Source organism: Brucella sp. IR073 (assembly GCF_049065735.1).
In the GTDB taxonomy this organism is placed as follows: domain Bacteria; phylum Pseudomonadota; class Alphaproteobacteria; order Rhizobiales; family Rhizobiaceae; genus Paramesorhizobium.
This window is the reverse complement of the sequence record NZ_JBAKHD010000008.1, coordinates 57,672-165,209: the sequence shown is the minus strand read 5'-3', so window position 1 is coordinate 165,209 and position 107,538 is coordinate 57,672. Positions and strand designations below refer to the sequence as shown.

The window sequence follows — 107,538 nt, the reverse complement described above, 5'->3', positions numbered from 1 at the left end:
GTCCGCCGGGCGACAGCGGAATATATGAAGGTTCTCCACAATATCTATCATCCGGTCTCGCTGGCCAATGGGGAAGCGGAGAGGGACATTCGGGCGATTGCCTGCGGAATGCGGGATAGTGATATTCTGGCGGCGGAGTTTGCCGAACTCAGCCGGGGTGACGTTCCCTATTTCGAAATTGCCTTCAACGAGGCTGTGCTCTTCGATGGGCAGGGCAGAAAGCTGCCGACTCCGATATCGCACTCGCCGAGCGGGAACGTCGACTATGAGCTCGCCCGCCTCACGCCGGCCTTTATCGAGCAGGTGGAGGAGGACATCCGTTACTCCTTCCTGGCCTACCACGCCCACAAGCAACAGGGTAGCGTGCCGCGCGGCTCCAGCTATGCCGGTCTCGCCGATATTCCCGATGATCGCTGGCTCGCCGAACTTGGGCGCAACGTCCTTGAAGGTGTGATGGAGCGAGCCACCATACTCGAAGGCAATTATTGCTGGCGCAACGTCAAGACGCTTGATGAGCACACGATCCGCCTGGGCTTAAGCGGAAGCGATCTCTATGACGGCTCCGCCGGTCTGGCGCTGGCCTTTCATGCGGTCGGACGCTGGCTCTCCTGTGATCGGTTCCTCGATTTCGCCCGTGTGCTCGCCAGACAGACAATCCGCGAATTGGAGAATGTGAAGGATGGGACGCAGGCTGCGCCCGGCGCCTATGACGGCACGACCGGAATCCTCTGGGCCGCGAGCATGGTCGAGCCGGATCGGCTTCCCTGGATTTTGCCGGTGCTCGACAGGGAGCTTGCCCGGCTATCCCGCCATCTTCTGACTGGTGACTGGAGCGAGTATAAGGACCTCGATATCATCAGCGGCGCGGCAGGCATGCTCGAGATGCTTCTGCGGCTGCACCGCCTTTACCGCCATTATCCTATCGCGGATCACATGGCGAAGCTCGCCGCTTTTACCTTCGAACTCTTGAAGGAAAAATCCGCAGCGCTTCTCACCGAAGACACCCTTCTCGGATTTGCCCATGGAACCGCCGGCGTCTCCTCCGTCCTTGCGCAATATATGACCTATTTCGGACGGCGCGATGCGCAAGCAATCGAAACGATCATGCGCCATATCGCGCACGAAACCCGCCACCGGACGGAAGCCGGCTGGCCACGGCTCGATAAAGGCGGCGGCTGCAACACCTCCTGGTGTCATGGGACCGTGGGGATAGGCTTTTCGCGGCTGCATTGCCGGCCCTATATTCCCGCCGATGTCTATGATGCCGACATGCGCATCGTCACCGCCCTGCTCGGAGAATGGCAGCCGTCCCTCTGCCTTTGCCACGGCATGATCGCGGATTATTGGCTCGCCCGCGCGCTCGGTCTCGACGCAACCGCCATCCTGCATCGAATCCGGCGGGAAACCGAACTTTACGGCATAAGCATGGAAATGGGCCTCACCGGCTTCGAGCTCGCCGGCGCCATGAGCGGCCTCGGCAGCCTCTTTATCGGCGAAATGCTGTTCCTCGAGTGACTGGCAGTCAGCGCGTGGCGATACATGCAATCTGTGAGGTCATGATCAGCCGAGGATCTCCGCTGAAAAATAAATCGTCATAAAAGCAACTATCCGGAAAGATTGCCTGCGTAACAGCGGGAAAATGCGAAGTTTATCCTGGAAAAGAAGGGTATTTACCGGTGGCAATGAGAGGAACGTCGCCCGGTTTAATTTTATCGGCTAGGAAAGAGGAAATTCCCGGATGCGCCCGAAATGTTCGAATATTCTTCCAGCGCCGAGCGCCCGACAATATTTGCTTCGATCAACGGCCTTCCATTCATCTAATCGCGGGCGCAGCAGGACCGGTTGGCAACATCGAGGGGGGCAGATTCGGAAACTTAGCAAGTTATCGAAGTTTTCGCCTGCATCACCGGCAAATCGGGTGATAGTTAGCGATATGGCTAAGCATGATTCTGATCTCTCGCTGCTCTTCCACGCGCTCGCCGATCCCACCCGGCGGGCGATCCTGACACGGCTCGCCGAAGGGCCCGCGCGGGTAACGGATCTGGCTGAGCCCACGGGCCTGCGGCTGCCTACAGTGATGCGGCATCTTTCCGTGCTCGAGGAAGCAGGCTTGATCGCCACGTCCAAGGACGGGCGGATACGCACCTGCGCCATCGTGCCCGAGGCTCTGACTCCGGTACGGACATGGCTCGATGAACAGCGGGCCATCTGGGAGGCCCGGCTCGACCGGCTGGAGGCATTTGTGATGGATGTAATGAAGGAAAGCAACGAATGACACAGAACCTTGCCACGAACAGCGTGATCCGTCCGGTGCCCGATGAAGGGACGGGCCGCTTTGCGACGCTCACCTTTGAGCGGGACGTGGCCGCGCCGCCGGCCGCGCTGTGGGAGGCATGGACAGCCCCGGCGGCGCGGGCGATCTGGGCCGCGCCGTCGCCCTCGGCCAGCGTAGAGTTTCTGGAAGCCGACACGCGGGTTGGCGGGCGCGAAATATCTCTGTGCAGGATGGAAGGCCATCCGGACATCCGCTGCGAGTGCGGCTGGCTGGCGTTGCAGCCGGAGATGCGCAGCGTCAACTACGAGGTGATCTCATCCGAAGGTGTGCCCCAATCAGCGGCGCTGGTAACGGCTAATATCTCGGGCATTGAGGAGCGCAGCCGATTAGTCGTGACGGTCCAGCTTTCCGCGCTGGTCGAGGGCATGGAGACAAACTATCGCGAAGGCTTCGACGGGGGGTTGGACAATCTCGAGGCGGTGGCCGAACGGACCATGGTGCTGCAGCGCGTGATCCGGGCGCCGCGCTCAACCGTTTGGGGTGTGTGGATGAACCCTGAAACCCTGCCGCAATGGTGGGGGCCGGATGGCTTCTCCTGCCGAACGAAGAGGATCGATCTGCGAGCGGGCGGCGAATGGGTGTTCGACATGATCGCGCCTGATGGCACGGTGTTCCCGAACCACCATCTCTATAAGGAGGTCCTGCCTCAGAAGCGGATCGGCTATACGCTGCATTGGGGTGAAAACGGACCCAAACATGCCGACGCCTGGGCCTCGTTCGAAGATCAGGACGGGGCGACGAAGGTGACGCTGGGCATGGTATTCAACACAGCTGCCGAGTTCCAGGATGCGAAGGGCTTCGGCGCCGTGGAACTGGGACTGCAAACGCTGGGCAAACTGGAACGCTTCGCCGTATCCCGCTGAAAGGCCCGATCACGGGTTTCATTTTCTTCGCTCCTCCACTTGCGGCGCCACGGACGGAGCCGCCGCGAATTCCTCCGCGCTGATCCCGAACGCAGCGATCCGCGACGCAAGTGTCGTTGGCTTCATCTCCAGCAATTCGGCCGCGCCGCGGCGACCGGAAACCTTGCCGCCGCATTGCCGCAAGGCCGCGACGATGTTGGCACGGTCGCGTTGGCGCATCTCAGCTTCGGTCAGGACTGTTGCGGAGACGCTTGCTTGTGCCGGGGAGGGCCGGCGGGCCGTTGGCGCGTCGGGTAGGTCGAAATCGAGGCGGTTGTTATGCGATAGGATGATTGCCCGCTCGATGACATTCTGCAGCTCGCGGACATTGCCGGGCCAGTCATAGCGCTGCAGGACTTGGATATTGGCATTCGATAGTGTCAGGTCAGACCGGCGCGCCCGGCTCTCCCGGCTTAGGAAATGCTGGGCGAGGAGCGGAATATCCTCGCGGCGCGCCCTGAGCGGTGCCGATTCGATCGGGAAGACGTTGAGGCGAAAATAGAGGTCCTCGCGGAATGTCCGCGCCTGCACCGCCCGCTTGAGGTCGACATTGGTGGCGGCGATGATCCGGACGTCGACCTTGCGGGTGCGCTCTTCGCCGAGCCGTTCGAACTGGCCTTCCTGCAGGACGCGCAGCAGCTTGCCCTGGAGTTCCAGTGGGATCTCGCCAACCTCGTCGAGAAACAGCGTGCCGCCATCGGCAAGCTCGAAGCGGCCGATCCGGTCGCGCAATGCGCCGGTGAACGCGCCTTTCACGTGACCGAAGAACTCGCTTTCGAAGAGTTCGCGCGGGATAGCGGCGCAGTTAACGCGGATCAGCGGCCGGTCCTTGCGCTCGCTCGCCTCATGAATCGCGCGGGCGATCAGTTCCTTACCCGTGCCGGATTCGCCCGAAATCAGCACCGTGGCGTCGGTCGGCGCGACGAGCGTTATCTGCCGCAGCGTCGCTTGGATCGCTTCCGAGCGGCCGATAATGCCGGCGGCATTCGTCTCGATACGGATTTCCTCCTGCAGATAGGCGTTTTCCAGCTCCAGACGCTGCCGCAGGCTGTCGACCTCCAGAAGCGCGGCGCGCAGCCGCTCGTCCGCTTCCTTGCGCTCGCTGACATCGCGAAAGACGATGACGGCGCCGACGATGACATTGCGGTCGCGGATGGGCGTCGACGTGTATTCGACCCAGACCGGTTTGCCATCCTTGCGCCAGAAGACCTCGTCATTGACCCTGTGTACGGCGCCGTCGCGAAAGGCGGCGTAGATCGGGCATTCGTCATGCGGATAGTGGCTGCCATCCGCCCGGCTGTGATGCATGATCGTGTGGATATCGCGGCCGGCAAGCTCTTCCGCAGTCCAGCCGAGCAGCCGCTCCGCCACGGGATTGACGAATGTGGTTTTGCCTTCGGCGTTCACCCCATAAATGCCTTCGCCGGCGGCGCGCAAGATGAGCCGGTTCTCGCGCTCGATGTCCCGGAAGACCCGCTCGGCCCGCTGCCATTCGGTCAGCCCGCCGCCCAAAAAATCTTCCGCGGCATCGTCGATCGAGCGCCGCCGCCGTTCCGCCAGATCATTGATGACGAGAAGGATCAGCCGCTCCCCGGTATTGCCTCCAACCAGCGAGCCGACATATTCCACGTGGAGTTCCCGGCCCGCGGCGTGTCGCGGCATCAGCCGGGTGCTCCTGTAGGTTCCCTTGTCGATGATCCCTTGAGTGAACACGATCAATGTCGGCAACTGCCCGGCGTGAAGATCGCTGACCTTCGCTTCCAGAAGAAGGCTGCGGTCGTAACCCAGGAGCCGGCAGGCAGCCGCATTGGCGTCGATAATCGCATCCCTGTCCGCATCGATGACGATCTGGGCTTGCGGCGAATGTTCGAAAAGAACCTGCCTGAGCGTGTCCATGACGATATTCCGTAAATGAGTTTACGATTTTTCGTATATCACGAAATTTCGTGACGGCCTATTCACGCCATTACCTGTCCTTTCCCGGCAAAAGCCGCGGAAAGTCGAATTGGCACGCCTCTTGCTTGTTCCCAATCAAGACAAACAGGGGAACGGCAACGATGTTCGAAAATCCATTCGACGAGAAATCCAGATTGAGGTCCCAGGGCTGCAGTTGCGGCCGGCATAAGGATGGAGAGGAACATGCCGCATCCTTCCGGGCAGCGGAGGCCGGAGAGGAAAAGCTTTACGAAAATGTCGTCGCATCGGCCGTGCTGCGGGCGATGTTCCCGCGCGACGCCTCGCGGCGCGGCTTCCTCAAGGCGGTCGGTAGCGCAACGGCGGTAGCGGCGCTGTCGCAGATATTCCCGCTTGCGGCGGCGACGGAAGCCTTTGCGCAGACCGGACCGCTCGAAAAAACCAAACTGAAGGTCGGCTTCATTCCGATTACCTGCGCCACGCCGATCATCATGGCCGCGCCGATGGACTTTTATTCCAGAGAGGGCCTCGACGTCGAGGTCATCAAAACCGCCGGCTGGGCGGTGATCCGCGACAAGACGCTGAACAAGGAATATGACGCGGCACATATGCTGTCCCCGATGCCGCTGGCGATCACCATGGGCATCGGTTCCAATCCGCAGCCCTATGCCATGCCTGCGGTGGAAAACATAAACGGCCAGGCCATCACGCTTGCCATGAAGCACAAGGACCGGCGTGACCCCAGGGATTGGAAGGGCTTCAAATTCGCGGTCCCCTTCGATTATTCGATGCACAACTACCTGCTGCGTTATTATCTGGCCGAACACGGGATCGATCCGGACACGGATGTACAGATCCGTGCCGTTCCGCCGCCGGAAATGGTCGCCAATTTGCGAGCCGAAAACATCGACGGCTTCCTCGGGCCGGACCCGATGAACCAGCGCGCCGCGTATGACGGGGCAGGCTTCATCCATATCCTGACCAAGGAGATCTGGGATGGGCATCCCTGCTGCGCCTTCGCAGCGTCGAAGGAATTCATCAACGAGATGCCAAACACCTATGCGGCGTTGTTGCGCGCCATCATCTCGGCCACGGCCTATGCCCATGAGCCTGACAACCGCAAGGAGATCGCCGCCGCCATCGCCCCGGCCAATTACCTGAACCAGCCGGAAGTGGTGCTCGAACAGATCCTCACGGGCACCTATGCCGATGGCCTTGGCAAGGTCGTGAAGCAGCCGAACCGCGTCGATTTCGATCCCTTTCCCTGGCAGTCCTTCGCCGTGTGGATTCTGACCCAGATGAAGCGCTGGGGGCAGATCAAGGGCGATGTCGACTATGCCTCGATCGCCAAGGAAGTCTTCCTCGCAACCGACACCGCGAAACTGATGGCCGAGGTCGGGATGACGCCGCCGAAGGAGACCACAAAGACATTCGTCGTCATGGGCAAGACTTTCGATCCCGGGGAACCGCAGGCCTACCTCGACAGCTTCGCAATCAGGAAGGTGAACTAGGGTGCAGACATCTTTGACGATCAGGGCAGGGCTGCTTTCGGCCCTCATCCTCGCGGTCTTCCTGGCGCTGTGGCAGTTTTCCACCATGGGAACCGGCCAGACGACGGATATGGACCCCGAATATGCACGCCTGATGGGGCTGACGGCGACGACTGGCAAGTCGGCGCTGCCGGGGCCGGCGGATGTCGTCACCGCGCTCTGGGACCATCTCAGGAATCCCTTCTACGACAACGGGCCGAACGACAAGGGGCTGGGCATCCAACTCGCCTATTCGGTCGGTCGCGTGCTGCTGGGTTATGTTCTGGCGGTCGCGATGGCGGTACCGCTCGGCTTCCTCATCGGCATGTCGCCGCTCGTCAGCCGTGCAGTCGATCCGTTCATTCAGGTGCTGAAGCCGATCTCGCCGCTCGCCTGGATGCCGCTGGCTCTCTACACGATCAAGGATTCGGCGATTTCGGCGATCTTCGTCATCTTCATCTGCGCGCTGTGGCCGATGTTGATCAACACCGCCTTCGGTGTCGCTTCCGTGCGCAAGGAATGGCTCAATGTCGCCCGCACGCTCGAGGTCGGCGGACTGCGCCGCGCCTTTACCATCATCCTGCCCGCGGCGGCGCCGACCATCCTCACCGGGATGCGAATATCGATCGGGATTGCCTGGCTCGTCATCGTGGCGGCAGAGATGCTCGTGGGCGGCACCGGCATCGGCTACTTCGTCTGGAACGAGTGGAACAATTTGTCGATCACCAATGTCATCATCGCCATTCTCGTGATCGGCATGGTGGGCATGCTGTTCGACCAGATCCTGGCGCGAATGACGCGTCTCGTCACCTTTCCGGAGTAGCTAGATGCCGAAATTCATTTCCATCGAAGGCATCGCCCGCCGCTATCCGGTCAAGGGATCGGCGGTGCCGGCCACGATTTTCGAGAATCTCTGGCTGTCGCTCGAGCGCGGCGAATTCGGCTGCGTGATCGGCCACTCGGGCTGCGGCAAGACGACGGTGCTCAACATCCTTGCAGGGCTCGATACACCAGACGAAGGGGCCGTTATCGTCGATGGTGAGGCCGTTTCGGGTCCAAGCCTCGACCGCGCCGTCATCTTCCAGAGCCATGCGCTGCTGCCCTGGCGCACGGTCATGGGCAATGTCGCCTATGCCGTGTCCTCCCGCTGGCCGAAATGGAGCGGAGCGGAGGTTCGCGCTCATGCACGCAAGTTCATCGATCTCGTGGGGCTATCGGGGGCGGAGAACAAGCGGCCTTCGGAGCTTTCAGGCGGCATGAAACAGCGCGTTGGCATCGCCAGGGCGCTGTCGATCACGCCAAAGATGCTGTTGATGGATGAGCCGTTCTCGGCGCTCGATGCGCTTACCCGCGGCACGCTGCAGGACGAGGTGCGGCGTATCTGCGACGAAACCGGGCAGACCTCCTTCATGATCACCCATGATGTCGACGAGGCAATCTATCTCGCCGATAAGATCTTTCTGATGAGCAACGGCCCGAACGCCGTCGTGGCGGAAGTCGTGCGCAATCCCCTGCCGAAGCAGCGCTCGCGCGTCGATCTGCACCGGTACGAGGATTACTACGCCGTCCGCAACCATATCATCGATTTCCTCATCACGCGCAGCAAGGCCTTCGCATCGCAAGGCGCGAGCCACGACCCGCGCAATGTCCCGCACCGGACGCCGCGTGCCGCATCGGCTGGAGCCAATCTCTCCGCCGCCGCCAGCGGGCGCTGATCCCATCGATCATTTACAGTCTTAAAGGAGACCAATCATGAAACGTGCCGACCTCACCGAAAAGCTGCTCGACATCAAGCGCGACAACGGCTGGAGCTGGAAATATATCTGCGAGCAGATCGGCGGCTATTCCGAGGTGCTGATCGTCGGCGCCATCCTCGGCCAGATGAAGTTGACCCGGCCGCAGGCGGAAAATGCCGGTGAGCTCTTCGGATTGACCCCATCGGAAATCCGTATGCTGAACGAGACGCCCATGCGCGGCGCCCCGATGCCGCCGACCGATCCGCTGATCTATCGCTTCTACGAGCTGGTGATGGTCAACGGTCCCGCCTGGAAGGCGCTGATCGAGGAGGAATATGGCGACGGCATCATGTCCGCCATCGACTTCGACATGCAGATCGAGCGGGTGGCGAACCCCAGGGGCGACCGGGTCAAATTCACGATGTCCGGCAAGTTCCTGCCTTATAAATATTACGGCGCCAGCGGGAATGTGCCGGAATATGGTTATCGTGAGGAATAAGCTATTTGGTGGGGCGCCAAAAGCGCCCCGCCAACAACGAGACTATCGGAGGAATGCATGAGCATCGTACCGCCTTTCACGTATGAGACGGCAATCGCCAAGGTCCGGATGGCGGAAGACGGCTGGAACAGCCGCGATCCCGAGCGCGTGTCGCTCGTCTATACCGAGGACAGCCGCTGGCGCAATCGCGCCGAATTTCCGGTCGGGCGCGCCGAGATCGTCGCCTTCCTGACGCGCAAATGGGCGAAGGAACTCGATTACCGCTTGATCAAGGAACTTTTCGCCTTCGCCGGCGACAGGATCGCCGTGCGTTTCGCTTATGAATGGCATGACGATAGCGGCCAGTGGTATCGTTCCTATGGCAACGAGAACTGGGAATTCGCCGAAAACGGGTTGATGGCGCGACGCTTCGCATCGATCAATGACCGGCCCATCGCCGAAGCGGACCGGAAATTCTTCTGGCCGCTCGGCCGCCGGCCTGACGACCATCCCGGCCTTTCGGATCTCGGTCTGTGAGGCTTGAGCGGTTTGCCGCCGGATTGCTCACCAAGCGCGCGGCTCGCGAACCATGTGGATAATATTGGCCGGCATTTAGCAAGAAGGACGATCACCACGCCCGCCTTCGCGTCTGGTCATTGAGAGGAATGCGGGAAGACGGGCGGTCTTGCCAATTCTCATTATAAATTTCAGGTGCGGCCGCAAGACCGCCCGTCCGTCAATTTCCGTTTCGCTTCCCTTGGAGAAAGGCTAGGGATCGTCGCGGGGTTTATGTCCCCACGTCCCGTCTCGGCCTTCCCGAAAGGGACCCTTTAACGGAAACCTCCGAGGCCGCCCGCTCGTCAGCGGTGAACCGGAGGCGCCGGTTCCTCCCCGCGAGACCCGCCGTCGCGAGCCGCGTTCCCGCGGGAGGAACTGAAGCAAACGTTAAACGCTACGGGGAAGTGTGGGATAAGTTTTGGGATAGGGACTGTTTTGAGAGAATGGTGACCGGCTGGAGGTCCGGGAAGAATATCGCTATACAAAGGACAGATTATGGTGGCGGGCAGCGGAGCCGGATCGCATGGATTTCACGCAATCGCAGTTCGCGGGTTTCTTCGATGCGGCCACTTGGTCCCGTGGTGTCGCCTATGCGCGCGCAGGGAGTATTCTTGCGGCCTCCTTCGACGAGACGAAGCAGCTTGCGGTGGGCTCGGTGCGGGGCAGCGGCCGTAACGTCTACCGGCAAACAATCCGGTTTGTAATCAAGCGCCAAGGCGCAATCCCCCCCGCCCCACCGCCGAGGACCGCAGATTGTCGAGCAGGACGGCGACGAGAAGAATAAGGCCGCGGACGACATATTGATAGAAGGCCTGAATATTGAGGAGATTCATGACGTTCTCCGCAATCCCCATGATCATCACGCCGACGATCACGCCCGTCATGGTCGCCCGTCCGCCTGCCAGCGAGACGCCGCCGAGCACGCAGGCCGAGATGACTGAAAGTTCGAGGCCGGTCGCGGCGTTGGGCTGGCCCGAGGTGATGCGCGAGGCAAGGAGAATGCCGGCGATGGCGCAGACGAAGCCCTGCAGCCCGAAGATCCAGATGCGCATATTGGCGACGTTGACGCCCGCCAGCCGAGAAGCCTCGGGGTTGCCGCCGATTGCCAGCGTGTTTTTTCCAAAGACGGTGCGGTTGAGGACGAAGCCGAAGATGACGAAGAGGATCAGCATGATCCAGATCGGCGTCGGCACGGTGAGAAATTGTGAGAGGGCGAGCTGGTAGAATGCCGGATCGTTGATGCCGACGGCGCGGCCATCCGACGAGATGAGGGCGAGGCCGCGCACGATCTGCATGGTTGCGAGCGTGGTGATCAGGGCATTGATGCGGAAGCGGGCGATTACGACGCCGTTTAAAAGCCCCACCAGCGAGCCGCAGGCGAGGGCGGCCAGAAGGCCGAGAATGATGGAGCCGCTCGCATTCGACGCCATCACGGCGACCATTCCCGAAAACGCCACCGTGGAGCCGACGGACAGGTCGAAATCCCGCGAGGCGAGGCAGAACATCATGGTGCAGGCGACAATGCCGATGGTGACGACCGATTGCAGCAACCCCAGCATGTTGCGTTCGGTCAGGAAGTTCGGGACGGCGATGGAGACGATTGCAAAGGCAATCGCGAAGATAACCACCAGCCCCTGTTCTCCAAGAAGGATTTTCTTCAGCGAATTCATGAAAATGGGTTCCTGATCAGTTCGCGGTCGCGGCACGCCGGTCGGGCAGGGCCGCAGCCAGGATATTGCGCTCGTCGAAATCGGCGCGCTCGATGTCCGCCGCAATCCGGCCCTGGCACATCACGATGATGCGGTCGGAAATGCCCATCACCTCGGGCAGTTCGCTTGATATGACGATGATGGACATGCCGGCTTCGGCCAGACTGTAGAGAATGTCGTAAATTTCAGCCTTGGCTCCGACATCGATCCCCCGGGTCGGCTCATCGATGACGAGCACCTTGGCGCCGTGCTCGGAGAGCCAGCGCCCCAGAATGACCTTCTGCTGATTGCCGCCGGAGAGATTGATGATGTCCTGCTTGCGTGAGGGCGTGCGCACCTTGAGCCGCGCTATGAATTGATCGGCGAGCGCGCTTTCCTTCCTGCGGTTGAGGATACCCAGCGGGGAAAAGTGTCGGCGCGAGGAAATGACGATGTTCTCTTCGATCGATCTTCCCTGAATGATGCCGTCAAATTTCCGATCTTCCGGACAGAGCACCATTCCGCTGCTGATTGCCGCGCGGGGACTGTTCGGCGGGACCATCTTACCATCAATCGTCACGCTGCCCTGATAGCGATGATCGGCGCCGTAAAGCAGTCGCGCCATTTCGCTGCGTCCGGCGCCGATGAGACCGAAAAAACCGAGGATCTCGCCCCGCCGCACGCTGAAACTGATCGGATTGCGCAATTTCTCGCCGCAGAGATCCTTTACCTCCAGCCGGATCTCGCCAAGCGGCCGTTCGCGCCAGCCCCAGATGTCGCTGATTTCCCGGCCGACCATCTCGGCAATGACCCGTTCGCGCGTTATATTGGCAATGGAGGGATGATGGGCGGCGAGCCTGCCGTCGCGCAAGACGGTCAGGCTGTCGCAAAGGCGGAATATTTCGTCCAGACGATGGGAAACATAGAGAATGATCGTGCCCTTCGCCTTCAATTTCCCGATCAGCGAGAAGAGGATTTCGCTTTCACGGGCCGACAAGGAGGAGGTCGGTTCATCGAGAGCGATCACGCGGGCATCCAGCATCACCGCTTTGGCAATCTCCACCATCTGGCGCGCGCCGATGGAAAGCGAGGCGACCTTCGCTGCCGGGTCGACATCGATACCGATCTCCTGAAGCTTGGCGCGAACGGTTTCGACCAAGGTTCGGCCATTGATCACACCGGCCTTTGCCGGAAAACGGCCAAGCCAGAGATTTTCCGCAACGGTCAGTTCGGGAACGAGTTGAAGCTCCTGATGGATGACGACGACACCCGCTTTGAAGGCATCGCGCGCCGAGCTGTAATTCTGCTCGACCCCGTCGACGGTAATCGTTCCGGTATCCGCGGACTGGTCGCCCGAGAGAATGCGGATGAGCGTCGATTTCCCCGCCCCGTTCTCGCCCATCAGGCCATGGACTGCGCCTTTCTCGACCGTCAGGGAGACATCCGAGAGCGCCTGAACGCCCGGATATGCCTTGGAAATGTTCCGGAATTCAAGAAATGGCATCGCTGCTCCTTTCGGGAGCCCGGCGACCGCATCGCCGGGCATGCGTTATCACAAGGCTTATTCGATGCCGAGTTCCTTACGCACCTGCTGGTAGTTGTCGCGCAGCGCCAGCGAGCCCGAGGTGAGGGTGAGCATTGGCGGCTCCTTGCCGTTGGCAATCCAATCATACATCATCATGGCGGTCTCATAGCCATGACGCTTCGGCGAGATGATCACCGTGCCGTAGAAACCGGTCGGAGCAGGCTTCTTGAACTCATTGATGGCGGACTCGGCGCCGCCGATGCCGACACCGATGACATCCTTGGCCGGAATACCGACGGACTCCGTGGCGCGGACCGCGCCCAGCACCGCTTCGTCATTGAGACCGAATGCAACCCAGTGCTTGACATCGGGATGCTTGTTGAGAACCGTCGTGGCGGCATTCAACGCCGCTTCCGTATCGGTCCGCGCCTGCGGTGCATCGTATATATTCGCGGCCGGGAAACCTGCGGCCTTCAGCACCGAGATCGCACCGTCCACGCGGTCGACGGCGGTCGGAAGCTGGTCATAGGAAACGCGGATTGCGCCGACGGACTTCATGTCCCAGCCGCGCTTCTTGATTTCGTCGACAATCGCCTGCCCCACAGTTTCGCCGATCTTGGTGGCGGAGATGCCCATATGCGGAACGTTCTCCAGCGGCTTCCCGTCCGCACCGACCAGACGGTCGTCCACCGTCATCAGCTTGAGATTGTTGGCGGCTGCCTTGGCGACGATACCTGGGCCGAGTTTGACGTCGGGCACGCAGATGATGACGCCCTGCGCCCCTTGCGCGCCGAGATTATCGAGGGCCGAAAGGGCCTTCTCGCCATCCTCGGCGCCGATCTTGACGAGGGTAAAGCCTTTTTCCCTGGCCGCCTCATCGGCGAATTTCCATTCGTCCTGAAACCAGGGCTCCTCCGGCTGCTTCACTATGAAACCGATTTTCACATCCGCCGCAAATGCGGCTCCAGCCATGGCGACGGCGAATGCTCCGGCGAGCAGAACTGCCTTCAATGCACGCATTGTCCTTCCTCCCTGAAATGTCGGCATGCCGCTTCCACGGCCGCAGCCATCAGTATCGCCATAAAATCATACCAGTCAATATTTATGTATGATTATTTTCACCCGTTTGTTACTTGATGTTGAGATCCACAGCGGGAGCACTGCTCCGCGCCTTCCGGAGCGCATCGGTCATTTCGATGCGGGCGACGCCAATTAGTTGTTCCATCGCGTGCCGGGCGGCGTCCGGACGGCGCATCCTTATCGCTTCCAGAACGTCCTGATGTTTCAGGATCGCCTGTTCATGCGACTGGCTGGCGCGGTTGGTGAGGCGGAAGCTGGCGAGCAGGGCAGCGCGGATTGCGCTTGCGAACTGGCGATAGACCCAATTGCCGCTCGCATTGATGATGGCGGTATGGAATTCGAGATCCGCGCGGCTCCACATCTCATTATCGCGCGAATTGGCCTCCACCATGTCCTCGAAAGCCCTAGCGATCTGCGCGAGCTGCCGCGCATTCGCATTGGCCGCGGCCTGCGCCGCCGCCGCGGGCTCCAGCAACTGCCGCGCATCGATAAGCGAAGAATAGAAGGTCTCATCGCCGCCGATGGTCAGCATGATATCGAGCAGAAGCGGGTCGAGATAGTTCCAGTTTTCCCGGGGAAGAACGATCGTTCCTGCCCGCGTCCTGGAGCGGATCATGCCGATGGCCGCCATATATTGCATGGCCTCGCGCAGGCTCGTTCTGCTGACGCCGAATTGCTCCGTCAGCTCGGCCTCATTCGGTAGCGTCGCGCTTTCGGCAAATTCGCCCGACACGATCTTCTCGATGAAACGTTGGAGAATCGCCTCGCGAACGCCCCGCTTGCCGCCTTTGGCAATGGGGTCGCCATTGGCCGTCAGGGCGCGGCTGATGGTTCCGTCATTCACTCGTTTTCTCTCCTTCGCGCTGACTCTCCATCTGTCCATTTACCATAACATAGCGATTCACCACCGCTATTAGAAGCAAAATAAATCATATTTATATTGACATTCATCGGATCAAATTTATGGTGCCTGCTTCGAACTCGCGAATAATCATGGAGCACAGCGCTCTGCGCAATAAAGGCGAGGCCATGGGAGCCCACGAACTCATAACCGGTGACTTGCGCCTGCGCATATCGACGAAGGGGGGCGTCATTCTGGGACTCTGGTGGGGCGGCACTGCCGGCGAAGTGCCGCTTTTGCGGCCGGCCATAAGCGATGATGCGGATGCCGCCGCGTCGGGATGCTACCCGCTCGTGCCATTCGGCAACCGTGTCGCGGGAAACCGGTTCTCGTTCGGCGGCAACGATTATACTCTGAAGCCCAACACGGATTGGGATGAACACTATCTCCATGGTGACGGATGGCAGGGGGAGTGGACGGTCGCGAATCTGGCCGCTGACGCCATCACCTTGACCTTCGAGCACCGTGGTGGGCACACGCCATACGAATACCGGGCGGAGCAGGTAGTTTCGCTGACAGAAAATCAACTCGAAATGAAGCTTTCGGTGGAGAATTGCGGTGAACGCGCAATGCTCTTCGGCCTGGGGTGGCATCCGTTTTTTCCGTTAACGCCGCGCACGACGCTTCTGGCACCGGCAGGGTTCTTCCGGACCGAGGCGGATGGGTGGCTGCCCGGCGAGCGCGCGCCGATGCCGGCGGACCTTGATTTTTCCTCGCCGTCCCCATTGCCGCATCGGTGGGTGAATAACGGTCTTGAGGACTGGTCCGGTGAAGCTCTCATCTCCTGGCCGGAGCGGCATACCGCTCTTGCCATTAAGGCCGACCGGCTGTTCAGGCACGCCTTCGTCTTTGTTTCAGACACGTCTTTCGATCCGGATTTCAAGCGCGACTATTTCTGCTTCGAGCCGATGTCCCATCTGGCGAATGGGCATAATCTTCCCGGGCTTGGCGATCTTCAGATCCTGAAACCGGGAGAAAACCTGTCGGGCAGCATCCGCCTGCAGCCGCAAAACCTTGGAATATTTCGATGAAGATCACCAAGCTGACCACCTATATCGTGCCGCCGCGCTGGCTGTTCCTGAAAATTGAGACGGACGCAGGGATTGCCGGCTGGGGTGAGCCAGTGGTGGAGGGGCGCGCATTGACGGTTGAGGCCGCTGTCCACGAGATGGCCGATTACCTTATCGGCAAGGACCCGTTCCTCATCGAGGATCACTGGACGGTCCTCTACCGCGGCGGCTTTTACCGGGGCGGGGCGGTGCATATGAGCGCGCTTGCCGGCATCGATCAGGCGCTATGGGATATCAAGGGGAGGGCGCTCGGCGTGCCCGTCCATTCCTTGCTAGGCGGCCAGCTTCGTGACCGGATCAAGGTCTATAGCTGGATCGGCGGCGACCGCCCCGCCGATGTCGCCCGTAATGCCAGGGACATTGTTGCCCGCGGCTTCAAGGCGATCAAGCTCAACGGCTCCGAGGAGATGCAGATCGTCGATACCAACGAAAAGGTCGATAAGGCAGTCGAGGTCATCGCGACGGTGCGGGAGGCCGTCGGACCGCATATCGGCATTGGCGTGGATTTCCATGGCCGTCTCCACAAGCCGATGGCCAAGGTTCTCGCCAGGGAGCTCGAGCCCTATAAGCTGATGTTCATCGAAGAGCCGGTGCTTTCGGAAAACAGGGAGGCGCTGAAGGAGATCGCCAATCATTGCTCGACGCCGATTGCGCTGGGCGAGCGGCTTTATTCGCGCTGGGATTTCAAATCGGTATTTTCGGACGGTTATGTCGATATCATCCAGCCCGACCTTTCCCATGCCGGGGGCATCACCGAATGCCGCAAGATCGCGGCCATGGCGGAAGCTTATGATGTGGCGCTGGCACCACATTGTCCGCTGGGGCCGATTGCCCTTGCCGCCTGTCTTCAGGTGGACGCGGTGTCCTACAACGCCTTCATTCAGGAGCAGAGTCTCGGGATCCATTATAACGAGGCGAACGACATTCTGGATTATATCTCCAATCCGGAGGTTTTCGCTTACTCCGACGGTTTCGTTGCGATCCCGCAAGGGCCGGGCCTCGGCATAGAGGTGAACGAAGCCTATGTGATAGAGCGGGCGAGGGAGGGGCATCGCTGGCGAAACCCCCTCTGGCGTCATGCCGATGGCAGCGTGGCGGAATGGTGAGAAAGGTCGGCGTCATGTCCAAGCGTCTTTCCGGCAAGCGAATCCTGATCACCGGCGCGGCGCAAGGCATCGGCCTTGCAATCGCCAAAGCCTGCTCACGCGAGGATGCCAGCCTATTTCTGATCGACCGGGAGGCGACGCTGCTGGAGCAGGTTGCCGAGGAGATGAAAGCCGATGGCGCGACGCTCGGGTTTTGCGCGGCGGATATCACCGATGGTCAGGCGATTTCCGAAGCGGTTGAGCGAGCCAACAGCGAGATTGGCACCATCAATGCACTCATCAACAATGCCGGTGTCAACGTCTTCGCCGAACCGCTCGAAACCAGCGACGAGGAATGGGCGCGCTGCTTCGATATCAATCTCAAGGGCGCGTGGAACTGCTGCAAGGCGGTGCTGCCTGGAATGATAGAAGAGGGCGGCGGCGTCATCCTCAACATCGCCTCGACCCATGCCTTCACCATCATCCCGCACACATTCCCCTATCCCCTTGCCAAGCATGCGCTCCTCGGGATGACGAAATCGCTAGGCCTCGAATACGCCGCGCGCAATATCCGGGTAAATGCGATTGCGCCGGGTTATGTATCGACGCAGAAAGTCATCGACTATTGGGACAGTTTTCCCGATCCCAAAGCCGCGAAGGCTGAAACGATGAAGCTTCACCCCGGCGGCAGGATCGCGACGCCGGAGGAAATCGCGATGGCGGCTGTCTTCATGATATCAGACGAATGCCCGTTCATGAATGCCACCTGCCTCACGATTGACGGAGGCCTGAGCGTGCAGCAGCATCCGGCCTGATCGTATTAGTTTGTCCCAGCCGACATTCCCCTGATTTACTGGGTATACGCCTCACACCTGTGGAGACTGGACAAAAACCGAGCCGCCTTTGCGCGCACTTTCCAGCGCCGCCACACCGCATAGCACCGACATGGCTCCCGCCCGCGACCCGGCGCGCTGCCGCAGGCGGTCGTTCGAACCCGGCTTGAAGATCATGTCGCGCATGCGGTTGTCGCCGCCATAATGGCCGCCGGGCTCATGCGGCACCCAGATATGCTCGACGCCGCCGCCGAAACTACGGATGAGCAGGATTTCGTCCGCCGGCGGTTCCGTCCAGGGTTGCTTTTCATATTGCCGCATTTCGATGCGGCCCTTATGGCCGTTGAAGGCGATATGGTGTCCCTCGATCGGCATATAGGTGTTGAGCGAATAGGAGACCTGCACGCCGCTGGCATAGCGGATCGAAGCGGTCATGGTATCGGGAATGTCGATCTCCTCGCGGAAGACGCAGGCATCGCGGACATAGCCATCGACGGTTGAAGGTTCCTCATAAAGCGTATCGAGGAACGGATCGGCGGAGAGATCGAAATAATAATCGCACTCGTCCTTGTGCGGGCAGATGCGGCAGCGCGGTCCGCGAAAAGGTCCGTTGCGGCCGTAATGCAGGAGCTGGCCGAAGCCCTTCACCTCGACGGGATCGGAATCGAGATACCAGTTCAGAAGGTCGAAATGGTGCGTGGCCTTATGCACGAACAGGCTGCCCGACCGTTCGGTAAAGGCATGCCAACGACGGAAATAATCCGCGCCGTGCCTGTTATCGAGATACCAATGGAAATCGACCGACGTGACCTCGCCAATGGCGCCGTCATTGATCAGTTCCTTGATCCGCGCTGCCGTGGGAGCGAAGCGGTAATTGAAGGAGACGTCCACCCGGCGGCCGGTCCTCGCCTCCGCCGCCAGGATGCGGTCGATCTTCTCCGGCGTCGTGGTCATCGGTTTTTCGCTGATCACATCGGCCCCGGCTTCGAGCGCGCGCACGATGATATCGTCGTGGGTATCGTCGGGGGTGCAGACGATCACGAGGGCTGGTTTCAATTCGGCCATCATCAGGTCGAAATCGGCGTAAAGCGGCGCGTCTGATCCGATCATGGCCCGTGCCCGTTCGGCGCGCATGAGGTTCAAGTCGCAGATGCCGACGAGTTCCACATAATCGCTCCACCCCGCAATCAGCTCGCGTCCCCACATCGTCGTGCCGCGATTGCCCGTCCCGACCAGGGCATAGCGCGTGCGTTTCATGTCATGCTCCTCCCTTTTTCCAGCGCCGCGAAGCTGGCTGCGGCGGCATCTCCGCAAATGCCGAGACCCGCGGCGCCAAGCGTGGTGCCCAGCGAAAGCCTGCCATTTTGAATGGTGAGACGAAGGCGTCCGTCCGGTGCCTGCCGGTAAAGATCGCCATGCGCCCTATGCCAGGCGCGTGCCTCCTCGTCATCGGCGCCTTGCATGCCATCGACATAGTGATGGCCGTTGCGCTCGACATGGCCGAGCCCCAGCAGCGCCGCAAGCGCCAGATCCTGTTGCACGGCAATGCCTGCCTGGGTGGTCAAATCCTCGGCCGACATGAAGAAACCGCCATCGCCTTCGACATTCCATTTTTCGACACGGATACGGTTCAAAAGCGAGCGGTAGAAACCCTTGCAGGATTTGGACGACACGCCGCGATAGCCCTGATCGCATGCCAGAAGAAACGCGTCTTTGGTCCCGTCCGATTCATCGATTTCGAGAGGAACGCGCGCCGCCAGCTTTCTTGCGGGGCTGGTGAGGGCAATGGCACGGGGAAAGGGCTGCTCCACGAAAAGCAGGGAGTGGCGCAAGCGAGCCAAGGCGGGTTCGGCCTCGATGCGGTCCAAAAGTTCGAGCACCGCCGCCTCGTCTTCAAACTGTTCGTTGCCGTCGAGCGTTATCCGATAGTCCGGCAGGGCATCCAGCACCGAGGCAATCGCTTTCAGGCGAGCCGCGTCTTCGCTCGGACGTCCGGACACCTTCAGCTTGAAATAGCTGACACCATAGGCGTGAATCTCTTCTTCGAGGCATTCCGGCAAGCCATCATCGACGCGCGGGCCGGAAATATCGCTCGGGGTCAAAGCGTCGAGATAGCCGACGGTATGACGAAGTGCGAGGCTCGACTGCGGCTTGAGGCTGGTGAGGAAGCTCCCGATATCGAAGCCTGAGAGGTCGGACGTGGTGCTTGCATCGATCCGGGGAAGATTGGTGCGGATCGCCTCGGCAATGGAAAGATCGTGCATGCGGCAAAGCGCGTCGAGCACCGCGCGGTCGGTGAGCGCAAGCCCGAAGGAAGCGATGAGATCGTTGAGACCTTCCGTGGCTGCAAGACGGTGCTGCTCGCTTTCCAGCGCCGCGTGCAGGGCGAAAGCGGGCGCGGACGGTGCATCGACCGCAAGCTTGAGGGCGATACGAACTGAGTGACGCAACTGCTCTTCGTTATCAGCGGCGCTCAGCGCCGGGTTCTTGTCGAACCATTTCGGCACCATCAGTTCGGTGGCATAGCCATGCGCGTAGCGGCCTTTGCTATCCTCCACCGTCAGGCGCAGGAAAATCTGGCTCGCCTCGCGCACGGTGGCGGCGCCGAAGCGGAACGGCATGCGCATTGTCACGCGCCGTTCGAAAAGCATGGCATCCCTGACTTTTACCGCTCCCTCGCCGGTCAATTTTCCTCCCCGAAGCGGCCGGCTCCCGGCACCGCCGCTTAATCAGAATGGCAATTTTGTAACCATTTAGTTATTTATTTTCCGAAAGGAAACATCTGTCAAGGCGTGTTTCGCAGGCGGGCTTATTCGGGCCGCAGCACCGCAAGAAGCGTCTCGACGATATGCTGTCCCCAGCGCTCAAGCTCCGCCCGCGCCATCAGGTCGCGCTGGAAAATGGTCGACAGGGTGTAGCGGTTCGAGAGGTAAAAGAACCCGAGTGAGGCGATGGTGAGATAGACATCGACCGGGTCGAGCCCGGCACGGAACTCGCCTGCCTCCCGGCCGCGCCGCAGCACATCCTCCAGTTCGGAAATGAAATTGGAGTGCATCTCGGTAATCACCTTGGACTGCCGGAGATAGCGGGCCTGGTTGAGGTTTTCCGTCGCGAGAATGCTCAGGAATTCCGGGTGATCGAGGTAATAATGCCAGGTGAAGAGCGCGAGTTCCCGCAGACCTTCAGACGGCGCCTTGCGCGTCAGGTCCAGACGGCGTTCGGCATGGCGGATATGGCGATAGGTGTCCTCCAGCACCGCCAGATAAAGCGCATCCTTGTCACCGAAATAATGGTAGATCATGCGCTTGTTGGTGCCGGCGCGGCGCGCGACGACATCAACCCGCGCACCGGCAAGCCCCTTGTCGGCCACTTCGCGCCGCGCCGCCTCCAGAATGGCCGCGCGGGTGCGCTCCGGATTGCGCACCTGCTGGGCGCGTTTCCTCTTTGCCGTTGTTTCGGGCACGGAAACCGGCATCTGTTCTTTTCTGCTTTCGCTCATTCCATAGCCACTTGACAAGGAAGGGGATCGATGGTCCGATGTAACCAATTAGTTATTAAATGACAACAGTCGCATACCCGCATTATCAACTTGGCAGTCATCAGGGAGGAGTTGCCAATGTCCGTGATGCTTCAGAGGCGCGCTGTGCTTACAGCGGGTTTGGCCGCATTTTCACTTGCCGCGCTGGGAGGAGGAAGGGCGTTTTCGCAAGCGACCCGCCTGCGCATGCTCTGGTGGGGGTCGCAGGAGCGGGCCGACCGCACCAACAAGGCCATCGAGGCCTATAAGAAGGTGAAGCCGGACTTGACCATCGCGGGCGAATTCGCCGGCTGGAGCGATTACTGGCCGCGTCTCGCCACCCAGGTCGCCGGGCAAAATGCGCCCGACCTCATCCAGATGGATTACCGCTACATCTTCGAATATGCCCGGCGCGGCGCGCTGGCGCCCCTCGACGATTATCTGGGCAAGGGGCTGAACATCGCCGATTTCGGCGCGATGAATATCGATTCCGGCCGTGTCGACGGCAAGCTCTACGGCATCAATCTCGGCGTCAATTCCAGCGCGCTGATGTTCGATGGCGCTGCGTGGGAAAAGACCGGCGCGACGCCGCCTTCTCAAGTGAAGACATGGGAGGAATTCGCCGAAAACGCCGCGAAATTCGGCGAGAACAAGCCCAAGCCCGGCTATTATGCCACGGCGGATGCGAGCGGCCTTGAGCCCAGCTTCGAAAACTGGCTGCGCCAGCAGGGCAAGTCGCTTTATACCGAGGATGGCAAGATCGGCTACGACGCCTCGGATGCCGGGAAGTGGTTCGCGATGTGGGCGAAGATGCGCGAAAACGGTGCCTGCGTGCCGGCAGATATTCAGGCGCTCGATCAATTGAACATCGAAACCAATGCGCTGACGACCGGCAAAGCGGCGACGGCCTTCGCCCATTCCAACCAGTTCGTCGGCTATCAGGCCCTTAACAAAGCCAAGCTTTCGCTTGCCGCCTACCCGAAGATCGCGGCGGATGCGCCTTCCGGCCATTACCTGAAGCCATCGATGCTGATCAGCGTCGCCAATGGCAGCAAGGGCATCGCGGATGCCGTTGGCTTCATCAATTTCCTCGTCGCCACGCCCGAAGGCGTCGACCTTCTGGGTGTCGAGCGCGGCGTTCCCGCATCGAGCTCCATGCGCGATCAACTGACCGGAAAGCTGGACGATGTGAGCAAGAGCATGGTGCAATATATCGCTGACATCACCCCCGGCGTCGGCCCTTTGCCGCCCGCTCCGCCGCCCGGCGCGGGCGAGTTCGCCTTCGCGCTGAAACGCGTGGCGGAGGAGGTGGCGTTCAAACGGATCACGCCCGAGGAAGGCGGGACACGTCTCGTCCAGGAAGCGGAAAATATCGTCAAGCGGAAGTAGCGGCTGATGACCCTTTACGCCGAATCCATTCCCGGGGAGGGGCGGGCTCAGCCTCTCCCGAAGAAAGGGGGGCTCAAACGGATATTCGACCGCAATATCCATGCCTATCTGTTCCTCCTGCCCTGGCTTATCGGGTTCTTCGGCCTGACCCTCGGGCCGGCGCTTGTTTCGCTTTATCTGTCCTTCACTAATTACGATCTGCTGCAATCGCCCGACTGGGTGGGCGCGGCCAATTATGTGCGCATCGCAACTGCCGATCCGAAATTCGCCGCGGCGATGCAGGTTACCTTCATCTATGTGCTGCTGTCGGTTCCGCTGAAGCTGGTCTTCGCGCTGCTCGTCGCGCTCGCCTTCAATCGCGGCATCAGGGGGCTGACGCTTTACCGGGCGATCTTCTATCTGCCGTCGCTGCTCGGTTCCAGCGTGGCCATCGCCGTCCTGTGGCGGCAGCTCTTCGCCTCCGACGGCCTCATCAACATGGCGCTGTGGAAGCTCTTCGGCTATGAGGGGCCAAGCTGGATTTCGAACCCGGATTATTCGATCTACACGCTGGTGATCCTGTCCGTCTGGCAGTTCGGCTCGCCGATGATCATCTTCCTCGCCGGTCTGCGTCAAATCCCGCAGGATATGTATGAAGCCGCCGAGATGGATGGCGCGAGCAAGCTGCGCCAGTTCTTCCGCATCACGCTGCCGCTGCTGACGCCTGTGATCTTCTTCAATGCGGTGATCCAGACCATCGACGCCTTCAAGGCTTTCACCCCGGCCTTCATCATTTCCGAAGGCACGGGCGGGCCGATCAACTCGACGCTTTTCTACACGCTCTATCTCTATCAGGAGGCTTTCGGCTTCTTCCGCATGGGCTATGCCTCGGCGCTCGCCTGGATATTGGTGATCATCATCTCGCTGTTCACGGCCTTCTCGTTCCTGTCGGCGAAATATTGGGTGCATTACGATGACTGACGCCGCCATCTCCACCCACCCCGGCCAGACGCCGCAGCGCTCAGCCCTGAAATCGGTGCTGCTGCATGCCCTGCTGATCGCGGCGTCTTTCGCCATGCTCTATCCGATCCTGTGGATGCTCTCGGGCTCGTTCCGGCCGCAGGACGAACTGTTCGGCTCCACCTCGCTCATTCCATCCTCGGTCGATCTTGGCGGCTATATAAGAGGATGGACCGGGCTGCAGGTCAGTTTCGGACGCTTTTTCTGGAACTCGTTCTTCATCGCGGTGCTCGCCACCATCGGCAATGTCGTCGGCTGCTCGCTCGCCGCCTTCGCCTTTGCGCGCCTGCGCTTCGGCGGGCGGAACTTCTGGTTTGCGCTGATGCTGGGCACGCTGATGCTGCCCTATCACGTCGTCCTCATCCCGCAATATATCCTGTTCCTGAAGCTCGGCTGGGTGAACACCTCGCTGCCGCTGATTGTGCCGAAATATCTGGCGACCGATGCGTTCTTCATCTTCCTCATGGTGCAGTTCTTCCGAGGCATTCCGCGCGAGCTGGACGAAGCGGCGGTGATGGATGGCTGCAGCCCGTTCCGTATCTACTGGAAAATCATGCTGCCGCTGTCCCTGCCGGTGCTGGCGACCGCGGCGATCTTCTCCTTCATCTGGACATGGGACGATTTCTTCGGTCCGCTGATCTATTTGAACGACATCAACACCTACACGGTGCAGCTCGGTTTGCGCTCCTTCGTGGATTCGACCGGAAGCTCGGACTGGACAGCGCTCTTCGCCATGTCCAACCTCTCGCTGGTGCCGGTGTTCCTGTTCTTCCTCTTCTTTCAGCGCCTTCTCATCGAAGGCATCGCCACAACAGGCATGAAGCGATAAATCCCCATGAGTTCAGTCAAATTCGCCGTCATCGGCATCGAACACGACCATATTTTCGGGCAAACCGCCTGCCTGCTTAACGCCGGAGCGGAACTTGCCGGCTTTCATGCGGCGGATAACGACCTTTCCCGCGCCTTTGCCGAAAAATATCCGGATAGCCCACGCGCCGACGATCCGCGCCGCCTCATCGAAGACCACGGCATCGACCTCATCGTCACCGCCGCCGTTCCCGACCAGCGGGCAGCCATCGCAATCGAAGCGATGCGATCAGGCAAGGATGTCATGGCCGATAAGCCCGGCATGGTGACGCTTGCCGAGCTCGATGAAGTCAAGCGCGCGCAGGCGGAAACAGGGCGGATCTATTCCATTCTCTACTCCGAACATTTCGAAAACCGCGCGACCGTGAAGGCGGGCGAACTCGTCGCCGCCGGTGCCATCGGCAAGGTGGTGTCCGTCGCCGGTTTCGGCCCGCACCGGCTGCGGGCGCCGACGCGTCCCGGCTGGTTTTTCGAGCGGCAGCGGACGGGCGGTATTCTCGTCGATATCGCCTCGCATCAGTGCGAGCAGTTCCTGTTCTTCACCGGGGCGGACACGGCTAAAATCCTCTCCGCAAGCGTCGCTAACCGCGCGTATCCGCAATGGCCGGGCTTGCAGGACACCGGCAGCATCCACCTTTCAACGGACAAGGCCAATGGTTTCATCCATGTCGATTGGTTCACGCCCGATGGCCTGCCAAGCTGGGGCGATGGACGGCTCTTCATCACCGGCACGGAAGGGGCAATCGAAATCCGCAAGAATATCGATATTTCCGGCCGCGAGGGCGGCAACCATCTGTTCCTCACCGACCGCAATGGCGTCCAATACATGGATTGCTCGCAAGTGCCTTTGCCCTATGGGCGCCAGCTTCTCGAAGATATCCGCAATAGGACGCAGACCGCCATGCCGCAGGCGCGCTGCTTCGCGGCCATGGAACTGGCGCTGAGAGCGCAGCAAATTGCCGAGGGAGCCCATCATGGCTAAGCGTTACAGGGTCGGCATCATCGGCTGCGGCATCGGCAGGTCGCATATCGTTGAGGGCTACGCGCCGCATCCGGACAAGTTCGAGGTCGTGGCGCTTTGCGACCTCGACGAAACCCGGCTCAACACGGTGGCGGACGAATTCTCCGTACCGCGGCGTACGGTTTCGTCCGATGAATTGATGGCCATGCCCGACATCGATATCATCGACATCTGCACCCCGCCCGCACCGCATACCCGCCTTATTCTGGAAGCGCTCGCCGCGGGGAAGCATGTCATCTGCGAAAAGCCGTTGACCGGGTCGCTGCTCGAAGTCGATCAGGTCATCGCGGCAGAAGCGGCAGCAAAAGGCGTTCTGATGCCGATCTTCCAGTATCGCTATGGGGAGGGCGTGCAGCAGGCGCGCCGCATCATCGAAAGCGGGCTGGCGGGCAAGCCCTATGCGGGTACCGCCGAAACCTTCTGGAAGCGTACCGCCAGTTACTACGACAATCCTTGGCGGGGCCGCTGGGCGACCGAGCTTGGCGGGGTTCTGATGACCCACGCAATCCATTTGCACGACATGCTGACCTATCTCATGGGGCCGGTCAGCCAAGTATTCGGACGCGTCGCCACGCGGGTTAATGCCATCGAGGTGGAAGATTGCGTTTCGGCCAGCCTGCTCATGCAAAACGGCGCGCTTGTCTCCTTGACCGCGACCCTCGGCGCGCAGGAGGAAATCAGCCGGCTGCATCTCGCCTTCGAGAATGTCACCTTCGAGAGCAACCACGCCGCCTATTCGCCGGGCGACGGCCCATGGCGCATCGTGCCGGCGAATGAGGACATCGCGCGCAGGATCGAAGCGCTTCTGAGCGATATGCCCCCGGTCGGGCGGCGATTCACCGGGCAGATGGAAGCGCTTTATTGTGCGCTGGAAAAGGGCGAGAAGCCGCCCGTAACAGCCGAGGATGCGAGACGTTCGCTCGAACTGCTGGCAGCGATCTATCATTCAAGCCAGACGCATTCGGATGTGGTGCTGCCGCTGGGGCAGGAGCATCCGAAATATAAGACCTGGCGTCCCTGAATGGGCACACTGGGGAGGAGGAGCAGCATGGCAAGCAGCATCAAACTCGAAAAGATCGTCAAGCGATTTGGCTCCCTGCCGATCATCCACGGCATTGATCTCACCATCGAGCCGGGCGAGTTCACGGTTTTCGTCGGGCCTTCCGGCTGCGGCAAATCCACTCTTTTGCGCATGATCGCGGGCCTTGAGGAAATAACCGAGGGCGATTTGCGTATCGACGGCGAGCGGGTGAACGAGCTTGCCGCCTCCAAGCGCGGCATTGCCATGGTCTTTCAGTCCTATGCGCTATATCCGCATATGACGGTCTACAAGAACCTCGCCTTCGGGCTTGAAACTGCCGGCTACAAGAAGGCGGAAATCGAAGCACGTGTGAGGAAGGCAGCGGATATCCTCCAGATCGGCCCGCTCCTGCAGCGCAAGCCGAAGGCGCTCTCCGGCGGCCAGCGCCAGCGCGTGGCGATCGGGCGGGCAATCGTTCGCGAGCCGAGGATTTTCCTCTTCGATGAGCCGCTGTCGAATCTCGATGCGGAACTGCGGGTACAGATGCGCGTCGAAATCGCCAGGCTGCATCAGCAGCTGGGCTCGACCATGATCTATGTGACGCATGATCAGGTGGAAGCCATGACGATGGCCGACAAGATCGTCGTCCTACGCGAGGGGCGCATCATGCAGGCCGGAAAGCCGCTCGACCTCTACAACAATCCCGCCAACCAGTTCGTCGCGGGTTTCATCGGCTCGCCGAAAATGAATTTCCTCGCCGCACGGGTTTCGCCCTCAGACGCCTCACGGCGCACTATAGAAGTGGGCGGAAGCAGTATCGTCCTGCCCAAGCCCGTAGAGGCACGGGATGATGAAGCGCTGACCTTTGGCGTCCGCCCGGAACATCTAAATCCGCAAGCGCAGGAAGCTTCACTTGGCGATGCATCCGTACAGCTGGTCGAGCATCTTGGCGGATCGACGGTGGTTTACGCAAGCACCCCAGACCGGCAGCCGGTGACGATGCTGCTGGAAGGCCAGCGCCAGATCCGCATCGGTGACAGCATCCCCTTCGGTTTCCAGCTCACCCAGACACATCTGTTCGGCGCTGACGGAAGGCGCATCTAGATCAGGTTGACGGACTTCTCACATAACTTAAGACAAATTGCTTGATATGCTCCAGCCGCTCTCGTTTCGCCTGTTCCGACAGAAGATTTCTGCCGAATATTGCTGAAAGCGTGTGATTGTTCGATAGATAAAAATAGGAAAGCGATGCGATGGAGATATAAAGCTGCACCGGATCGATGCCCGGCTTGAACTCGCCCGTGGCGACGCCTTTTTCCAAAATCGAGCCCAGCATCGATATGAGCGGCGAGTTCAGGTTCCTGATGTCGGGCAGCGTGCTGATATGCCGGGCCCGGTGCAGGTTTTCGCTGTTGAGCAGCGTGATGAAGTCCGGGTTATCCAGATAATATTGCCAGGTGAACTCCGTCAGCTGGCATATGGCGTCCGCCGGACTTAATTCGGAAAGATTGAGCTCGGATTCCGCCCGCCGGATTTTCGCATAAGTTTCGGCCAGCACTTCGGTGTAGAGCGCTTCCTTGCTTTTGAAATAGTAGAAGATCAGCTTCTTATCGAGATTGGCCCTTTCGGCAATTCTGGCCATGCGGGCGCCGCCGAGCCCAAATTCGGCGAATTCGGCGCCAGCGACTTCCAATAGCAGCTTTCTAGACCGGTCGGCATCGCGCGATTTCGCCGTCCCGTCGCCCTGGCCGTCAGCCTCCGCCGCAGTTTCGTTCGGTTTGCGCCGCGCCATTCCACATTCCTTTTTTCAGCCGTGAGATAATTCACCGATTGATGAATTGTCAACTTGCCAAACGGGATGGTGTTTGCGATAAAACGTCAATTCTCCGTATGGTGAATTAAACTGCACCCATGCGGACAATCGTGAAGTTGGGAGGGCTAGCCATGGCGGAAGACAGGAAGATCGGCATTATAATGCACGGCGTAACGGGCCGGATGGGGATGAACCAGCATCTCATCCGTTCGGTTCTGGCCATCAGGAACGGAGGAGGGCTGGCGCTCGCCGATGGCAGCCGGGTAATTCCGGAGCCGATCATCGTCGGCCGCGATGCCGGCAAGATCGAGCGCCTCGCAAAGACGCATGGCGTTGAGCGCTGGTCGACCGATCTCGACGGAGCTCTCGCCGATCCCTACAACGAAATCTTCTTCGACGCCGCCTCGACCAAGCTTCGGCCAAGCCTGCTGCGAAAGGCGATCGATGCGGGCAAGCATGTCTATTGCGAAAAGCCCGTTTCCGAGGGGCTTGAGGAAGCGATCGATATTGCCCGCTATGCCGCTTCGAAAGGCGTCAAGAACGGCATCGTTCATGACAAGCTCGATCTGCCGGGCCTGGTGAAGCTGAAGCGGCTGCGCGACAGCGGCTTTTTCGGCAAGATCCTCTCGGTCAAGGGCGAGTTCGGTTATTGGGTGTTCGAGGGAGATTATCTCCCTGCCCAGCGCCCGAGCTGGAACTACCGCGCGGAGGATGGCGGCGGCATCGTTTCCGATATGCTGTGCCATTGGCGCTATGTGCTCGACAATGTCGTCGCGCCGGTAAAGTCCGTAAGCTGCACCACCGCGACCCATATCGGCAAGCGATGGGATGAGGCGGGCAAGGAATATAAAGCCACCGCCGATGACGCCGCCTATGCGACATTCATGCTGGAGGGGGACATCGTCGCCCATATCAATTCCAGCTGGTGCACGCGCGTGCGCCGCGATGATCTGGTCACGTTCCAGATCGACGGCACCCATGGCTCGGCGGTCGCCGGCCTGCACAAATGCTTCACCCAGCACCGTGTGAACACGCCGAAACCGGTCTGGAACCCGGATGTGCCGCAGCCGCTGAATTTCTATGACGGCTGGGAAGAGGTGCCGGACAATGTTCCGCTCGACAACGGTTTCAAGGTGCAGTGGGAGCAGTTTCTCCGCCACGTTCTGGAAGATGCGCCGTGGCGCTATACGTTGGCCGAAGGAGCGAAGGGTGTGCAGCTGGCCGAGGCCGGGTACAAGAGCGCCCGCGAGCGCCGCTGGGTCGATCTCGAAGATCTGGGGCTGTAATCATGGCTTCCGTCATCCTTCCGACCAAAGAGGGCGGCCTCGAAACCTTTGAGATCGCGCCTCCGGCTGCAGTTGCCGAAGGCGGCGCGTGGAACCGTATCGCTTATGCGGCGGCGCATATGGTCACAGACCCCTTTGCCGACAATGATCCATGGCTCGATTGCGCTGTCGATTGGGACAGGACGCTGGCCTTCCGCGAACATCTCTGGTCTAGGGGATTCGGTGTCGCCGAAGCCATGGATACCGCCCAGCGCGGCATGGGGATGGATTGGCCGACATCGCTCGAACTGATCAGGCGCAGCGTCGCGCTGGCGAAGCCGGGCGGTCATCTCATCGCCTGCGGCGCGGGCACGGATCACCTCGCGGCATCCGATGCGGCGACGCTCGATGACGTGATCGCGGCTTATGAGCAGCAATGCGAGGCGGTGGAAGCGGCGGGTGGGCGCATCATTCTCATGGCGTCGCGGGCGCTTGCGAAACTGGCGAAATCTCCGGACGATTACCGCAAGGTCTATGGGCGGATACTCGGTTCGCTGAAGGAACCCGCCATCCTTCACTGGCTGGGCGAGATGTTCGATCCGGCGCTCGAGGGCTATTGGGGCGACAGGAACCATATGGCGGCGATGGAGACCTGCCTTGGCGTCATCGCTGAGAATGCCGCCAAGGTGGATGGCATCAAGATTTCCCTCCTTTCCGCTGAGAAGGAAATCTCCATGCGCCGCCGCCTGCCCGAGGGCGTCAGGATGTATACGGGCGACGACTTCAACTATCCCGAACTCATCGCGGGCGACGAGCACGGCTACAGCCACGCCCTGCTCGGGATATTCGATCCCATCGCAGGCGCGGCGGCGCGGGCGCTGAGCGCGCTGAACAGGGACGACATGGAGGCCTATCACGCCGCGTTCGGCCCCACGGTCCCGCTCTCACGGCACATTTTCAGGGCGCCGACCCGCTTCTACAAGACCGGCGTGGTGTTCATGGCCTATCTCAACGGCCATCAGGATCACTTCACCATGCTGGGCGGACAGCAGAGCGCGCGGTCGGCGCAGCATCTGGCCGATATCGTGCGTCTGGCAAGCCGTGCCGGTCTTTTCGACGATCCGGACCAGACAGCCATCCGCGCGGCCCGTGTCATGGCGGTTCACGGGATCGGGGTTTGAGATGATCACGGCAGACCGTCTTTCCCTCAACACCGCCACCGTCAGGGCGCAATGGAACCTCCGCGAATGCATCGAGGGTTGCGCTCGCCACGGCTTCGGCGGAATTTCGCCATGGCGCGACAAGCTGGACGAACTGGGCGCCAGCATGGCGGCAAGGCTAATCCGCGATGCGGGCCTCTCCGTGTCGGGCCTATGCCGTGGCGGCTGGTACACGACAGCCGATCCGCTCTCCCAGGAAGCCATCGACGACAACAAAAAGGCCATCGACGATGCCGCGACCATCGGCGCGGAGTGTCTTGTCATGGTCGTCGGCGGCATGGTGCCGGGCTCGAAACATATCGGCCGGGCGCGTGAGATCGCCGAGGAGGGGCTGGCGCATTCGCTCGAATATGCCCGGACCTGCGGCGTAAAAATCGCCATCGAGCCGCTGCATCCGATGTATGCCGCCGACCGGGCCTGCGTGAACACGCTGCGGCAGGCGCTCGACATCTGCGACCGGCTGGGTCCCGGCATCGGCGTGGCGGTCGATGTCTATCATGTCTGGTGGGACCCGGAGGTGGAAGAGCAGATCGACAGGGCAGGACCCGAACGCCTGATGGCCTTTCACATCTGCGACTGGCTGGTGCCTACCCAAGACCTTCTGCTGGACCGCGGGATGATGGGGGATGGTGTCATCGACATCTCCCGCCTGCGCAAGCGCGTCGAGGCAAATGGTTTCGGGGGGCTGAACGAGGTGGAGATTTTCTCGGCGGCCAATTGGTGGAAGCGGGATGCCGACGAGGTGATGCGCGTCATCGTGGAGAGGGCTGCGGGTTGTTAGAAGCTCTCCGACCGTCATTCTCGGGCTTGTCCCGAGAATCTGCGACAGGAGTGAAACGAGCTACCTCGATGTTTTGAGACGCGCGGTAGATTCTCGGGACAAGCCCGAGAATGACGACTGGAAGGGACTTGTGGACGCCTTGACTTGAGCGTTCTGACAAGACCTTAATTCCCTAAGTGGTGAATTGAGGAGCGCCACGAACATTGATCGCAAGGGAGGAGATTGCGATGTGTTGTAGACCATGCAGCGAAGCCATGGCGGGGAGGGCGGGATGCGACGTCTGATCCAATCGCCGCTTGTTCGCCCCATCCTGCTCGTCGCGGTTCTCGTCATTCTGTGGGACCTGTCGATCAGGGCCTTTGCCATTCCGGCTTATCTCATCCCGACGCCGACGGATGTCGCGATGAAGATGGCCGAGGAGTGGCGGATGCTGCTCACTGAGACCATCCCGACGCTGCAGGCCACCATCGGCGGTTTCGTCCTTTCCGTGGTCATCGGCGTTCCGCTGGCGATGCTGATCGCCTATTCGAAGACGGTGGAGAGCTATCTCTATCCGCTGCTGGTCTTCTCGCAGAGCGTTCCGAAAGTGGCCATCGCGCCTCTCTTCGTCGTGTGGTTCGGCTTCGGGATATTTCCGAAGATCATCGTCGCCTTCCTGCTCGGCTTCTTCCCCGTCGTGGTTTCCACCGTCATGGGGTTCAAGTCGCTGGAGGCTGATCTCATCGATCTGGCAAAGTCGATGGGCAGCACGCGCCTGAAGATGTTCTACAAGATCAGCCTGCCCAACGCGCTGCCCGCGATCTTTTCCAGCATGAAAGTGTCGGTCACCTTGGCCGTGGTGGGAGCGGTGGTCGGGGAGTTCGTCGGCTCCAATTCCGGCATCGGCTACGTATTGCAGCGTGCGAACGGCAATTTCGACCTGCCGCTAATGTTTTCGGCGCTGATCGTGCTGTCGCTGATGGGCGTAGTTCTGTTCGTCGTCATCGACGTGATCGAAAAGCTCATGCTGCCCTGGCACATTTCCAACCGCACGGGCATGGCGGGCGCGCACTGAATTAAAGACAACAAGTGGAGGAGGAAACAGATGAAAGTTAAGGGATTACTCAAGCGATGCGCTCTCTCAGCCGCGCTTGTTATCGCAGCGGCAGGCACGGCGCGGGCTCAACAGCCGGAAAAGGCGACTTTGATGCTGAACTGGTATGTCACCGGCCTTCACGCGCCGCTGATCCTTGGCCAGCAGAAAGGCTTCTTCAAGGAGGAGGGCGTCGATCTGGAGATTCAGGAGGGGCGCGGCTCCGGTCCTACCGTCCAGGCTGTGGCTGCGGGCAATGTCACGGTCGGCTTTGCCGATATGACGACCATGATGGCGCTGGCGGCGAAAGGTGCGCCCGTCATCTCCATCGGCTCGGCCCTGCAGCGAAGCCCTTTCGCGGTCGTCAGCCTCAAGGAAAAGGGCATCGACAAGCCGGAAAAGGTGAAGGGCCTCACCATCGCCATGACGGCGGGCGACTCGCCCTCGCAATCCTGGCCGCTCTTCCTTGAGAAGAACGGGTTGAAGCAGACCGATTACAAGACGGTCAATGGCGACGCAAAGACCAAGGTGAACGCGGTCATCACGGGACAGGCCGACGCCCTGCTGGGCTTTGCGATGGATCAGGGTCCCCAGATCGAGGAAGCGACCGGCAAGCCGGTGACCAATATGCTCTATGCCGATTTCGGCGTGAACAGCATCGGTTCGTCCTTCATCGTCAACAAGGAGACGGTCGAATCCAATCCGGAACTCTTGAAGAAATTCATGAAGGCGGCGACGCGCTCGTTCGAATATACCGTGCAGCATCCGGAGGAAGCTGTCGAAGCGATCCGCAGCGCCTATCCGAATGCGGGCAAGAAGGAGAGCCTGCTGAACGGGCTGAAAATCGCGATTCCGCTTTTCAAATCGAAGGAATCGGATAGCGGACGGCCGCTCCGGGTCACCAAGGCTCAGGTGGATGAAACGGTCGCCACAATGATCGCTGTCGGAACGCTGAAACCCTCCGACAACGACGCGTCGAAATATTACACCGACGCCTTCCTTCCGTGAGGCTTTCCATGAGACCGGCGCGCATTTCCGGGGAACCGATGGCGGATAATATCGTCAAGCTGCGGGACAAGGCCGACCTGATCCAGCTTCGCAAGGTGACCAAGAAGTTCGGCACTTTCGAAGCGTTGCGGCCGATCGACCTCTCCATCAGGGAAGGGGAGTTTGTGTCGGTCGTGGGACCATCCGGTTGCGGCAAAAGCACCTTGCTGCGGCTGGTGGCGGGACTGGCTCCGATCACCGAGGGCGAACTCCTGCTGGCCGGCAGGCGGATTACCGGCCCGCAAACGGATGTCGGCATCGTCTTCCAGAGCGCCGTGCTCCTGGCCTGGCGCAATATCATCGACAATATCCTGCTTCAGGCCGAAATGCGCAATATGAACAAGGCTTCGGCCCGCAAGCGGGCCGAAGCCCTTATTGCCATGGCCGGGCTCACGGGTTTCGAGAATAAATATCCCTGGCAGCTCTCAGGCGGCATGCAGCAGCGCGCTTCGATCTGCAGGGCGCTGCTGCATGATCCCAAGGTGTTGCTGATGGACGAGCCCTTCGGCGCGCTCGATGCCATGACCCGCGAGAAGATGAATGTCGAATTGCAGCGGATCTGGCTGGAGTCGAAAAAGACGGTCCTGCTCATCACGCATAGCATTCCGGAAGCGGTCTATCTCTCCGACCGGGTGGTGGTGATGAGCGAACGGCCCGGCTCCGTCGCGGCGATTTACGACATAGACCTGCCCCGCCCGCGTGATCTCAAGGTGATGGCGTCGCCGGAATTCGGCTCATACACGCGCACGATCCGGCAGCATTTTTACGCCCAGGGTTCGCTGGATGATCACTAGGGGTGCAATCAAAGCGTTGCTCGGGCGGGCCGCTGCGAGGGGGTCGATCTCAGACAGACGAACATCAACGAGGCGGCACAAAATCTCGTAGGTTCTGATGTCAATATCTTGCGAAAACGCAGTTGACGGCCGGATCATCGCCCCTTCCGCTTGCGCCATTCGGCGAATTCCTGCCGGGGCGCTTCGCTTGTGGGCGGATAGAGGCCGATGATGGTGGCGCCGGCCAGCACCTTTTCGGTGACGAAATCCTCATATGCAGTCATTTCCACCGTTTCGTCGGCGATTTCGTCGGCAAGATGCGCGGGGATGACGATGACGCCTTCGTCGTCGCCGACCACCACGTCGCCCGGCCAGACCGGCACGTCGCCGCAGCCGATCGGCACATTGATGTCGAGGGCCTGGTTATGCGTCAGGTTCGTCGGCGCGGAAGGGCGGTGGTGATAGGCGCGGATGTCGAGCGCGGCGATTTCCGGACTGTCGCGGAAGCCCCCGTCGGTGACGACGCCCGCCACGCCGCGCACCATGAGGCGTGAGACGAGGATCGAGCCCGCCGATGCCGCCCGCGCGTCCTTGCGGCTGTCCATGACTAGCACGGCTCCGGGAGGGCAATGCTCGACAGCGGCGCGCTGCGGGTGGTCAGGGTTCTTGAAGACTTCGAGGCTGTTCAGATCCTCCCGCGCCGGGATATAGCGCAGGGTGAAGGCCTGTCCGACCATGTTCCGCTTTTTGGCGGAAAGAGGATGGACATCCTGAATGAACTGGTTGCGCAGGCCTCGCTTGTAGAGCGCCGTGGCAATCGTCGGCGTCGCGACGCCCATCAGTTTCTGGCGCGTGGCATCGCTCAAGACATAGCCGGTCATTGTATGCTCCTTTTAGTAGATATCGGGTTCGGCGGCGGTGGGGCCGAAACTGGTTTCAAGGAAATCGAAATCGGCGCCGGTATCCGCTTGGCCGACATGGCGGGCAAACATCCAGCCATAGCCGCGGCCGATCTTGTCCGCCGGCTTGACCCACGCGCGGCGGCGTTGCTCGAGTTCTTCGTCGCTAACCAGCATGTCGATGCGGCGCGCTTCGAGGTCGAGCCGCACGATGTCGCCGTTCTTCAGCAGCGCCAGCGGGCCGCCGACATGGGATTCCGGTGAGACATGCAGAATGCAGGCGCCATAGCTGGTGCCGCTCATGCGCGCATCGGAAAGACGAAGCATGTCGCGATGGCCTTGTTTCAGCAGCGCCTTGGGGATCGGCAGCATGCCCCATTCCGGCATTCCGGGGCCGCCTTGCGGTCCCGCGCCGCGTAGGACCATCACATGGTCGGGCGTGATGTCGAGATTCTCATCGTCCACCGCCGCCTTCATCTCGGGGTAGCTGTCGAAGACGAGGGCTGGGCCTTGATGCTTGTGGAAACGCGGATCGCAGGCGGCGGGTTTGATGACGGCCCCATTGGGGGCGAGATTGCCCTTCAGCACCGCAAGCGAGCCTTCGTGATAGACCGGATTGTCCAGCGAGCGGATGACATCGTCATTGAAACATTCCGCGCCTTCCAGGGTCTCGCCCAGCGTCCTGCCGGAAACGGTCATGGCCGAGAGGTCGAGGAGATCGCCCAGCTTCGCCATCAGGGCGCGCAGGCCGCCGGCATAGTAAAAATCCTCCATCAGGTAAGTCTTGCCGGTTGGGCGGATATTGGCGAGGACAGGCGTCTTCTTGCCCGCGCGGTCGAGATCGTCAAGCGTCAGGTCAATCCCCGCGCGCCGCGCCATCGCCAGCAGATGCACCACCGCATTGGTTGAGCAGCCCGTCGCCATGGCGACCGTGACGGCGTTGTGGACCGAGGCGGGGGTGATGATTTGCGAGGGAACCAGATCCTCCCACACCATCTCGACGATGCGGCGGCCGACGGCGGAGGACATGCGGATATGGTTGGAATCCGCCGCCGGGATCGAGCTTGCGCCCGGCAGGGTCAGGCCCAGTGCCTCGGCGATTGCGGTCATGGTGCTCGCGGTGCCCATGGTCATGCAATGGCCGTAGGAGCGGGCGATGCCGGCCTCCGCCTCGACCCATTCGCGTTCGCTCAAGAGCCCGGCGCGGCGCTCGTCCCAGAATTTCCACGCATCGGAGCCGGAGCCGAGCGGCTGGCCGCGGTAATTGCCGCGCAACATCGGCCCGGCGGGGAGATAGATCATGGGAAGCCCCATGCTGATGCCGCCCATGACGAGGCCGGGCGTTGTCTTGTCGCAGCCGCCCATCAGCACCGCCCCATCGACCGGGTGGGAGCGCAGAAGCTCTTCCGCTTCCATGGCCAGCATGTTGCGGTAGAGCATGGTCGTCGGCTTCACATAACTTTCGGAGAGCGACAGTGCCGGAAGCTCCAGCGGAAAACCACCCGCCTGCAGAATACCGCGTTTCACATCCTCCACCCGGTGCTTGAAATGGGCGTGGCAGGGATTGGCGTCCGACCATGTGTTGAGGATCGCGATGATGGGTTTTCCCATCCATTCTTCCAGCGCATAACCCATCTGCATGGTGCGGGAGCGGTGGCCGGAGCTTCTGAGGTCGTCGGGCGCGAACCAGCGCGCGCTGCGTAGCGCCTCGGCAGTCTTTTTCTGTTGCATGATCCTTGCCTTATAATTTGCGACGGGAATGGGAACGGCTCATTCCTTCATTCCCCATTTCTGGATCGTATGGCGCTCGATCGTCTGGAACACGAGGTTCTCGACGATCAGGCCTATGATGATGACGGTGAGAAGCCCGGCGAACACGGCCGGAATATCGAGCAGATTGCGGTTCTCGAAGATGAACCAGCCAAGCCCGCCCTGTCCGGAGGATACGCCGAAGACGAGTTCGGCGGCGATGAGCGTGCGCCAGGCGAAGGCCCAGCCGATCTTGAGGCCCGTAAGGATCGAAGGAAACGCCGCCGGCACGAGGATTTTGAGAACGTAGGAAAGACCGGTCAGCCCATAATTCGCGCCGACCATGCGCAGCGTTCGTGAAACCCCGAGAAAGCCGGAATGGGTGTTGAGCGCGACCGCCCAGAGCACCGAATGCACCAGCACAAAGACGAGGCTGGACGCGCCGAGGCCGAACCAGATCAGCGCCAGCGGCAGGAGCGAGATCGCAGGCAGCGGATTGAACATCGCCGTCATCGTCTCGAGGAAATCCGTACCGATCCGGGTGTTGATGGCGATAATGGTCAGCAGCGCCGCCAGCACCGTTCCCGTCGCATAGCCCATGCACAGCACCTGCAATGTGGTCCAGATGCGGCTCGGTAGGGTGCCGTCGGCGAAGCGGTCATAAAGCGTGATCAGTGTGTCGCTGAGGGTCGGAAACAGCAGCGGGTTGTCAAGATAGGTCGCATAGACCTGCCAGACGATCGCCAGGACGACGATCAAAACCGTCTTGCGGACCGCGCCGATGCCCCAGACCGTTTCGAATGGGCTGAGCTTCTGCTCGATCGCGCTTACATTGTCGAGCGGCTGGCCCGTTCCAGCCTCGGAGGCGAGGATGATCTGCGGAGAATTCATTACCTTACTCCCTGTGCCCCGGCTCGGACGAAAACAGCATGTTGTGGATGTCGCGCTCCAGCGCTGCCGCGCTGCCGTCGTCCGGACGGGCCTTGTCCACGTCCACCACCTCCGCCTTCACGCGGCCCGGATGGGGCGAGAGCAGGAGGATGCGGTTCGAGATTTTGATCGCCTCGGCAATCGAGTGGGTGACGAAGATGACGGTGAACTTCGTGTCTTCCCAAAGCTGCAGAAGCTCGTCCTGCATCTGGCGCCGGGTGAGGGCGTCAAGCGCGGCGAAGGGCTCGTCCATCAACAGGATGTCGGGCTGCATCGCCATGCCGCGGGCGATGGCGACGCGCTGCTTCATCCCGCCCGAGAGCGTATGGGGGTAGCTATCGACGGCGCGGGTGAGTTTTACCTTGTCTATGTAATCGCGCGCGATGGCTTCCGCTTCGTTCGTTGCCAGCTTGCGCGCCACGGTCAGCGGAAACATGACGTTTTCCAACACCGTCTTCCAGGGCATCAGCTGGTCGAATTCCTGAAACACCATCATCCGGTCGGGACCCGGGCGTTTCACCTGTCTTCCATTGATATGGATGCTCCCTGCGGATGGCTTCATATACCCGCCGATGGCCTTGAGCAGCGTGGACTTGCCGCAGCCGGAAGGACCGAGCAGCACGAACCGGTCCGACTGATCGACGCTGAAACTGACGCCTTCCGTCGCGGTGATCAGGAGATTGGGCGTCTTGTAGCGTAGCGTGACGCTGTCGACCTGAAGAAGCGGCCGGGTTTGCGGATTTGACCCGGCAATGGCCGCCGGCGTGACCTGCAACATGATTTTTACTCCCTGAGATAAGGCAGCGGCGTTGCCGCCGCTGCACGCCACTCAATTGCCGTTGAGATAGGCGGAGTCGGCCAAGTAATAGTCGGTCCATGCCTTCGGCATCGTCTTCAGTGTGCCGATCTTGTGGAGGTGCTCGGCGAACTTCATCGTGCCTTGCGGGTCGGTGCGCCACTCGTCCATATGCGGCTCTTTCAGCATGGCCATGAGGTCATCGAGGCTGGTCTTGTCGCCCGACACGGTCTTATAGGCTTCCAACGCCGATTTCGGATCTTTCTTGATGAAGGCGATGGCCTCCTCGGTCGCCGTTCGCAGCGCCTTCACCAGCTTCGGGTTGGCATCGGCAAAGTCGGTGGTGGTAAAGAAAGTCGCCTGCGTCAGCGCGCCGCCAAGAATCTCACGCGAGTCGATCACCTTGTGCACGCCCTGCTGTTTCAGTTCGACATATTGGAAAGGGGGCGCCGAGAAGTGATTGCGCACTTCATGCTGCGGATTGGCGATGGCCGCCACCGCATCGGGATGGCCGAGCTGAACCGTGTTCGGGTCGAACTTCTTGACCTCGCCATCCCCATACATCTTCGCCGCCGCCATCTGCAGCAGGATGGCCTGTGTCGAGACGCCGACGGTCGGTACCGCGATCTTGTCGCCGGGACCGATATCCTGAAGCGTTTTGATGCGCGGGTCGTTGGAAACCATGATCACCGGCTGGGCCGAACTGGTGATGATGCCCTTGACCTTGCCTCGCGTACGGTCCCAGAGCAGTAGCAGATTGCCGGTCCCCGTGTTGACGACATCGACATTGCCGGCCAGCAGCGCGTCGGTCTGCGCCCCGCCGCCGCTGAAGGTCCGCCACTCGACCTTGAGGTCAGGGACACCGTCGGCAGCGGCATGTTTCTCGATCAGCTTCTGCGTCTCCATCACATGGCTGGCGAGATAGAGAATGCCCGGCTGGCGGGTGATGGAAAGGGTGGTCTTCTCCTGGGTATGGCCTGCGCTTGCAAGGCCTAAAGCCATGGCGAGCGCAATCGCGCCGCCGATAAGTGGTCGCATGTGTTCCTCCCTGATTGTCGGACTGCTGTCCTCATCCGCCCCAAGGCTCCTCCCAAGGCGAACTAGATGCATTAAAGCACTAAAACATCAGTGCATCAATCCCCGTTTTGTGCTTTAACAGGTCTGACTTGAAAAGGAGCCTTTATGAGCGGAATGATCAGGGACAGCCAACTCGACCGGTCGCGGCAGGTCGCCTTGCAGATCCATGAAATCCTGCGGGACAGGATTCTTACAGTTGATCTGGTGCCGGGTACGGTGTTGTCACGCGCGTCGCTGCAACTGGAATTCGGGGTGAGCCAGACCCCGGTTCGCGATGCTCTGATGCGGTTGCAGGAGGAGGGGCTGGTCGATATCTATCCGCAATATGCAACCGTTGTGGCGAAGATCGACGTAAACCATGCGCGGCAGGCGCAGTTCATGCGGCTTTCCATAGAATTAGAGGCAGTACGGCGCCTGACGCTGGACTCTCCGGAGGAGACGGGCGCCAAGCTAAGCGTAGTCCTGCGGCAGCAGCAGGCGGTCGCTTCGCCGGAAACCTTCGATATCTACGACAGCCTCGACCGGGATTTTCACCGGACGCTTTATGAGCGAACGAACATCCTGCAATTATGGGCCAATGTCCGCCGCCAGAGCGTCCACCTCGACCGACTGCGGCGCCTCAATCTGCCTATGCCAGGCAAGTTGCAGACGGTGTTGGAGGATCATCAGGCTATCGTGGACGGCATCCGCTCCGGTGACCCGGAGAAGGCCACGGCGGCTTTGCGAAAACATCTCACAGGTACGCTCTCGATCATCGACCAAATCAGCGAAAAATTTCCGGATTATATCCGCAAGGAAGCGGCCTGAACGCTGCGGCGACGCGGTCTTCCGATGACCGACACCATGCGGCCTCGGCGCTGGCCTTCGAGGGTCAACCGTCTCGTGTCGGAGCTCCGCATTGCTGGAACTCGAACCGCTTTCTATCAAAGCCGGAACGCTCCCGGCTGGGCGGGGCTGTGATAAGCTCAGTGGCGCGTGCCGCGCAGACGTTGGCGCAGCGTAATCCAATGATCGAGCACGGTACGCCGCCAACGTGGCCAATGGGATTTGTCATTTCGGGCTGAGACAATTTCGACCTTCAGGCGCATCATCGCGCTCGCAGCAAGCACCGACGCGCGATGGCCGGGGCTGGCAAGCTGGGCGGAGGATACTGGCTGCTGCGTCGCCGGATAGCCTAGATACATCATAGCGGGCGCGCAAATCGTCTCGACTGCGGCGACATCGTCTGCAGTGAGTTTGTTCATGTATTTCTGCGTATTGTTGGCGAGCAACGGCTTGCCCAGATTCGTCCAAGACGTCGACAGTTCAGCATATCGCTGCGCTTCCGGATCGCGGGAGTGGTAATCGAGCATCCCAGGTTCATAGTGTTCTCTCAGGAACGCGCATAACCGTTCCAGCGTCGTGGCCGGCTCGCCAACGAGGTCCTCGTACCGTAGCAAATGTACGGCGCCGGGCAGCGCTTCGGCAAGCTGCATGCCACGCTCCTGCTGTTGTTGCCAAAGCCTTGCGGTACGCTCGGGATGGCACGGCAGAAACACCGACCCGCGGGCTGAAGCGGCGACATCGCGAGGATCTCGCACGAGCCATATGAAGCGCGCTCCGGGATAGACGGATCGAACCGCGTCGACATGATCGATCATGCCGAGGCTCTTGTCGCACCACCGTACCTTGCCGGCGGCCCGAGCATCCAGTTCACAGAGCGCAGCCATGACCCCGAAGACGCTACGCTGCGGAAGTGCGGCGAGTACATCCTCCGTACTGGGAACTTTCTTCCAGGGTACCGTGTGATTTGCTGCCAAGAGCCGGGCATCCCGGATGAGCGCCCGCATCTGCTTGTCATCGGACAGATCGCCATAGGTTGGCTGAAGCCGAGCGAGGGTCTGCATGATGTGAATTGGCCCCGATACCCGAATGCGACTGTGCGTATTCAGGATACGGGCCAGCAAATTGGTGCCGCTGCGCGCGGTTCCAATCACGATAATCGGGCTCTCCCGCTCCGCTTGCGAAGCGATGTTGTTGGACATGTTCCCCTCCCAGAGACGCTTAAGCACTGAATCAGTTTCTTTTATCCAAACATCGCTCATTGGGGCGATATCAGGCCATCAGGAATATTAGATAAGATAATGTATAACGATAACTCATGTACCTTTTCCCTTCATCTGTGTCGCTGCAGCCGTCATCGTCTGGCTCCCGAGTCCTGCAGAGTGGATCGCTATTACATTTACTTCGCTGATTTTATGAAATCGAGAAATGCCCGTAGGGGAGATGGCACCAAGCGACGTCCGGAGTAATGGGGAAAAGACGGCCACTAATCCCGCAGAACGAGCGCCAGCGTTCCGGCTGCAAGGCTTGGCCGCAACCATTCCTCGAAGCGCGCAACGATACCTGATCTAGATTGCGCCGTTTCAATGATTATAGCTCCCTGCCCGGCAATAGCGGAGCGTAACAGGCATCGAGAACCGCGCGACGGTGTGACTGCGCGCCGTCAGCGTTTGCGCGCCACGACATAAGGCCGGTTCTCGTTGCCTTTGGTCGCATGGTTTTCGATGGCAAGCACGTCGAAACCTGCGGCACGCATCAGCTCGCAAAGCTCCGTTGCGCGGAAAACACCGGCGTAAGGCGCCATGCCGATCGCGCGCATTGCGGGCAGCAAGGCTATCCGGATGAGCGGGTTCATGTCTCCCAGGCACGGTGTTTTCGAAATGTACAGGCCCCTTGGAACGAGTAGGGTATGAATATGTCGCAAGGCGCTGGACAGGTCACGGACCAGGTGAAGATAATTAAAGCCCAGGACCGCGTCGAACGGTCCGGCCTCTGGGGAGATGGTCTCCGCCGTTGCGGTCTGAAACGCCAGTTCGGGGATGGCGGAAACGCTGTACTTCTCCCTAGCGATTTCGATCATCTCGGCGGAAAAGTCCGTCGCAAGATAGCTTTGTACATCGCCAGCCAGCGTCAGAGCCGTTGTCCCGGTGCCGCAGCCCAGTTCGAGCACCCGGTCGTTCGGCTTCAGCAAGGCACGCGTCCGATCGAGCGTTCGCGCATAACCGGCCGGATCCGCTATCGCGCCCTTGGCATATTTCCGTGATGATCTGTCCCAGAAACGGGCGTCGCTCGCGATGCTCACAAAAACATTCCTTCGAAGTTCAGCGCCGGGCAGGATAAATCTGCCTCGACCCGCAGCGCAACGCCATATCTTTAAGGCTACGATCCAGCAGTTTACCGGAAAACTCCGGCCTCCACGTCGAGCATAAAGCGGCTCATCAGAGCTGCGCACTCTCTATGATGAGTTTCCAGAAGCTGATGCGCGCTTTCGAAGACGTGGATTTCCACCGCATCGAGCGTTCGATGAAAGGCCATGATCTCGTTGATGTCGAAGTAAGGATCGTGCCTTCCCCACGGTACGAGGCAGAGCGGTTGGTGCTTGCGGTGATAGGTGCGGATGGCCGGAAAGCGTTTGATGTGTGACCCGTAATCCGAGAATATCTTGAACTGGATATCGATCACTCCGATGAGCTATCGCGCCGGGCTGCTCTATCTGTTCGATAATGGCGTAGCGCCTTACGTCAGTTACTTCACCTCATTCGAGCCCTCGACCAGCGTCGGAGCCAATGGCAATCCGCTTCAGCCAACGGAAGCCCAACAATATGAGGTGGGTATCAAATATCAGCCGACGGGGCTCGATACCGTCTTCACACTGTCCGCTTTCGATATCCGCCAGCAGAATGTCGTCTACTTCAACGCGGCAACCGGCTTCAACGAGCAGCAGGGCGAGATCCATTCGCGCGGCGTGGAATTTGAGGCAAGAGGCAATTTAACCGGCAATCTGGAACTGATCGCCAAGCTCTCCCTCCTTGATACGGAGATCTTCGAATCCAGCATCGTGTCGATCATCGGCAACCGGCCGCAGGCCGTGCCGCGCTATTAAGGCTCGCTCTGGGCAAACTACACTGTCGATACCGGCGCGCTGGAAGGATTGAGCATCGGCGGGGGCGTTCGTTTCGTCGGATCCAGCTACAGCAACGACGCCAATACGGTGAAGGCTGATGGCTACACGCATCGACGCCGCGCTCCGCTACGATTTCGGAGCGAAGAACCCAGGCCTGAAAGGGCTTGAGGCGACGCTCAATGCGACCAACCTCACCGACGAGGAATATTATTCCTCCTGCAGTTCCGACTATTATTGCCAGTACGGAAACGGACGTACGGTGCTGGCGGGTCTCCGGTACAAATGGTGAGGCAGCCTCGATAATGACACGACGCAGGCCTGGGTGCCGTCGACGGTGTGGCCGAGATGCCAGCCGCCGTCGTCGCAATGATTACTAGGTTCGACTTTAACTTGGCCACCCGCGTCCATTTCTCATCATCAGGATGAGAAACGGTGCACCGACAAGCGCAGATACCAGGCCGGCCGGCACCTGATAGGGATAGGCGATGGTGCGGCCCAGCCAATCGGCCAGCACCATGAGCGCCGCGCCGATGGCCGCCGCGCCGGCGGTCTGGGGCAGGGCCCTGACGAGGCCGGCCTCCCGCGCCAGATGCGGCGCCATCAGGCCGATGAAACTCAGCGGCCCGACACAGACCGTGGCGGCCGCGCTCAGGAGACCCGCAAGGCCGAACAGGATGAGACGGGACTGCGTGATCCTGACGCCGATGGCAGCCGCCGGTGTCGTACCCAGGGGCAGCAGCTCCAGCCACCGGCGTGCCAGAAGTACGCCCGCCAGCAGCGGCAACGCCACGGCCATGGCGGCCAGCGCCGAACCGGCACCGACATTATAGGTCGAGCCGCTCATCCAGCGCATGAGCAGCAGCGCGCGCGGGTCGCCGCTGGAGGCAAGGACGCCGACCACCGCATCCATCATGGCGCTGAGCGCGATCCCGGCAAGGAGCACGCGCTCGGGCGCAAGCCCCGACCGCAAGGCAAGGACGAAGATGACCATCATGACGCCGAGAGCGCCGATGGCGGCGAAGCCGAGCTGGCCGAGAATGCCTGGAGAGGCAACGAGGAAGACAGCGGCCATCAAGCCGAAGGTCGCGCCCGCGCTGATGCCGAGAACCTCGGGGCTGGCCATCTCGTTGCCGGTCATTCTCTGGAGAATGACACCGGCGGCGGCGAGCATGGCGCCGGAGGCTATCGCCGCCAGCACCTTGGGCGCCCGCAGCGGCAACAGCGTGTCCATGAGGTGGGGGCCGAGCCAGTTCCAGCCGCCATCGAGGGACCTGCCGGCAAAGAGGCCGATCAGGATCATGCCGGCGAGCGCCAGGCAGATCATCACGAATAGCCGCCGGCGCGGCAGCGAAGACATCTTGATCCTGCGGCTTGCTTCGAGCGCCCTGTGCCGGATTTTCAGGCGAGGCAGAAGCAGGAGCAGGAGCGGTGAGCCGAAGACCGCCGTGACCGCTCCGGTCGGCAGAAAATCGCCGAGATCGCCGGCGAACACCTGAATCGTCGCATCGGCCAGAACCAGCAGCGCTCCGCCGATGAGCGTGGACCAGACGAGAAATTCCCCGGTGCGGCGCGCGCCGGCAAGGCGCGCGGTGATGGGCGCGAGGAGGCCGATGAAACCGATGACGCCGACGGCGCTCGTCGTGATGGCGGAAAGGGTGACGGCGACGGAAATCGCCACCAGCCGGAGCCGCCGCAGCCTGACGCCAAGCGCCGAGGCATTGCTTTCGCCCAGTTCCAGTAGGGACATCGGACGCACGATGAGCGCGCAAATGGCGGCAAGGAGAACGGTCTTCCACAGCAGCGACAGAGTAATGTCCCAGCTCTGCTGGGCGAGCGACCCGGCGCCCCAGATGAAAAGGCTGGCGAGATAACGGTCGTTGAGCAGCGTCAGGATCGCCGCGAGCGAGCCGCACCAAAGGCTGACGACCATACCCGACAGGACGAGGACAAACGGGGAGAAGCCGCGGCGGGCGCCAAGGCTCATCACGATTGCCGCGGCGATGGCGCTGCCGGCCAGCGCCACCAGATCGCGTCCAAGCCCCAGCAGGCCGGGGAAGAACAGCAGAGCAATGACGAGTGACAGATTGGCGCCCGCCGAGATGCCGAGCGTGGTCGGCGAAGCAAGCGGATTGCGCAGGACCTGCTGGAACAGGGCGCCGGACAAGGACGTCGCGGCACCGACGATGAACGCCACCGCCAATCGCGGCAGCGTCGAATAGAGAAGCACCATGCGGCTGGTGTCATAGGCGGCGTTGGCATCGTCCTTGAACCCCGCCGCGACCAGCGACCATATGGAGGGCGTGGAGAGCAGCAGAAGGGTGATGACAACCGAAGCGGGGCCGAGACGCAGCCTTGCGAGAGCGCCCGTCATGCCCGCCGCTCCAGAAGATCGGTCAACAGGCCGGCGAACCGCATGGCTTCATTGACCATGCCGAACATCAGCGTCGGCGGCAGCACAGCGAACTGGCCGGGCCTTGAAAATGGCAGCGCCTGCCACAGGGGGCTTCGGGCGAGCTTCGGAAGCACCTCTCCGGGAACGGGATCGAAAGCAATGAGCATCGCATCGGAATCGGTGACGCGCGCCAGTTCCTCGATGGAAATCGTCTGGAAACCCCAATAATTGGAGGGCTCCTTCCATGCGTTTTGCACACCGATCCTTTCCAGCACATTGTGAAACAGGCCGGGTGAGCCATAAATCCGCGCATGGCGGGCATCCATGAAATTGACGAGCGTCACGGCTGGGGGCGACCGGCGGGCAAGCCGCGCACGGCAATTCTCGAAAAAGGCGTCGGCGCGTGTCAGGAATGCTTCCGCCTCGGCGTCCCGTCCGATTTCCGCTCCGAGCTTGCGGGTCGCCGCGATGGAAGCCGTCAGGATCGCGCCGCTATCGGGTGTGAAAATCTCGTACCGGGAGACTTTGCCATAGGGCGTAACGATCGGCGTTATCTGGTCAAGATAAGGCGTCATCAGGATGATGTCGGGCCTGATTTGCGCAAGGACTTCGACATTGACCTCCATCGTATTGCCGAGATCGATGACGCTCGAGGGCATGGCCGGCTCGACCACCCAGCGGCCCCAATCCGCGAGATCGGAAATGGCCGCCGGCACCACGCCGAGCGAAAGCAGCGTCGAAGAGAGGCCGTAGTCGAGGCTGACGATGCGCAGCGAAGGAGCCGCCCATGAGAGACGCGGCATTGCCGTCGCGGCGGCGGCAAGGAGGAGGCTTCGTCGGGTCAGATGCAGCATCTTACTGGACATAGGCAAGCGGCGTGTTGAGACCCGGCGCGGGGAGCGTACCCATGCTGAGGCCGTAAATCGTTTTCAACTGCTCCGGCTCGACGATGGATGCGGGTGTGCCGCTGGCGACGACCTGCCCGTTCTTCAGCGCATGAATGCGGTCGCAGAAACGCGCCGCCATGTTGATATCGTGCAGCACGACGATGACGCTGAGCCCGCTGGAATGACAGAGTCCGCGCACGAGCGACAGGATTTCCATCTGATGGGCGATGTCGAGCGCCGCCGTCGGCTCGTCCAGCAGCAGGCACTCGCTGTCCTGCGCAATCAGCATGGCAATCCAGACGCGCTGGCGTTCCCCGCCCGAAAGCGTGCCGACCAGCCGGGCGGCAAGGCCTTCGATGCGGGTTGCGGCAAGGGCGGCCTCGACCTTCTCCGCATCGCGCGCCGAGAAGCGGCCCAGCGCTCCATGCCATGGATAGCGCCCGCAGGCCACGAGCTCACGGACGGTCATGTCCGCCCCGGCGCCGATATCCTGCGGCAGATAAGCGACGCGCCTTGCAAAATCGCGTTCGGCGAGCTTGTCGAGATCCTCATCGAAGACTTGGATACGGCCAGCGGTTGGCTTCTGCTGCCGTGCCATGATCCGCATCAGCGTGGATTTGCCCGAGCCGTTATGGCCCAGAATGCCGATGAGTTCGCCCTTTGGAAAGGGAAGCGAGACGTCGCGCAGAATCGCCTTGCCGTCAATGGTCAGGGAAAGCCCCTCCACCCGGAAGGCGCAGGCTCCCGGCCTGGCCGTCGGCCCCCGATCTTGCCGCGTTTCGCTCATTCGTCCCTCCATCGTGTGATGGCGGGATTACAAAATATGAGTTTTTATATCAAGTATGAAAACGATCCGCGACATTCTCGCACAAGCTTGATCCGAAACGCGGATTTTAAGTTGACTCTTTTTGTCCTGTTTTATTAATTCCGGCCTGCAGTGCGTCGGCCAGCGGGCGAAACACTGCTTGATGTGGGTCTGAAGAGGGGACGAGAGATGATGGTTGGCGGGCAGGCTGGACTGCGTTCGTTGGCGAAACGGTTGATTGCGAGCAGTGCCTTGATAACGGTAACGGCCGGTACGGGCTGGGCGCAGGACGGCGAAGCAATCCAACTGCAGACCATCGTGGTCGATGGAAAATCGGATCGCGCGGGCGGACCGGATCGCACCATCGTCGCCAAGAATACTGCTACTGGTACCAAGACGGACACTCCGGTGGTCGATGTGCCGGCTTCCGTTTCCGTCGTGACGCAGAAGGAGATGGAGACGCGCAATGTGGAGAATCTCCAGCAGGCGGTCGCCTACACATCGAGCGTTTTGACCGATGAGTTCGGCAATGACGACCGGTACGACTATATCCGTATTCGCGGCTTCGACCAGACCTCGCTCGGCACCTATCGCGACGGGCTGGCGGCGCGCATTCCCGCCTGGTTCACCGCCAGCCGCCTCGAACCCTATGGCCTCCAGCGCGTCGAGGTGCTGAAGGGATCGACCTCGACGCTTTTCGGCCTCAACGGTCCGGGCGGTCTCGTCAACGCCATCACGAAACGGCCGCTGGATGAGAAGCATGGCGAAATCTACACCTCCCTCGGCGACGGCACCAGGGAAGCGGGGATGGATTTCGGGGGGCCGGTCGATGCCGACGGCGTGTGGAGCTATCGCCTGACCGGGCTCGTCAAGGATGGCGATCTTGGGCGGGATTATTCCCGCGACGACCGCATCTATATCGCGCCGGCGCTGACGATAAAGCCGGAAGAGGGCACCTCGCTCACCATCCTAACCGATTATTACAAGCGCGACGGCACCGGCGCCCGTGGGTTTCCGGTTGGCTCCGGCCTCGATATCGATACTTTCCTCGGCGAACCGGACTTCAACCGCTTCAATACGGAGCAGGTCGATATTGGCTATCAGTTCGAGCATGCGTTCAATGACAGCCTGACGTTCCGCTCGAACGCCCGCTATACACATCTCAGCCTCGATTATGCCGAAGTCTACGGCGCATCATTCGATCCAACCGCGGATCGAACGGCCTATTCGGTGGACGGCATGTCCAACCGTTATGCCTTCGACAACCAGCTGCAATACGATACGGCAGGGGAGCGGATCGAGAGCAAGACGCTCGTCGGTGTCGATTATACCAACGACAACACGCACGAAAAGATATTGCTGGGCACGGCGGGGCCCATCGACATCTATAATCCGGTTTATTGCGGGCTCTCCTGTATCAATCTCGGCCCCTATGTGAACTGGCGCGTCAGGCAGCAGGCGGTCGGCCTGTATGCGCAGGAGCAGCTCACCTTCGATGACCGCTGGATCGTAACCCTGGGCGGGCGCTGGGACCATGTCCGCACCAAGGCGGATTACCCGGATAAAGGAACGCGGGACGATGACACGGCTTCCGATTTCACCAGCCGCGTCGGGCTGACCTACAAGATCACGCCGGATTTTGCCGTCTATGCGAATTACTCGGAGAGCTTCCAGCCGCTGGTGGCGCAAACCGCTAATGGATATACCATGACGGGCGAGTTGAAGCCCCAGGAGGGCAGGCAATATGAGGTCGGCCTCAAATACAAGCCGGAAGGGTTTGACGGCCTGTTCACGGTGGCTCTGTTCGACCTGACGCAGACCAATGTGCCGACCTATGTGACGCCGCTCGTGCAGGAGCAGATCGGCAAGGTCGGCGTGCGCGGCATAGAGCTGGAAGGGAAGGCAGCAATCGCCGACAATCTCAACCTGACGCTCGCCTATTCCTATTGGGATTCAGAAATCCGCGAAGATGGGATCGGCGGCAATACCGGCAACCGCCCCTCCCGCGTGCCCAGGCACCTTGCATCGGCGTGGCTCGATTATACGATCCCGGGAGAAGGCAAGCGCGGCGACCTGACGCTCGGCGGCGGCGTGCGCTATATCGGCCAGAGCTATGGCGACGATGCCAACACCGTCTCGATCGGAGGCTACACCCTCGTTGACGCCGCCGTTAGCTACAAGGTGACGGACGATGTGACCCTGGCCGTGAACGCCACCAATCTGTTCGACCGAAAATATATCGCGAGCAGCTATTACGGGACTGAATATTATGGCGACCGGCGCAAGATCGTCGGCACGTTGAAATATTCATGGTGAGGGTGTGGGCTATATGATTTACTCTAATTTAACCATTCGCCTTCCCATTCCTGCACGAAATGATCCGTTCCGATCTGCCGGAACGGGCGCATTTGCGGCTGATAATCAGTGGGGCGGATGGGGCTTTTCAGTTCGCTGACCTTCAGGACGGGGCGGTTGTCGCGGCGGGAGGGGTCGGGGACCGGAACGGCTGAAAGCAGGCGTTTGGTATAGGGGTGCTGGGGATTGCCGAAAATATCGGCGCGGGGGCCGATTTCGACGATCTCGCCCAGATACATGACGGCGACGCGATGGCTGATCCGCTCGACCACGGCCATATCATGGCTGATGAACAGGAAGGCCAGTCCCAATTCCCGCTGCAAATCCAGCATGAGATTGACCACCTGCGCCTTGATGGAAACATCGAGCGCGGAAACCGCCTCGTCGGCGACGATCAGCTTGGGGCGCAGCGAGAGCGCGCGGGCGATGGAGATACGCTGGCGCTGGCCGCCGGAGAATTCATGCGGATAGCGATCCGATACGTGCGGATCGAGGCCCACCTGCCGCAGCAATTCGCGGGCCCGTTCCCGCGCCTCCGCACGGCTGCCGATGCCATGGGCGACGATTGGCTCGGCGATCACTTCTCCAACTTTCATGCTCGGATTGAGGCTGGCGAACGGGTCCTGAAAAATGAGCTGCATGTCGCGGCGGCGGTCGCGGAAAGCCGACGCGCTTAAGGAGAGGATGTCTTCGCCGTTCAGCCGGATTTCGCCCGAGGTCGGATCGTTGAGGCGCATGATCGCCCGTCCGGTCGTCGATTTCCCGCAGCCGGATTCGCCCACCAGCGCCAGCGTCTCGCCTTCGGCAAGGCTGAACGAGACGTTTTCCACCGCATGGACACGGCCGACGATACGGCGGAAAAGCCCTTTGTGAATATCGAAATATTTGCGCAAATCCCTGACTTCCAGCACGGGTTTTGCGTCCTCCGCCGGGCCGGGGGAGGGCGCATTGTCTTCCGCGTTTAGCGGCAGGCCGGTGCTGCGGTCGATCTCCACGAATTTTTTGGGCCGCGCCTCGCCCTGCATCGAGCCGAGCTTGGGCACCGCCGACAGCAAGGCGCGCGTATAGGGATGTTTCGGCGCGTTGAATATATCTTCGGTCGCGCCGCTTTCGACGATGCGGCCATTGAGCATAACGATTGTCCGGTCGGCGATTTCGGCAACCACGCCCATATCGTGGGTGATGAAGAGGACGGCCATGCCCTCTTCCCGCTGCAACTCGCGGATGAGGTCGAGAATCTGCGCCTGAATGGTCACGTCGAGCGCGGTGGTCGGCTCGTCGGCGATCAAGAGCTTCGGGCGGCAGGCGAGCGCCATGGCGATCATCACCCGCTGGCGCATACCGCCCGAAAGACGGTGCGGGTAGTCGTGAATGCGGGTTGCAGGCGACGGGATGCGGACGCGCTCCATCAGCCGCACTGCTTCGGCCTCAGCTTCCGCCTTGCCCATGCCGCGATGCGTCATCAGGACTTCCGCGAGCTGGAAGCCGATGGTGAGGCTGGGATTGAGCGAGGTCATCGGCTCCTGAAAGATCATCGCGATCTCATTGCCGCGGATGCGCCTCATCCCGGCATCGTCCATGCTGCTCAAGGATTTTCCTGCAAAACGGATATCCCCTTCGACCCGGCTGCTGCCTGATAACAACAGCCGCAAGAGCGCCAGCGAGGTGACGCTCTTGCCCGAGCCGGATTCGCCGACAATGGCCACGGTGGTTCCCGCCTCGATGGCAAAGGAGATGTCGTGGACGACGGTCGTCCACCGTCCATCGCTTAAGAAAGAGACGCTGAGGTTCTGGACGGAAAGCAGCTCGTCTTGCATTGGACTTTCTTTCACACGAAAAAGCTGGCGAGAAAGCGCAGGCAGATGAAAAGAAGAAACAGGCCGAAGGCGACTTCGAGTTTCCGTTTCGGCCAGCTATGCGCCAGTTTTACGCCGATCGGCGCCGCCCATATGCTTGTCGGGATGAAAAGCACGAGGCCGATGAGCGACACATAGCCGAGCGCCATGGGCGGTTGCAGCGCAGCCACGTCGGGGAATTCGGCGGCGCGCGGCCAGCCCGCGTAAATATAGCCGAGCGCGCCCGGAATGGAGATGAGGACGCCAAGCCCGGAAGATGTCGCCACCGCCTGATGGATGGGGCGGTTGTAGAAGGTCATGAACAGGTTGGAGAGCTGGCCGCCGCCGATACCCATCAGCGAAGACAGCAAGCCTATCACCACGCCGACGCCGCGAACCGCCATCTTGCCGGGCACGGTATCGCCAAGCCGCCAGCCATCCTTGCCGAAGAGCAGCCGGATGGCCGAAACACCGGCCACGGCCACGAAGACCGCCTTGAACAGTTCCTCCGGCGCGTAGCGGGCAATGAAGCTGCCGATGATGACGCCGATGACCACGGGAACGGCCCAAACCCGGAGCAGGCTCACATCCACTATGCCGCGCGCCAGATGCGCCTTATAGGAACGGATCGAGGTGGGTATGATGATGGCGAGTGAGGTGCCGACGCAAAGCGGCATCCGCACCGCCTCGGGCACGTCCATTGAGCGGAACAGCTCGTAGAGGATGGGAACGATAACGGTCCCGCCGCCGACGCCGAAGAGCCCGGCGAGAATGCCGGTGACGCCGCCCGCGATGAGAAGGCCGGTTCCCAGCCACAGCATCTCGTAAAGATCGAGCCCCATGTCAGCGCCCGACGGCATAGGCTTGCATGAGGCGCGGGGTTGCGGCGGCCTTGAGCAAACCGTTTTCCATCCGCTCGGCGGCGGTGAGGCGCCCCACGGTCCATTCATCGACGGCCTCGACATCATGGCCGCGCCGCTTCAGTTCCTCAATGACCGGCTCACCGATGTTCTTCTCGATGACGAGCCGCTTCAGGATCGCCTCACGCGGGTAGAAGGACGAGGGGAAATGCATGGTGTGGAACAGCGGCAGGTCGATGCTCTCTTGCAAATTGAGGCCGTGATGGACATGGCGCAGGAACAGGAGCATCTGCCATTGATCCTGCTGGTCGCCGCCCGGCGTGCCGAAGACCATGCGCGGCTTGCCGTGGAGAAGCGCGAGCGAGGGCGTCAGCGTCGTGCGCGGGCGCTTGCGTGGGGCAAGGCTCGCCGGCAAACCCTCCTCTAGCCAGAACATCTGCGCCCGCGTGTTGAGGCAGAAACCCAGTTCCGGGATGATCGGCGAGGATTGCAGCCAGCCGCCGGAGGGCGTAGCCGAAACCATATTGCCGAAACGGTCGATGACGTCGATATGCACCGTGTCGCCGCGCTTTTCAGTGCGCAAATGCGCCATGGTCGGCTCGCCCGCGCCGAGACCTTCCTGCTTATGCGCACCCGCATAGCGGAATTGGCTGATGGCCCGCTCGCGCTGCGCTTCATAGCCGGGAACCAGACCGGGATCGAGAATTGGCGATGCGGTGGAGCCGATAAGCTTGCGGCGCTCCGCGTTGTAGCCTTCGGAAAGCAGGTGCTCCATTGGCACGGTTACGAAATCGGGATCGCCGTAATAGACTTCACGATCCGCGAAGGCGAGCTTCATCGCCTCGATGGTGGTGTGGATGAAATCCGGCCCGACCGTATCCATGGCTGCAAGATCGAAGCCCTTCAAAAGCGCCAGCGTTTGCAGGAAGGCGGGTCCCTGTCCCCATGGGCCGGTCTTGGCGACGGTCCAGCCGTGATAATCATAGGTCAGCGGCGTTTCATAGGTGGCGCTCCAGCGCGCCATGTCGTCGGCGGTCAACAGCCCCTTGTGCCGTTCGCCGCTGGTGTCCATCGCCTCGGTCTCCCGGCAGAAACGGTCGATCGCCTCAGCCACAAAGCCGCGATAGAACATATCCCGCGCGCGGTCGATCTTCGTCTCGCGTGAGCCGGTGGCGGCCTCCGCTTCATCGACGATGCGCTGATAGGTATCGGCAAGCGCTTCATTGACGAACAGATCGTGGGCCTCAGGCAGATTGCCCCCGCGTGCCCATAGGGCATAGGAGGTCGGCCATTCCTTCTCGAAGAAAGCCGCCTGATCGCGGATGGTGTTGGCGACGCGCGGCAACAGCGGGTGGCCGTGGCGCGCATAGGAAATGGCGGGCTCCAGTACATCGCGTAAAGCAAGCGTGCCATGATCGCGCAGCATCAGCATCCATGCGTCAAACGCTCCGGGAACGACCGTCGCCAGCAGGCCGGAGCCGGGGACGAGATCGAGCCCTTCGCTTTTATAGCGCTCGATGGTCGCCGCATCCGGTGTCACGCCCTGGCCGCAGAGCACTTCCGTTTTGCCCGTGCGGGCGGAGTGGAAAATGATTGGCACTTCCCCCGATGGCCCGACCAGATGCGGCTCCACCACCTGCAAAACGAAGCCCGCGGCGACGGCGGCGTCGAAGGCGTTGCCGCCGCGCTCCAGCATCGCCATGCCGGTAGAGGAGGCAAGCCAGTGCGTGGAGGTGACGACGCCGAAAGTGCCCTTGATTTCGGGGCGGGTGGTGAACATGCTCATGATAATCTCCAATATCAGTTCTCACGCGGATCGATGGCGTCGCGCAGGCCATCGCCCAGAAGATTGAACCCCAGAACCACCAGAAAGATTGCGGCGCCCGGCCAGACGGACATCCAGGGGGCCTGGGAAATGAAATTCTTCGCCGTGTTCAGCATTGAGCCCCAGGAGGGGTTAGGTGGCTGCTGGCCAAGGCCGAGAAAGGAAAGGCTCGCCTCCGCGATGATGGCGGCGGCGATAGTGAGCGTCGCCTGCACGATGATCGGCGAGAGCGCATTGGGCAGGATATAGCGCCAGATGATGCGCGGATGGCGCAGCCCCACCACCTTGGCCCCCTCCACATATTCTTCCGCCCGAACCGTCATGACCTGACTGCGCGCGAGCCGGGCGAAGATCGGCGCGGCGGAAAGGCCGATGGCGATCATCGCGTTGATGAGGCTGGGGCCGAGAAAGGCGGCAAGCGCGATGGCGAGGATGAGGAAGGGAATAGCGAGCGCCGCATCGACGAGGCGCGAGATGGAACTATCGAGCCAGCCGCCGAAATAGCCGGCGATTATGCCGAAGGGGACGCCGACGATGACCGCGATGAGAACGGAAACACCGCCCGCCAGCAAGGATGTTCGCGCACCATAGGCCATGCGCGCGAAAAGATCACGCCCAAGCTCGTCGGTTCCGAGCCAATGCGCAAGCGATGGCGGTTTGCGTAAGGCGGTGAAGCTGGTCTTGAACGGATCTTCGGTGGCGATGAGCGGGGCGAAAATCGCCAGAAGAACGAAGAAGCCGACCAGAACGGCGCCGAATACGGCGGCGCGGTTGCGCCTGAACTTGCGCCAGGCCCGGTTGCCCCACCATCCGCGGCTTGGAGCAATGCTGATTGCGTCGGTCATGATGCATCCCTCAGGCGCGGGTTGACGAGGATGTAGAGAATATCGGCAAGGAGGTTCATCAGAATGAACCCTATCGCCGTGCAGAGAACCACACCTTGCACCACCGCGTAATCGCGGGTGAAAACCGCATCGACGATGAGCTTGCCGAAGCCGGGGATCGTAAAAATCTGTTCCGTCAGCACCGCCCCGGCGAGCAGTTCCCCAAAGAGCAGCGTGGCGAGCGTGATGATCGGAGTGAGCGCATTGCGCAAACCGTGCCGCAGGATGACGGTCCGCTCATCAAGCCCCTTGGCGCGTGCGGTGCGCACATAATCGGACCGCAGCACACCCAGCATAGCCGAGCGCGTATGGCGCATCAGTACGCCCGCAAGCCCGGTGCCGAGCACGAAGGCGGGCATAATCATGGTGCGGATGTTCTGGGCAGGGTCTTCGAAGAGTGGCGTATAGCCGGACGAGGGCAGCAACTGCCATTTCACCGAGACGATGAGAATGAGCAGGATGCCGAGCCAGAAATTGGGAATGGAGAGCCCGGATAGCGCCGCGACATTGATGGTGTAATCGGTGAGCGTCCCCTTGCGCACCGCCGAGACGATCCCCGCCGGAACGCCGATCAGGAGGGCGACGACCATGGCGAAGGCGGCAAGCTGGATCGTGACCGGCAGCTTCTGGGCGATGAGTTCGAGGACCGGCTTTTCGGTGCGAATGGACAGGCCGAAATCGCCCGACACGATCTGCTTCAGCCACACGAAATACTGCACCGGAACGGGATCGTTCAGCCGGTATTTCTCTTGCAGATAGGCAATCGTCTGCGGGTCGCGGTCTTCGCCCGCCATGGCAAGGATCGGGTCGCCCGGCAGCAGTTTCTGCATACCGAACACCAGCACCGAAACCAGAAAGAGCGTAGGCAATACGACGACGCAGCGCCGAATGATCAGTTCGAGCATGGAACTGGAATCCTTATTGAGGCGGTAGCCGGAGGCGGCGAGGGGGGCCCACCGCCTCCGCTCTTCGCGCCGGTCAGTTGGCGATGGACACGCCTTTGAGGCGCACCATTCCATCCGGATAGGCGACGAAGCCCTTCAAATCCGCGCGCGCGGCGAATGGCCAAGGCTGGTAGTAAAGGTAGACGATCGGCAAATCCTCCTGGAGGATGGCCTGCGCCTCGTCATAGATAGCCTTGCGCTGCGCCGGATCGGTGGTTTCACGGGCCTTGTTCAGCAGCGCGTCCACCTTTTCATTGCAATAGCCCGCGTCGTTGAGATTGCCTTTGCAGGTGTCGAACTGGTGGATATTGCCATCGGGATCGGCGCGGCCGGACCAGCCGCTCTGACCCACTTCATAGGTCTTTTCCTTGAGCGCGCTTTGCAGGGCGGCGAATTCGGTCGGGCGCAGCGAGATGTCGAAGCCGGCTTCGCCCGCCATCGCCTGAATGAGTTCGTAGACCTGCTGCGATGTGGAATTGTTGCCGTAGGAAATCTCGAATTTCACGCGTTCCAGCCCGGCTTCCTTGAGCAGCGCCTTTGCCTTTTCCACGTCGCGTGTCACCGTCTCGAATTTCTTATCATAGGCGAAGCTGGAAGGCGGGAAGGGCTGGTGGGCCGGCTGGAAAATGCCTTGTCCCACCACTTCGTTGATGGCGTTGCGGTCGATGGAAAGCTCGAACGCCCGACGCACGCGCTTGTCGTGACCGATGGGGAAACTGTCCTTGTCCCCCTTGGTCATATTGAAGGTTAGCGCCTGATAGCCCGTTCCCGTCACCGGATAAAAGGCCAGCTTGCTGTCATTCTTCACCGCCTCGATATCGGCGGAGGCGACGCGTTCGATCAGGTCGAGCGAGCCGGATTGCAGATTGGCGAGCCGCACGGTGGTGTCCGAAATAGGCAGAAACGTCACCTTGTCGAAATGGTAATTGGCCGCATCCCAGTAATCGTTGAATTTTTCGAGGACGATGCGGTCGTTCTGGACGCGGCTGACGAATTTATAGGGGCCGGAACAGACCGGATTCTGGCCGAAATCGCCATTGGTGAACGCCTTGGGCGACATGATCATGCCGGCCCGGTCGGCAAGCTGCGACAGAAGCGAGGCGTCGGGCTTGGCAAGATGGATTTCAAGATTGGTGTCGTCCACCACCTTGATGGTATCGATCGACGCCACCTCGCTCTTGCGCAGGGATTCCGGCAGGGTCTTCGCCCGCTCGAGATTGGCTTTCACATCGGCGGCGGTGATTTTCGCGCCGTCATGGAATTTGCCGTTGCCGCGCAGCTTGACACTCAGCACCTTGCCATCGTCGGACCATTTCCAGCTTTCCGCAAGCTGCGGCTGGATTTCCAGCTTCTCGTTGATGTCGAACAGCTTGTCGCAAAGCGAGGTGAAGACGATGCGCCCCACGAAGGTGCGCGCCCGGTGCGGGTCGAGGACGTCGGCATCGTCCTGAAGGCCGATCCGCAAATCCGCCGCCATGGCCGGAACGGCCATGCCGGCGCTTAAAGCCGCAACGGCGCAGATGGCGCCGGCATCGGTCAGAAATTTCGAAATCCGCTTCATCTTTTCCCCTTCTGGTTTTCTTGAGGCATGCTTTGTTTTTCACTTCTCTGCGGAAGTGTTGGTTCTGGCGACGCCGCCGATTTCTGCGATGACCGCATCGCGTAAAGACGTCACATGCGCGCGCATGGCGGCTTCGGCATCGAGCGGATGAAAGCGGCGGATCGCGTCAAGAATGGCCGCGTGCTGCTCAACCGACAGCGCGTTGCGCCCATTCGAGCGCACCCGGGCGCGGAACTGGCGCCATGATGCGCTTTGGCGAATACCGTTGATCATCTCCATGATGGCGATGAAAAGCTGGTTGCCGGAGGCGACCGCGATTTTGGCATGGAACGCCGAATCCCAGCGCTCCCACGAGACGGCATCGGTGGATTGCTCGGCTTTCAGCGCCAGCCGTTCCAGCTGCTGGATCAGGGCAGGGGTGGCGCGCGCGGCGGCCATGCGCGCCAGCGCGGGCTCTATTTCAATGCGAACATCCATGATCTCCAGCGGATTCGTATGCGCCGCAAGGCGTTTCGCCGGCATTCCCGGAAAAGCGGGCTGGCCGCCAAAGGTGCCGTGCCCCTGCTTGCGCCAGATCAGGCCCTCTTCTTCCAGAATATCGAGCGCGGAGCGAACCGTCCGCCGTCCAACACCCAGGAGCTCAACCAATTGCCGCTCGGGCGGTAGACGAATGCTCGCCTCGTTCGAAGGGCTTTCCAGCATCGAACGCAATTTTTCCAATGCGGCGCCGATCTCATCGCCGCTGTCCACGGATGACGAATAATGAACCATGTGAATTATTGGTTCATACCCGATCCAGCCGGATTGCCATCCCGCTGCATAGAGTTCTCCCGGCTCTCAAGCCTTATCTTTTTGTTCCCGAGGGCCATAGTAATCGGCACTTTTGTTTTGTTTCAAGCGGAAATTTTGGAATAATTGTGAACCAATCACATAATGGTTCCAGTTGCGGCGCGTATGACAGCATCCGGCAGCATGCACGCCGCCTCGATGGAGGCGGCGTTCCGGATCAATATAGCAAAGGATTATCTCTCCACAGGCCGCAGGGCGAAAGCGCAGACGGCTGAAAAGACCGCCATCGCCGCCATGTAGAGCGCGATCAGCGTGGTGCTGCCGGGATATTCGGCAAGCAGGGTCGTCGCGATGAGGGGAGATAGGCCGCCGCCAAGGATCGGCCCGATCTGCTGCACCAGCGAGAGGCCGCTATAACGGATGCGTGCCGGGAAGAGTTCGGAGAAGAAAGCGCCTTGCGCTCCGAATACAGAACCGTGGCCGATGGCGAGGCCCAGTGCGATGGCGAGCCAGATCATGCCGGCATTGCCGCTGTCGAGCATGGCGAAAAAGACGAGAGCGAGCGCCGCCTGAAACAGAAGCCCTCCTATATAGACCGAGCGGCGGCCGAACCGGTCCGAGAGCGTTCCGAATATTGGCAATGTCAGGCATTCGAGCAGACAGCCGGCAAGCACGCCATTGAGGATCGTCTCGCGCGGCAGGCCGAGCACATTGACGCAATAAGCGATCACGAACACTGCATAGATATTGAAGAGGCCGCTTTCGGCGATCTTGGCGCCGATGCCGAGGATGATATTGTAGCGATGGTCGCGCACCGCTTCGACCACGGGCATGCTGGCGGTCTTGCCTTCGTCCAGCACACGCTTGAAGGCGGGCGTCTCGGAGATCTGGAAGCGGATGAAGAGTCCCACCGCTACCAGCACGATGCTGAACAGGAAGGGCAGCCGCCATCCCCATGAAAGGAAGCTTTCTTCGCTCATCTGCGCGGAGAGAAACCCAAGCAGCGCAATCGGGATCAGGAAGCCCGCCGGAACCCCGATATGCACCAGCGAGCTGAAGAAGCCGCGGCGTTCCGGCGGGGCGTGCTCCACGGTCATCACCATGCCGCCGCCATATTCGCCGCCGATGCCGATGCCCTGCGCGAGACGCAGCAGAAGCAGCGTGATGGGCGCCCATATGCCGATGGTTTCATAGGATGGAACGAGGCCGATCAGGAACGTGCCCACGCCCATGATGATCATCGTCAGGAGAAGCGCCGTCTTGCGGCCGATCCGGTCGCCGAAATGGCCGAAGAGGATGCCGCCGAGCGGCCGCGCGCAATAGCCGACGAAGAAGGTCGCGAACGCCGCCAGTGTTCCCACGAGCGGATCGTCGCTGGGAAAGAAGATCTTATTGAACACCAGCGCGGTGGCGGTCGCATAGAGCGTGAAATCGTAATATTCAATGGTGTTGCCGATCGCGCTCGCCAGCGCGACCCTGCGCATATCCTTGGCTTTGGTCGCTTCTGTATGTGCCGGCGCGTGTTGCGCCTCCAGCACTTTTCCCTGAACGGACATTCTTGTTCCTCCCATGTTGGTTAAACCGGTGGCGTCGCCCGAAGACGACGCCGTAAGCCGGATCAGGCTTCTTCGAACTTCAGGACATTCGCGAGTTCGCGCTTGATATTCTCGAGCTGCTGCGGCGTCGTCGCGGGCATCGGCATGCGCGGCAGGCCCGCTTCGGTGCCCTGCAGCGTGATCACCGTCTTGATGTTGGCTGGCAGATTGTCCGCATAGATCGTGTTCCAGAAACGCAGGAGCGCCTCATGGATCTCGCGGGCTTTCGCGTGATCGCCGCGCTGAACGGCATTCCACAGGGCGATGCAGACGCCGGGAACGGCGGCGGGATTGGCCGCGATGGTGCCGTGGCAACCGAGCACGAACGACGGATAGAGCAGGGCGTCCACCGCGGTGTAGATCCTGCAGCCTTCGGGAATGCCCAGCATCAAATCCGCCATCAGCTTCAGGTCGCCGGCGCTCTGCTTGACGCCTTGCACACCCGGCAGTTCCTTCATCAGGCGGATCAGCAGGGCGGGGCTCAAGTAGTTCCAGGGCACGACGTTATAGATGATGACCGGCACGTCGGTCGCCTCGGTCAGCGTCTTGAAATGTTCGAAGGTGGCGTCGTCGTCAGGCTTGAAGACATAATGGACCGGCGTTACCTGCAGGCCCTGCACGGAAAGATGCGAGATCGCCTTGGCGCGCCGCACCGCTTCGCGAGTCGAGTTGGCGATAATACCGGCAAGAACCGGGATCCTTCCGTTCACCTCCTCGACGGTGATTTCCATCAGACGCGTAAATTCCTCGGCCGTCAGGGTATGCCCCTCGCCGGAGCTGCCGCCTACGCAGACGCCGTGGACTTTTTTTTCCAGATTAAACCGCACGATGTTGCGAAATGCGGTTTCGTCGATTTCTCCATCCTTGGTGAAGGGCGTAACGATGGGAGGGATGATGCCCGTGACGTGATCGAGATTCATTCTTCGATTTCCTGTTCTATGGCCGTTGGCCGGTTTCATCAGGGCGCGCGAAAGGGTTCGCTCCGAAGGACGCGCCGTGAAATCTAGAAATGTGAAAGCGTTCGCTGCCGCTGAGCTTAAAGAGCTTCGGCCAGCGCCTTCATCCAGATGGCGACCGCCGCCGCGCCGCCATCGGGAACGCCCAGCGCCCGCTCGCCGAGATAGCTTGCGCGCCCGAGCTTGGGCGTCATCGCCGCCGTCGATTGCGCGCCTTCTTCCGCCGCCTGAGCGGCAGCGCGCCAGGCTTCCTTGAGGGTCTCGCCTTCGCCCAAGCGAAGTTTTTCCAGCGCCGGATGCAGCGCGTCGAGCATGGTGCGGTCACCCGGCCTGGCTCCGCCGATTTCGCTGATCGCGTTTATAGCGACGGCGAGCGCATCACGGAAATCCTCCGGTGCAAACCGGCCATTTTCGGCTAGATGCCGCCCGACGCGCGTCAGGCCGATGGCGTAGAACGGGCCGGAGCTTCCGGCTATAGCGCGGCGCAGTGTGTTGCCGATGGCGACCAGCGCATTTGCGGGATTGGCCCAAGCCTCGTCAGGAAGCGCCCGGATCGCCTCAGCGCCGCGAACCATGCTTGCGCCGAGATCTCCGTCACCCGCTTTGCTGTCGAGATCCGTCAGATGGGCTTCTGCTGCTTCAAGCGCATCCGCGACGGCAAGCCCGATAGTGCGCAAGCGGGAAGCATCAAACGTTCCCGCTTCGCCTATGATTGCGTCCTCTGGCGCTCCAGCCGGGGTTTGCACCAATCGCGGCGCATCCGGCACCCGCCCGCCGCGCGGCCAGGCAGCGGCTTCAGTGGCTAAATCGAGAAACTCCGCGTCGCCGTCCTTCATGTCGAGCAGGGAGATGGAACAGCCGGGCATTTCTATCGCGGTCAGGAAATTACCCGTCCAGGCGCGCTCCACCCTTACGCCCCGCTCTCGAAGTGTTGCCAGCGCACGGCGCGTGACGATGGCAAGCTCCATCGGCGGGGTCGCTCCGAGGCCGTTGACAAGAAGCGCGACGCGGTTGCCCGCTTTCAGACCCATGTCGCCCGCGATCTGATCGATCAAGCGATCGGTGAGCGCATCGGCGGTCATCAGGCCGGCGCGCTCGACGCCTTTTTCACCATGAATGCCGAGACCCAGCTCGATTTCCTCCTCGCCCAGCGTAAAGCCCGGCTTGCCTGCGGCGGGCACGGTACACGATCCGAGCGCTACACCCATGGTTCCGATACGTGCTGCGGCGGAGCGCGCGATTGCGGCCACTTCTTCCAATGACTTGCCCTGGGTGGCGGCCGCGCCTGCAATCTTGTGCACCAGCACCGTTCCGGCAATGCCGCGCCGGCGCTCGCGCGCCACGATTCCGGCAAGCGCCACGTCGTCGGCCACGACCACCACTTCGGTCAGGATGCCCTCTATGGCGGCGAGTTCTGCGGCGAGGCCGAAATTCAGCCGATCACCCGTATAGTTCTTGACGATAAGCACCGCGCCAGCTGGCCCGGCGCTGGCGCGGATCGCGGCAAGAACGGCATCGACGCTGGGCGATGTAAACACTTCTCCCGTTACGGCTGCGGTCAACATGCCGGGGCCAACATAACCGGCATGGGCAGGCTCATGTCCGGCGCCGCCACCGGAAATGAGCGCAACCGGCCTTTCCGCGGGAACCGGCAGGTCAGCGCGTACCACCACATTCTCCGTGTCGAGCAAGGCCAGGCCCGGCGCGATGGCGACGATGCCCTCAAGCATTTCACGGACGACACCGGACGGCTTGTTGATGAGCTTCTTCAAAAGTTCCTCCCGAAGTGCTTCTCATATTCCATTATGTGGAATATATGCCTTATATACGATGCAGTTAAGCCGCATTGCGGATATGAGTCAATCAGAAAGTCGAATAATTTCGAATATACGTTGATCGTATTCCGCATTGCGGAACAAAAGGAAAATTCAGGCAAGAAATGAAAAAAGAAGCGCGATCCAACGAGATGGATGATCTCGAAGCTGCCAGCGACACTCGGGACGGCGGCGCGAAGTCGTTGCGCAAGATGGCGCTTGTCCTCGACAGTTTCTCGCGCGCCAAGCCAAGCATGACGATTGCGGAATTGTCGGCTGCCAGCGGCCTTCCCAAGGCGACGGTGCACCGGATCGTGGTTTCGCTTCGCGATGTCGGCATGCTGGACCAGGATGGGAGACGGCAGGGCTATCGCCTTGGGCTTAAAATGTTCCACTATGGCAGCAGCGTGATGGCCAGTCTCGATACACCGACGCGCGCCCATCCGCATATTGCCAGGCTGCAGCAACTGACCGGCGAGGTCATCCATTTCCATATCTTCGACGGCAGCCAGATGGTCTGTGTCGAGCGTGAGGAAATGAGCGCGTCGAGCCTCACCACCGTACAGGCCGCTCCGACTTATTGCACGAGCGTCGGCAAGGCATTTTTAGCCTTCCAGAATGAGGAGTTGATCCGGAAAATTGCGGGGGAGGGGCTTCGCGCCTATACGGCCAATACGATCACCGATCTGGACAGTCTCACCGCCGAACTGGAAAAGGTCAGAGCGCAAGGCTTCGCCGTCGACAACGAGGAAATCGAGATAGGCCTTCGCTGTATCGGCGCGCCGGTGCGCGATTCCTCCGGCCGGGTCTTTGCCGCGGTCAGTGTGTCGGGACCTGCCGAGCGCATGCCGGACGGGCGGTTGATGGGCCTTGCTCCGGCCGTGATCCAGACAGCCAATGATATCTCCGCTGCGCTTGCTGAATAAGCCAGCTACCGCCTGTATGGTCGCTTCATAGGGATTTGCACCACGAAACGGCCGACTGGCTCCAGATATTAGGCGACAATACCAATAGGTTGGTTCCAAAGAGTGCAGTTTCGCCATCCGTTGCTTTCGCCATTGCTTTGTAAACAAACAGCTTTTCCAGAAATCTATAAGAGATGTGTGTTGCAGTTTTGAAATCAACACCGTTTGTAGCGCGGCATTTGCGCAGAGATTACAACACACGAGGCCCCGTAGCGCTCATATTTTTCCTTTTGTTGCTTCGTAGGGCGATTCGGATCGCGATCGTGCGCAGGGACGGGCCGGCGCGCTTCCAAATTGCGCTGTAGTCGGCCCGTCCCTGCGCACGGCACCAGAAGCAGCGCGGCGTTTAAGATCAAAGCAAAAAAAATGAGGATAGCGCAGGAATCTGCAGTGTAAGGCATTCGAAAATGCACGCTGCGCGTGCGTAGAAAGCGGAGCGCACCCGGATGCCCACCTTGTCGCTATCGTGTTGGCTGGCGAGAGTCAGTAGCTACGCCACACGTATCATTTCGAAACGGAAAGCGCTTCCTAATCGCATTTCGACGAAGGATAGCATTTTACTACAATGTAAGATCATCCAGGAATTCTGATCCCGGAGCTACTCCTGAAACAAATAGCCGCTCTCTTGCGCGCGTTGCCGCCACGTAAAGAAGTTGCCGTTCCGTGCTAATCACTTCATCGAGCTCGAACTCGTCGGCAACCTCGTTGACGCGGGCGCTGAGCGGCAGCACGCCTTCGTCGCAGGCGATGACGAGGACGGCGCGGAATTCGAGGCCCTTGGCGAGGTGCATCGTCCCGATCAGCACCGCATCCTCGTCCATGCGTTTCTTGGCCGTCTGAACCGCGTGAACTCCGGCGCGCTCCGCCACCTTCAGGGCCCGGTGCACCTCGGCAAAAGACCGGTAGAAGATGCCAATCTCGCGCGGAGCGAGGCCATCGTCGAGCAAGCTCCGCAGGAAGGCGGCGGCTGCGGCGATTTCGTCGCTCTCCGTCTCGGCCACAAGGATCGTGGGCTCCAGCCCCTCGAACACCGAAATCGTGCCCCTGCGTTCGTCCTCCTCGCCATCCACGTCGCGCACATTCGCCGGAATGAGCTTGTCGGCCATCCGTCGGATCTGGTGAGAGGTGCGGTAATTGACCTTCAACGTGAAGGACCGGCCGCGAATGTCGATGCCAAGCCCTTTCCAAGAAAACGGCTGCTGGAAAATGCGCTGGCCGATATCGCCGGCGAAGAACAACGCGTTCGGGCCGTCCGGTACGATAGCGCTGAGGAAACGCAGTTCCGCCACGCCCAGGTCCTGCGCCTCATCGACGACGACATGGGTATAGGGTTTTGCCTCCTGCCCGGCGTAATGGGCCGTGACGGCGCTGAAAAGATCGGCCGAAGTGAGCAGCGCTTCTGCCCGCAATCTTTCCCGAACAGTGGAGAACACGGACCACAGCTCCTCCCGCTGCCGCGCGCCTAGGCGGTTCTTGCGCCCCATGCGCGGCACGGCGGCATAGGCCTCGGCGCTGCCGACCTGCCATGCATCGATGACATGCTCCCACTCGGAATTCAGGAACTGGGGCGAAAAGCGCGTCAGTCCGGCGGACTTGGCCGCCGTTTTGATCGTCTCGCGAAGCTTCTGCTCGCTGACGAGATAGGCTTGCCGCCCGTGAATGCGCGTGTAAAGCTCCTCCGCCGCCTCACGGAAGGATAAAACTGTCACGCGCTCGAAATGCGGTGATAACTCGCCCAGGAGAATGCCGAGCTTGCTGCGGAGCGCCAGCGCAAGCGGTTCCGAGAAGGTCGTCAGCAGCACACGCGCCGAAGGCTGCTTTTTGACGATGTGCTTGACGCGATGTAGCGCCACGACGGTTTTGCCGGTGCCCGCCGAGCCGATCACCCGGGCGGGACCGGTGTAATCCCGCTCGACCAGTTTTCTTTGCGAGGGATGCAGGAACACCGCCCATTTTTCGAAGGGCTGGTCGAGCGCGGCCGCCAGTTCCTCATGCCCTTCGAGGACGCGGAAGCGCCGCTGTGCGTCAGGATGCTGTATTGCAGCCGCCGTTTCGACAACCGGCTGCGGCAGCACGCCCGTGGCGGCATATTCCAGCAGCCGCTCCGCGGCCTCCTGCGGCAGATGGCCGGCGAGCATGAAGAAACTTTCCTCATCCGCATTCGCCACATCCGCGAGCCAGTCCTCCGGCACGCCGAGATAGAGCAGATTCTCGGTGGAAAGGGCCGCAAAAAGCTTGACCTTCTGACGGTAAGGCTGGTCATGCAGAAACGGCTCTTCCTTTGGCGCAAACCAGCCGACCGCGAATTCCTCCACCCGCTCGCGCACCTCGACTGTCTGCAGCGCACCGGTTTTTGGATGCGCCTCGATCCGCCGCCGCTCCGCCCATTTATAGGCGTCGTCGTGATGATCCACATAGGCCAGCATCACGCTGTCGCCGGTCTTGTGAATAATGATCCTGATATCGGCATTCACCCGCACCGACCAGAAATTCGGATCCCTGGACGCTTCGATCCGGTGCATCTTCAGCCCCGGCCGCTCCGGATCGGTCTGCAGATCGAACGCCGTCAGCTTCACCTGCTTCTGCTCGTCATTGGTGAGCCGGGCGAGGGATGCGGTGAAGGTATCGGCGAGGATGGTGGGCATCAGATATCCTCGTGCCTACATTCGATCCCAAATACTTTGGGGCTGTTCCGGTACTGTTTCACAGCTTGGTCTGTACTGACCAGCCAGACTTCCGAAGGTGGGTTTGCAGGGACGTCAGTTCCGTTGTGGATATACCTTGCAGATTGTGTAAGAATTGATGCTTGCTCCGGATCAAGCAAACTCAATTCCCGCCGCAGGCCCAACATCCCTCGGATCACAGCCTTTTCGAGCGAGACAACCGCTTTACATTCAACCGCTAAGGCGACCTGGTCATGGCGGGGACGGACGTTGTCTAATCCATAGACATACACGCCAACATCGATCTCGTGATGGTGGCTTAAATCAGCTGAAAAAGAACCGGAATGAGATATCTTAGAACTGCCTAACGTTTGAAATTCAACATCAACGTAAATATCAAAGACGGGCTTATTGCCTGGTATTGAGACTTCGAAATGAGGATCGCTTGAGCGTAGATATCCTCCCTTTGTCTTGAACTTCATAATTCTGTTTGGATTGGAGAAATCAATTTTATAGCCAAGGGTTTGCAAGTATTCCACCACCTTGGTCAGAACATAAAGCTCATACACCTTACCTTGTACATGGCTGCTTTTTCCGGTCGGGATGACGGAATGGGAAATCCGATATTTATCGAATAAGGATTTAATAGAAGCCTCTGCATCGGCTCTGTTCATCTCAAGGCTCCATGGAAGGCGTAGGATCAAAACCCGGATCTCTTAATGCGCTAATTAGCCGACTAAGTTCATCGCGCAATTCACCACCGCTTGGAAGTTCAGTTAGATAAAGAGGGCGCCCTCTATTCACCTCTGGAAATTGGATAACAGCGTCTTCGGGTCCGTTTTCCACATGACGCTGAAGCACGCGAAGCGATACGTTAACAGCCTCGCTGCTCGTCCACTTCAGATGAAAATCAAACGCCTCAAGCAGACCGATGAGATGCTCGCGTGCTGGTGGCATCCGAAATTCGCCTTTGAAGTCTGGATCTGGAGTCCAGAAGTTGCGATCTTCGACCAGATCGGACAGACCAAGCTCCAGCATTTGCCCTTTAACGAGGGCTATCAATTCCCGATAATCTTCCTCTTCCATCTCACACCCCAAACACCTTCAGCACTTCGTCTCCGAAATGGTTGATCACCTTCACCGCGATCCGCCCTGTGGCGGGGCGGGGGAAGGGGCGGGAAATGTCGGAATAGAGCGTCTCCCACGCCTCCGGATCGATCTCCGCCTTCAGCGCCGTCTTCAGCGATTTGTAAGGATCGTTCGCGCCGAGGAAATAGGCGTGGCGGACGAAGAAGCTCTCCTCGTCATAATCCGTGTCGATGAACCAGGCGGCGATGCCCTTGGCGTCGTCGGAGCGGATTTCCCCCGTGGAGGGATCGAAGACATCTACCCCGTGCACCTTTACCCTTATATCGCCGTCCGGCTCCCGGATGATCTCGACATCCGGCTCGCCGAAGACGACGAAGAGATTGCCCTTGCCGGTGTTCTTCAGGTCCTCGGCCATGTGAAGGTCCGGGTTCATCCGCGCCTTGAGGATGGCGAGCGGCCCAAGGCGGTTCAGGTCCGCCGTTTGCGCGTCGAAATTGAAGGCGCAGGCGATCAGCACGTCGAAGCGGGCATCCGACGCCTCACGCGCGGCGGCGGTGATCTGGCTGCGGGTCAGCGTGCCGAACTCCGGGCCGATCAGGATCGCCGCCCGCTTTTCCACCTGCCCGCCATCGCTGAAGCGGGCTTCCGCCGCGATGAAATTGCCCGGCCAGGGCTCGATGGAGTTGAAACGGATAGTGTCGCGCTTTTCTTGGCTGTGCACGCCGGCGGTGCGCAAATGCGATAGCACCATCGCGCCGAAATCCGCTTCCGGCATATTGGCGGGATGCGAGGTGCGGGAGGTGATTGCTCCGACCGCGTCGAGCTCCTCGCCCAGCGTATCCTCTCGCGCCGCGACGACGCGGTGCGGCGACAGGCTTTCCACGGTGAAGGGCCCGGCGACGCGCACCCGCGTCTTGTCCTCATAGGGCCGGTCGTAGAGCAGTTCTACATCCGCCGCGCGGGCGATGGAAGCGTCGATCTCCTTCTGCCGCGCAATGCGGGCTTCCCACCAGCCAGCATGGAGTTTGCGAGCGCTGTCCGTTATGAGATGCGCCTTGGCCTGACCGTCCTTCGTCTCCGCCCAGGCGTCGAGGTCACGCGGGATTTCCCATTCCTCGAATGACATGGAGAGCGCCTCGTTAAGCTGCGTCCGCAGCGGCTCCAGCACCGCCTGCCATTTTTCCCAGATGTCATCGATTTGAGAATTGTCGGCTATTGCTTTGAGGGCAATTTTCCGCGCACGATCGTAGACGAAACCTTGGCGAATATCGCCCGTGACGGGCGTATCTGCAAAAATCTTGCCAGAAACCTCTTGCTCCTTCACTCTCCCCTCCCGGCTATCGGCGAGAAGATAGTAGGGATAGCGCGCGCTCATCAGCCGTGTGCGTGCCAAGGCAAGCGCCACGCGGGAAGTGTCGATGGTGATCCATCGCCGACCCCATTGCTCCGCGACATAGGCCGTTGAACCCGATCCACACGTGGGATCGAGCACTAGATCGCCTGGATCGGAGGCCATCAATATGCAGCGCTCAATAACTTTTGTTGTTGTTTGGACCACATACACCCGCGGATCAGATCGGCTTTGAATACCCATAGTATCTGACCAAATGTTAGTAATACCAAACGCCGGATTATCATCAATAAAACGCATAACCCGAATGTTATTGCCCTCAACCCTCAACCTGCCTGATTTTGCGAGCCGAGGCATACCTCTCATAGACACGTTCCAATGACGGCGAGCTCCAGGAATGTATTTTTTTCCCTGAAATTCAAACGGCACGGAAGTATCCGGGCGAAATTCTTGGGACGTTAAGTCTCCAGTTGTGAATATACGAGCGTTTGCGGGCACATCCGCTATATCGTCGAATCGTCCCACATTTAAATCCTGCGTAAGGTATGAATTATATCGACTTGCCCCAACTTCTCCGGCGTTCTTTAGAGTGAGAAGTTGACGATATTTTAATTTACCCTTGGATTTTGCGAACCACAGGACGTGATCAAAAACAGACGATAAATAGGAACTCGTTTGCTGGATCGTTGTTGTAAATGCAATCTGAGCAACAAAATTCTCCTCCCCAAACACCTCATCCATCACCGCCCGCACTCGGTGCACGTTCTCGTCCCCTATCTGCACGAAGATCGAGCCGCTCTCGATGAGAAGTTCCCGCGCCACCATAAGCCGGTCGCGCAAATAGGTGAGGTAGGAGTGGATGCCGTCCTTCCAGGTATCGCGAAAAGCCTTCACCTGTTCCGGCTCGCGCGAGACATCCTCCTTCTTGCCGTCCTTCACGTCCCGGCTCAGGGTCGAAACCTGCCAGTTGGAGTTGAATTTGATGCCGTAGGGAGGGTCGAAATAGATGCATTGCACGGCCCCACGCATTTCCTCGCGCTCGGCGAGGCTCGCCATCACCTGCAGGCTGTCGCCGAGGATCATGCGGTTCTGCCAGTGCTTGGTGTGCTGGTAGAACTCCGCCCGCGCTTCCGGATCGTCTATGCCGTTGAAATCGGCGAAGAGGTCGGGCGCATCGGTCGTCTCGCGCCGCTGGGTCTTCGTCCGGCGTTTTAGATCGTCGACGATGGCCTTCGGATGCACCTTTTCCTGGATATAGAGCGGCGGCGCGTTGACGACGAGGTCGGACCAGTCCTGCCGGTCTTTGCCGCGCCAGACGAGCTGGGCGTCGCCGATCTCGACCTCGCCCGTCTCGGTAAGCTTCCGCCGCTGCTCGGGCGTGAGCCGGATTTTCACCCCGTTCCAGACGATCTGCGGATCGCGGTCCATGTCCCGCTCCCGCGTCTCGCCTTTTGCGAGCGGCCGGGCGCGGTGAATGCGCATGTCCCGCTCGACGCCGCCCAGCAACTCCTCCTGCTGCTCATAGAGCGACGCCATCTCGGCCGTCGGATTGTTCAGCCGCACCGCCCGGTCATGGGTGAGCGTGGAGACGTCTTTTTCGCGGGGAGTCTTGGCCATGGGTTATTCCGGATTGGTGAGTGTGTGTCGGTTAGGCGCCTTCCTTCCCCCTTGCGGGGAAGGTGCCCGCGTTAGCGGGCGGATGGGGGTGGTGACGAATGCGCTTTTGCTGGAGACAATGGCGCAAACGTCACCACCCCCACCCGCCCCTTCGGGCCACCCTCCCCGCAAGGGGGAGGGAGGGCGCTTCTTCTGGATGCCTCGTACCTGCATACCCATCACACCCCCTCCCGCACCCGCGCGCCCAGATCCTCCACCAGCTTCCCATACTCCGCCTCCATCGCAAATGGACTGCGGAATTCCCTGAAAGCCCAGCGGCCGTAGGTCTGGAGCGCGTTGACGCCGGGGACCCAGAGGTTCTCCATCGTCTCGGCCTTGATCTGCGCGTCGAGCCCGCGGAAGCCTTTCACCTCAACGATCAGGTTCAGAGGATCGTCCGCCCCATGGCCGTCGTCCATCTGGATGATGAAATCAGGGATATAACGGCGCGGCACGCTGCCGACGCGGTAGGGCACCTCGAAACCCAGCCCCTGGTTCTTCACATAGGCGATGGTGGCCGGGTGCGCCTCGACCACGCGGGCGAACTCAGCCTCCCAGTCGCTATCGCAGACGACATGGTTCACTTGGGAAAGCCGCGTGCGCCAGAGATTCTGCTTGGTCGTGATGAAGGAGACGAAATCGGTATAGCCATGCGGGTTGTAGGGATCGAGCATCGCCTTGGTGATGCCCGTCCCTTCCTCGCCCGCGCTTTTCACGATCGCCTGGTAGACGAGCTCGCACGCCTTCTCCGCCAGTTCGGCATAGGTCAGCATGCCGGCCTTGGTGCCGCCCTCCAGCTTGAGACACGAATTGACCCAGCGCCGGGTGATCGGCTGGAGCTGGTTGTAGAGATAATAAGGAACGTCCTGGTCCGGCTCGCGGAAATAAAGCTCGATCAGCTTTTTCGTCAGATGGATCGCGACGGTGTTCGGCCGCATCCCGTCGAGGCTTTCGGGCGAGATGTCGTGACCTTCGCCCACCAGGCCTTCGAGACGGACGGTGCAGGGGCCGACCAGTTCCGGCGTCAGCGTCAGGACCGAATCGGGCGAGAAGCTGGCCGAGAAATTTTCCGAGGGCAGTTCGGTGCGGTAGCCGGCGACGCGTGGAAAGCGGATCGACAGGCTGGACCTTTCCTTCAACGCATGGACCCGCGTTGTCGGCTTTGGCGGATGGCGCACCACATCCTGCGGCTCGGTGGCGAAATCGAAGGGAATGCCGAGAATATCGGCATATTCGGTGTTGAAGAGGCCCTTGTCGTTCAGTTCGTAGGACTGGCGGCGAAGACCGCGGCCAATCACCTGCTCGCACAGAAGCTGCGTGCCGAAGGCGCGGACACCGAGAATGTGGGTAACCGTGTTGGCGTCCCAACCCTCCGTCAGCATCGAGACGGAGACGACGCAGCGAATCTGCTCGCCGAGCCGCCCCTTCTGGCCGACCGTGTTCATCACCTCGCGAAGCAATTCCGCTTCGGTGAGTTTTTCAGCTTCCGCCGCGCCGTCCCGCGCGGCCTTTTCGCGTTTGAACTGTTCGATTTCGGCCTTGGCCATCTCTCGGAAGCCGGGATCGAGCGCCTCGCCGGATTCCAGCTGCTGGCTGTCGATCAGCAGCGTGTTCATGCGGGGCAGGGGGTTATGGTACTCATCGAAATTGCTGAAGAGCTTAAGATGGCCGCGATGCTTCGTGACGGGGCCGCCTTCCTCCTCGCGCTGCCAGCCGGAAATCCATTCATAGACGAGCTTCGAGCTTGCGGTGTTGTTGCACACGACTATGAAGACCGGCGGAACGCCGATCCCCGCCTTTTCCCAGGCTTCGTATTCTTTCTCATAGTGAGAATAGAGCGAATAGAGCGCCGTCTGCAGCGGCGCGGGCATGCTGAGCGGGTCGAGATTGCGCGCCTTGGCGGCGCCCTTTTTCGGCATCTGCTTGCCGATATGGTCCCACAGATTGCGGTAGACGGGCGTGGCGGAATGGACCGAATTGTCGGAGACCGGAACGCGCGGCAGTTTCACGATGCCGCATTCGATGGCGTCGACGAGCGAGAAATCCGACACGACCCAGGGAAAGAGCGTGCCTTCCTCGTAACCGGAGCCATAGAGGAAGAAGGGCGTCGCCGACAGATCATAGACGGCGCGCACGCCGACTTTACGTTTCAAGGCCTCGATGCCTGAAATCCACAGACGTGCAGTCTCGTTGTTCTCCTTCGCCTCGTCCTTTGCGTCGCCCTTCAGGTCCTCATCTGAATGCGGTCGCTCCCGATAGCAATGGTGCGCCTCGTCATTGATGACGACGATATTCTTGAGTTGGAGCAGGTCGCCGCAGGCACGCTGCAGCATCTGCCCTTCGGTTTCCAGCTCCTCGATATCCTCGTTCTTCCAGCCCTTCATCAGCCTGAGGCCGACGGCATTCAGCTCATGTGCCTTGCGGCGCTGGAAAACATGGTAATTGGCGATCTCGATCTTCGCCTTGCCCAGATCCGCCATCATGTCCTGCGGGACGAGCTCGCGCGTGCGGTAATAGCTGTCCGGATCGGAGGGGCGCAGCACCCTGAGGCGGTCCTTGATCGTGATCCCCGGCGCGACGATGAGGAAGCCGCGCGAGAAGAGGCTCGAGTTCGGCTGCCTTGCCGCGTTGATCGCCTGCCAGGCGATGAGCATCGCCATGACGGTGGTCTTGCCGGCGCCGGTGGCGAGCTTCAGCGCGATGCGGAACAGCTCCGGATTGGCGTCGCGGTTGGCCTCCTCCAGATGGCGAAAGATATGCGCATATTGCTTGCGGTTGCGGGCGACCTCGGCAAGCCAGATCGCGGTCTCCGCCGCCTCCACCTGGCAGAAGAAGGGGCGGGGGCCGGAGAAATGGTCGCTGCGCCAGTGCTGGAGAAGGCGCTGGGTAACCGGTGTCACGCCCCAGTCGTTCGGATTGGGAATCTTCCGCCAACTTTCGACATGGCCACGGATTTCATTGATCAATTTGGAGAGATTATACCGCGCCGCGCCGCCATCTTGGCTGTCGAGATCGAGGCTCGCCTGCTTTTTTGGGTCCTGTTTGGAGCGCCGGCTTTTGGGAACAGGCGCGATATATTCGGATCGCCGCCGTCCTTCAATCGGCGGCAAGTCCAGAGGCTCGCCGCTCGCCGACAAGGCGTGATGGCGCGTCGGCGCCGCATATGGCGAATTCAATATCGGCTCGGCATAGAATGGCTTGGTCATGCAGTCCCCCGGAATCGGGTCTCTTTATGCCCCTGAACGTCCCGCCGGTTCAACTCCTGATATCGCCTATTGGAGGCGTTCTGTCGAAATCGCTAACGGACGGGACACCTTGCCGCAACGGCTATTTGCCCTGACCCATATTTCCTCGGCCGACAACAAGCTAGCGGGATGATTTTTGGATAAGATCACAAGCGAGCCATTGTGCGTCCGCTGGCCACGCCTCGGTTGATTTGCCTTGGTACCGCGCGGCGTCGAGCATCGCGTCGATGAGCTTGAATATGCAACGAGTATAAGCTCGGCACCGCCAAGTATCGCGTCTGGAGAGAAGGGGAGCACCGTTCGACAGCATTCACTTTATATTCTGTCGTTTTGCGCGTCCGCTAATCGGGTATTTGGCTCGGAGATGAAACCGAGAGCAGATGTTCGTTTTCGGATTTGTCGACGTGCAGGAGTACGCAAAGTCGTCGCAGAAAACCTGCGTATTCGCCGGAAAACATCGCTCAGCCTCAGGTTCAACTCCGGCGCGACTAAGTAGCAACCAGTTCGGCGATTTTGTCCGCGACTTCTGCCATCGACTCCTCGGCAGTGCTCAGGCCGGCTCGGGAGGCTAGCAGAAGGCTGACCTGCTCAAGCTCTTCATAGGTCGTTCCGTGAACAACTGGGACGAGCCGCTCACGTCTGAGGAGCGCCGAAAGCTCTTTGTCTGCGACGCCTTCCGCCGGGAGGCGTCGCAACATGGCAGGGGTCACCAACACGATACCGACGCGCGAATTCACTAAGCCCTTGTCGATCGCCCGCATCATCGGCACTCCGAGACCAAGGTCCTTCTCGCTGAACCACACGCGGACCCCGCGCGCTTCGAGCAGATCATGCAATTCTTTGGCAGAGCCTTGTCTGTCATCCCATGCGTGACAGAGAAACACGTCGCGAAGGTCAGGCTGCGAGGCCGCCAGGTTCTCCACATTTTCTCGAACCGGAGTGAGCGCCCGCACTTGTTCAGGCGTGTACCACACAGCCGATCCTGCTCCCGACCAGCGCGGCTTTGCGGTACGGCGCCCCGACCCGCCGCCGCTCCTCCCTGAGGAGGAGTATGAAGGGGACGAGTATGATAAATGGCTGCCGTAGCCGCCGCCGTACCCTCCGTAACCGCTGAAGCGGTTATAGCGGCTCCCACATGCAGGACAGTCGGCTGCAGCCGCCGATGAGCGATGACCCCTTACTGGTGCAGTGCATCTAGCCATGTATTTTCCTCCTTTACCACTTCCCCGACTCGCTGATCTATTGGTATGATTTGTGGTTCATTCAAATTGACTGGTAAATTGCGTCGCGCACGTCGAAGACGAGCAATGTCTCACGTCTCACGCCTTCAATATCTCGGACAGACGGATGGCACATATGATGTTTAAATCCACATCCGACCCTGTAGCGGCCAATCTTGGAAACGCTGGCCACTGTCTCGGTCCCAACCGATGTTTTTCCTCGTAGGTAACCGTTTCGCTTCTCTCCTATAGAGACCGCTAAATGCGCGGCGTGATGCGTGCTGCAGTGCGAATGTCCGCGATCTGCGTACCTATCGCTTGAAGGCTCTGGCGCATATCGTTGAAGACCGGTTTCTCTGCGTTAGGGTCACTGATGGTCAGGATCGCCGTGAAAGGTACGCCTTCGTCGGGCATGACCTCACCGGTTCGTGTTAAATATTCAATGAACAGGCGCCAATTGGAGGACGATCCAACACCACGTGGGAACGTCTTTCCAAAAACTTTGACTGGGCTCCATTTCAGATCATGTTCGATGCGCTCAGCTTCTACGGCGTGTGCTCCTCGGGATGACGGCAGATAGAGAGGATCAAGCTTACCTCTCCAGCCGCCATCCTGCTCCTGTTGAAGCACCGCGTCGATGTTGACCCTCACAAACTCTGACCCGAATCTCGCATCTAAAGGCGGCGTGGCAACCAAGGTGAGCTTAGCCCGCCCTTTACATTTTCCACCAGGACCAACAAGCGACGCCGGCCAGGGAAATCTAAAATTAATCTGCTGGCCATGCCGAATACGGGATGCAAACACCAGTGTAATTGAATGATCGCCCGTCTCCAAAATTCGCTCTGCGGCGGGCGGCATCCCGAAGCCGACCAAATGGCGGGCCACGGCATTCAACTCCTTGGAGCGTAGCGGCTCAGGTATCGCCGCATGGTGGACCAGCAATCCAATCAATGTCTCTCGCGAAACTTCACCTTCTATTGCATGATCGAGGGCCGCTGCGGTTTTCGCCACCAACGGCGCGGCGTAACTGGTTCCACAACCATCGGCGACGGTGCCATCTGGTAAAATGGAGAATAGGCCATGTCCAAGTGTCGGATGGAGAGTGCCCGCGCCACCGACGTGAGCGAGATCGGGCTTGATGCCAGAGCGAAGACCCGGTCCTCTTCGACTGAAGCGCGTGGGAGCAAATGGAAGACAGCCCGCGTGGTCTGGCGGATTAAGAGCCGCAACGGCGACGTTCCGAGCGCTTTCGGCTGGCGTCAGAAGTCCGTCATTACGAGCCAACGCCAAGTTGGCCAGGGCGACAGCATCGTCGGTCGGCCACTCCGCTCGGAGATCCTGCGGCTTTATGTTGCCCGCTGATACGAACACCACAGCGTTGTTTTCTTCGGCGACGCGATCCAATCGAACGGCATGCGGACTATATCTATCGGGCGCGGCGGGCTGAAGAATGTTCAGGCTCATGTTAAACACACGCACGCCATGTCGTGCGCGAGCATCCGCGACCGCCGCATCCATTTCGTCGAAGAAATGTGGAAGGCCGCCCGAATAATAAGAGGCGAATGCACCCGCCTTTCCCTCGTTAGGAAAAATCGCAAGATCGACAAGTTCCGCGCCATCGGCCTCCGGACACACGGCAGTTCCATTGAGGGTGGAACCTGCTACTGCAAGACCACCGATAAACGTGCCGTGAGAGGTGTCCATGTCTTGTTCTGAAAGGACATCCCATCGATCAATCACCCAGTCCGCTAAGGCTGGACTCAAACCACCATCGATAATCCCCAGTCGCGGATGAGAACGCCGACTGTCGCGGACTGGTAACATGGCACTGTCGGGACGTAAACGAGTGGAGGTCGCAGGCCGGGCCGAACGCACAACGATGCCTGGAAGTTCAACGCGCTTCACTAGCGGATGCTTATCGAGAAAATCCAGCAACCTACTGTGCCGCTGGATATCTGGATCGAAGGAAGCCAGTTCGCGTCGCTCTTTAATCGGCGTACCGGTCAGACGCAGAACTGCACCGTTGCCAGATTGATCCAGCCGTACAGCCAGCATTGGCAGATCGTCTCGCCCAATGAGGAGACGCTCAACCGACATGCTGTAACCAAGGTAGTTAAAACCGTTAACGAAGGAATCGACGAGACGGCGATGGGAATCGTCCAGCCGGTCCCATTCAGAGCGCGGTGGCACCATGTCGAACAACTCAATTTCATACCCGCTGCCAGTCATGGGGTTTGAAAGCCAAGTGACGGCCTCCTCGACGGAAAACCGGCGTTTATCGGATGCCCCATAGAGTTCGATTCGATCTATGGCACCAGCTTCGCTCTTCTGAATGGAAGGATTGGGAACTTCCCTCCTCTTATTTTCCTCGAACTTCATGCGAGTGATCGTCTCCGCCTTCGCGATCTCCGCCTTCACTTTTGCAAGTGTGGATGGACGTCCTTCAACGATCATGACGCCAAGATCGCCCGCGCCAACAAGCGGTGTACGATCCTTGCGGAATAGCGCCCCCACAGGACGATGACTTTTGGCCCAAGCCTCCCGTTTCAAGATGACTTTTACATAGCCGATGGGGCCTTGCGGCTGCGCAGAAAGGACATCAGATATTGTATCGAGCTGGTTCATGAGCGCGGCTTTGTGCGTGCCAAAATCACGGTCGCGGTGAGCAAAGAAGTCCTTGCGCCCACCGCCACCCCCTGCCTCGCGCGCTTCCTCAAAGTTTTCCGGGTTGAGGACAATTTGAATGGGACTAGCCATACGTCACCTCGCCATCGCCAGATTTGCCAGCCTGACGACCAAGCCATCTGCTGATAGTGGATTTATCCTTGCCTGCGATATCGCCAATATCGCCCATAGAAAACGCCAGCGCAGGGTCATCATGCATCGCCCGAAAAAGGTTCGCCGGTTCACCAAACAAGAGTGCACGACGCTCACTTTGAACGCGAGCTGCGTTGAGCGTTGCAAACTGCCGGAGCGTATCGAGTAGACCGCGACGATCCTCTTCTCGGACGGTGGTTGCCTTTTTATAAGTGCGAACAAGCGCTTCGATTTCCGCGCCAGTCGACCCCTCGGTGAACCACGCAATCAGACGGAGATGGCTATCGGGAGCCTGGACCGGTGGCATGAAGTTCTCAGCAATAGCCTTTCTTACAGCGAAGTCCGGCCTCGGAATTTCGAGCTGTATCTCGAAACGACGCCAAACTGCTGGATCGAGAAGCTTAGGGTGGTTGGTAATGCCAATAGTGAGGCCAATGTTCTGACGTACATCCAAGTTTTGAAGTAGCGCGTTTACAACGCGCTTAATTTCGCCCACTTCTTGCGGATCGTCGCGCACCTTTGCAATCGCATCAAATTCATCAAGAAGAAGAACACAGCGATAGCGGTTAGCAAACGTAAATAGATTCCCGATATTCCGAGCTGTCGTTCCTAAGAATGAAGAAACAAGCCCGTCTAACTTAACGAGTAGCACTGGTAATTCCAACTTGTGAGCAATCCACATAGCCAAGCGTGTCTTCCCGGTTCCCGGCGCGCCGTAGATCAAGCAAGTTTTCGCTGGTGAGATATCTACTGTCGAAAGAGCTTCAAAATTTGTCCATTCGTCGATAATTGTGCTGACAGCTTGAGTGACTGTAAGATTGAACAACGGGGATACGGGGTTTATCTCAGTTGGAAAGATGATCTCCGCTAACGGTGCCGCAGTTTCCCGATCCACAGGAACGGGCGTGTTGCGACCAAGAGCCTCGCCCGGAAGAGCTGCGCGAGAACGCGCGATACGGCTGGGGGCAATCTCCTTCAGGCGCTCTGCCGCCGCCAATATCCCGGCAAGCGAAGCCGCCTGCTTCTCCTCTCCATCTTTAGTTAAAGCATCACGCAGCCGCTCAACCTGCTTACGCAGCGCCGGAGAGGGTTCGGCCATGGCTGCCCGGCAGAGGGCTTGAATGATTGAGAAGTGCTCCATGTGCGCTAAACCTACAATTTGATGCAGAATTGATGTCTTAGAAAACAGATAGCACAGCATGTGTTGCGCGTCAATTTAAATTGTTGTATAAATCAATCTGACCGGTGCGCATTGCCGACACTTGTTGCATTCGCGGTGACACCTGTTGCAAAACCGGGATGTATCAAGGCCCAGGACAGGGAGTCAGCCAATGTCCAAAGATAAGAGTGGCGGGGAATCCATTACATCGCGCGCAACCCATTGGGCGGAGGAATATCCGCTATGGGTGGCAGCCGATCGAGCGATCACTTCGACATCAAACAAGGTGCGGTGGATCGCGACCGTTAGATCAGGAGAAATGCCGAGACGGAGCGGACAATCCATAATCGGAAAGACGCATCACTTGCATACGAATATCTCAACTCTGTCAGAACCCACGTGCCATCAAACGTCGCCTCGTGAGGGTAGGGAAACCACATCCGCCTGCGGGAGCGCATTCATCTTTTCGAGCCTGTCGATGGTTTCCTGATAGCGTTCGAAGAACCGTTTCCACGTCGGGAAGCCGCCCATCTCCGCCACCGCCAAAATCATAATCCGGTGCGATGCGATCAGGAGTTGCTTGTCGGCTTGGAGCTGTTCCATTTCCGCGTTCTTCGTCGCCACCAGCCGCTCAAGGTCGGTGCGGGACCTCCTGCTCGAGCGTTCGACGGCAGTGCGTATCGTCTCCTGTTTTCTCATATATCCTTCGACCATCTCGCGGCGAATGCCATTCCGGGTGATGTCGGTGGCATGCTTGAAGACGCCGGCGCTGCGCCTGATCACGGCTCTGGCGGTGACGGTCTCGTTATCGGCGATCATCGCCTCCAATAGCTGCTCAAGAATCTGGTTCTTCTCAATCATCTAGGTCCCTCAAGCGCTTCATGGTGTCGATGATGGAGGTGCCAGCTTTCTGTTCGGCCGTTATTGACATGTCTTTGCCATCCGGGAAAATCCGCATTCCCGGCTCCGTTTCAAGCGCCTTGATGATGTTTTCATACCGTAGGCGGGCGTGGAGAAGCTGGTTCGCCCAGCCGATGTTGCGGCGATCCTCGGGCAGAGCCTCCAGCGTGATGATCACCTTTGCGAACTTGTCTCGCATGCGCTCCAGGTTATCCTGCTCGCTGATGACACCCGTCCGCGCCAGATGGAGGCATCCGTTGAAGCATTCGAGATGTTTGGGGCAGGGGTCGCTGGTGAAGCTGTTGATGCACAGGCCGTAGGGCGTCACGTGCAGGCCGTCTGCCTCGGCGTTCAAGTAGTCGAAAGCGGCCTCGTCACCGTATTCGAGTTGGACGCGGTGGAACTCATCGACGAAGGGACCACGCGCCTTGTTCGCCGAGAGCAGCTTGAAGACCTGCATCGCCTTGTCGCCAAGGCGCTCCTCAGCTTCCGGCGGAAGATCGATGTCGGCGAGGTCCTCGGCGAGGCTGCGGTGGTCGTAGACCTGGCTCTGCTGGACGCTACGCCGGTTGAACTTCTTGGTGATGATCGTATCGGCGACGCCGAGACGGAACAGCTCGGTGTTCTGGAGATGGCGCAGGGCGTGCGGGGTAAGCCGAAGAGCGCGATCTTCCTCGGTCATTCCATACCGCTCGAACAGGGTTTCGCAGCCCTTGCCGCTGGTCGAGCCGATCAGGTCGCCCCTGTCGATGCGACCAATCGCGGAATATAGGGTGGTGTCGAGGATGCCGTTGTTGCGACCTTCGATCAGGTTCCTGACCGGCATGATGAACATCAGTTCATGGGGGAAGAGCAGGGTACCGTCTGTAATCGTTGTCGGCAACGTATCCGATAGCTTGGTCGTGCGATTGGCGCGGACATGTCGCTCGACATCTCCCACGCGAACGCAGGCCGACCGCCAATCGATGGCCCGACCGTAGATGGGCTTGCCCCATAGTTTTATGATGGGGATGCCTCGTTGCGCAGGAGCGCCCCAGAACCGGGAAAGCATCCGAGGGCAGCCGCTAAGTTGGTACTGCCTGATCTTGTCGAGGGCCTCGATATCATAGGTTCGTCGGTAATTCTCGACCAAGCTTATGGGGATGTCTGGATCAGAGAAAGCAATATTGCCAGTCATCCTGACGTACATTTCCCAGGCGGGAACCAGTGCGTCCTCGGGATATTCGGGAAAGATGCGTCCCGTCTCCGTCTGCCGTCTCAGCCGCTCGCGTAGCGGTGCTGTGATCTTTTCGACGTGCTCGAGCGTCTCGATAAGGATTTCCTCGAACATCGGCGGGACATGCTGGGTGTTCTCATAAAGCGATATGCCTTCAGGGCGCTCGTCCTCGTCCTGCTTTTCCGCGAAGTGCCGGATCATCAACGAGCGGGAGAAGCCGCCGCGTTCTGCGGCCGGACGCCCATCGGCATCCAGATATTCGCGCCATCTCTTCCAGTCCAAGGGCAGGCGGGCGGCTTCGCCGATCCGAAAGCCCATGATGATCTGCACCTTGAAGACGGCGAACCGGATCGCGTCGGAGAAGGAGCGAGGCGTTTGCGTGAACACGATCCGCGCCAACTCCCAGAACGCGCGTTCCTCGGGTAACTTCGCCGCCGATTTCCTTTCGGCGAGCGAGCGGCGGAGGCCCTCCTTTCCGCCGTGAGCATTCTGCCGCTTTCGAAGGGTCTCGGCCCGCAGCTGGGCGGAACGGGATTCGCTCGTCGGGTAGGGGATGCAAAAACGGGCAAGCGCGGGGATGTCGGCGAGCTTCTGCCGGTCGAGGATGTTTCTCACCGTGGTGGCGAAGTCGAGTGCCAGCTTGCCCGAATCCCCAGAATGCAAAACCGCATTGTAGGCCTGCTGGATTTGCTCGGGCGTCACCGCCCACGGAGGCGTGTTTTCAGCGGCGGGCGCCAACCGACGGATCCCCTGAGCCACCAGCATTGCACTTTGCGGTTTGGTCTTGCCAACGAGGAGATGATGGACGAAGACCGCTTGATACCGGTCACGCCAATGTTGCGGCATCGGGCCAGAGACAAGAGGCTGCTGATTCATTTGCCGCCTGATCTCGTTGAGCTTACCGAATGCCACCGGGTCTACGCCGATCTGCCCCAGCCAAAGCGTTGGGGGCGGCAACATGCCGACCAGCTCGGTCAGGTTCCAGCGGGTATCCTTGCTGACCTTGCCCTGATCGTTGCAGACGAGATCCCAATTGAGGCCGCGCTCCTTCGCCAAGATCATGGCCGTGGCGATGTATTCCGCATAGAACGGGTTCATGTCTGATCCTCTGCCATGCGGTCTGCCTTCAGCGCCTCGACGACGCGGCGGACGGCGTCGAAGGTCGTCTTGAGCTGCCCGTAAGCGGGAGACTGCTGGTTGTAGCGGGAGGCGGCTGCGAACTCGGTCACCACGGGCCGCAGGCTTTCAAGCACTTCCTGGTGGATGTCCGGCTCGCCAAGCGGCATGAACTTCGAACAGGTGTAACACGCCAGAACCGGATTCTTCGTGCAAAGGCTCTGGCCGAGACCGCAACCGCCGATCCCGGCAATTGGGACGCCGTGCGGAACGGCTCCGATCTGCTGGTCGGGTGGGAGCCCGAGCAGCATCGCCTTGTCGATGGTCCTGGTCTTGGCGATCTTGGCCAGGTTCGAATAGATCGGCGAGATCGCCAGCGCCTCGTTGATGCGCTGCGCCTGGGCGGGCGAGGTGTCGAAATAGACGTTGGCGATGCGGTCGCTAGTCTGCCCGAGGAACTCCGTCAATCCGACATGGGAGATGCCGCCGTCCGCGAGGCGCTGCGCAGCCGTGTGCCTCAGGTCAGTCGGCGTCCAGGCTTCGCCGGTCAAGTTCGCGGTCAGCTCCATGATGGCGCGGCTAACGCCTTGCGGCTTGAGGCCGAACAGCAGGCGAGGGGGCACCCCCTTCTCCGGCGGCATGACACCACTATCGCGGCGCCTCACCAGCTCATTGAACAGCGCACCCCATTCGCGCTTGATCCTCCTGCTGACGCGGATTCGCTTGATGTTGTCCTTCTGCTTGATCAGGGAGACGGCGACGTGGACTGCGCCCGTTGAGAAGAGCCGGACATCGGCAAGCTCGATCCGCGCGATCTGCCCAGGCCGGAAAGCGTACTGGTACGACATGATCAGCATGGCGACGCCGCACAGTTCGGCATTCTTGATAGAACCGGAATTGGCCGCCAGCGCCGCGCACATGTCATCGATGTAGTTGACGATCATGGCCTGCTGGTCTAGCGGCAGAAAGCAGTCGCCGGTGCGCACAACACGGTATTTGTCGACCTTCGGACTTTTGAGACCACGTACGATCGAGGCAGCCGACGTAGACCAGTGCCCGATGTTGAGGCGACAGAGCGAATGAAGCATCGCCCGTAATGACCAGCTTTCCCTAGCAGTAACGTCGGCCAGGACGAACGTGTTCCAGTGGGATCGAGCATCGAAGGGGGCCGACGTGGCTAGGTTCAGAAGAGAGCTCATGCCTCTGCGGGCAATGTAACTACGTACATCTGAGAATAAGATCGTGACGTAGTGCAGGTCATGCCTACTTAACCAGTCAGCAAATATATGTTTGATTAGCTGCTTCGCGGGCTCAAAGTCTGCGAAGGAAATCCGATATCTGCCACCGTCCAAAGCAAGGACGATATTTTCAGCACTCATGAGATCGACGGAATGTATCTCATTGGAAAAGTCGTCGAAGTAGCGCACAACGGGCGGAAGCGGCGGCAACTTGGCGGAAAGACTTCCGATCTCGGCGAGAAGTACCGGCTCCACCATTCTTTTTACGGGTTTCATAGATGGCGTTCCGGATTGATACGCCTCAATGCCTCTACGAAAATGTCGAATTTCTCGTCCCAGACGTCGGAGAGACTGGTTTCGAAGTAAGCCTTGGCATAAAGGCGCGGCATGTTGGAACTCTTCGACCAGCCGAAAAACATGCGCAGCTTTTCCTGTGCTTTGTCCAGATCGAGCCCGTTATCCTGGTAGCGCCTCATGCGCACGACTGCCGCCGTATGACGTAGGTCATGACAAGAAACACTCTTAAGCCCTTGTTTTGCGAGAGATTCTTTTGCTCGGTTCGATAGGACGTCAGTTGCGATTTCGAACATTTTCCCGAACGAGCGCAGTGCCAGAGGCTCCGCTTTCTGCGAGATCAGCAAATGGGGATAATTCGCGCGACCGCGATAATTGCTGATGTAGTGCAGCGCCAGATCGACGATCTCTTGAGGAAGAGGGAGCTGCCGCCGCGACGGTTCGGTTTTCAAGCTGGGCCGGTCATATCGCGGGTCGTTATCTCCCGTTTCCTCGATGTCCAACCAGTGAAGGTTTTTCCCGGCCTCTAGATCAAAGTCTTGTTTGAAGGAGCTAACATATAAAAGCGCGGCCTCGCCACGGCGTAACCCGAGACGCAGCAGCAGCATGAAGATCAGCAGGTTCCGCCACCGCAGCGCCTCGGTCTTGAAGGGATTTCGCGCCGAATCCGGCCTGAAGACATCGTAAAGGTCCTCAACTACCGACGGCGGTAGCGCCCTGACCGGCGGCGGCGGCTTTTGCGGATTCGGCGTGAGTTGACGATAGAGGTTTTCGAGCCGCAAGAGCCTTGCATCGATTTCATCGGCCCGTATCCCATGCTCACTGCCTGCAAAGTGAAGCATGTCGATGACGAAGTTCAACACAAACGTCCACATAAGGGATTTGTCGGTCTTGTTGATAACAGCTTCATTCCGAAGCTGCGCCAGGAAGCCAACGAGACATTCCTCCAATGCATCGCAGTCAGCATCGGCGATCAAGCGGTCTAAACAATCGCTGCCACGCTGGCTTCGCACGGCATCATAGAAACGATCTAAGGCCAGCAGATACTTGCGGCGCGTCGAAGGCGCCAATGATGTCTTAATTATATCGGCCCAGACCGTCGCCCAAAACCGAGGGATTCCTGACGATCCTAAACTGACCAAACCAACCGTTGCTGACGGCAGCGATGTCGAACTGAGATTGGCTGGCATATTTTTTCCGCCAAGTGAAGAGCACGCTACATTGCAATGTAGCGCGAGAACGCAACAGCCAAATGACCATTCACAAGATATTGGACGAGCGCCAAAAAGGTCATTAGGAGCCAAAGAGCAACATCATCGAAATGACCGGAAAGTTCCATAAGACAGGTTATCTGATTTTTATCGGCTTGAAGGGTACATTCTATTTCCAAGTGCGACATGCCAAAGAACGCTCGAGCATAGCCAAATCGAGAAAATCCGCGCTGTTGATACTTATTGACCGGCTCCCCTGCCCTGCTTCAATCAAGCAATTTTTGATTTTCCTTCCAAGCCCTGCTGGTGATCGAATTTACTGGGGAATGTCGCTGCGCCGCACTGCCCATTTCGCGGGCCAGGGCGACGAAGGCCTTGAGCGCTGCGGAAGGATTACGCCGTCCGGGATAATAAAGGCAAAGACCTGCGAAGGGCGGCGTCCAGTCTTCCAGCACGCGAACAAGACGCCCCGCCTCGATATCGGCAAGCACGTCCTGCTCCATGAAAAAGCCAAGCCCAATGCCCTCGAGTACCGCCGTGCGTGCAAGCCCCGCTTCATCCAGCGTGATCGGGCCGGTCACATCGATCTGCGCAGTTTCCCCATCTTTCTCGAACCGCCAGCGATAGAGGGCGCCGTTCGGCAGCCGCACCCGAATGCATTGATGGCGCAGCAGGTCGGGCGGAACAAGCGGCTTGCCATGCTTCTCGATATATGCTGACGAGCCGACGACAGCATAGCGCTGCTGGCGTCCGAGAGACACCGCGATCATGTCGCTGGGCACGAGGCCTGCGACACGCACACCCAGATCGAACCCCTCCGCGACGATATCGACCAGCCGTCCTTCCGTGACGAGGTCGATATGCACCTGCGGATAGCGGCGCAGAAATTCCAGTACCAGAGGCGTGAGGATCTCGCGCGCCGCCATGGCGAAAGCATTGATGCGGAGCGTGCCTGATGGAATCGCCTGTTGCGACCGCGCCGCCTCCATCGCGCCGTGAATATCCTGCAATGCCGGGCCGATCTGCTCGGCAAAGGCCCTGCCTGCCTCGGTGAGCGAAACGCTGCGCGTCGTTCGGTTGAACAGCCGAACGCCCAGGCTCGCCTCGAGCTTGGCGATGGCATTGCTGAGCGCGGTCGTCGACATGCCCAGATCGAGCGCAGCGGCGCGAAACGACCCCCTGCGCGCAATGGCAATGACCGCTTCGAGATCGTTGAGGCCAGGTTTTTGCATTGTCCTGTTTTGCGCAATTACACATCCATATTTATCCCGCTTATCGCAACAGATGTCTACGCTTAATTGGATGGCAGAAACCAGCCGGGACAACGGTAAACAACAATCGAACCAGGGATTTCCAAATGCTTGAATTTCTCACTTTGAAAGGAAAACGCGCCCTTATCACCGCGGGCACGAAAGGCGCTGGAGCGGCGACAGTCGAACTTTTTCGTGCGCTTGGCGCACAAGTGCTGACGACCGCGCGCTCGAAACCGGAGACGCTGCCGGAAGCGCTTTTCATCGCTGCCGATCTGACAAATGAGGAAGGCTGCGCCACTGTGGCGGAGGCCGTGCGCCAGCGGCTGGGCGGGCTCGACATCATCGTGCATATGCTGGGCGGCTCGTCTGCCCCCGGCGGCGGCTTTACCGCGCTTACCGATGAGCAATGGCACAAGGAGCTCTATTTGAACCTCTTCCCCGCTGTCCGGCTCGACCGGGAACTGGTTCCGGAAATGGCAGCACAGGGAAGCGGCGTGGTGGTCCATGTTTCGTCCATCCAGAGGCTGCTGCCCCTGCCGGAGGCCACCACCGCCTATGCCGCAGCCAAGGCCGCGCTATCGGCCTATAGCAAAAGCCTGTCGAAAGAGGTTTCGCCGAAAGGCGTGCGGGTTGTCCGCGTATCGCCGGGCTGGATCGAAACCGAATCCTCCCTCGAGTTGGCGCAGCGCCTCGCGGAGGAAGCGGGAACAGACATCGAGGGTGGCAGGAAGATCATCATGGAGTCCCTTGGTGGAATTCCGATTGGCCGGCCCTCGAAGCCAGCCGAAATCGCCAATCTCATCGCCTTCCTCGCTTCCGACCGCGCGGCCACCATTACGGGAACGGAATATGTGATCGACGGTGGAACGGTTCCGACGGTTTAACGGGGCCGCCGCGACTAGCTTCCCGTCCAGCCAGAGCGATCTTCTAGTATTTATTGAAAGGCCTATCGCGGCTACACCATTGCTTTTACTCTGGCGATGATCATCTTTCTTCTCCTTCTGAAGCTTTCGGGACGAAAGAAGATAAAGCCGATGAGGCGCAAGTCTAGGCATTGGAGCCGTTATAATGGACTATCAATATTGCGTCGTGGGTGGCGGCATTGTCGGGTTGGCAACTGCCATGGAACTTCACCGGCGGGATCCTTCCGCCAAAATCGTCTTGATGGAGAAGGAAGCGGGCTTCGGGGAACATCAGACCGGCCACAATAGCGGCGTCATTCATGCGGGCATCTACTATGCGCCGGGGTCGCTCAAGGCGCGTCTTTGCCGCGAAGGGGCGGAGGCCACCAAGCAGTTCTGCCGCGGCTCCGGAATTCCCTTCGAGACCTGCGGGAAACTTCTTGTCGCGACGACGCCTCTTGAAATGGAGCGGATGGCGGCGCTGGCGAGCCGAGCGCGGGAGAACGAGATCGAATTCGAGCCGGTTTCCGGGACAGGCCTTGCGGAGCTGGAACCCAATGTCAGTGGCCTTGGAGCACTGCTGGTCAGGGCCACGGGCATTGTGGATTACAGGCGTGTGTGCCTGGCGATGGCTGAAAAATTGGCCGATGCGGGTGTCAGGCTGATGCGGTCCACCACGGTGACCGGCATCGCGGAGGGCGATTCCGGCGTCAGCGTGACGACAGATACCGGCGTGACATTGAAGGTCGGCCGGCTTATCGCCTGTGCCGGGCTGCAATCGGACCGTATCGCGAAGCTCGCCGGCCTTCAAGTACGCCACCAGATCGTGCCGTTCCGGGGCGAGTATTATACCCTGCCGAAAAGCAAATCGGGCATCGTAAAGCATCTGATCTACCCGATACCGGACCCTGACCTTCCCTTCCTCGGCATTCACCTGACACGCACGATCGACGGCCGGGTAACGGTCGGGCCGAATGCGGTTCTGGGCTTTTCGCGCGAGGGATATCGCAAAGGCAGTTTCAATCCGCAGGACGTGGCGCAGATGGCGGCTTTCGGCGGGTTCTGGAAGATGGCGAAACGCAATCTCGCCTCAGGCGTGACCGAGTTCCGCAATTCCCTTTCGAAGCGCCGCTATCTGGAGCAATGCCGCAAATATTGCCCGAGCCTCAGGATCGATGATCTCGGCGAGCCGGGAGCGGGTATCCGCGCGCAGGCGATTCTCGCCGATGGCACATTGGTTCACGACTTTCTGTTCCTCGACACGCCGCGGCAACTGCATGTCTGCAATGCCCCCTCCCCCGCCGCGACGTCGGCCATGCCGATTGCGAGGATGATCGTTGACCGGATGATGTCATGAAGCCGCGGAACTGTGCATCCGCGGCTTCAACCCGTGTCAGACCGCAGCGCGCCGGTCGTGTTTCGCCAGCCGGCGGAGCAGGTAATCCACTTCGGCTCTGCCGGTCTCGCTGAGGGCGAGCCCGGGCTTGCGCTGCGCGTCGGAGGTGATGACGCCGCGCCGCTTCAGGACATGCTTGCGGACAGCAAGGCCGATGCCGAGCTGTTGCTCGTAACGGATCAAGGGAAGGTGCGCATCGAAAAGATCGTGCGCCTCGTCCCGCCTGTCATTGGCGAACAGGTCCATCAGTTCCACGAGCATATCGGGAAACCCATAGCCGGTCATCGCGCCGTCAGCGCCGCGCTCCGGCTCGAAGTCGAGGAACATGCCGCCATTGCCGCACAGGATAGAGAACGGTCGCAGCTCTCCAGCCTTCTGCATGGCACGAAGCTTGGAAATCTTCTCCAGTCCCGGCCAGTCTTCATGTTTCAGCATCAGGCAGGATGCATGGTTGGCCATGATCTTCGCGATGACACTCGCCGACATCACCACATTGAGGGTCAGCGGGTAATCCTGCAGCACCCATGGCACTTCCTCGCCGACCGCCTCCACCGCTTGAGCAAAGTATGTGACGATCTGATCGTCGGTCCTGAGCGTGGGATTGGGGGCAATCATCACGCCCGCAGCGCCCATATCCATGGCGTCTCGCGCCAGTGAGCGCATGGCGGCGAAGCCCGGCGCGGAAACGCCGACGATAACAGGCACGCGCGAGCGGCCCACCACCTGCTTGATGATGGCCCGCGATTCCGCCGGCTCCAGCTTAGGCGCTTCGCCCATGATGCCGAGAATGGTGATGCCGCTGCAGCCGCTATCCTGATAGAAGTCCGTCAGCCGGTCGATCGATGAATGGTCGAGCGCGCCATTATCGAAAAACGGCGTCGCGGCGATGGCATAGACGCCGTGGGACTGCGTGGAGAAGGTCATTGCGACTCTTTCCACGCCTGATAGCGCGCCTTGGTTTCGGCATTCATCGGATAGAGACCCGGCAGCGGCACGCCGCGGTCGACTTCGGTCATGATCCAGGCTTCCATCCGCTCCTGTTCCGGCGCTTCCGCCAGCACGGCGTCAAGCAGCTTCGCCGGAATAAGGACCGCCCCGTCCTCGTCTGCCACGACGATGTCATCGGGGAATACGGCCACGCCACCGCATGCGATCGGCTCCTGCCATCCGACAAAGGTAAGGCCAGCCACCGAAGGAGGAGCAGCGACGCCGTTGCACCAGACATTCATGCCTGTGCCGAGCACGCCCTCCGCATCGCGCATCACCCCATCGGTGATGAGAGCCGCAACGCCGCGCTTCACCATGCGGGAGCACAGGATATCGCCGAAAATGCCGGCGTCGAGCACGCCCAGAGCGTCCGCCACCGCAATGCAGCCCTCGGGCATGGCTTCGATCGCGGCGCGGGTGGAGATCGGCGAGGCCCAGCTTTCCGGCGTGGCGAGATCCTCACGCGCGGGCACGAAGCGGAGCGTGAAGGCAGGGCCGACGATCCGGCCCTGGCCCGGCTTCAGAGGTTTCGTGCCGCGCATCCATACATTGCGCAACCCTTTCTTCAAGAGCACGGTCGTCAGCGTGGCGGTCGAGACGCCCTTCAGCGTCTCGACGATCTCTGGATCGAGCGTCATTTGTTGTTCCTGTTTCCTTGTTTAAGCGCAACCTTGTCTTTGATCCGCAAATCCATCTTTTGCTCCGTTTCGCCCGACTATGCCCCAGAAAAAACCACAGAAAAATCTAGTTTTTTATAGCTTCAAACGATAGAAAACCTAAATGGAGACGCGTTTCCTGGAAACCTTTCTTGTTGTTGCGGAATTCGGTTCGCTGGCTGAGGCGTCCCGAAGGCTGGGGATCACGCCTGCAGCCGTTGCGCAAAGAATGCAGGCCTTGGAGGACGAGATCGGGATTCCGCTCTTGGTGCGATCCGGTCGCCGGGTGAAGCCGACGGAAGCCGGTCACGCCATCCTGGAAAAAAGCCGGCGCATTCTGTCGGACGTTCATCACCTTCGCAGCCTTGCGTGCAATGACATGTCCGGCGAGTTGCGGCTCGGCGCCATTTCCACCGCATTGACCGGCCTGCTTCCTTCCGCGCTCCGGCATGTCCGGTCCACGATGCCGGATGTGGAGGTATTCCTGCTTCCAGGCACATCCGCCGATCTCTATCAGACCCTCCTGAACGAGAAGATCGATGCGACGATCGTGGTCAAGCCACCCTTTGCGCTACCCAAGACGCTGGAATGGCGTCTCCTGCGTTCGGAGCCGCTGGTGCTGATGGCGCCGGCATCGGCGGATGACGCCACTCCGCATGAGCTTCTCCGTAGCAAGCCGTTCATCCGTTATGACCGGAACAATTGGGGCGGACGCCTGGCGGACCATTACCTTCAGGAAAACGAGATCCGGCCGAAGGAATGGCTGGAGCTCGATTCATTGGAGGCGATCGGCGTTATGGTGGAAAACGAGCTGGGCGTATCGCTCGTGCCCGACTGGTCGGCTCCATGGCACCAGAGCCTCAATGTATTGCGGCTGCCTTTGCCGCGACGGGCGATGCCGCGGGAAATCGGGATGGTCTGGCCCCGCCATTCGCCATGTGGAAAACTGGTCGCAGCCCTGCTCGCAGCGCTGGAGAGAGGACCGAGCTCCAATGGCACTTGATCCAACGGCTCACGCGTCCCGCCAGAGCACCCTCACCGCCATCGTTGCGGCGGAGGTGCGTTTTTCCACCATCAGCTTGTTGAATATCTGCTCGAGATGCTTGTTGACGGTGCGTGGCGACATATCGAGGATATCGGCGATCTCCTTGTTCGCCTTGCCGTGAGCGATCCAGAGCAGCACCTCCGCCTCGCGCAAGGTCAGCCCGAATGCCTTGGCGAGCTGTTCCTCATCGGTGCCGCGATGCCGGTCGACGAGGCGCAGCAATATTTCGTCGCCGCCATCGTCGCTGAGAAGGCGAAACTCCATATCCTGGCCGTTGCGCGAATAGCGGAACGCTTCGCGGAGGTTTATTGGTGCCCCCTGCTCGCTTCGGCCAAGCCACTCCACCACCTCCCAGGGAAGGTAGGCGCGCTGGTCAGAGCGTATCCCAGCCCGCTGCATCAAGTCGGCGGCTTGCTGCGTCGACCAGAATATCCGGCCGTTTCGGTCGCATGCGATGATCCAGCGCCCGGTCGAATCGAGGGCCCGGTGTGCGGAGCGGGCGCGGCGGGCATTGCTGAGATGCACGCGCATGCGGGCGAACAGCTCGTTCAGCTCGATCGGCTTGCTGACGAAGTCTACACCACCGGCCGCAAGCGCGCGCACCACATGCTCACTCTCGTTGAAGCCGGTCATGAAGATGATGGGAATGTCCTCGAAGCCGCGCGCGGATTTGAGGATCTGGCAGGTTTCGAATCCATCCAGGCCCGGCATCACGGCATCCATCAGCACGATATCGGGCGAATTGCTGTGGGCCAGCGTGATCGCTTGCCGCCCGCTGTTGCAGGTGAGGACCTCCATGCCCTCAAGCGTCAGTGCGTCGGACAGCATGAGCAGCGCATCCGGGGAATCGTCGATGACGAGGACACGGCTTGTGTCCATTGTGTCAGGCATTCTTCACCTCTTCGATCACGGCCAGGAACTCCCGAAGCCGATAGTTCGCGGCGAGGTGCCGCATATGGTGACAAAACCGCGCCGTGGCCGGCGCAGATGTCTCGATATCGTTCAGCGTCGCCTCGATCGAGCGGATGAAGCCGGTCTGGCCAAGCGTCCGCAATTGTTTCAGCTTGTGCGGCTCGGGCAGTTCGCCCGGAGCGAAATCCGGCTGCGGTTCCGCCTCGACAGTTCCCTCGTCCGCATGCACCCACGTCAGCGGCAGCAATGTCCCGAACCAGTCGAACAACTCGTCGAAGCCGAAGGGCTTGGTGAGGTAGGCATCGCAGAGGCCGGCATATTCCGGGTTCGTCCGCTCGTTGCCGATATCGGCGGATAGCATAATGATCGGCATTTCGCGCCCGGTCCGCTTGCGCGCTTGCCGCGCCACCTCCCAGCCGGACATGCCGGGCATTGCGACGTCGAGGATGAGGATATCAGGCCGGTAGAGCGACAGGGCCGAAAGGCACGCCTTCCCGTCGGCGGCGGTGATGACGGTGAAGCCGAGCGGCCGCAGTACATCCTCCAGAAGCGCCCGCTGGTTGCCGTCGTCATCGGCGACCAGTACGGTGCGCCGCACGCCCTCATAGCCGCTGATGCGTGAAATGGCGGCGGACACATCCTCAATGCCGGTAGCGGCGGAAAGATGCAGCCGCACCTTGACATAGGTGCCCGTGCCCGGCGTGCTGCGCATCAGGAGTTCGCCGCCCATGATTTCCACCAGCAGCTTGGTGATCGTTAGTCCTAGCCCCGTGCCGGGAGACCGGGCCACATTGCCCGGCTGCTCAGCCCGCTCGAACGGCAGGAATATCCGTTCGATATCCGTTTCGTGGATACCGACGCCGGTGTCCTCGATCTCGAAGGTCGCCACCTGACCGCGATAGGTCACCGTCAGGCTGACCTTGCCATGGTTGGTGAATTTGATGGCGTTCGACAGGAGGTTGATCAGCACCTGCCGCAGCCGCTTTTCGTCGGTGACGACATAATCGGGCATCGAGGAACTGGCGCGAAACTCGAAATCGACGCCCTTGGCCTGAGCCTGAAGCGTCAGCATATCGACGATCTGGTCGAGGAAGGGCCTGAGCGCGATCTTGTGGCGGAAAATTTCCAGCCGCCCGGCCTCGATCTTCGAGATGTCGAGCAGCCCCTCGATCATGTCGGCCAGGTGCTCGCCGCTGCGCTTGATCGTGCGCGCCGCATTATGGATGTAGACCGGCAATCCCTTCTGCCGTTCCAGCAGCTGGGCATAGCCGAGGATCGCGCTGAGCGGGGTGCGCAGCTCGTGGCTGAGGCCGACGACATATTTGCTTTTGGCGACATTGGCCTGCTCGGCCGCTTCCTTCGCCTTCTGCAACTGCCGGTCCGTCTCCTCATGCGCCTCGATCTCGTCCATCAGAAGCCGCGTATGCTTGCGCGCCTCGTCCTCGGCGAAGGTGCGGCTCTCTTGCGCCAGCACGAACAGCCAGACGATGATGCCGGCGATGATGAAGATGATGATGAACAGCTTCCACAGCACGGCGGCGGTCTGTGCGGGAGGCAGTGTCCGGTCGAGGCTGCTCTGGAAGTAAATGAGCCAGAATACGAGGCCGATCAGCGCCGTCACCACGGTCAGCACGGCGAGATAGCGGGCAAGCCGGCTTTCGAGGAAGGCCTGGAGCCGGCCCGGCAGGAACGCGATTGCGAAACCGCGCAACTGCTGCATGAAGCGGGCGTCGGTCTTGCAGCTATCGACGCAGCGCGCGTCCAGGGAGCAGCAGAGCGAGCAGATCGGCCCGGAATAGATCGGGCAGCTCGCCATGTCCTCGCTGTCGAAATGGTGTTCGCAGATACAGCATTCGATCAACTGGCCGCTCTTCCAGTTCGCCGAAGATTGCCTTGCGATGTAATAGCGCCCGCGCGTCGCGACCGCCAGCACCGGCGCGAGGACGAAGGCGGACAGCAGAGCGACATAAATGTACACGGCGGCGAGCGTCGGACCGAATGCGCCGAAATAGGCGATGAGGCCGGCCAGCGCGGAGATGGTCATGGCTCCGAAACCGACCGGGTTGACGTCATAGAGATGCGCCCGCTTGAACTCGATCTTGCGCGGCGACAGGCCGAGCGGCTTGTTGATGACGAGGTCGGCGACAATCGCCCCCATCCATGAGACGGCGAGGATCGAGTACAGCCCCAATGTCTGCTCCAGCGCCTTGTAGACGCCGAATTCCATCAAGAGCAGGCCGAGCATGACATTGAAGACGAGCCAGACGACGCGGCCGGGGTGGCTGTGGGTCAGCCGCGAGAAGAAGTTCGACCAGGCAATCGAACCGGCATAGCTGTTGGTAACGTTGATCTTGAGCTGGCAGATGACGACGAAGATGCCGGCGACACCGAGCGCCAGCTCCGGCGAGCCGAGCATTTCGCTGAAGACGCTTAAGTACATCTGCGTCGGGTCTGAGGCATCCTTGAAATCGACGCCGTGCTGAAAGGCGTAGAAGGCGAGGAAAGAGCCCGCCAGGATCTTCAACCCGCCGATCACCATCCAGCCGGGACCTGCCGCGAGCAGCGCCGCCCACCAGCGCAGCCGGTTGGCATGATCGCGCCGCGGCAGGAAACGCAGGAAGTCCACCTGCTCGCCGATCTGGGCGACCAGCGAGAAGATCACCGCCGAGGCTGCGCCGAAATGCACGAGATCGACGCGGCCGTCCGCATGCCCCCACAGTCCCGAATAGCCGGTCCACTGCCGCACCGACGGATGGCTCTGGGCGGCGATGAAGACGAAGGGCGCCAATTGCAGCACGACCCAGAACGGCTGCGACCACGCCTGAAAGCGGCTGATGAAGGTGACGCCATGAGTGACGAGTGGGATGATAACAAGCGCGCCGATGATATAGCCGATCGGCAGTGGCAGGCCGGTGCAGAGCTCCAGCGCCGTCGCGATGATCGCCGCCTCGATTGCGAAGAAGATGAAGGTGAATGTCGCATAGATCAGCGAGGTTACCGTCGAGCCGATATAGCCGAAGCCGGCGCCGCGCGTCAGAAGGTCGATATCGACGCCATATTTGACGGCGTAATAGGCGATGGGCACCCCCATCAACATGATGATCGTGCAGGAGACGGCTATCGCAGCCACCGCGTTGGAGAAACCGTAATTCAGCGTGATTGCCCCGCCGATCGCCTCCAGCGCCAGGAACGAGATCGCGCCGATCGCGGTGTTGGCGATGCGCCAGTTGGAAAAGCGCCGCACCTTGTAGGCGGTGAACCGCAGCGCGTAGTCCTCCAGCGTCTGGTTCGCCACCCATTTGTTGTAGCTGCGCCGGTTTCTCGGAATGCGCTGCGCCGTGTTCAAGCCTGATGCTCCCTCTTGGGCCCAAGGCATTTTCGCTGCATCCCCTGCCCCGGCCCCAAAGGGAGCCGAAGCAAGTTTCATTCCACTTCCGCGCACCCGTTCGGGCGGTAAAATGATGGAGGCGAAAAGGCCAGCCGGGACATTCGACCCCCAAGATGTTCCCCTTTTTATTCAATGAAATAGACGCATTCTTGGGATCGATGCCCGCATGTTACGGGCAAAACGCATGGGGGCAAATACGTTAAACGCTCCATTGTTGCGGCGCACCAATTCTGTCGAACTTCACGCAGCTGTCGATTGATCGATCGGCAGAAGGTTCAAAAAAGAGCGACATGATGAGGGGTTTGCCATGAGGGATGATATTTCGAAAAATACCCTGTCCGTGACCCGGCGGACGCTGCTGGCGGGCATTGCCGGCCTGCCGCTGCTTTCGATGATTGGGCCTGTTCTGGCGGCGGACTATCCGACGGCTGCCGTCAACACGACCGGGCTCGCCGTTACCGATGACACCGTCAAGGTCGGCATCCTCCATTCCGTGACCGGCACCATGGCGATCAGCGAGACCGGTTCGGTGCAGGCGGAGAAGCTGGCCATCGAACAGATCAACGCTGCCGGCGGCGTTCTGGGCAGAAAGATAGAATTCATCCAGGAGGACGGCGCCTCCGATTGGCCGACCTTCGCCGAAAAGGCCAAGAAGCTGCTGGTGCAGGACAAGGCCGCCGCCGTTTTTGGTTGCTGGACCTCGGCTTCGCGCAAGGCCGTGCTGCCGGTTTTCGAGCAATATAACGGCATGCTCTATTATCCGACTTTCTATGAAGGTCTGGAGGAAAGCCCGAACGTCATCTACACCGGCCAGGAGGCGACCCAGCAGATCCTCGCCGGCATAGACTGGGTGGTGAAGGAAAAGGGCGCCAAGAGCTTCTACCTGCTCGGCTCCGACTATATCTGGCCGCGCACCTCCAACAAGATCGCCCGCAAGCACATCGAGAAGCTCGGGCTGGAGGTCGTCGGCGAAGACTATTACCCGCTCGGCCATACCCAGTTCAACTCGGTGATCAACAAGATCAAGCTGAAGAAGCCTGATGTGATCTACGCCATCGTCGTCGGCGGCTCCAACGTCGCCTTCTACAAGCAGTTGAAGGCAGCCGGCATCGATCTTTCCAAGGAGAAGCCGCTGCTTCTCACCATCTCGGTGACGGAAGATGAAATCCTAGGGATCGGCGGCGAGAACATAGCCGGCGCCTATGCGATGATGAAATATTTCCAGAGCCTCGACAATCCCAACAACAAGGCCTTCGTCGAAGCCTTCAAGAAGATGTGGGGCGACAATATCGTCATCGGCGACGTTACGCAGGCCGCTTATCTGGGTCCCTGGTTGTGGAAGGCCGCCGTCGAGAAGGCCGGTTCCTTCGACATCGACAAGGTCAAGGCCGCCTCGCCCGGCATTGAACTGACGACCGCGCCGGAAGGCTATGTAAAGATCCACGAAAACCATCACCTCTGGTCCAAGGCCCGCGTCGGCCACGCCAAGGCGGATGGCCAGTATGCGGTGGTCTATGAGACGACCGATCTGATGGAGCCCAATCCGTTCCCCGAAGGCTATCAATAAGCCTCGATACGCCGCCTGCCCATGCGGGCGGCGCCGGTTCCGTTTCCGCTCCCGATATCTGTCTGCTTTCCGCGAGACCACCATGATTGGCGACTATACGATCGGCGAATTCACCTCGATCCTGGCTATGCAGGGCTTTGCGGGGCTGAGCCTCTTCTCCGTGTTCGTTCTGATGGCTCTGGGCCTGGCGATCATCTTCGGGCAGATGGGCGTCATCAATATGGCGCATGGCGAATTCATGATCCTCGGCGCCTATGTGACCTATATCTGCTCGCATATCGTAACCGAATATGTGCCCGGCCTCTTCCCGGTCTATTTCTTCATCGCCATGGCTCTGGCTTTCATTGCCGCCTTCGCGCTGGGCGTGCTGGTGGAATGGGGAATGATCCACTTCCTCTACCGCCGGCCGCTCGACACGCTGCTGGCCACCTGGGGGCTGTCGCTCATCCTGCAACAGCTCTACCGCTCGGTGTTCGGTGCCCGCGAGGTCGGCGTCACCCTGCCTGACTGGATGATGGGCTCGATCGCGCTCACCGACACGATCGAAATTCCGATCAACGGCCTGTTCGTGATGGTGCTGACGCTGCTCGTCTCCCTTGCCGTCTATTTCATCCTGTTTCGCTCCGCCTGGGGCAAGCAAGTGCGCGCGGTGTTGCAGAACCGGGTCATGGCTGGCGCCGTCGGCATCAACACCAAGCGCGTCGACCGGATGACCTTCGGCCTCGGCTGCGGCATAGCCGGCATAGCGGGCTCCGCCTTCACCATGATCGGCTCCACCGGCCCGACGGCAGGCCAGCTCTATATCGTCGACACCTTTCTCGTCGTCGTCTTCGGCGGGGCCGGCAGCCTGATCGGCACCATCGCCTCGGCCTTCACCATCTCGCAGGCGCAATCGTCCATGGAGTTCTTCATGAGCGGCTCGATGGCCAAGGTGCTGACCCTGCTCACCGTCGTCATCATCCTGATGCTGCGTCCGCAGGGCCTGTTCACACTCAACATCCGCCGCTGAGGAGTTTTTCGATGAAAACCGACGACATTCTCTTTTCAAGGCAGGGGTGGCTCGCCTTCGCCATCCTGGCAGGCTTCATCCTTCTCGTCCTGCCGGCTTCGGTCGATATCTTCCGCCTCAACCTGATCGGCAAATATCTGACCTATGCCTTCGTCGCGCTCGGGCTGGTGCTCTGCTGGGGCATGGGCGGCATCTTAAGCCTCGGTCAAGGCATCTTTTTCGGGCTCGGCGGCTACTGCATGGCGATGTACCTGAAGCTCGAAGCCTCGACGCCGGAGGCGACGAAGATCCAATCGACGCCGGGCATCCCCGATTTCATGGACTGGAACCAGCTGACCGAACTGCCCTTCTGGTGGCAGCCGTTCCATTCCTTGGGCTTCACGCTTGTGGCCATCGTCGCGGTGCCCGTCCTCTTCGCCTTTATCATCGCCGCGGCCATGTTCAAGCGGCGCGTCGGCGGCGTCTATTTCGCCATCATCACCCAGGCGATCGCCGCGATCATGACCATTCTGATCATCGGCCAGCAGGGCTATACCGGCGGCGTCAACGGCATCACCGACCTGCGCACCCTGAATGGCTGGGACATCCGCACCGACGGCGCCAAGCTGACGCTCTACTTCATCTGCGCCGTCCTGCTGCTCGCCTCGGTGCTGCTGGCGCAGGCGGTGAAGATATCCAAATTCGGCCGGCTGCTCGTCGCCATGCGGGACCGCGAGGAGCGCGTGCGCTTTTCCGGCTACGACGTCTCCAATTTCAAGATCTTCATCTTCTGCCTTGCCGCTGCCTTCTCGGCCATCGGCGGCGCCATGTTTACCCTCCAGGTCGGCTTCATGTCGCCTTCCTTCGTCGGTATCGTTCCTTCCATCGAGATGGTGATCTTCTGCGCGGTCGGCGGGCGGCTGTCGCTCTTCGGCGCGGTCTACGGCGCGCTCATCGTCAATGCCGCCAAGACGTCGTTCTCGGAGAGTTTTCCGGAACTGTGGCTGTTCGCCATGGGCGGCCTCTTCATCGCCGTCGTCATGGCCTTCCCCAACGGCCTGGCCGGTCTTTACCACGACCACGCGGAACCCTGGCTGCGGCGGCTTTTAAAGCATTCCGTCATCAGGCGGCCCATCGCCGCCACGACCAATCCGGCGAACTGAGAGATGCACGTCATGCTTGTCACCGATACCGGACAGAAGGATTTCCTGCTTGCGGTCGAAGGACTCACCGTCTCCTTCGACGGCTTCAAGGCGGTCAACGACCTCTCTCTTTACGTCGATGAGAACGAAATCCGCGTCATCATCGGCCCGAACGGCGCCGGCAAGACGACGGTGCTCGACCTGATCTGCGGCCGCACCCGCCCGACCGGCGGCTCGATCCGCTTTTCCGGCAAGGAGCTGACCGGCATGCGCGAATTCGAGATCGTGCATGCGGGCGTCGGGCGCAAGTTCCAGAACCCGTCGATCTATGAGGACCTGACGGTGTTCGAGAATCTGGAGCTGTCCTTCCCGCGCGGACGCGACGTTTTCGGCGCCCTGTTTTTCCGCCGCGACGCCGAGGTGCGCGACCGCGTCGAGGAGGTGGCCGGGCTGATCTTCCTCAAAGACCACCTCGACACCGAGGCGGCGATCCTCAGCCACGGCCAGAAGCAATGGCTGGAGATCGGCATGCTGCTGATCCAAAGCCCGAAGCTGTTGATGCTCGATGAGCCGGTTGCCGGCATGAGCGTTGCGGAGCGCGTTAAGACCGCCGAGTTGCTCAACACCATCATCCGCAACCAGTCGGTGATCGTGATCGAGCACGACATGAAGTTCGTCGAGGACATCGCCCACCGCGTCACCGTGCTGCATCAGGGCAAGGTGCTGTCGGAAGGGTCGATGGAGCGCGTCAAGAGCGATCCCAAGGTCATCGAAGTCTATCTCGGTCATTAGGAAGCAATACGATGCTCACAGTCGAGAACCTTCATGTCGCTTACGGCCAGAGCCAGGTGATCCGCGGCATGAACTTTGCCCTCAACCCCGGCGAGATCGTCGCCATCATGGGCCGCAATGGCATGGGAAAGACCACGCTGATGAAGGCGCTGATGGGAATCGTCCCGTCCGCGCATGGCATCATCCGCATCGGCGACGCACAGGTCGTTGGTATGGAGAGCTATCGCCGCGTTGCCGCCGGCCTCGCCTATGTGCCGCAGGGACGCATGATCTTTCCGGCCATGACCGTGAAGGAGAACATCGAGACCGGGCTCACCGTTACCGGCGAACGCGCGGTGCCCGATTCCCTCTACGAACTGTTTCCTGTGCTGCTTGAGATGAAGGGGCGGCGCGGGGGCAACCTCTCCGGCGGCCAGCAGCAGCAGCTCGCGATCGCCCGGGCGCTCGCCTCAAAGCCGAAAGTGCTTTTGCTCGATGAGCCGACCGAGGGGATCCAGCCCTCGATCATCAAGGAAATGGCCCGAACCCTTTGCAGCATCCGCGACCGGATGGGTTTGTCGATCCTCGTTTCCGAGCAGGTTCTGAGTTTCGCCCTCGACATGGCCGACCGTGTCCTCGTCATCGAGAAGGGAGACATCGTTCATGAGAGCCCGCGCAACAGCATCGATGAGGCGAAGATTGCCGGTTTTCTGTCCGTTTGACCACCCTATCCCTCACCCAGGAAGGAGCAAGAAATGCCCGAAACGCTGATCAAGGTCGATCTCAATGAATCGCCCTATACGAATGAGAAAATCCACAACCGCTGGCATCCGGACATCCCGATGGCCTGCTGGGTTGAGCCCGGCGACGACTTCCGCGTCGAGACCTATGACTGGACGGGAGGTCAGATCAAGAACGACGACGACGCCTCCGACGTTCGCGATGTCAATCTGTCTCAGGTGCACTTCCTTTCCGGTCCGATCGGGGTCAAGGGCGCCGCGCCCGGCGATCTTCTGGTCGTCGATATCCTCGATATCGGCACCTTCGACGACAGTCTCTGGGGCTTCAATGGCTTCTTTTCCAAAAAGAATGGCGGCGGGTTCCTGACCGAGCATTTTCCCGAAGCCCAGAAATCGATCTGGGATTTCCATGGGATGTTCACCTCGTCCCGTCATGTGCCGGGCGTCAAATATGCAGGCATCATCCATCCCGGCCTCATCGGCTGTCTGCCTGATCGCAAGATGCTCGATATGTGGAACGCACGCGAGAAGGCGTTGTTCGACACCAATCCGGAACGGGTGCCGGCGCTGGCGAACCTGCCGAATGGCGGCCCGACCGCGCATATGGGCGCGTTGAAAGGCGAGGCCCGCGACAAGGCCGCAGCGGAAGGCGCACGCACCGTCCCGCCCCGCGAACATGGCGGCAATTGCGATATCAAGGATCTTTCGCGGGGTTCGAAGATCTATTTCCCAGTCTATGTCGACGGCGCGGGCCTTTCGATGGGCGATCTGCATTTCAGCCAGGGCGATGGCGAGATCACCTTTTGCGGCGCTATCGAAATGGCCGGCTGGCTGCACATCAAGGTGACCCTGATCAAGGACGGCATGGCGAAATACGGTATCAGGAATCCGATCTTCCGCCCCTCGCCGATCACACCGAAATATGACGATTATCTGATCTTCGAGGGCATCTCCGTCGATGAAGGCGGCACGCAGCACTATCTCGACGTTCACATCGCCTACCGTCAGGCCTGCCTCAATGCCATCGAATATCTCACCAAGTTCGGGTATAGCCGGGCCCAGGCCTATGCGATCCTTGGAACGGCGCCCGTACAGGGCCATATCTCCGGCGTCGTCGATGTGCCGAACGCCTGCGCCACGCTGTGGCTGCCGCTCGATATTTTCGAATTCGACCTGAAGCCCGGCTCAGAAGGCCCGAAGCAGTTCCTTGACGGAAAGATCGACGTTCCGCTGGCGCCGGATCTTTAGCCAGAAAGGGAGGGTGGAGAAACCTCCGCCCTCCCCTCTTCTACTGCTCAAGCACCCCTTTGCGTGCACGTCCCCCAGTTCCACCTTCAGGTCCGCTAACCACGAGCGTTTCCATGCCCAATTACGACTATAGCTGCCCCGATTGCGGTCCGTTTACCGAGAATCAACCAATGGCGCGATCCGTCGAACCATGCGCTTGCCCGCAGTGCGGCATCCCTGCCCCACGGGCATTTTTTTCGGCGCCTTTCTTCAGTTCCATGGATGGCGCGGCGCGAAACGCTCATACGACGAATGAACGTTCAGCCCACGCGCCAAAAACGTTGAAATCGTCGGGACATGGTCCTGGATGTTCCTGCTGCGGTGGCAAGAATCACTCCAAGGCGGTTTATCGCGCCGACGGCGGCAAAATCTTCCCTTCGGCCCGCCCGTGGATGATCAGCCATTAGGACACCAATCGTGCGGATGGTCCAGCAAGTTTAAACCCTCTCCAGCGCCACCGCGATGCCCTGCCCTACGCCGACACACATCGTAGCCAGCGCATATCTGCCGCCTCTGAGCTTCAACTCGAGCGCCGCAGTTCCCGCAATGCGTGCGCCCGACATGCCGAGAGGGTGCCCCAGAGCGATTGCGCCGCCATTGGGGTTCACGCGCGGGTCGTTGTCGGCGATGCCGAGGCTGCGCAACACTGCCAGGCTTTGCGAGGCGAAGGCTTCGTTGAGTTCGATAACGTCGAATTGCTCCTGTTTCAGCCCGAGCCGTGCCATCAGCTTATTCGGGGCCGGGACTGGGCCGATGCCCATGACGGGCGGCGAGACGCCGGCCATGGCGCCGCCGAGGATGCGCGCCATGGGCGTCAGGCCGTGTTTCTTCATGGCGCTTTCGGAAGCGACGATCAGCGCGGCGGCGCCATCATTGACGCCCGAGGCATTGCCCGCCGTCACGGTTGCGCCCTCGCGCCTGTTCACCGGTTTCAGCCCTGAAAGCGCCTCCATGCTCGTCGCGCGCGGATGCTCGTCACGGTCGACGACTTCAATGTCGCCTTTCTTCCGCGGCACGGTAACGAAACGCTGCTGGGGGTCGGCGGGCTTAAAGCCGGGGTGCATTCCCAGCCGAGCGGGCAACATTACGCCTCCGGCCCTTCCCCAGCCGAAGACCTGACGACCAGGTCATAAGATAGTTCCACCGTGTCCGGCGCTGTACCCGTGCCGATGTGGGAGAGAAGCATATCCGCGGCGCGTTCGGCCATTTCGAAGATGGGCTGGCGGATCGTCGTCAGCTGCGGCCAGACCATCTTTGCCAGCGCCGTATCGTCGAAGCCGACGACCGATAGCTTTTGCGGCACGGCGATGCGCAGTTCGTGCGCCGCCTGGAGGATGCCTGCGGCCATATCGTCATTGGATGCGAGGATGGCTGTCGGGCGGTTTGCGTGGTGCAGGAGCCGCCGGCCGGCATCGAGGCCGCTCTGGAAGGTGAAGGCGCCCTGCACTTCCAGCGCCGGATCGGGCGCGATGCCCGCCGCCTCCAGCGCCCGGCGAAACCCGGCGAGCCGCAGCCGCGCGGAGCGGTGCGTCGCGTCGCCGATCACGATGGCGATGCGGCGATGGCCTAGTCGCAGCACATAGTCCGCAAGGTCGAATGCGGCTCTTTCATCGTCGATGACGACGCTTCCCTTGGTATAAAGACCCGTATCGCCCGCAATGCGCACAAAGGGCAGATGCGAGGCGAGAAGCTCGTCCAATATGGCGGGATCGTCGCACATGGGCGGCGTCACGATGACGCCGTCGAGGCCGGAGGTATAGGCCGTGGACACCATCGCCCCGCGAATGTCCGCACGGTTCTCGACCGGGAAAATCAGCAGCCGGTAGCCGGTGCCGCGCAGCCGCTGCAACGCGCCCATCTGCAATTCGGTGACATAGGCTGGGCTCGGGTTTTCGAAGAAAAGACCGATGAGATGCGATCTTCTGCGCGCCAGATTGCGGGCCGCGACATTGGGGTGATAATTGAGCTTGCGCCCCGCCTGGCGAACTTTCTCCCTGATCTCCTCGCGCACATTGGGTTCGTCATTGAAGACGCGGGAGACCGTCTTGATCGACACGCCCGCCGCCTTGGCGACATCGCGTATGGTGGCTCGCTTGCCCGGCTTGGTTATCATTTTGTTAACGCCCCGCCTCCCCGGTTCTGCTGCCCCTCCCTCACCGCAAGCCAATGGCAAAATAATCAGTGCAACGCAATCGCTCAGCCGAATTCATCCTCTTCCGGGTCCGGCTGCGGAATACCCGGCAGCTCCGCGAGCGGCCTGTTGCGGTCGAGGAGGCCCGCCTCCTCCAGCTGCTCGATGTCGGGCAGGTCGCGCAGCGTGTCGAAGCCGAAGTGCGATAGAAAGGCGTCCGTGGTGATGTAGGTGTAGGGCGCGCCGGGCTGCGGGCTGCGCGGGCCTGACGTGATGAAGCCGGCATTGCGCAATTGTGCGATGATATCCCGGCTGATCTCGCGGCCCGTAAAGGCGGAAAGGTCGGCGCGTGTAATCGGCTGGGTATAAGCGATGGTGATCAGGGCGAGCGCCTGCGTTTGCGTCAGGTTCGCCTGTTTCTCGCTGCGCCCGGTGGCTGTGCGGATGGCGTCCGCATAGGCCGGGCGCGTACGGTGTTGAAAGCCGCCCGCCACGCGGACGATATCATAGGGCCGCGCCAGCAACTCTTCGCGAATGTCCTCGATCATGCCCTCGATGTCGCAATCATCCCCGACCAGCCGCTGCAGCGCCGCCAGGCCGACAGGTTCGCTCGCCGCGAAGATCGCCGCCTCGACGCGGTTCATCCATTCGCGTCTGCGGGCTTCAGGCGGCAGATCAGGCAAGTCACGGTCGAATGGCGGCTGTTCCCGCTTCTCTTTGCTGCGAGAGGCCATGCGTCAAAGCCCGTAAAGGCGGAAGGTGGGCCGCCCCGTCAGCTCGCGGACGGCGCCCAGCGTCAGAAGCCGCTCGAAAAGCCGCCGCACCGCGCGGTCGGTCATGCCCTGCCCTGGTGCCACACCCACCCACGCCGAAGGCAAAAGCGCATCGTCCTGAAGCAGCGCTTCGACAATGCGCGCCGCGCCTTTCGCGCGCAGCTTGGGCGCGATGAGTTTCAGCCGTTCCGCCCGCCGGGCCGCGTCCATGCCGAAATCATAGGCCTCGAGCGCCGCCTGCCCATAGGCAATGAGACAGGCCGTGCGCCAGCCCGCCTCTCCGATCCGAAGGCGGCGACGGTTCGGCCCTTCGCGGAAGAAGGATTTCTGAACCTGGGTGATAAGCAAGGGCACGGGCCGCGGCCATTTGAGGCCTGCGGCAAGGGTGAGGTCGGCGAGCCAAAAGGCAAAGAGCTCGGCGGGGATCGTCAAAGCCGGGAAGCCATCTGCAATATGCTCGGCAGCTTCGATTGCGGCGAAGGGCGCGGCACGCCCGCCCTGCCCCCGCGTATCAATCTGCCCGGCCAGTTCCTTCCAATCAATATCGGGTTTCGCCCCGAAAAGTTCGGCAATCGACGCCAGCACATCACCGTCAATCGCCCCGGAATGGCGGCCAAGCCTGCGCCAGGCGAGAAGCACCCTCCCCGCCGGTCCCGGGTCCTCGCCCGGGCGGGTCAAGCAGACCGCGTCCCGCAAAGCCCCCTCCTCTTCAGGCTTGCCTAGCAGCGAGGTGGAAACCGCCGCCGCCTTCAGCGCCATGCGCGCGCGCCACAGGCCGGTCCACTCCGGCCCGCCGCGGATCAGGCCATCCAGCGCCTGCAACGCCGCGCCGGCAAAAAACGCAGCCTCCGCCTCGGAAATGTCAGGCAGATCATGTCCCCTCGCCCAGGGAGCGGGAGGCGCAACGGCAGCGGGAAGCACCAAGGAGGTGGGACGGTTCATGGCCGCAATCTATGACGAAACCGCCGCCATCTCCACGCATTTTGCGCAAAACCACCAGATCATTTACAAGCCAGCTGGCTGCAAAGATGGTTGCGGATAATCGGCAGGGTGTTCTATTTTGAGGTGCTGGCTAGGAGAATCATATGCCCAGCAATCTTCCCGCACCTCATGCAGACCTTCTCGAGCGCATTCGCGCAGCCGTCGCGTCCGATATCAGGCTCACCGCCCTGTTGATCGGTGGTTCCTATATTCACGGCGGCCTCGATGAGCACTCGGATCTGGACTTCGTTATCGTCGTCGACGACGACCATTATTCAGAGGTCATGGCGACCCGCATGGCATTCGCTGAAGGCATCGGAAGCCTGCTTTCCGCCTTCACCGGTGAGCATGTCGGCGAACCGCGTCTGCTCATCTGCTTGTACGGCCCGCCTCTCGTGCATGTGGATCTGAAATTCGTTCTTTCATCGGATCTCGACCATCAGATCGAGCGGCGGGCTATCCTGTTTGCCCGGAATCCCGTCGAGGTCGAGAGACGCATCCAGGCAGGCACCGTCGTTTGGCCAAACCTTCCTTCCGACTGGTTCGAAGCGCGAGCCTGGATTTGGCTGCACTATGCGATCACCAAACTGCACCGTGGCGAGCTTTACGAGGCGATCGGCATGCTCGGCTTCTTCCGGGAACAGGTCATCGGGCCGATGCTATGCCGCCGTGCGGGTCTCAATCAGCGCGGCGTGAGGCGTCTGGAAGCCTTGCAATTGGATAAGGACGGCAAGCTTGCCGCCACAGTTGCCCGCCACGATGCCGCCCCCGTCCGGGCGGCCTTGAAAGCATCCATCGATCTCTACCTGGATCTGCGTGCCGACGACTTGCCTCCCAACCCATGCAAGGGAATGCCCGAACTTCTGTTGGAATTCATGGATAGATCAGAATACGCCAGTAAAGGACCAGTGCATTCATGAGCGAAGACCAAGCGACACGCCAGAGGCTTTCACTGGTTACGGTCGTGGTGCGCGATTACGACGAGGCGATAGCTTTCTATGCCGGAAAGCTCGGGTTCGAACTTCGTGAAGATACGCAGCTTTCCGGTACCAAGCGATGGGTGGTCATCGGTCCAAGCGGAGGCAGCGCGTCACTGCTGCTTGCGAAAGCCGCCAACGAAGAACAGTTTGCTGCGGTCGGCAACCAGACCGGTGGGCGCGT

89 protein-coding genes and 2 pseudogenes (1 of these 91 cut by a window edge) are annotated in these 107,538 nt (G+C 60.4%); 40 read left to right on the top strand and 51 right to left on the bottom strand.

Translation table 11 applies throughout. The features are described from left to right. From ACOWVG_RS16650 to ACOWVG_RS16640, 3 genes are all read left to right on the top strand, one after another. The coding region (locus tag ACOWVG_RS16650; RefSeq protein ID WP_420963439.1) for a lanthionine synthetase LanC family protein at positions 1 to 1,515 on the top strand (1,515 nt) is incomplete at its 5' end. Positions 1,516 to 1,933: 418 nt separating this feature from the next. Beyond that, positions 1,934 to 2,275 (top strand): ArsR/SmtB family transcription factor, encoded by a 342-nt coding sequence (locus tag ACOWVG_RS16645; RefSeq protein WP_420963438.1) that lies wholly within the window; start codon positions 1,934 to 1,936, stop codon positions 2,273 to 2,275. Next, positions 2,272 to 3,198 carry an SRPBCC family protein gene (locus ACOWVG_RS16640; protein ID WP_420963437.1) on the top strand — a complete coding sequence of 309 codons (927 nt, stop codon included), beginning with the start codon at positions 2,272 to 2,274 and terminating at the stop codon, positions 3,196 to 3,198. The genes ACOWVG_RS16645 and ACOWVG_RS16640 overlap by 4 nt, the downstream gene beginning before the upstream one ends. A gap of 18 nt (positions 3,199 to 3,216) precedes the next feature. On the opposite strand, the gene ACOWVG_RS16635 is transcribed toward ACOWVG_RS16640, so the two are convergent. Then, entirely contained in the window at positions 3,217 to 5,133 is a 1,917-nt protein-coding gene (locus tag ACOWVG_RS16635; RefSeq protein WP_420963436.1) for a sigma 54-interacting transcriptional regulator, read from the bottom strand. Between the two features lie 161 nt (positions 5,134 to 5,294). Between ACOWVG_RS16635 and ACOWVG_RS16630 the strand changes: the two genes are divergently transcribed. The 5 genes from ACOWVG_RS16630 to ACOWVG_RS16610 are packed head-to-tail and all read left to right on the top strand — an operon-like array spanning position 5,295 to position 9,431. Further along, positions 5,295 to 6,662 carry a CmpA/NrtA family ABC transporter substrate-binding protein gene (locus ACOWVG_RS16630; RefSeq protein WP_420963435.1) on the top strand — a complete coding sequence of 456 codons (1,368 nt, stop codon included), beginning with the start codon at positions 5,295 to 5,297 and terminating at the stop codon, positions 6,660 to 6,662. Between the two features lies 1 nt (position 6,663). Beyond that, complete coding sequence (gene ntrB, locus ACOWVG_RS16625) at positions 6,664 to 7,503, top strand: nitrate ABC transporter permease (protein WP_420963434.1); 840 nt, start codon at positions 6,664 to 6,666, stop codon at positions 7,501 to 7,503. 4 nt (positions 7,504 to 7,507) lie between these two features. Continuing rightward, positions 7,508 to 8,395, top strand: coding sequence for an ABC transporter ATP-binding protein (locus tag ACOWVG_RS16620; protein ID WP_420963433.1), 888 nt, complete (start codon positions 7,508 to 7,510; stop codon positions 8,393 to 8,395). A 37-nt stretch (positions 8,396 to 8,432) separates the two neighbouring features. After that, positions 8,433 to 8,915, top strand: coding sequence for a cyanase (gene cynS, locus ACOWVG_RS16615; RefSeq protein ID WP_420963432.1), 483 nt, complete (start codon positions 8,433 to 8,435; stop codon positions 8,913 to 8,915). A 57-nt stretch (positions 8,916 to 8,972) separates the two neighbouring features. Beyond that, positions 8,973 to 9,431 carry a DUF1348 family protein gene (locus ACOWVG_RS16610; RefSeq protein WP_420963431.1) on the top strand — a complete coding sequence of 153 codons (459 nt, stop codon included), beginning with the start codon at positions 8,973 to 8,975 and terminating at the stop codon, positions 9,429 to 9,431. Between the two features lie 725 nt (positions 9,432 to 10,156). Here the strand turns inward: ACOWVG_RS16610 and araH are convergent. From araH to ACOWVG_RS16590, 4 genes are all read right to left on the bottom strand, one after another. Further along, on the bottom strand, positions 10,157 to 11,122 hold the full coding sequence (gene araH, locus ACOWVG_RS16605) for an L-arabinose ABC transporter permease AraH (protein WP_420963430.1): 966 nt from the start codon (positions 11,120 to 11,122) through the stop codon (positions 10,157 to 10,159). Between the two features lie 16 nt (positions 11,123 to 11,138). After that, positions 11,139 to 12,644 (bottom strand): L-arabinose ABC transporter ATP-binding protein AraG, encoded by a 1,506-nt coding sequence (araG, locus tag ACOWVG_RS16600; protein WP_420963429.1) that lies wholly within the window; start codon positions 12,642 to 12,644, stop codon positions 11,139 to 11,141. 57 nt (positions 12,645 to 12,701) lie between these two features. Next, positions 12,702 to 13,685, bottom strand: coding sequence for an arabinose ABC transporter substrate-binding protein (locus ACOWVG_RS16595; protein WP_420963428.1), 984 nt, complete (start codon positions 13,683 to 13,685; stop codon positions 12,702 to 12,704). Positions 13,686 to 13,794: 109 nt separating this feature from the next. Further along, positions 13,795 to 14,589, bottom strand: coding sequence for a FadR/GntR family transcriptional regulator (locus ACOWVG_RS16590; protein ID WP_420963427.1), 795 nt, complete (start codon positions 14,587 to 14,589; stop codon positions 13,795 to 13,797). 149 nt (positions 14,590 to 14,738) lie between these two features. Here ACOWVG_RS16590 and ACOWVG_RS16585 point away from each other — a divergent pair, with 149 nt between their 5' ends. From ACOWVG_RS16585 to ACOWVG_RS16575, 3 genes are read left to right on the top strand one after another with little or no spacing between them, the layout of a single operon-like run. Further along, positions 14,739 to 15,677 (top strand): aldose 1-epimerase, encoded by a 939-nt coding sequence (locus ACOWVG_RS16585; protein ID WP_420963426.1) that lies wholly within the window; start codon positions 14,739 to 14,741, stop codon positions 15,675 to 15,677. Beyond that, a complete protein-coding gene (gene dgoD, locus ACOWVG_RS16580; protein ID WP_420963425.1) occupies positions 15,674 to 16,822 on the top strand; it encodes a galactonate dehydratase in 1,149 nt (382 codons plus the stop codon). Before ACOWVG_RS16585 ends, dgoD begins: the two co-directional genes overlap by 4 nt. Before the next feature lie 14 nt (positions 16,823 to 16,836). Then, positions 16,837 to 17,616: an SDR family oxidoreductase gene (locus tag ACOWVG_RS16575; RefSeq protein WP_420963424.1), complete on the top strand. Its 780-nt coding sequence runs from the start codon at positions 16,837 to 16,839 to the stop codon at positions 17,614 to 17,616. A gap of 51 nt (positions 17,617 to 17,667) precedes the next feature. Here ACOWVG_RS16575 and ACOWVG_RS16570 read toward each other — a convergent pair whose 3' ends face one another. The 3 genes from ACOWVG_RS16570 to ACOWVG_RS16560 form a co-directional block, all read right to left on the bottom strand. Continuing rightward, positions 17,668 to 18,891, bottom strand: a complete 1,224-nt coding sequence (locus ACOWVG_RS16570) for a Gfo/Idh/MocA family protein (RefSeq protein WP_420963423.1) — start codon at positions 18,889 to 18,891, stop codon at positions 17,668 to 17,670. Next, positions 18,888 to 20,321, bottom strand: coding sequence for a mandelate racemase (locus ACOWVG_RS16565; protein WP_420963422.1), 1,434 nt, complete (start codon positions 20,319 to 20,321; stop codon positions 18,888 to 18,890). Before ACOWVG_RS16565 ends, ACOWVG_RS16570 begins: the two co-directional genes overlap by 4 nt. Before the next feature lie 122 nt (positions 20,322 to 20,443). Beyond that, positions 20,444 to 21,133, bottom strand: a complete 690-nt coding sequence (locus ACOWVG_RS16560) for a TetR/AcrR family transcriptional regulator (protein ID WP_420963421.1) — start codon at positions 21,131 to 21,133, stop codon at positions 20,444 to 20,446. A 117-nt stretch (positions 21,134 to 21,250) separates the two neighbouring features. Between ACOWVG_RS16560 and ACOWVG_RS16555 the strand changes: the two genes are divergently transcribed. The 6 genes from ACOWVG_RS16555 to ACOWVG_RS16530 are packed head-to-tail and all read left to right on the top strand — an operon-like array spanning position 21,251 to position 27,552. After that, positions 21,251 to 22,540 carry an ABC transporter substrate-binding protein gene (locus ACOWVG_RS16555; protein ID WP_420963420.1) on the top strand — a complete coding sequence of 430 codons (1,290 nt, stop codon included), beginning with the start codon at positions 21,251 to 21,253 and terminating at the stop codon, positions 22,538 to 22,540. A gap of 6 nt (positions 22,541 to 22,546) precedes the next feature. Continuing rightward, the gene (locus ACOWVG_RS16550; RefSeq protein ID WP_420963419.1) at positions 22,547 to 23,500 is read left to right on the top strand and encodes a carbohydrate ABC transporter permease; all 954 of its coding nucleotides are present in this window, start codon (positions 22,547 to 22,549) and stop codon (positions 23,498 to 23,500) included. After that, the gene (locus tag ACOWVG_RS16545) at positions 23,493 to 24,368 is read left to right on the top strand and encodes a carbohydrate ABC transporter permease (RefSeq protein WP_420963418.1); all 876 of its coding nucleotides are present in this window, start codon (positions 23,493 to 23,495) and stop codon (positions 24,366 to 24,368) included. Before ACOWVG_RS16550 ends, ACOWVG_RS16545 begins: the two co-directional genes overlap by 8 nt. A 6-nt stretch (positions 24,369 to 24,374) precedes the next feature. Beyond that, positions 24,375 to 25,388 (top strand): Gfo/Idh/MocA family protein, encoded by a 1,014-nt coding sequence (locus ACOWVG_RS16540; protein ID WP_420963417.1) that lies wholly within the window; start codon positions 24,375 to 24,377, stop codon positions 25,386 to 25,388. Next, the gene (locus tag ACOWVG_RS16535; RefSeq protein WP_420963416.1) at positions 25,381 to 26,448 is read left to right on the top strand and encodes a Gfo/Idh/MocA family protein; all 1,068 of its coding nucleotides are present in this window, start codon (positions 25,381 to 25,383) and stop codon (positions 26,446 to 26,448) included. The genes ACOWVG_RS16540 and ACOWVG_RS16535 overlap by 8 nt, the downstream gene beginning before the upstream one ends. Positions 26,449 to 26,475: 27 nt before the next feature. Beyond that, positions 26,476 to 27,552, top strand: a complete 1,077-nt coding sequence (locus ACOWVG_RS16530) for an ABC transporter ATP-binding protein (RefSeq protein ID WP_420963415.1) — start codon at positions 26,476 to 26,478, stop codon at positions 27,550 to 27,552. A gap of 1 nt (position 27,553) precedes the next feature. Here the strand turns inward: ACOWVG_RS16530 and ACOWVG_RS16525 are convergent, their stop codons facing one another. Beyond that, positions 27,554 to 28,240: a TetR/AcrR family transcriptional regulator gene (locus ACOWVG_RS16525; RefSeq protein WP_420963414.1), complete on the bottom strand. Its 687-nt coding sequence runs from the start codon at positions 28,238 to 28,240 to the stop codon at positions 27,554 to 27,556. Between the two features lie 152 nt (positions 28,241 to 28,392). On the opposite strand from ACOWVG_RS16525, the gene ACOWVG_RS16520 reads away from it, so the two are divergent. The 6 genes from ACOWVG_RS16520 to ACOWVG_RS16495 all read left to right on the top strand — a co-directional run bounded on the left by ACOWVG_RS16520 (position 28,393) and on the right by ACOWVG_RS16495 (position 34,440). After that, positions 28,393 to 29,547, top strand: coding sequence for a Gfo/Idh/MocA family protein (locus tag ACOWVG_RS16520; protein WP_420963413.1), 1,155 nt, complete (start codon positions 28,393 to 28,395; stop codon positions 29,545 to 29,547). 2 nt (positions 29,548 to 29,549) lie between these two features. Next, entirely contained in the window at positions 29,550 to 30,707 is a 1,158-nt protein-coding gene (locus ACOWVG_RS16515; protein WP_420963412.1) for a dihydrodipicolinate synthase family protein, read from the top strand. 4 nt (positions 30,708 to 30,711) lie between these two features. Next, the gene (locus ACOWVG_RS16510) at positions 30,712 to 31,527 is read left to right on the top strand and encodes a sugar phosphate isomerase/epimerase family protein (protein ID WP_420963447.1); all 816 of its coding nucleotides are present in this window, start codon (positions 30,712 to 30,714) and stop codon (positions 31,525 to 31,527) included. Between the two features lie 271 nt (positions 31,528 to 31,798). Beyond that, positions 31,799 to 32,581 (top strand): ABC transporter permease, encoded by a 783-nt coding sequence (locus ACOWVG_RS16505; protein ID WP_420963411.1) that lies wholly within the window; start codon positions 31,799 to 31,801, stop codon positions 32,579 to 32,581. A gap of 30 nt (positions 32,582 to 32,611) precedes the next feature. Then, entirely contained in the window at positions 32,612 to 33,607 is a 996-nt protein-coding gene (locus tag ACOWVG_RS16500) for an ABC transporter substrate-binding protein (protein WP_420963410.1), read from the top strand. Between the two features lie 38 nt (positions 33,608 to 33,645). Then, entirely contained in the window at positions 33,646 to 34,440 is a 795-nt protein-coding gene (locus ACOWVG_RS16495) for an ABC transporter ATP-binding protein (protein WP_420963409.1), read from the top strand. A gap of 134 nt (positions 34,441 to 34,574) precedes the next feature. Here ACOWVG_RS16495 and ACOWVG_RS16490 read toward each other — a convergent pair whose 3' ends face one another. The 5 genes from ACOWVG_RS16490 to ACOWVG_RS16470 are packed head-to-tail and all read right to left on the bottom strand — an operon-like array spanning position 34,575 to position 39,831. Further along, entirely contained in the window at positions 34,575 to 35,300 is a 726-nt protein-coding gene (locus tag ACOWVG_RS16490; RefSeq protein ID WP_420963408.1) for a ribonuclease activity regulator RraA, read from the bottom strand. A gap of 12 nt (positions 35,301 to 35,312) precedes the next feature. Then, the gene (gene araD / locus ACOWVG_RS16485; RefSeq protein WP_420963407.1) at positions 35,313 to 37,049 is read right to left on the bottom strand and encodes an L-arabinonate dehydratase; all 1,737 of its coding nucleotides are present in this window, start codon (positions 37,047 to 37,049) and stop codon (positions 35,313 to 35,315) included. A gap of 39 nt (positions 37,050 to 37,088) precedes the next feature. Further along, positions 37,089 to 37,958 carry an ABC transporter permease gene (locus ACOWVG_RS16480; protein ID WP_420963406.1) on the bottom strand — a complete coding sequence of 290 codons (870 nt, stop codon included), beginning with the start codon at positions 37,956 to 37,958 and terminating at the stop codon, positions 37,089 to 37,091. A 4-nt stretch (positions 37,959 to 37,962) separates the two neighbouring features. Next, the gene (locus tag ACOWVG_RS16475; RefSeq protein ID WP_420963405.1) at positions 37,963 to 38,775 is read right to left on the bottom strand and encodes an ABC transporter ATP-binding protein; all 813 of its coding nucleotides are present in this window, start codon (positions 38,773 to 38,775) and stop codon (positions 37,963 to 37,965) included. Positions 38,776 to 38,826: 51 nt separating this feature from the next. Then, the gene (locus ACOWVG_RS16470; protein WP_420963404.1) at positions 38,827 to 39,831 is read right to left on the bottom strand and encodes an ABC transporter substrate-binding protein; all 1,005 of its coding nucleotides are present in this window, start codon (positions 39,829 to 39,831) and stop codon (positions 38,827 to 38,829) included. Between the two features lie 144 nt (positions 39,832 to 39,975). On the opposite strand from ACOWVG_RS16470, the gene ACOWVG_RS16465 reads away from it, so the two are divergent. Then, positions 39,976 to 40,677 (top strand): GntR family transcriptional regulator, encoded by a 702-nt coding sequence (locus ACOWVG_RS16465; RefSeq protein WP_420963403.1) that lies wholly within the window; start codon positions 39,976 to 39,978, stop codon positions 40,675 to 40,677. 158 nt (positions 40,678 to 40,835) lie between these two features. Here ACOWVG_RS16465 and ACOWVG_RS16460 read toward each other — a convergent pair whose 3' ends face one another. The 3 genes from ACOWVG_RS16460 to ACOWVG_RS16450 form a co-directional block, all read right to left on the bottom strand. Further along, positions 40,836 to 41,894, bottom strand: a complete 1,059-nt coding sequence (locus tag ACOWVG_RS16460; protein WP_420963402.1) for a sulfotransferase family protein — start codon at positions 41,892 to 41,894, stop codon at positions 40,836 to 40,838. Between the two features lie 461 nt (positions 41,895 to 42,355). Then, positions 42,356 to 43,027, bottom strand: a complete 672-nt coding sequence (locus ACOWVG_RS16455; RefSeq protein ID WP_420963446.1) for a class I SAM-dependent methyltransferase — start codon at positions 43,025 to 43,027, stop codon at positions 42,356 to 42,358. 59 nt (positions 43,028 to 43,086) lie between these two features. Then, entirely contained in the window at positions 43,087 to 43,374 is a 288-nt protein-coding gene (locus ACOWVG_RS16450) for a hypothetical protein (protein WP_420963401.1), read from the bottom strand. 4 nt (positions 43,375 to 43,378) lie between these two features. Between ACOWVG_RS16450 and ACOWVG_RS16445 the strand changes: the two genes are divergently transcribed. Together ACOWVG_RS16445 and ACOWVG_RS16440 are read left to right on the top strand one after the other, a co-directional pair. Continuing rightward, a complete protein-coding gene (locus ACOWVG_RS16445) occupies positions 43,379 to 43,795 on the top strand; it encodes a TonB-dependent receptor domain-containing protein (RefSeq protein ID WP_420963400.1) in 417 nt (138 codons plus the stop codon). Between the two features lie 118 nt (positions 43,796 to 43,913). After that, positions 43,914 to 44,105, top strand: coding sequence for a hypothetical protein (locus tag ACOWVG_RS16440; RefSeq protein WP_420963399.1), 192 nt, complete (start codon positions 43,914 to 43,916; stop codon positions 44,103 to 44,105). A 96-nt stretch (positions 44,106 to 44,201) separates the two neighbouring features. Here the strand turns inward: ACOWVG_RS16440 and fhuB are convergent, their stop codons facing one another. Genes fhuB through ACOWVG_RS16425 form a run of 3 tightly spaced genes read right to left on the bottom strand, consistent with a single transcriptional unit; the run spans position 44,202 to position 47,882 of the window. Continuing rightward, entirely contained in the window at positions 44,202 to 46,187 is a 1,986-nt protein-coding gene (gene fhuB, locus ACOWVG_RS16435) for a Fe(3+)-hydroxamate ABC transporter permease FhuB (protein ID WP_420963398.1), read from the bottom strand. Then, a complete protein-coding gene (locus ACOWVG_RS16430) occupies positions 46,184 to 47,059 on the bottom strand; it encodes an ABC transporter substrate-binding protein (RefSeq protein WP_420963445.1) in 876 nt (291 codons plus the stop codon). The genes fhuB and ACOWVG_RS16430 overlap by 4 nt, the downstream gene beginning before the upstream one ends. A 4-nt stretch (positions 47,060 to 47,063) precedes the next feature. Further along, positions 47,064 to 47,882 (bottom strand): ABC transporter ATP-binding protein, encoded by an 819-nt coding sequence (locus tag ACOWVG_RS16425; RefSeq protein ID WP_420963397.1) that lies wholly within the window; start codon positions 47,880 to 47,882, stop codon positions 47,064 to 47,066. 207 nt (positions 47,883 to 48,089) lie between these two features. Here ACOWVG_RS16425 and ACOWVG_RS16420 point away from each other — a divergent pair, with 207 nt between their 5' ends. Beyond that, a complete protein-coding gene (locus tag ACOWVG_RS16420) occupies positions 48,090 to 50,216 on the top strand; it encodes a TonB-dependent siderophore receptor (RefSeq protein WP_420963396.1) in 2,127 nt (708 codons plus the stop codon). Between the two features lie 23 nt (positions 50,217 to 50,239). On the opposite strand, the gene ACOWVG_RS16415 is transcribed toward ACOWVG_RS16420, so the two are convergent. The 10 genes from ACOWVG_RS16415 to ACOWVG_RS16370 all read right to left on the bottom strand — a co-directional run bounded on the left by ACOWVG_RS16415 (position 50,240) and on the right by ACOWVG_RS16370 (position 63,276). Further along, positions 50,240 to 52,072, bottom strand: coding sequence for an ABC transporter ATP-binding protein (locus ACOWVG_RS16415; protein ID WP_420963395.1), 1,833 nt, complete (start codon positions 52,070 to 52,072; stop codon positions 50,240 to 50,242). A gap of 11 nt (positions 52,073 to 52,083) precedes the next feature. Beyond that, positions 52,084 to 52,932, bottom strand: coding sequence for a sulfite exporter TauE/SafE family protein (locus ACOWVG_RS16410; protein WP_420963394.1), 849 nt, complete (start codon positions 52,930 to 52,932; stop codon positions 52,084 to 52,086). A 1-nt stretch (position 52,933) separates the two neighbouring features. Further along, positions 52,934 to 54,736: a gamma-glutamyltransferase family protein gene (locus tag ACOWVG_RS16405; protein WP_420963393.1), complete on the bottom strand. Its 1,803-nt coding sequence runs from the start codon at positions 54,734 to 54,736 to the stop codon at positions 52,934 to 52,936. Positions 54,737 to 54,750: 14 nt separating this feature from the next. After that, the gene (locus tag ACOWVG_RS16400) at positions 54,751 to 55,620 is read right to left on the bottom strand and encodes an ABC transporter permease (protein ID WP_420963392.1); all 870 of its coding nucleotides are present in this window, start codon (positions 55,618 to 55,620) and stop codon (positions 54,751 to 54,753) included. Further along, entirely contained in the window at positions 55,617 to 56,564 is a 948-nt protein-coding gene (locus ACOWVG_RS16395; protein WP_420963391.1) for an ABC transporter permease, read from the bottom strand. The genes ACOWVG_RS16400 and ACOWVG_RS16395 overlap by 4 nt, the downstream gene beginning before the upstream one ends. Before the next feature lie 73 nt (positions 56,565 to 56,637). Then, positions 56,638 to 58,164: an ABC transporter substrate-binding protein gene (locus ACOWVG_RS16390; protein ID WP_420963390.1), complete on the bottom strand. Its 1,527-nt coding sequence runs from the start codon at positions 58,162 to 58,164 to the stop codon at positions 56,638 to 56,640. A 39-nt stretch (positions 58,165 to 58,203) separates the two neighbouring features. After that, positions 58,204 to 58,935 carry a FadR/GntR family transcriptional regulator gene (locus ACOWVG_RS16385; protein WP_420963389.1) on the bottom strand — a complete coding sequence of 244 codons (732 nt, stop codon included), beginning with the start codon at positions 58,933 to 58,935 and terminating at the stop codon, positions 58,204 to 58,206. Positions 58,936 to 59,186: 251 nt separating this feature from the next. Then, positions 59,187 to 60,509, bottom strand: a complete 1,323-nt coding sequence (locus tag ACOWVG_RS16380; RefSeq protein ID WP_420963388.1) for an MFS transporter — start codon at positions 60,507 to 60,509, stop codon at positions 59,187 to 59,189. A 62-nt stretch (positions 60,510 to 60,571) separates the two neighbouring features. Then, complete coding sequence (locus ACOWVG_RS16375; RefSeq protein ID WP_420963387.1) at positions 60,572 to 61,468, bottom strand: dihydrodipicolinate synthase family protein; 897 nt, start codon at positions 61,466 to 61,468, stop codon at positions 60,572 to 60,574. A 116-nt stretch (positions 61,469 to 61,584) separates the two neighbouring features. Continuing rightward, positions 61,585 to 63,276 (bottom strand): dihydroxyacetone kinase family protein, encoded by a 1,692-nt coding sequence (locus ACOWVG_RS16370; RefSeq protein ID WP_420963386.1) that lies wholly within the window; start codon positions 63,274 to 63,276, stop codon positions 61,585 to 61,587. Positions 63,277 to 63,443: 167 nt separating this feature from the next. On the opposite strand from ACOWVG_RS16370, the gene ACOWVG_RS16365 reads away from it, so the two are divergent. After that, positions 63,444 to 64,244: an IclR family transcriptional regulator gene (locus tag ACOWVG_RS16365; protein ID WP_420963385.1), complete on the top strand. Its 801-nt coding sequence runs from the start codon at positions 63,444 to 63,446 to the stop codon at positions 64,242 to 64,244. A 599-nt stretch (positions 64,245 to 64,843) separates the two neighbouring features. Here ACOWVG_RS16365 and ACOWVG_RS16360 read toward each other — a convergent pair. From ACOWVG_RS16360 to ACOWVG_RS16300, 13 genes are all read right to left on the bottom strand, one after another. After that, positions 64,844 to 66,928, bottom strand: coding sequence for a 3'-5' exonuclease (locus ACOWVG_RS16360; protein ID WP_420963384.1), 2,085 nt, complete (start codon positions 66,926 to 66,928; stop codon positions 64,844 to 64,846). Continuing rightward, positions 66,928 to 67,620, bottom strand: coding sequence for a hypothetical protein (locus ACOWVG_RS16355; RefSeq protein WP_420963383.1), 693 nt, complete (start codon positions 67,618 to 67,620; stop codon positions 66,928 to 66,930). Before ACOWVG_RS16355 ends, ACOWVG_RS16360 begins: the two co-directional genes overlap by 1 nt. 1 nt (position 67,621) lies before the next feature. Continuing rightward, positions 67,622 to 68,032, bottom strand: a complete 411-nt coding sequence (locus tag ACOWVG_RS16350; RefSeq protein ID WP_420963382.1) for a hypothetical protein — start codon at positions 68,030 to 68,032, stop codon at positions 67,622 to 67,624. A gap of 1 nt (position 68,033) precedes the next feature. Further along, positions 68,034 to 71,003 (bottom strand): site-specific DNA-methyltransferase, encoded by a 2,970-nt coding sequence (locus ACOWVG_RS16345; protein ID WP_420963381.1) that lies wholly within the window; start codon positions 71,001 to 71,003, stop codon positions 68,034 to 68,036. Positions 71,004 to 71,221: 218 nt separating this feature from the next. After that, positions 71,222 to 74,248 carry a BPTD_3080 family restriction endonuclease gene (locus tag ACOWVG_RS16340; RefSeq protein ID WP_420963380.1) on the bottom strand — a complete coding sequence of 1,009 codons (3,027 nt, stop codon included), beginning with the start codon at positions 74,246 to 74,248 and terminating at the stop codon, positions 71,222 to 71,224. Positions 74,249 to 74,775: 527 nt separating this feature from the next. Continuing rightward, the gene (locus ACOWVG_RS16335; RefSeq protein WP_420963379.1) at positions 74,776 to 75,489 is read right to left on the bottom strand and encodes a toll/interleukin-1 receptor domain-containing protein; all 714 of its coding nucleotides are present in this window, start codon (positions 75,487 to 75,489) and stop codon (positions 74,776 to 74,778) included. Positions 75,490 to 75,765: 276 nt separating this feature from the next. After that, positions 75,766 to 78,264, bottom strand: coding sequence for a S8 family peptidase (locus ACOWVG_RS16330; RefSeq protein ID WP_420963378.1), 2,499 nt, complete (start codon positions 78,262 to 78,264; stop codon positions 75,766 to 75,768). Then, a complete protein-coding gene (locus ACOWVG_RS16325) occupies positions 78,257 to 79,465 on the bottom strand; it encodes an AAA family ATPase (protein WP_420963444.1) in 1,209 nt (402 codons plus the stop codon). The genes ACOWVG_RS16330 and ACOWVG_RS16325 overlap by 8 nt, the downstream gene beginning before the upstream one ends. A 423-nt stretch (positions 79,466 to 79,888) precedes the next feature. Further along, on the bottom strand, positions 79,889 to 80,344 hold the full coding sequence (locus ACOWVG_RS16320) for a hypothetical protein (protein WP_420963377.1): 456 nt from the start codon (positions 80,342 to 80,344) through the stop codon (positions 79,889 to 79,891). Beyond that, positions 80,337 to 82,697 (bottom strand): hypothetical protein, encoded by a 2,361-nt coding sequence (locus ACOWVG_RS16315; RefSeq protein ID WP_420963376.1) that lies wholly within the window; start codon positions 82,695 to 82,697, stop codon positions 80,337 to 80,339. Before ACOWVG_RS16315 ends, ACOWVG_RS16320 begins: the two co-directional genes overlap by 8 nt. Continuing rightward, positions 82,694 to 83,803, bottom strand: coding sequence for a tyrosine-type recombinase/integrase (locus ACOWVG_RS16310; protein WP_420963375.1), 1,110 nt, complete (start codon positions 83,801 to 83,803; stop codon positions 82,694 to 82,696). Before ACOWVG_RS16310 ends, ACOWVG_RS16315 begins: the two co-directional genes overlap by 4 nt. 422 nt (positions 83,804 to 84,225) lie before the next feature. Further along, entirely contained in the window at positions 84,226 to 85,437 is a 1,212-nt protein-coding gene (locus ACOWVG_RS16305) for a tyrosine-type recombinase/integrase (protein ID WP_420963374.1), read from the bottom strand. A gap of 287 nt (positions 85,438 to 85,724) precedes the next feature. Beyond that, on the bottom strand, positions 85,725 to 86,690 hold the full coding sequence (locus ACOWVG_RS16300) for a LysR family transcriptional regulator (RefSeq protein ID WP_420963373.1): 966 nt from the start codon (positions 86,688 to 86,690) through the stop codon (positions 85,725 to 85,727). 125 nt (positions 86,691 to 86,815) lie between these two features. On the opposite strand from ACOWVG_RS16300, the gene ACOWVG_RS16295 reads away from it, so the two are divergent. Together ACOWVG_RS16295 and lhgO are read left to right on the top strand one after the other, a co-directional pair. Beyond that, a complete protein-coding gene (locus ACOWVG_RS16295) occupies positions 86,816 to 87,595 on the top strand; it encodes an SDR family oxidoreductase (RefSeq protein WP_420963372.1) in 780 nt (259 codons plus the stop codon). A 181-nt stretch (positions 87,596 to 87,776) separates the two neighbouring features. After that, positions 87,777 to 88,970, top strand: a complete 1,194-nt coding sequence (lhgO, locus tag ACOWVG_RS16290) for an L-2-hydroxyglutarate oxidase (RefSeq protein WP_420963443.1) — start codon at positions 87,777 to 87,779, stop codon at positions 88,968 to 88,970. 36 nt (positions 88,971 to 89,006) lie between these two features. Here lhgO and ACOWVG_RS16285 read toward each other — a convergent pair whose 3' ends face one another. Together ACOWVG_RS16285 and ACOWVG_RS16280 are read right to left on the bottom strand one after the other, a co-directional pair. Continuing rightward, positions 89,007 to 89,933 carry a dihydrodipicolinate synthase family protein gene (locus tag ACOWVG_RS16285; protein ID WP_420963371.1) on the bottom strand — a complete coding sequence of 309 codons (927 nt, stop codon included), beginning with the start codon at positions 89,931 to 89,933 and terminating at the stop codon, positions 89,007 to 89,009. Then, positions 89,930 to 90,634: a ribonuclease activity regulator RraA gene (locus tag ACOWVG_RS16280; protein ID WP_420963370.1), complete on the bottom strand. Its 705-nt coding sequence runs from the start codon at positions 90,632 to 90,634 to the stop codon at positions 89,930 to 89,932. Before ACOWVG_RS16280 ends, ACOWVG_RS16285 begins: the two co-directional genes overlap by 4 nt. Before the next feature lie 142 nt (positions 90,635 to 90,776). On the opposite strand from ACOWVG_RS16280, the gene ACOWVG_RS16275 reads away from it, so the two are divergent. After that, positions 90,777 to 91,655: a LysR family transcriptional regulator gene (locus ACOWVG_RS16275; RefSeq protein WP_420963369.1), complete on the top strand. Its 879-nt coding sequence runs from the start codon at positions 90,777 to 90,779 to the stop codon at positions 91,653 to 91,655. Positions 91,656 to 91,664: 9 nt separating this feature from the next. Here ACOWVG_RS16275 and ACOWVG_RS16270 read toward each other — a convergent pair whose 3' ends face one another. Together ACOWVG_RS16270 and ACOWVG_RS16265 are read right to left on the bottom strand one after the other, a co-directional pair. Beyond that, complete coding sequence (locus ACOWVG_RS16270) at positions 91,665 to 92,588, bottom strand: response regulator (RefSeq protein WP_420963368.1); 924 nt, start codon at positions 92,586 to 92,588, stop codon at positions 91,665 to 91,667. Further along, on the bottom strand, positions 92,581 to 95,985 hold the full coding sequence (locus tag ACOWVG_RS16265; protein WP_420963367.1) for an ATP-binding protein: 3,405 nt from the start codon (positions 95,983 to 95,985) through the stop codon (positions 92,581 to 92,583). The genes ACOWVG_RS16270 and ACOWVG_RS16265 overlap by 8 nt, the downstream gene beginning before the upstream one ends. 319 nt (positions 95,986 to 96,304) lie before the next feature. Between ACOWVG_RS16265 and urtA the strand changes: the two genes are divergently transcribed. The 7 genes from urtA to ACOWVG_RS16230 all read left to right on the top strand — a co-directional run bounded on the left by urtA (position 96,305) and on the right by ACOWVG_RS16230 (position 102,899). Then, positions 96,305 to 97,564: an urea ABC transporter substrate-binding protein gene (urtA, locus tag ACOWVG_RS16260; protein ID WP_420963366.1), complete on the top strand. Its 1,260-nt coding sequence runs from the start codon at positions 96,305 to 96,307 to the stop codon at positions 97,562 to 97,564. Between the two features lie 82 nt (positions 97,565 to 97,646). Further along, a complete protein-coding gene (urtB, locus tag ACOWVG_RS16255) occupies positions 97,647 to 98,573 on the top strand; it encodes an urea ABC transporter permease subunit UrtB (RefSeq protein WP_420963365.1) in 927 nt (308 codons plus the stop codon). Positions 98,574 to 98,584: 11 nt separating this feature from the next. Next, the gene (gene urtC / locus ACOWVG_RS16250) at positions 98,585 to 99,715 is read left to right on the top strand and encodes an urea ABC transporter permease subunit UrtC (protein ID WP_420963364.1); all 1,131 of its coding nucleotides are present in this window, start codon (positions 98,585 to 98,587) and stop codon (positions 99,713 to 99,715) included. Between the two features lie 12 nt (positions 99,716 to 99,727). After that, on the top strand, positions 99,728 to 100,486 hold the full coding sequence (urtD, locus tag ACOWVG_RS16245) for an urea ABC transporter ATP-binding protein UrtD (protein WP_420963363.1): 759 nt from the start codon (positions 99,728 to 99,730) through the stop codon (positions 100,484 to 100,486). Between the two features lie 11 nt (positions 100,487 to 100,497). Continuing rightward, a complete protein-coding gene (gene urtE, locus ACOWVG_RS16240) occupies positions 100,498 to 101,187 on the top strand; it encodes an urea ABC transporter ATP-binding subunit UrtE (RefSeq protein ID WP_420963362.1) in 690 nt (229 codons plus the stop codon). A gap of 33 nt (positions 101,188 to 101,220) precedes the next feature. Next, entirely contained in the window at positions 101,221 to 102,453 is a 1,233-nt protein-coding gene (gene fmdA / locus ACOWVG_RS16235; RefSeq protein ID WP_420963361.1) for a formamidase, read from the top strand. Between the two features lie 113 nt (positions 102,454 to 102,566). Then, the gene (locus ACOWVG_RS16230) at positions 102,567 to 102,899 is read left to right on the top strand and encodes an FmdB family zinc ribbon protein (RefSeq protein ID WP_420963360.1); all 333 of its coding nucleotides are present in this window, start codon (positions 102,567 to 102,569) and stop codon (positions 102,897 to 102,899) included. Between the two features lie 30 nt (positions 102,900 to 102,929). Here ACOWVG_RS16230 and ACOWVG_RS16225 read toward each other — a convergent pair. From ACOWVG_RS16225 to ACOWVG_RS16210, 4 genes and pseudogenes are all read right to left on the bottom strand, one after another. Beyond that, positions 102,930 to 103,514 (bottom strand): annotated as a pseudogene (locus ACOWVG_RS16225) (3-oxoadipyl-CoA thiolase); the annotation flags it as partial. A gap of 62 nt (positions 103,515 to 103,576) precedes the next feature. Next, complete coding sequence (locus tag ACOWVG_RS16220; protein ID WP_420963442.1) at positions 103,577 to 104,602, bottom strand: LacI family DNA-binding transcriptional regulator; 1,026 nt, start codon at positions 104,600 to 104,602, stop codon at positions 103,577 to 103,579. A gap of 86 nt (positions 104,603 to 104,688) precedes the next feature. Beyond that, a complete protein-coding gene (scpB, locus tag ACOWVG_RS16215) occupies positions 104,689 to 105,357 on the bottom strand; it encodes an SMC-Scp complex subunit ScpB (RefSeq protein ID WP_420963359.1) in 669 nt (222 codons plus the stop codon). A 3-nt stretch (positions 105,358 to 105,360) separates the two neighbouring features. After that, on the bottom strand, positions 105,361 to 106,338 hold the full coding sequence (locus ACOWVG_RS16210) for a DUF1403 family protein (RefSeq protein WP_420963358.1): 978 nt from the start codon (positions 106,336 to 106,338) through the stop codon (positions 105,361 to 105,363). Positions 106,339 to 106,481: 143 nt separating this feature from the next. Here ACOWVG_RS16210 and ACOWVG_RS16205 point away from each other — a divergent pair, with 143 nt between their 5' ends. Together ACOWVG_RS16205 and ACOWVG_RS16200 are read left to right on the top strand one after the other, a co-directional pair. Next, entirely contained in the window at positions 106,482 to 107,297 is an 816-nt protein-coding gene (locus ACOWVG_RS16205; RefSeq protein ID WP_420963357.1) for a nucleotidyltransferase domain-containing protein, read from the top strand. Continuing rightward, positions 107,294 to 107,538 (top strand): annotated as a pseudogene (locus ACOWVG_RS16200) (VOC family protein) (its annotated part continues 154 nt past the right edge of the window); the annotation flags it as partial. The gene ACOWVG_RS16205 and the pseudogene ACOWVG_RS16200, both read left to right, overlap by 4 nt.

What these genes read in the sequence shown, in the direction of transcription:
- ACOWVG_RS16645 (WP_420963438.1), top strand. Translation starts at nt 1,934, where the DNA reads ATGGCTAAGCATGATTCTGATCTCTCGCTGCTCTTCCACGCGCTCGCC.
- ACOWVG_RS16640 (WP_420963437.1), top strand. Translation starts at nt 2,272, where the DNA reads ATGACACAGAACCTTGCCACGAACAGCGTGATCCGTCCGGTGCCCGAT.
- ACOWVG_RS16635 (WP_420963436.1), bottom strand. Translation starts at nt 5,133, where the DNA reads ATGGACACGCTCAGGCAGGTTCTTTTCGAACATTCGCCGCAAGCCCAG.
- ACOWVG_RS16630 (WP_420963435.1), top strand. Translation starts at nt 5,295, where the DNA reads ATGTTCGAAAATCCATTCGACGAGAAATCCAGATTGAGGTCCCAGGGC.
- ACOWVG_RS16620 (WP_420963433.1), top strand. Translation starts at nt 7,508, where the DNA reads ATGCCGAAATTCATTTCCATCGAAGGCATCGCCCGCCGCTATCCGGTC.
- cynS (WP_420963432.1), top strand. Translation starts at nt 8,433, where the DNA reads ATGAAACGTGCCGACCTCACCGAAAAGCTGCTCGACATCAAGCGCGAC.
- ACOWVG_RS16610 (WP_420963431.1), top strand. Translation starts at nt 8,973, where the DNA reads ATGAGCATCGTACCGCCTTTCACGTATGAGACGGCAATCGCCAAGGTC.
- araH (WP_420963430.1), bottom strand. Translation starts at nt 11,122, where the DNA reads ATGAATTCGCTGAAGAAAATCCTTCTTGGAGAACAGGGGCTGGTGGTT.
- araG (WP_420963429.1), bottom strand. Translation starts at nt 12,644, where the DNA reads ATGCCATTTCTTGAATTCCGGAACATTTCCAAGGCATATCCGGGCGTT.
- ACOWVG_RS16595 (WP_420963428.1), bottom strand. Translation starts at nt 13,685, where the DNA reads ATGCGTGCATTGAAGGCAGTTCTGCTCGCCGGAGCATTCGCCGTCGCC.
- ACOWVG_RS16585 (WP_420963426.1), top strand. Translation starts at nt 14,739, where the DNA reads ATGGAGCACAGCGCTCTGCGCAATAAAGGCGAGGCCATGGGAGCCCAC.
- dgoD (WP_420963425.1), top strand. Translation starts at nt 15,674, where the DNA reads ATGAAGATCACCAAGCTGACCACCTATATCGTGCCGCCGCGCTGGCTG.
- ACOWVG_RS16575 (WP_420963424.1), top strand. Translation starts at nt 16,837, where the DNA reads ATGTCCAAGCGTCTTTCCGGCAAGCGAATCCTGATCACCGGCGCGGCG.
- ACOWVG_RS16570 (WP_420963423.1), bottom strand. Translation starts at nt 18,891, where the DNA reads ATGAAACGCACGCGCTATGCCCTGGTCGGGACGGGCAATCGCGGCACG.
- ACOWVG_RS16560 (WP_420963421.1), bottom strand. Translation starts at nt 21,133, where the DNA reads ATGAGCGAAAGCAGAAAAGAACAGATGCCGGTTTCCGTGCCCGAAACA.
- ACOWVG_RS16555 (WP_420963420.1), top strand. Translation starts at nt 21,251, where the DNA reads ATGTCCGTGATGCTTCAGAGGCGCGCTGTGCTTACAGCGGGTTTGGCC.
- ACOWVG_RS16550 (WP_420963419.1), top strand. Translation starts at nt 22,547, where the DNA reads ATGACCCTTTACGCCGAATCCATTCCCGGGGAGGGGCGGGCTCAGCCT.
- ACOWVG_RS16545 (WP_420963418.1), top strand. Translation starts at nt 23,493, where the DNA reads ATGACTGACGCCGCCATCTCCACCCACCCCGGCCAGACGCCGCAGCGC.
- ACOWVG_RS16540 (WP_420963417.1), top strand. Translation starts at nt 24,375, where the DNA reads ATGAGTTCAGTCAAATTCGCCGTCATCGGCATCGAACACGACCATATT.
- ACOWVG_RS16535 (WP_420963416.1), top strand. Translation starts at nt 25,381, where the DNA reads ATGGCTAAGCGTTACAGGGTCGGCATCATCGGCTGCGGCATCGGCAGG.
- ACOWVG_RS16530 (WP_420963415.1), top strand. Translation starts at nt 26,476, where the DNA reads ATGGCAAGCAGCATCAAACTCGAAAAGATCGTCAAGCGATTTGGCTCC.
- ACOWVG_RS16525 (WP_420963414.1), bottom strand. Translation starts at nt 28,240, where the DNA reads ATGGCGCGGCGCAAACCGAACGAAACTGCGGCGGAGGCTGACGGCCAG.
- ACOWVG_RS16520 (WP_420963413.1), top strand. Translation starts at nt 28,393, where the DNA reads ATGGCGGAAGACAGGAAGATCGGCATTATAATGCACGGCGTAACGGGC.
- ACOWVG_RS16515 (WP_420963412.1), top strand. Translation starts at nt 29,550, where the DNA reads ATGGCTTCCGTCATCCTTCCGACCAAAGAGGGCGGCCTCGAAACCTTT.
- ACOWVG_RS16505 (WP_420963411.1), top strand. Translation starts at nt 31,799, where the DNA reads ATGCGACGTCTGATCCAATCGCCGCTTGTTCGCCCCATCCTGCTCGTC.
- ACOWVG_RS16500 (WP_420963410.1), top strand. Translation starts at nt 32,612, where the DNA reads ATGAAAGTTAAGGGATTACTCAAGCGATGCGCTCTCTCAGCCGCGCTT.
- ACOWVG_RS16495 (WP_420963409.1), top strand. Translation starts at nt 33,646, where the DNA reads ATGGCGGATAATATCGTCAAGCTGCGGGACAAGGCCGACCTGATCCAG.
- ACOWVG_RS16490 (WP_420963408.1), bottom strand. Translation starts at nt 35,300, where the DNA reads ATGACCGGCTATGTCTTGAGCGATGCCACGCGCCAGAAACTGATGGGC.
- araD (WP_420963407.1), bottom strand. Translation starts at nt 37,049, where the DNA reads ATGCAACAGAAAAAGACTGCCGAGGCGCTACGCAGCGCGCGCTGGTTC.
- ACOWVG_RS16480 (WP_420963406.1), bottom strand. Translation starts at nt 37,958, where the DNA reads ATGAATTCTCCGCAGATCATCCTCGCCTCCGAGGCTGGAACGGGCCAG.
- ACOWVG_RS16475 (WP_420963405.1), bottom strand. Translation starts at nt 38,775, where the DNA reads ATGTTGCAGGTCACGCCGGCGGCCATTGCCGGGTCAAATCCGCAAACC.
- ACOWVG_RS16470 (WP_420963404.1), bottom strand. Translation starts at nt 39,831, where the DNA reads ATGCGACCACTTATCGGCGGCGCGATTGCGCTCGCCATGGCTTTAGGC.
- ACOWVG_RS16465 (WP_420963403.1), top strand. Translation starts at nt 39,976, where the DNA reads ATGAGCGGAATGATCAGGGACAGCCAACTCGACCGGTCGCGGCAGGTC.
- ACOWVG_RS16460 (WP_420963402.1), bottom strand. Translation starts at nt 41,894, where the DNA reads ATGTCCAACAACATCGCTTCGCAAGCGGAGCGGGAGAGCCCGATTATC.
- ACOWVG_RS16445 (WP_420963400.1), top strand. Translation starts at nt 43,379, where the DNA reads ATGAGCTATCGCGCCGGGCTGCTCTATCTGTTCGATAATGGCGTAGCG.
- ACOWVG_RS16440 (WP_420963399.1), top strand. Translation starts at nt 43,914, where the DNA reads ATGGCTACACGCATCGACGCCGCGCTCCGCTACGATTTCGGAGCGAAG.
- fhuB (WP_420963398.1), bottom strand. Translation starts at nt 46,187, where the DNA reads ATGACGGGCGCTCTCGCAAGGCTGCGTCTCGGCCCCGCTTCGGTTGTC.
- ACOWVG_RS16425 (WP_420963397.1), bottom strand. Translation starts at nt 47,882, where the DNA reads ATGAGCGAAACGCGGCAAGATCGGGGGCCGACGGCCAGGCCGGGAGCC.
- ACOWVG_RS16420 (WP_420963396.1), top strand. Translation starts at nt 48,090, where the DNA reads ATGATGGTTGGCGGGCAGGCTGGACTGCGTTCGTTGGCGAAACGGTTG.
- ACOWVG_RS16415 (WP_420963395.1), bottom strand. Translation starts at nt 52,072, where the DNA reads ATGCAAGACGAGCTGCTTTCCGTCCAGAACCTCAGCGTCTCTTTCTTA.
- ACOWVG_RS16410 (WP_420963394.1), bottom strand. Translation starts at nt 52,932, where the DNA reads ATGGGGCTCGATCTTTACGAGATGCTGTGGCTGGGAACCGGCCTTCTC.
- ACOWVG_RS16405 (WP_420963393.1), bottom strand. Translation starts at nt 54,736, where the DNA reads ATGAGCATGTTCACCACCCGCCCCGAAATCAAGGGCACTTTCGGCGTC.
- ACOWVG_RS16400 (WP_420963392.1), bottom strand. Translation starts at nt 55,620, where the DNA reads ATGACCGACGCAATCAGCATTGCTCCAAGCCGCGGATGGTGGGGCAAC.
- ACOWVG_RS16395 (WP_420963391.1), bottom strand. Translation starts at nt 56,564, where the DNA reads ATGCTCGAACTGATCATTCGGCGCTGCGTCGTCGTATTGCCTACGCTC.
- ACOWVG_RS16390 (WP_420963390.1), bottom strand. Translation starts at nt 58,164, where the DNA reads ATGAAGCGGATTTCGAAATTTCTGACCGATGCCGGCGCCATCTGCGCC.
- ACOWVG_RS16385 (WP_420963389.1), bottom strand. Translation starts at nt 58,935, where the DNA reads ATGGTTCATTATTCGTCATCCGTGGACAGCGGCGATGAGATCGGCGCC.
- ACOWVG_RS16380 (WP_420963388.1), bottom strand. Translation starts at nt 60,509, where the DNA reads ATGTCCGTTCAGGGAAAAGTGCTGGAGGCGCAACACGCGCCGGCACAT.
- ACOWVG_RS16375 (WP_420963387.1), bottom strand. Translation starts at nt 61,468, where the DNA reads ATGAATCTCGATCACGTCACGGGCATCATCCCTCCCATCGTTACGCCC.
- ACOWVG_RS16365 (WP_420963385.1), top strand. Translation starts at nt 63,444, where the DNA reads ATGAAAAAAGAAGCGCGATCCAACGAGATGGATGATCTCGAAGCTGCC.
- ACOWVG_RS16360 (WP_420963384.1), bottom strand. Translation starts at nt 66,928, where the DNA reads ATGCCCACCATCCTCGCCGATACCTTCACCGCATCCCTCGCCCGGCTC.
- ACOWVG_RS16355 (WP_420963383.1), bottom strand. Translation starts at nt 67,620, where the DNA reads ATGAACAGAGCCGATGCAGAGGCTTCTATTAAATCCTTATTCGATAAA.
- ACOWVG_RS16350 (WP_420963382.1), bottom strand. Translation starts at nt 68,032, where the DNA reads ATGGAAGAGGAAGATTATCGGGAATTGATAGCCCTCGTTAAAGGGCAA.
- ACOWVG_RS16345 (WP_420963381.1), bottom strand. Translation starts at nt 71,003, where the DNA reads ATGGCCAAGACTCCCCGCGAAAAAGACGTCTCCACGCTCACCCATGAC.
- ACOWVG_RS16340 (WP_420963380.1), bottom strand. Translation starts at nt 74,248, where the DNA reads ATGACCAAGCCATTCTATGCCGAGCCGATATTGAATTCGCCATATGCG.
- ACOWVG_RS16335 (WP_420963379.1), bottom strand. Translation starts at nt 75,489, where the DNA reads ATGGCTAGATGCACTGCACCAGTAAGGGGTCATCGCTCATCGGCGGCT.
- ACOWVG_RS16330 (WP_420963378.1), bottom strand. Translation starts at nt 78,264, where the DNA reads ATGGCTAGTCCCATTCAAATTGTCCTCAACCCGGAAAACTTTGAGGAA.
- ACOWVG_RS16325 (WP_420963444.1), bottom strand. Translation starts at nt 79,465, where the DNA reads ATGGAGCACTTCTCAATCATTCAAGCCCTCTGCCGGGCAGCCATGGCC.
- ACOWVG_RS16320 (WP_420963377.1), bottom strand. Translation starts at nt 80,344, where the DNA reads ATGATTGAGAAGAACCAGATTCTTGAGCAGCTATTGGAGGCGATGATC.
- ACOWVG_RS16315 (WP_420963376.1), bottom strand. Translation starts at nt 82,697, where the DNA reads ATGAACCCGTTCTATGCGGAATACATCGCCACGGCCATGATCTTGGCG.
- ACOWVG_RS16310 (WP_420963375.1), bottom strand. Translation starts at nt 83,803, where the DNA reads ATGCTTCATTCGCTCTGTCGCCTCAACATCGGGCACTGGTCTACGTCG.
- ACOWVG_RS16305 (WP_420963374.1), bottom strand. Translation starts at nt 85,437, where the DNA reads ATGCCAGCCAATCTCAGTTCGACATCGCTGCCGTCAGCAACGGTTGGT.
- ACOWVG_RS16300 (WP_420963373.1), bottom strand. Translation starts at nt 86,690, where the DNA reads ATGCAAAAACCTGGCCTCAACGATCTCGAAGCGGTCATTGCCATTGCG.
- ACOWVG_RS16295 (WP_420963372.1), top strand. Translation starts at nt 86,816, where the DNA reads ATGCTTGAATTTCTCACTTTGAAAGGAAAACGCGCCCTTATCACCGCG.
- ACOWVG_RS16285 (WP_420963371.1), bottom strand. Translation starts at nt 89,933, where the DNA reads ATGACCTTCTCCACGCAGTCCCACGGCGTCTATGCCATCGCCGCGACG.
- ACOWVG_RS16280 (WP_420963370.1), bottom strand. Translation starts at nt 90,634, where the DNA reads ATGACGCTCGATCCAGAGATCGTCGAGACGCTGAAGGGCGTCTCGACC.
- ACOWVG_RS16275 (WP_420963369.1), top strand. Translation starts at nt 90,777, where the DNA reads ATGGAGACGCGTTTCCTGGAAACCTTTCTTGTTGTTGCGGAATTCGGT.
- ACOWVG_RS16270 (WP_420963368.1), bottom strand. Translation starts at nt 92,588, where the DNA reads ATGCCTGACACAATGGACACAAGCCGTGTCCTCGTCATCGACGATTCC.
- ACOWVG_RS16265 (WP_420963367.1), bottom strand. Translation starts at nt 95,985, where the DNA reads ATGCCTTGGGCCCAAGAGGGAGCATCAGGCTTGAACACGGCGCAGCGC.
- urtA (WP_420963366.1), top strand. Translation starts at nt 96,305, where the DNA reads ATGAGGGATGATATTTCGAAAAATACCCTGTCCGTGACCCGGCGGACG.
- urtB (WP_420963365.1), top strand. Translation starts at nt 97,647, where the DNA reads ATGATTGGCGACTATACGATCGGCGAATTCACCTCGATCCTGGCTATG.
- urtC (WP_420963364.1), top strand. Translation starts at nt 98,585, where the DNA reads ATGAAAACCGACGACATTCTCTTTTCAAGGCAGGGGTGGCTCGCCTTC.
- urtD (WP_420963363.1), top strand. Translation starts at nt 99,728, where the DNA reads ATGCTTGTCACCGATACCGGACAGAAGGATTTCCTGCTTGCGGTCGAA.
- urtE (WP_420963362.1), top strand. Translation starts at nt 100,498, where the DNA reads ATGCTCACAGTCGAGAACCTTCATGTCGCTTACGGCCAGAGCCAGGTG.
- fmdA (WP_420963361.1), top strand. Translation starts at nt 101,221, where the DNA reads ATGCCCGAAACGCTGATCAAGGTCGATCTCAATGAATCGCCCTATACG.
- ACOWVG_RS16230 (WP_420963360.1), top strand. Translation starts at nt 102,567, where the DNA reads ATGCCCAATTACGACTATAGCTGCCCCGATTGCGGTCCGTTTACCGAG.
- scpB (WP_420963359.1), bottom strand. Translation starts at nt 105,357, where the DNA reads ATGGCCTCTCGCAGCAAAGAGAAGCGGGAACAGCCGCCATTCGACCGT.
- ACOWVG_RS16210 (WP_420963358.1), bottom strand. Translation starts at nt 106,338, where the DNA reads ATGAACCGTCCCACCTCCTTGGTGCTTCCCGCTGCCGTTGCGCCTCCC.
- ACOWVG_RS16205 (WP_420963357.1), top strand. Translation starts at nt 106,482, where the DNA reads ATGCCCAGCAATCTTCCCGCACCTCATGCAGACCTTCTCGAGCGCATT.